The sequence below is a fragment of the Enterobacter cloacae complex sp. 397G4 genome, from assembly GCF_050031515.1.
In the GTDB taxonomy this organism is placed as follows: domain Bacteria; phylum Pseudomonadota; class Gammaproteobacteria; order Enterobacterales; family Enterobacteriaceae; genus Enterobacter; species Enterobacter hormaechei_C.
In genome coordinates, this window is record NZ_JBLGWE010000002.1 from 225,051 (window position 1) to 307,280 (window position 82,230).

General features: G+C 48.5%; 87 protein-coding genes and 5 pseudogenes. 25 read left to right on the forward strand and 67 right to left on the reverse strand.

Annotated elements, in window-relative coordinates; genetic code table 11:
* The first annotated feature begins 93 nt into the window (after positions 1-93).
* The gene (gene ppl / locus ACQG1Y_RS24805) at positions 94-2,781 is read left to right on the forward strand and encodes an anti-phage protein Ppl (protein WP_000215804.1); all 2,688 of its coding nucleotides are present in this window, start codon (positions 94-96) and stop codon (positions 2,779-2,781) included.
* Positions 2,782-2,950: 169 nt separating this feature from the next.
* Here the strand turns inward: ppl and ACQG1Y_RS24810 are convergent, their stop codons facing one another.
* The 4 genes from ACQG1Y_RS24810 to ACQG1Y_RS24825 form a co-directional block, all read right to left on the reverse strand.
* A complete protein-coding gene (locus ACQG1Y_RS24810; RefSeq protein ID WP_001217270.1) occupies positions 2,951-4,780 on the reverse strand; it encodes a hypothetical protein in 1,830 nt (609 codons plus the stop codon).
* Between the two features lie 206 nt (positions 4,781-4,986).
* Complete coding sequence (locus tag ACQG1Y_RS24815; RefSeq protein WP_007372357.1) at positions 4,987-5,124, reverse strand: hypothetical protein; 138 nt, start codon at positions 5,122-5,124, stop codon at positions 4,987-4,989.
* Between the two features lie 177 nt (positions 5,125-5,301).
* Positions 5,302-5,631, reverse strand: a complete 330-nt coding sequence (locus ACQG1Y_RS24820) for a hypothetical protein (protein ID WP_022646501.1) — start codon at positions 5,629-5,631, stop codon at positions 5,302-5,304.
* Between the two features lie 894 nt (positions 5,632-6,525).
* Positions 6,526-7,461: a hypothetical protein gene (locus ACQG1Y_RS24825; RefSeq protein ID WP_000151478.1), complete on the reverse strand. Its 936-nt coding sequence runs from the start codon at positions 7,459-7,461 to the stop codon at positions 6,526-6,528.
* Between the two features lie 178 nt (positions 7,462-7,639).
* Between ACQG1Y_RS24825 and ACQG1Y_RS24830 the strand changes: the two genes are divergently transcribed.
* Both ACQG1Y_RS24830 and ACQG1Y_RS24835 read left to right on the forward strand, forming a co-directional pair.
* The gene (locus tag ACQG1Y_RS24830) at positions 7,640-8,467 is read left to right on the forward strand and encodes a ParA family protein (protein ID WP_000981293.1); all 828 of its coding nucleotides are present in this window, start codon (positions 7,640-7,642) and stop codon (positions 8,465-8,467) included.
* Complete coding sequence (locus ACQG1Y_RS24835; RefSeq protein WP_000032260.1) at positions 8,467-8,751, forward strand: hypothetical protein; 285 nt, start codon at positions 8,467-8,469, stop codon at positions 8,749-8,751. Before ACQG1Y_RS24830 ends, ACQG1Y_RS24835 begins: the two co-directional genes overlap by 1 nt.
* A gap of 175 nt (positions 8,752-8,926) precedes the next feature.
* Here ACQG1Y_RS24835 and ACQG1Y_RS24840 read toward each other — a convergent pair whose 3' ends face one another.
* Positions 8,927-9,622, reverse strand: coding sequence for a hypothetical protein (locus ACQG1Y_RS24840; RefSeq protein WP_122146074.1), 696 nt, complete (start codon positions 9,620-9,622; stop codon positions 8,927-8,929).
* A gap of 530 nt (positions 9,623-10,152) precedes the next feature.
* Here ACQG1Y_RS24840 and ACQG1Y_RS24845 point away from each other — a divergent pair.
* Entirely contained in the window at positions 10,153-10,776 is a 624-nt protein-coding gene (locus ACQG1Y_RS24845; RefSeq protein WP_001071437.1) for an RES family NAD+ phosphorylase, read from the forward strand.
* Positions 10,777-10,806: 30 nt separating this feature from the next.
* Here ACQG1Y_RS24845 and ACQG1Y_RS24850 read toward each other — a convergent pair whose 3' ends face one another.
* Positions 10,807-11,484: a hypothetical protein gene (locus tag ACQG1Y_RS24850; RefSeq protein WP_000182008.1), complete on the reverse strand. Its 678-nt coding sequence runs from the start codon at positions 11,482-11,484 to the stop codon at positions 10,807-10,809.
* Positions 11,485-11,948: 464 nt separating this feature from the next.
* On the opposite strand from ACQG1Y_RS24850, the gene ACQG1Y_RS24855 reads away from it, so the two are divergent.
* From ACQG1Y_RS24855 to ACQG1Y_RS24865, 3 genes and pseudogenes are all read left to right on the forward strand, one after another.
* Positions 11,949-12,713: a tyrosine-type recombinase/integrase gene (locus ACQG1Y_RS24855; RefSeq protein WP_000174662.1), complete on the forward strand. Its 765-nt coding sequence runs from the start codon at positions 11,949-11,951 to the stop codon at positions 12,711-12,713.
* Positions 12,714-12,732: 19 nt separating this feature from the next.
* Positions 12,733-13,119: pseudogene (locus ACQG1Y_RS24860) on the forward strand (hsdR); the annotation flags it as partial.
* Between the two features lie 70 nt (positions 13,120-13,189).
* Entirely contained in the window at positions 13,190-13,894 is a 705-nt protein-coding gene (locus ACQG1Y_RS24865; protein ID WP_001067855.1) for an IS6-like element IS26 family transposase, read from the forward strand.
* Between the two features lie 175 nt (positions 13,895-14,069).
* On the opposite strand, the gene ACQG1Y_RS24870 is transcribed toward ACQG1Y_RS24865, so the two are convergent.
* The 3 genes from ACQG1Y_RS24870 to ACQG1Y_RS24880 all read right to left on the reverse strand — a co-directional run bounded on the left by ACQG1Y_RS24870 (position 14,070) and on the right by ACQG1Y_RS24880 (position 15,866).
* The gene (locus ACQG1Y_RS24870; RefSeq protein WP_000376623.1) at positions 14,070-14,570 is read right to left on the reverse strand and encodes a GNAT family N-acetyltransferase; all 501 of its coding nucleotides are present in this window, start codon (positions 14,568-14,570) and stop codon (positions 14,070-14,072) included.
* A 127-nt stretch (positions 14,571-14,697) separates the two neighbouring features.
* A complete protein-coding gene (sul1, locus tag ACQG1Y_RS24875) occupies positions 14,698-15,537 on the reverse strand; it encodes a sulfonamide-resistant dihydropteroate synthase Sul1 (RefSeq protein WP_000259031.1) in 840 nt (279 codons plus the stop codon).
* Positions 15,531-15,866: a DMT family transporter gene (locus tag ACQG1Y_RS24880; protein ID WP_052238321.1), complete on the reverse strand. Its 336-nt coding sequence runs from the start codon at positions 15,864-15,866 to the stop codon at positions 15,531-15,533. The genes sul1 (ACQG1Y_RS24875) and ACQG1Y_RS24880 overlap by 7 nt, the downstream gene beginning before the upstream one ends.
* On the opposite strand from ACQG1Y_RS24880, the gene hypA reads away from it, so the two are divergent.
* Positions 15,759-16,124, forward strand: a complete 366-nt coding sequence (gene hypA / locus ACQG1Y_RS24885) for a hydrogenase maturation nickel metallochaperone HypA (RefSeq protein ID WP_025999322.1) — start codon at positions 15,759-15,761, stop codon at positions 16,122-16,124. The two genes, ACQG1Y_RS24880 and hypA, sit on opposite strands and share 108 nt — an antisense overlap.
* 3 nt (positions 16,125-16,127) lie before the next feature.
* On the opposite strand, the gene ampR is transcribed toward hypA, so the two are convergent.
* On the reverse strand, positions 16,128-17,003 hold the full coding sequence (ampR, locus tag ACQG1Y_RS24890; RefSeq protein WP_004193231.1) for a LysR family transcriptional regulator AmpR: 876 nt from the start codon (positions 17,001-17,003) through the stop codon (positions 16,128-16,130).
* 110 nt (positions 17,004-17,113) lie between these two features.
* Between ampR and ACQG1Y_RS24895 the strand changes: the two genes are divergently transcribed.
* The 3 genes and pseudogenes from ACQG1Y_RS24895 to ACQG1Y_RS24905 all read left to right on the forward strand — a co-directional run.
* Positions 17,114-18,253 carry an extended-spectrum class C beta-lactamase DHA-1 gene (locus tag ACQG1Y_RS24895; protein ID WP_004236386.1) on the forward strand — a complete coding sequence of 380 codons (1,140 nt, stop codon included), beginning with the start codon at positions 17,114-17,116 and terminating at the stop codon, positions 18,251-18,253.
* 194 nt (positions 18,254-18,447) lie between these two features.
* A complete protein-coding gene (locus ACQG1Y_RS24900; protein WP_013214003.1) occupies positions 18,448-19,269 on the forward strand; it encodes a hypothetical protein in 822 nt (273 codons plus the stop codon).
* Positions 19,227-19,415, forward strand: a pseudogene (locus ACQG1Y_RS24905) (LacI family DNA-binding transcriptional regulator); the annotation flags it as partial. The gene ACQG1Y_RS24900 and the pseudogene ACQG1Y_RS24905, both read left to right, overlap by 43 nt.
* Positions 19,416-19,603: 188 nt before the next feature.
* On the opposite strand, the gene pspD reads toward ACQG1Y_RS24905, so the two are convergent.
* From pspD to pspA, 4 genes are read right to left on the reverse strand one after another with little or no spacing between them, the layout of a single operon-like run.
* Positions 19,604-19,834 (reverse strand): phage shock protein PspD, encoded by a 231-nt coding sequence (gene pspD / locus ACQG1Y_RS24910; protein WP_004193241.1) that lies wholly within the window; start codon positions 19,832-19,834, stop codon positions 19,604-19,606.
* 8 nt (positions 19,835-19,842) lie between these two features.
* Positions 19,843-20,202, reverse strand: coding sequence for an envelope stress response membrane protein PspC (gene pspC / locus ACQG1Y_RS24915; protein ID WP_004193243.1), 360 nt, complete (start codon positions 20,200-20,202; stop codon positions 19,843-19,845).
* Positions 20,202-20,426, reverse strand: a complete 225-nt coding sequence (gene pspB / locus ACQG1Y_RS24920) for an envelope stress response membrane protein PspB (RefSeq protein WP_004193245.1) — start codon at positions 20,424-20,426, stop codon at positions 20,202-20,204. The genes pspC and pspB overlap by 1 nt, the downstream gene beginning before the upstream one ends.
* Before the next feature lie 54 nt (positions 20,427-20,480).
* On the reverse strand, positions 20,481-21,149 hold the full coding sequence (pspA, locus tag ACQG1Y_RS24925; RefSeq protein ID WP_003020532.1) for a phage shock protein PspA: 669 nt from the start codon (positions 21,147-21,149) through the stop codon (positions 20,481-20,483).
* Positions 21,150-21,304: 155 nt separating this feature from the next.
* Here pspA and pspF point away from each other — a divergent pair, with 155 nt between their 5' ends.
* Together pspF and ACQG1Y_RS24935 are read left to right on the forward strand one after the other, a co-directional pair.
* A complete protein-coding gene (gene pspF, locus ACQG1Y_RS24930; protein ID WP_017900991.1) occupies positions 21,305-22,294 on the forward strand; it encodes a phage shock protein operon transcriptional activator in 990 nt (329 codons plus the stop codon).
* A gap of 82 nt (positions 22,295-22,376) precedes the next feature.
* Positions 22,377-23,021 (forward strand): quinolone resistance pentapeptide repeat protein QnrB4, encoded by a 645-nt coding sequence (locus ACQG1Y_RS24935; protein WP_017900990.1) that lies wholly within the window; start codon positions 22,377-22,379, stop codon positions 23,019-23,021.
* Positions 23,022-23,116: 95 nt separating this feature from the next.
* On the opposite strand, the gene ACQG1Y_RS24940 is transcribed toward ACQG1Y_RS24935, so the two are convergent.
* From ACQG1Y_RS24940 to ACQG1Y_RS24955, 4 genes are all read right to left on the reverse strand, one after another.
* Complete coding sequence (locus ACQG1Y_RS24940) at positions 23,117-24,025, reverse strand: SDR family oxidoreductase (protein ID WP_004193260.1); 909 nt, start codon at positions 24,023-24,025, stop codon at positions 23,117-23,119.
* A gap of 176 nt (positions 24,026-24,201) precedes the next feature.
* Positions 24,202-24,717, reverse strand: coding sequence for a 2-oxo-tetronate isomerase (locus ACQG1Y_RS24945; protein WP_017900989.1), 516 nt, complete (start codon positions 24,715-24,717; stop codon positions 24,202-24,204).
* Between the two features lie 10 nt (positions 24,718-24,727).
* The gene (locus ACQG1Y_RS24950) at positions 24,728-25,174 is read right to left on the reverse strand and encodes a DUF421 domain-containing protein (protein ID WP_004193264.1); all 447 of its coding nucleotides are present in this window, start codon (positions 25,172-25,174) and stop codon (positions 24,728-24,730) included.
* Positions 25,175-25,183: 9 nt separating this feature from the next.
* Positions 25,184-25,687, reverse strand: a complete 504-nt coding sequence (locus tag ACQG1Y_RS24955; protein WP_004193267.1) for a hypothetical protein — start codon at positions 25,685-25,687, stop codon at positions 25,184-25,186.
* Positions 25,688-25,818: 131 nt separating this feature from the next.
* On the opposite strand from ACQG1Y_RS24955, the gene ACQG1Y_RS24960 reads away from it, so the two are divergent.
* The 4 genes and pseudogenes from ACQG1Y_RS24960 to ACQG1Y_RS24975 all read left to right on the forward strand — a co-directional run.
* Positions 25,819-26,211 (forward strand): YdeI family stress tolerance OB fold protein, encoded by a 393-nt coding sequence (locus ACQG1Y_RS24960; RefSeq protein ID WP_004193269.1) that lies wholly within the window; start codon positions 25,819-25,821, stop codon positions 26,209-26,211.
* Between the two features lie 300 nt (positions 26,212-26,511).
* Entirely contained in the window at positions 26,512-28,155 is a 1,644-nt protein-coding gene (gene sapA / locus ACQG1Y_RS24965; protein WP_004193272.1) for an ABC transporter substrate-binding protein SapA, read from the forward strand.
* On the forward strand, positions 28,152-29,117 hold the full coding sequence (gene sapB, locus ACQG1Y_RS24970) for a peptide ABC transporter permease SapB (protein WP_004193276.1): 966 nt from the start codon (positions 28,152-28,154) through the stop codon (positions 29,115-29,117). Before sapA ends, sapB begins: the two co-directional genes overlap by 4 nt.
* Positions 29,104-29,562 (forward strand): annotated as a pseudogene (locus ACQG1Y_RS24975) (peptide ABC transporter permease); the annotation flags it as partial. The gene sapB and the pseudogene ACQG1Y_RS24975, both read left to right, overlap by 14 nt.
* Before the next feature lie 230 nt (positions 29,563-29,792).
* On the opposite strand, the gene ACQG1Y_RS24980 reads toward ACQG1Y_RS24975, so the two are convergent.
* The 11 genes and pseudogenes from ACQG1Y_RS24980 to aac(6')-IIc form a co-directional block, all read right to left on the reverse strand.
* Complete coding sequence (locus ACQG1Y_RS24980; RefSeq protein ID WP_000050481.1) at positions 29,793-31,334, reverse strand: IS91-like element ISCR1 family transposase; 1,542 nt, start codon at positions 31,332-31,334, stop codon at positions 29,793-29,795.
* Between the two features lie 404 nt (positions 31,335-31,738).
* Complete coding sequence (gene sul1 / locus ACQG1Y_RS24985; RefSeq protein ID WP_000259031.1) at positions 31,739-32,578, reverse strand: sulfonamide-resistant dihydropteroate synthase Sul1; 840 nt, start codon at positions 32,576-32,578, stop codon at positions 31,739-31,741.
* Positions 32,572-32,919, reverse strand: a complete 348-nt coding sequence (locus ACQG1Y_RS24990) for a quaternary ammonium compound efflux SMR transporter QacE delta 1 (RefSeq protein WP_000679427.1) — start codon at positions 32,917-32,919, stop codon at positions 32,572-32,574. The genes sul1 (ACQG1Y_RS24985) and ACQG1Y_RS24990 overlap by 7 nt, the downstream gene beginning before the upstream one ends.
* A gap of 182 nt (positions 32,920-33,101) precedes the next feature.
* Positions 33,102-34,142 (reverse strand): annotated as a pseudogene (ere(A), locus tag ACQG1Y_RS24995) (EreA family erythromycin esterase); the annotation flags it as partial.
* Between the two features lie 86 nt (positions 34,143-34,228).
* On the reverse strand, positions 34,229-34,636 hold the full coding sequence (locus tag ACQG1Y_RS25000) for a YybH family protein (RefSeq protein ID WP_063613390.1): 408 nt from the start codon (positions 34,634-34,636) through the stop codon (positions 34,229-34,231).
* 386 nt (positions 34,637-35,022) lie between these two features.
* Complete coding sequence (gene arr / locus ACQG1Y_RS25005) at positions 35,023-35,436, reverse strand: NAD(+)--rifampin ADP-ribosyltransferase (protein WP_012695486.1); 414 nt, start codon at positions 35,434-35,436, stop codon at positions 35,023-35,025.
* A 127-nt stretch (positions 35,437-35,563) separates the two neighbouring features.
* Complete coding sequence (gene aac(3)-IIg / locus ACQG1Y_RS25010) at positions 35,564-36,373, reverse strand: aminoglycoside N-acetyltransferase AAC(3)-IIg (RefSeq protein WP_012695485.1); 810 nt, start codon at positions 36,371-36,373, stop codon at positions 35,564-35,566.
* Between the two features lie 241 nt (positions 36,374-36,614).
* Positions 36,615-37,970, reverse strand: coding sequence for an IS1380-like element IS1247 family transposase (locus ACQG1Y_RS25015; RefSeq protein WP_006473457.1), 1,356 nt, complete (start codon positions 37,968-37,970; stop codon positions 36,615-36,617).
* Positions 37,971-38,063: 93 nt separating this feature from the next.
* A pseudogene (locus ACQG1Y_RS25020) lies at positions 38,064-38,252 on the reverse strand (EreA family erythromycin esterase); the annotation flags it as partial.
* Positions 38,253-38,335: 83 nt separating this feature from the next.
* Positions 38,336-38,461, reverse strand: coding sequence for a hypothetical protein (locus tag ACQG1Y_RS25025; protein ID WP_022646489.1), 126 nt, complete (start codon positions 38,459-38,461; stop codon positions 38,336-38,338).
* On the reverse strand, positions 38,458-39,039 hold the full coding sequence (aac(6')-IIc, locus tag ACQG1Y_RS25030) for an aminoglycoside N-acetyltransferase AAC(6')-IIc (RefSeq protein ID WP_012695484.1): 582 nt from the start codon (positions 39,037-39,039) through the stop codon (positions 38,458-38,460). The genes ACQG1Y_RS25025 and aac(6')-IIc overlap by 4 nt, the downstream gene beginning before the upstream one ends.
* 162 nt (positions 39,040-39,201) lie before the next feature.
* On the opposite strand from aac(6')-IIc, the gene intI1 reads away from it, so the two are divergent.
* Positions 39,202-40,215 (forward strand): class 1 integron integrase IntI1, encoded by a 1,014-nt coding sequence (gene intI1, locus ACQG1Y_RS25035; protein WP_000845048.1) that lies wholly within the window; start codon positions 39,202-39,204, stop codon positions 40,213-40,215.
* Positions 40,216-40,861: 646 nt separating this feature from the next.
* On the opposite strand, the gene ACQG1Y_RS25040 is transcribed toward intI1, so the two are convergent.
* The 27 genes from ACQG1Y_RS25040 to ACQG1Y_RS25170 form a co-directional block, all read right to left on the reverse strand.
* Positions 40,862-41,002, reverse strand: coding sequence for a hypothetical protein (locus ACQG1Y_RS25040; RefSeq protein WP_001044210.1), 141 nt, complete (start codon positions 41,000-41,002; stop codon positions 40,862-40,864).
* A 5-nt stretch (positions 41,003-41,007) separates the two neighbouring features.
* Positions 41,008-41,712, reverse strand: a complete 705-nt coding sequence (locus ACQG1Y_RS25045) for an IS6-like element IS26 family transposase (RefSeq protein WP_001067855.1) — start codon at positions 41,710-41,712, stop codon at positions 41,008-41,010.
* Between the two features lie 11 nt (positions 41,713-41,723).
* A complete protein-coding gene (locus tag ACQG1Y_RS25050; protein WP_000241453.1) occupies positions 41,724-42,173 on the reverse strand; it encodes an HNH endonuclease in 450 nt (149 codons plus the stop codon).
* Between the two features lie 54 nt (positions 42,174-42,227).
* Positions 42,228-42,422, reverse strand: a complete 195-nt coding sequence (locus ACQG1Y_RS25055) for a hypothetical protein (protein WP_000159617.1) — start codon at positions 42,420-42,422, stop codon at positions 42,228-42,230.
* Entirely contained in the window at positions 42,419-42,730 is a 312-nt protein-coding gene (locus tag ACQG1Y_RS25060) for a hypothetical protein (protein ID WP_000172888.1), read from the reverse strand. Before ACQG1Y_RS25060 ends, ACQG1Y_RS25055 begins: the two co-directional genes overlap by 4 nt.
* A gap of 62 nt (positions 42,731-42,792) precedes the next feature.
* Positions 42,793-43,032 carry a hypothetical protein gene (locus ACQG1Y_RS25065; RefSeq protein ID WP_001180999.1) on the reverse strand — a complete coding sequence of 80 codons (240 nt, stop codon included), beginning with the start codon at positions 43,030-43,032 and terminating at the stop codon, positions 42,793-42,795.
* 249 nt (positions 43,033-43,281) lie between these two features.
* Positions 43,282-44,694: a hypothetical protein gene (locus tag ACQG1Y_RS25070; RefSeq protein WP_022646499.1), complete on the reverse strand. Its 1,413-nt coding sequence runs from the start codon at positions 44,692-44,694 to the stop codon at positions 43,282-43,284.
* 153 nt (positions 44,695-44,847) lie between these two features.
* Complete coding sequence (locus tag ACQG1Y_RS25075; RefSeq protein WP_000140246.1) at positions 44,848-45,177, reverse strand: hypothetical protein; 330 nt, start codon at positions 45,175-45,177, stop codon at positions 44,848-44,850.
* A 116-nt stretch (positions 45,178-45,293) separates the two neighbouring features.
* Entirely contained in the window at positions 45,294-46,262 is a 969-nt protein-coding gene (locus tag ACQG1Y_RS25080; RefSeq protein ID WP_072223036.1) for an IS5-like element IS903B family transposase, read from the reverse strand.
* A gap of 1 nt (position 46,263) precedes the next feature.
* Positions 46,264-46,464 carry a hypothetical protein gene (locus tag ACQG1Y_RS25085; protein ID WP_022646497.1) on the reverse strand — a complete coding sequence of 67 codons (201 nt, stop codon included), beginning with the start codon at positions 46,462-46,464 and terminating at the stop codon, positions 46,264-46,266.
* Between the two features lie 50 nt (positions 46,465-46,514).
* Complete coding sequence (locus tag ACQG1Y_RS25090; RefSeq protein WP_000774871.1) at positions 46,515-47,306, reverse strand: hypothetical protein; 792 nt, start codon at positions 47,304-47,306, stop codon at positions 46,515-46,517.
* A 229-nt stretch (positions 47,307-47,535) separates the two neighbouring features.
* The gene (locus ACQG1Y_RS25095) at positions 47,536-47,793 is read right to left on the reverse strand and encodes a hypothetical protein (protein WP_001052325.1); all 258 of its coding nucleotides are present in this window, start codon (positions 47,791-47,793) and stop codon (positions 47,536-47,538) included.
* A gap of 65 nt (positions 47,794-47,858) precedes the next feature.
* Positions 47,859-48,185 carry a hypothetical protein gene (locus ACQG1Y_RS25100; protein ID WP_000556022.1) on the reverse strand — a complete coding sequence of 109 codons (327 nt, stop codon included), beginning with the start codon at positions 48,183-48,185 and terminating at the stop codon, positions 47,859-47,861.
* 242 nt (positions 48,186-48,427) lie between these two features.
* The gene (locus tag ACQG1Y_RS25105; RefSeq protein ID WP_000834113.1) at positions 48,428-48,748 is read right to left on the reverse strand and encodes a hypothetical protein; all 321 of its coding nucleotides are present in this window, start codon (positions 48,746-48,748) and stop codon (positions 48,428-48,430) included.
* Between the two features lie 294 nt (positions 48,749-49,042).
* Complete coding sequence (locus ACQG1Y_RS25110) at positions 49,043-50,293, reverse strand: site-specific DNA-methyltransferase (RefSeq protein ID WP_000104393.1); 1,251 nt, start codon at positions 50,291-50,293, stop codon at positions 49,043-49,045.
* Between the two features lie 170 nt (positions 50,294-50,463).
* On the reverse strand, positions 50,464-51,072 hold the full coding sequence (locus tag ACQG1Y_RS25115) for a hypothetical protein (RefSeq protein ID WP_000833775.1): 609 nt from the start codon (positions 51,070-51,072) through the stop codon (positions 50,464-50,466).
* A 155-nt stretch (positions 51,073-51,227) separates the two neighbouring features.
* Positions 51,228-51,485, reverse strand: coding sequence for a hypothetical protein (locus ACQG1Y_RS25120; RefSeq protein WP_001290639.1), 258 nt, complete (start codon positions 51,483-51,485; stop codon positions 51,228-51,230).
* 64 nt (positions 51,486-51,549) lie between these two features.
* Positions 51,550-51,978 carry a hypothetical protein gene (locus tag ACQG1Y_RS25125; RefSeq protein ID WP_000069824.1) on the reverse strand — a complete coding sequence of 143 codons (429 nt, stop codon included), beginning with the start codon at positions 51,976-51,978 and terminating at the stop codon, positions 51,550-51,552.
* A 91-nt stretch (positions 51,979-52,069) separates the two neighbouring features.
* Positions 52,070-52,447, reverse strand: coding sequence for a hypothetical protein (locus ACQG1Y_RS25130; protein ID WP_000645320.1), 378 nt, complete (start codon positions 52,445-52,447; stop codon positions 52,070-52,072).
* A gap of 405 nt (positions 52,448-52,852) precedes the next feature.
* The gene (locus ACQG1Y_RS25135; protein ID WP_000339750.1) at positions 52,853-53,998 is read right to left on the reverse strand and encodes a hypothetical protein; all 1,146 of its coding nucleotides are present in this window, start codon (positions 53,996-53,998) and stop codon (positions 52,853-52,855) included.
* A gap of 44 nt (positions 53,999-54,042) precedes the next feature.
* Positions 54,043-54,339 (reverse strand): type II toxin-antitoxin system RelE/ParE family toxin, encoded by a 297-nt coding sequence (locus ACQG1Y_RS25140; RefSeq protein WP_000581857.1) that lies wholly within the window; start codon positions 54,337-54,339, stop codon positions 54,043-54,045.
* A gap of 49 nt (positions 54,340-54,388) precedes the next feature.
* The gene (locus ACQG1Y_RS25145; protein ID WP_000170639.1) at positions 54,389-54,859 is read right to left on the reverse strand and encodes a hypothetical protein; all 471 of its coding nucleotides are present in this window, start codon (positions 54,857-54,859) and stop codon (positions 54,389-54,391) included.
* A 433-nt stretch (positions 54,860-55,292) separates the two neighbouring features.
* A complete protein-coding gene (locus ACQG1Y_RS25150; protein ID WP_000694552.1) occupies positions 55,293-57,683 on the reverse strand; it encodes an Ig-like domain-containing protein in 2,391 nt (796 codons plus the stop codon).
* A 401-nt stretch (positions 57,684-58,084) separates the two neighbouring features.
* Positions 58,085-58,336, reverse strand: a complete 252-nt coding sequence (locus tag ACQG1Y_RS25155) for a hypothetical protein (RefSeq protein WP_000115760.1) — start codon at positions 58,334-58,336, stop codon at positions 58,085-58,087.
* A 32-nt stretch (positions 58,337-58,368) separates the two neighbouring features.
* Entirely contained in the window at positions 58,369-58,557 is a 189-nt protein-coding gene (locus ACQG1Y_RS25160) for a hypothetical protein (RefSeq protein WP_001107529.1), read from the reverse strand.
* Between the two features lie 236 nt (positions 58,558-58,793).
* Complete coding sequence (locus ACQG1Y_RS25165) at positions 58,794-59,225, reverse strand: hypothetical protein (RefSeq protein WP_001251242.1); 432 nt, start codon at positions 59,223-59,225, stop codon at positions 58,794-58,796.
* 103 nt (positions 59,226-59,328) lie between these two features.
* Positions 59,329-59,844 (reverse strand): hypothetical protein, encoded by a 516-nt coding sequence (locus ACQG1Y_RS25170; RefSeq protein WP_012695482.1) that lies wholly within the window; start codon positions 59,842-59,844, stop codon positions 59,329-59,331.
* A gap of 331 nt (positions 59,845-60,175) precedes the next feature.
* On the opposite strand from ACQG1Y_RS25170, the gene ACQG1Y_RS25175 reads away from it, so the two are divergent.
* The 5 genes from ACQG1Y_RS25175 (at position 60,176) to ACQG1Y_RS25195 (ending at position 65,655) form a co-directional block, all read left to right on the forward strand.
* Complete coding sequence (locus ACQG1Y_RS25175; protein ID WP_000277498.1) at positions 60,176-60,940, forward strand: hypothetical protein; 765 nt, start codon at positions 60,176-60,178, stop codon at positions 60,938-60,940.
* 80 nt (positions 60,941-61,020) lie between these two features.
* The gene (locus ACQG1Y_RS25180; RefSeq protein ID WP_001447802.1) at positions 61,021-61,782 is read left to right on the forward strand and encodes a methyltransferase; all 762 of its coding nucleotides are present in this window, start codon (positions 61,021-61,023) and stop codon (positions 61,780-61,782) included.
* 93 nt (positions 61,783-61,875) lie between these two features.
* On the forward strand, positions 61,876-62,139 hold the full coding sequence (locus ACQG1Y_RS25185) for a hypothetical protein (RefSeq protein ID WP_000149862.1): 264 nt from the start codon (positions 61,876-61,878) through the stop codon (positions 62,137-62,139).
* 43 nt (positions 62,140-62,182) lie between these two features.
* The gene (locus tag ACQG1Y_RS25190; protein WP_000491820.1) at positions 62,183-62,770 is read left to right on the forward strand and encodes a hypothetical protein; all 588 of its coding nucleotides are present in this window, start codon (positions 62,183-62,185) and stop codon (positions 62,768-62,770) included.
* Positions 62,771-63,234: 464 nt separating this feature from the next.
* The gene (locus tag ACQG1Y_RS25195; RefSeq protein WP_000681217.1) at positions 63,235-65,655 is read left to right on the forward strand and encodes an Ig-like domain-containing protein; all 2,421 of its coding nucleotides are present in this window, start codon (positions 63,235-63,237) and stop codon (positions 65,653-65,655) included.
* Positions 65,656-67,732: 2,077 nt separating this feature from the next.
* On the opposite strand, the gene repHI2 is transcribed toward ACQG1Y_RS25195, so the two are convergent.
* Positions 67,733-68,821: an IncHI-type plasmid replication initiator protein RepHI2 gene (gene repHI2 / locus ACQG1Y_RS25200; protein ID WP_000159528.1), complete on the reverse strand. Its 1,089-nt coding sequence runs from the start codon at positions 68,819-68,821 to the stop codon at positions 67,733-67,735.
* A 1,107-nt stretch (positions 68,822-69,928) separates the two neighbouring features.
* Positions 69,929-72,385, reverse strand: coding sequence for an Ig-like domain-containing protein (locus ACQG1Y_RS25205; protein ID WP_001232713.1), 2,457 nt, complete (start codon positions 72,383-72,385; stop codon positions 69,929-69,931).
* Positions 72,386-72,757: 372 nt separating this feature from the next.
* On the opposite strand from ACQG1Y_RS25205, the gene ACQG1Y_RS25210 reads away from it, so the two are divergent.
* Positions 72,758-73,384 carry a hypothetical protein gene (locus ACQG1Y_RS25210; protein WP_000966518.1) on the forward strand — a complete coding sequence of 209 codons (627 nt, stop codon included), beginning with the start codon at positions 72,758-72,760 and terminating at the stop codon, positions 73,382-73,384.
* A gap of 57 nt (positions 73,385-73,441) precedes the next feature.
* Here the strand turns inward: ACQG1Y_RS25210 and ACQG1Y_RS25215 are convergent, their stop codons facing one another.
* From ACQG1Y_RS25215 to ACQG1Y_RS25235, 5 genes are all read right to left on the reverse strand, one after another.
* A complete protein-coding gene (locus tag ACQG1Y_RS25215) occupies positions 73,442-73,723 on the reverse strand; it encodes a hypothetical protein (RefSeq protein WP_000535423.1) in 282 nt (93 codons plus the stop codon).
* Positions 73,710-74,153, reverse strand: a complete 444-nt coding sequence (locus ACQG1Y_RS25220; protein ID WP_001805248.1) for a hypothetical protein — start codon at positions 74,151-74,153, stop codon at positions 73,710-73,712. Before ACQG1Y_RS25220 ends, ACQG1Y_RS25215 begins: the two co-directional genes overlap by 14 nt.
* A 60-nt stretch (positions 74,154-74,213) precedes the next feature.
* Positions 74,214-74,390, reverse strand: coding sequence for a hypothetical protein (locus tag ACQG1Y_RS25225; protein ID WP_000070862.1), 177 nt, complete (start codon positions 74,388-74,390; stop codon positions 74,214-74,216).
* Positions 74,387-76,078 carry a DUF4942 domain-containing protein gene (locus tag ACQG1Y_RS25230; RefSeq protein WP_000096325.1) on the reverse strand — a complete coding sequence of 564 codons (1,692 nt, stop codon included), beginning with the start codon at positions 76,076-76,078 and terminating at the stop codon, positions 74,387-74,389. Before ACQG1Y_RS25230 ends, ACQG1Y_RS25225 begins: the two co-directional genes overlap by 4 nt.
* Before the next feature lie 247 nt (positions 76,079-76,325).
* On the reverse strand, positions 76,326-77,489 hold the full coding sequence (locus ACQG1Y_RS25235) for a hypothetical protein (protein ID WP_000114860.1): 1,164 nt from the start codon (positions 77,487-77,489) through the stop codon (positions 76,326-76,328).
* Positions 77,490-77,858: 369 nt separating this feature from the next.
* On the opposite strand from ACQG1Y_RS25235, the gene ACQG1Y_RS25240 reads away from it, so the two are divergent.
* Entirely contained in the window at positions 77,859-78,671 is an 813-nt protein-coding gene (locus ACQG1Y_RS25240; protein ID WP_001121574.1) for a DNA adenine methylase, read from the forward strand.
* Positions 78,672-78,679: 8 nt separating this feature from the next.
* On the opposite strand, the gene ACQG1Y_RS25245 is transcribed toward ACQG1Y_RS25240, so the two are convergent.
* From ACQG1Y_RS25245 to ACQG1Y_RS25260, 4 genes are all read right to left on the reverse strand, one after another.
* Positions 78,680-79,534, reverse strand: a complete 855-nt coding sequence (locus ACQG1Y_RS25245) for a hypothetical protein (protein WP_000970401.1) — start codon at positions 79,532-79,534, stop codon at positions 78,680-78,682.
* Between the two features lie 234 nt (positions 79,535-79,768).
* On the reverse strand, positions 79,769-80,485 hold the full coding sequence (locus ACQG1Y_RS25250) for a zinc finger-like domain-containing protein (RefSeq protein WP_000838219.1): 717 nt from the start codon (positions 80,483-80,485) through the stop codon (positions 79,769-79,771).
* Positions 80,482-80,682 (reverse strand): hypothetical protein, encoded by a 201-nt coding sequence (locus ACQG1Y_RS25255; protein WP_000594930.1) that lies wholly within the window; start codon positions 80,680-80,682, stop codon positions 80,482-80,484. The genes ACQG1Y_RS25250 and ACQG1Y_RS25255 overlap by 4 nt, the downstream gene beginning before the upstream one ends.
* Before the next feature lie 19 nt (positions 80,683-80,701).
* Complete coding sequence (locus ACQG1Y_RS25260; RefSeq protein WP_001065778.1) at positions 80,702-81,754, reverse strand: hypothetical protein; 1,053 nt, start codon at positions 81,752-81,754, stop codon at positions 80,702-80,704.
* Between the last annotated feature and the right edge of the window lie 476 nt (positions 81,755-82,230).

An 82,230-nucleotide genomic window follows, 5' to 3' on the forward strand; every position in this document is an offset into this window, starting at 1 on the left:
AGTTCATGCCAACAGCAATCATAACGGTTACTGAATTACCAGGTGAATGCTTCTATAGTGGGATTACCTTAGGCACCACATGGAAAAGAAACAATGACGGTAGGATCACGCTGGTTTAAATTTGATTTTCATAACCATACCCCGGCCTCAGATGACTACAAAGTCCCAGATCTCCAGCCCCGGGAATGGCTGCTGGCTTACATGCGGCAACAGGTCGACTGTGTTGTCATCAGTGACCATAACAGTGGGGCATGGATTGACGTGTTGAAAGCGGAACTGGCGAACATGTCCCGGGACGCCAGTTCCGGTGAACTGGCAGACTTCCGGCCGCTGACTTTGTTTCCCGGTGTGGAGCTCACGGCCACCGGCAACGTTCATATCCTCGCCGTGTTGCACACCCAGAGCACCAGTGCCGAGGTGGAACGGCTACTGGCACAGTGCAACAACAACTGTCCTATTTCGCGTGAAACCCCCAACCATCATCTTGTGCTTCAGCTGGGACCCGCGGGCATTATCAGTAATATCCGTCGTAACCCGGAAGCTATTTGTATCCTCGCACACATTGATGCGGCGAAAGGCGTTCTGACAAGCCTTACTAATCAGGGGGAACTGACGGCCGCTTTTCAGTCAAATCCTCATGCAGTGGAGATCAGACACCGGGAGGAGGAGATTACGAACGGGACTCACCGGCGTTTAATTGCGGATTTGCCATGGCTTCGGGGATCAGATGCGCACCACCCTGAACAAGCGGGAGTGCGCACCTGCTGGCTGAAGATGTCCGAGCCTGATTTTGACGGTCTCAGGCACGCATTACTCGATCCGGAAAACTGCGTGCTGTTTGATGATAATCCACCGGAGGCACCAGCTTCACATTTGCGCAGCCTGACATTCAGGACCCGTCTTTGCCAGCCGGCAGATCAGTATGGAGCCTCCGTTGAGTTTAGCCCGTTTTACAATGCGGTGATTGGCTCCCGGGGCAGTGGTAAATCCACGCTTATCGAAAGTATTCGTCTGGCCATGCGAAAAACCGAAGGGCTGACTGTGTCTCAACGCAACAAGTTGAACCAGTTTAGTCAGATGGGGATGGGCATGGATGCGGATTCTTTCATCGAATGTGTGTTCCGCAAAGAAGGCACAGATTTTAGGCTCAGCTGGCGACCCGATGGTCGTAATGAATTGCATATTTTCAGCGAAGGTCAGTGGGTGCAGGACAATCACTGGTCACCAGATCGTTTTCCCCTCTCAATATACAGCCAGAAAATGCTCTACGAACTGGCGTCAGACACAGGGGCATTCCTGCGCGTCTGTGACGAGAGTCAGGTAGTCAACAAACGCGCCTGGAAAGAGCGCTGGGATCAACTGGAAAGGGAATACCTGAATGAGCAAATAACGCTGCGTGGTCACCTGGCCAGCCAGACGATCGCAGATAAACTGCAGGGGGAGTTGTCTGATGCTGAACGGGCCGTCAGTCAGTTGCGGTCGAGCGCTTACTATCCGGTTTGCACCCGCCTGGCCACGGCTCGGGCTGAACTGTCTGCAGCAACGCTTCCTCTGGAGCATCATGAACAGCATGTCGCTGGTCTGAGGGCGCAGGAGAAAGAGCCAGTACAAGTCCCGGAGCTCCAGGTGGAGCCGTCTGCGACACTGACAGCATTTATGACGCGTCTTTCTGACGTACAGCAAAAGTATGACCAGCGTCTTGACACACTGTTGTCGGACTATGCCGCGGAACTCAGTACCATTAGGCAGGACCCCCCTCTTCTCGCACTGGAAGAGGCGGTGCGTAACCAGGAGGAAACTGTACAACGTGAGGCCATGGTGCTACGAGAACAGGGACTCAATCCGAATGTCCTCGATGAGCTGATGACGCGCTGTGAGTCGCTGAAGTCGGAACTGAGAAATTACGCCGATCTTGACGGGACGATCGCGGCCTCAGCAGCGAGATCCACAGGATTACTGGCTGAAATGCGTAACCACCGGATGGTATTGACGGAAAAGCGGAAGGCGTTTCTGTCCTCTCTGTCTCTCAGCGCGCTGGATATTAAAATTCTGCCGCTCTGTGCCCCACACGAAGACACCGTATCTGGTTATCAGGCGGTAACCGGGATCGGCAACTTTGCCGATCGTATCTATGATGATGGTGACGGGAGCGGGCTGCTTCATAGCTTCATCAGCTTGCGCCCGTACAGTCCGCTACCGTCGGCAACGGAAAACAAATATCTTGCGCTGGATACGCTTAAAGCTCTGCATCTTGCCATCCATCGCGAGGAGCCGGGAGCAGGGTCAGAGCTCCACGGAGCTTTCAGAAATCGCCTTAAAGGTCTGAATGATGCGCAACTGGATGCCCTGCAATGCTGGTATCCGGATGATGGGATCCACATTCGGTACCAGACGCCCGGAGGAGGGATGGAAGATATTTCCTCTGCCTCACCGGGACAAAAAGGGGCGAGCATGTTGCAGTTCCTGCTGTCATATGGCACCGATCCCCTCCTGCTGGATCAACCAGAAGACGACCTGGACTGCCTGATGCTGAGCATGAGCGTGATCCCTGCCATCATGGCAAACAAGAAACGCCGACAGCTGATTATCGTGTCGCATTCTGCCCCAATAGTGGTCAATGGTGATGCGGAATACGTTATCAGTATGCAACACGACCGCTCTGGCCTGCACCCGGGGCTTTGTGGAGCGCTTCAGGAGACGCCGGTGAAGGAACTGATTTGCCGACAAATGGAGGGAGGGGAAAAAGCATTTCGTTCCCGCTATGAGCGGATACTCAGCTGATAAACGGCACCATCCCTGGGACAGAGAGACATGTCAGAAGAGTGGCACCTGCGTGCCGCTGAGTATCTGAAAACCCGAACATAGACCCCGATCAGGCTGCCCCAAGAGTTTGATCGGGGCCTATGAGGCCGATGAGTTACCCTTTCTTCTGACAGTCTTCTCCTGAGTGTCAGTGGTGGGCATTGAGCCATGCTATCAAACGAGCATCGCTACGGGAAAGCGTCCCGTTTTTCAACTGATTATCAATGGCTGTGTATACTTTCTTTTCCGTGATCCCGTGAAGGGGGTTCAGTTCCCTGAAAACTGACTCACTGGTAAACTGGCACCGGGTAAATGCCTCCTCAGCGGTGCTGACGGTTGGGTGGATCACCACAATATTAAACAACGCGCTGATTGTTGCCCGCAGATAGTGTTCAAGGTTCACCGTCAGCAGGTCAATGTGCGGGCTGGTACCTGCATTGTGCACGATGGTATTTCTCAGCAGATACAGGCGGTGAAGATGTCGGGTGACTTTCTCGGCATGTTGCCCCAGTTTATCCGCCATTTTCTCGGGTGACGCACAGATCCCGGCAAGCTTACGCACCCGATACATGACATAGGGAAAGTGCTGTAAATCTGTCTGAAGTTCACGGACCCGGTCCGCATCTTTAAGAAGGGCATAGAGTTGCCCCAGCGGAAGTGAAGCGATCTCCGGTGTGCGCAAGGGGTGCCCTGGCTCTCGCAGAATGAAGCGCAGAACTTTTCTTAGAGAAAACAGTTGCTTAACAACATAGTCCAGCACCATACAGGGAGCCACAACACCGATGACATGCTGTTCATGTGATGGTGTGCCAGGGGCAACTCCTAGCGTTAATGATTCAAGCGCCGACCAGTAAGCGGTGAAACGACTCTCCTGAACTTGGCTTTCAATGCCGTTACGGAAAAACCGAAATGCGGAGCTGATTTTTTTACGGGACACATCCGGTGTATCCGTGAACAGTCGGTTCATCGCCACCATAAAGCGCGCAAACTCCTCGTCCGTTAACCGGTCCGCGTTTGCCTCGATTTCATTATCGAAGCGCGGCACTTCTGTTTCGTCTTCATCCCTGATTATCATGAACTGTTTCTGGACGGTGATATCTCCCTTACCTACCATGTAGGCAATGACATCCAGGGATTCACGAAGCATCTGACCGGCCATGTTACGGGCAGATGTGTCAGACATTGAGCAAACCGGTATATCGACTGAGAGGGAGAAGCGTTGTCGGGCTTCATCAAGTGGCATGAACACACATCCGTTGAACTGCAGTGTGGGTCCTTGCGTGTTAAGTAGGGTGTGCAGTTTCTCACTGGTAATAAACATCCGAACAGTCACGTCCCGAGTAGGCGTTACCAGTTTCTGCCGGAACGAGTGAAAGGCGGCCCGGAAAGCGTTCGGTTCAGTACTCACATTCCTGAAAATATTGATGTACAGCAGGTAACATTCCGTCAGTGTCATACCCCGGGTGAGGAGTACACTCATCACTCCGTTTGTCAGTGAGTAAATATCCCGTGCATGGTGTTCATCCAGAGGGGGCCATGCAAACAGTTCCTGTTCAAGCATCTCAAGAGCCTCAGTGATATAACTGGCCTCGGTGATATCCGCCAGTTGTACACATAGGCTACAGATAAGACGAGGACGCTTTTCCACCGGGCTGCGAGTGGGGTCAACCAGCAAATCTCTGTCCAGAAGAGTCACCAGTTGAGCGGGGATGTCCTCAAATGCTTCTCTCCTGAGAACTTGATCGGTCTCGAGTAACTCGAGCAGTTCAGTGGCCACCCGGAGTCTTTTTTTATCGGCACTGAAACGATCTTCCATTTCGTAAAGAAATAGCAGTTCGCGGATGGTGCTGAGTGGATTGCTGTATCCGACCCGGTCAGTATCCGGGCTGTTTTTATGGCAGAAGTTGGACCAGCATTCAATAAAATAAAGCTGACGCTCGGTGAGTACATCCCTGCTCAGACGTCGGTCGATACGCATAGGTCTGGAAATCTCTTGTACAGTGAGTTATTATTTATTCATACCATATTTAAACCATCTGCCGCCATGCGGGGGATGTCACCGAAAAAAACGGCTCTCCCTTCCGTCAGTGGCTCAGTCCCGGGAAGGCTCAGGGCCTCATATCCAGAAAGCCACCCTTGCGGGTGGCTTTTTTTTCAGAAGTCCGGATGGTCCAGTGCAGGCAACTACCTGGCGACCCGGATGATGTCCGCCTCCCGCCAGAACAGTGCTTCATTCATGTACCAGAACAGGTGGCGACGGAAGACATTTTGCTGAGGACGTTCCCGACCAGCCTGCTGCACACGCAGTGAAAGCCAGGGCACACCCATCCATCATGATGGGTTGGAGATTGAACATTCAGTCATCTCAGGCAGAGTAAACCCGGTCTCTGACAGAACGCCTGTGGGACGTTTATTGATGAAATTCATTCTCTTCCCCATTTATATTCCCTGCTGACCCTACAGAAAACTGAAAGGAAGTCATGAGACAATCATGAAGGTTTAAGGCTGGCTGTCCGTCAGCATGACTGAATAGTGAATACCTTGTGGCAGATTGATTGAGAATGGTTTATTCAGTGTAAGCGGGATGGTCTTTGGTGCAATCGGTATTGTCCTGATACTGTCTCCTACCAGGCGAGCATTCACGTATCGCTCGTGATCATAGTAATTTATCTCACCACTGATCTCGGCCGTTCTGCTTTTTTCACCCGGAGACAAATCAATATACATCGTCGCTGCGGCAAATTTTCTGTCCAGCTCAGAGGTGAATGCTTTTCCAGGCATCGGTCGAAGTGCATACAGTATAGCGTTATGTGTATTGTCTTGTTTCATAAGGCTGTCCGCAGTTACGGTAATTATGGTTGCCCCTGATACTGGCGACTGCATTTCCGTTCTGAGGTACTGCGCACTGTTTTCTGATGGCACGGCACTGCATCCCATCAGCGAGAGGCATAAAACAGCGAGTCCTGTCATTCTGTTCAATTTAAATGTCCTTTATCCATTATCAATAATTGGTGGTCGCTCTGTCAGTATCGGCATGATTCATAAAATGTTGATACTGTTATGCCTGGACCCGAAAGATACGAAAGGCGAAAACTATCTTGCTCATAAGATAAATAGTGCTAGTTACCACTGCTTTGGCTGGAATGACCCCACGACAGAAGACAATTTATGTCCTCACGAAGAGGCCTGTTCGAAGATCTTCGAACTGAGGGCGCGGAGAAGGCTGCGACGATTCAACATTATCTGTAGCAATTCAGTTTCAGAGCAGATGTGCAAAACATTTTTCAATAGACAGCAAAACCGGAAATGTAACTTTCCATAAAATCAGAACACTGATTAACCCAATCTCCGGAGATTCACATGCCTTTCTCTGATTTTCTGAAAATCATTCAGAAGTTTCAGTGTGCAACTGTGCTGGAAAAAGTACTGATGCTGCTGTTTGTAATTCTGATCATTGTGCAACAGGTGATCGATACGTTCTGCAGTCGATAAGACCCGGCCGGTAAGAAAGCGGGGTTGGATTAGACGGGTTTCTTACACGCCGGTCACAGCCAAGTGTCCTGCCGGAACGACAGGACACAGCCTGAACACAACGGGATTTCTGGCAGAATAACCGTAACACCCACCTCTTTCTGCGGAGCGCCATCTATAGACATTCTTACGGAAAAAAACGACACCTGATGGACAGGTACCGAAGGGTTAAACCAGCCAGGCTGATTAGAGTTATGGGAGTATTAGCTTCGTTTCGTTTGTTTCAAGCAGCTGTACTTGTTCGTCAATCCACTGCCCTGCAACAGCAGCTTCACTGAAATCTACTACCGGGTTATCTATCAGTTTCTGAAGGAGCTGTTCAATACGATCTATCCGGTAATGGAGATCACGCATTTCGGCTAAAAAATCAAATTGCTCCTGGTGAAAGTGAGTGTACTCGAATTTCAACCGGTACCGGCCGTTATGATAATTAACCTGTTCCTCTGTGTGTTGCCTTGCCTTACGAACTTCGTCAGCCAGGAATGTGTCAACATCACGTGTTTCTAACTCTCCGCTAAGGCGCTGCAGGGCAGGAAAGTGGTCAGGATAACAAAGGGCGAAAGTAATCATCATTCCCTCTAAAAAATGATCCCCTAACGTTTTATTAATCCAGTCCTTCAGCCACTTGCAATGCCTTTGCAGCGTAGGATCTGCACCTACAGAGACTGGCTCATAGGCCGCTCGAGCGATAATATGGAACAGAAGCGCTACGCAGTACATTTTGCCTTTCGTGCTAACCTGAACGCGATCATCGTATTTGAGATTATATGGGTTGATGTTGGGCATAACATCATGACTGTAAACCAAAAACTCAAGCGACTCATCCATGACCTTCTCAAAACGCTGGCTGCGATTGTTTCTGTCACTGATAGAGCCGGCCTGATACCACCGGTCCGAAAGCTGTCGGTATCGACGGTAATAGTCATCCTCTTTTTGCTGAATAAACTGATTCCGGATCTGGGCGTCAATCCGACGTGCCAGACCGGAGAAATCGGGTAGGACAAATTTCTCTGGTTCATTTTTCGGAGATATAAGTGCTATGAATTCAGAAACCTGCATGTCTTTACTCTGAGGTCCATAACGTTTTCCTGACATGCGAGTGCCGATGAAAAAGCTTTCAATCGTCATAACTTACCTTTCAGTGTCTATTCAGAAATTTTAAGTGTGCACTAACTATTCCATAAAACTGCATATCAAGACAAAATATCAATCAGTATAAAAATACTTTTGTATTACATTTGTATTGCCAATGTGTGCGTAATGGATTACAACTACTCCTGACTGATAAACATAATCTGGAGCCGTTATGATGAACAAGCTACAGGAACGATATGCTCGCATAATTGCGATAATGAACAATAAAGGTGGTCCTGGTAAGACCAGTTCGGCTACCAATCTGGCTGTTCACTATGCCAGATCAGGGAAGCGGACGCTGTTGATTGACTCGGACCAGCAGGCCAATACGACAGAAGTCACCGCAAATGGTAAAAAGTACTATTCCATGTATGGTCCAACTATTTGCGATCTCTACAGCAATTCTCGATTTGATATCCGCGATGTCATCATCCCCGCGATGGCCGGTGATGCTCCTATCCCTAACCTGGATCTGATTCCGTCTGACCCGACGTTCGAAAAAATTATTGAACAGACCCTTACCCGCAGTCACCGCGAAAAAATCCTGGGCCGTCATCTCGAGAAAGTTCGCACTGAATATGATTACATCATTATTGACTGTGCACCTGGGCTCAATATCGCAACCGGCAATGCAATTTTTATCGCCGATCATGTTCTGGTACCTGTCGATGGCGGGAGTTTTTCTCTGAGTGGTCTTGAAATCATGCTGGACTATATGGATGAGATCTCTGAGGAAGATTATGCACGCTTCAGTGTATTCCGGAACAATTACAATGGTGCAAATAAGAAAATAAACACTTATATCGAAACCGCCCTGGGCTCGCACGAGAGAATTTCTCCGAGACTATTGAAAAGCCGGATTCGTACTGATCAGGCCATAGTACAGTCTCAGGTGGCTTGTCTTCCTCTGTACTACTACCAGAAAAGTGCAATGGCTTTAGTGGATTACGGCAAACTTGCCCGTGAGCTAGAAGAAATTATCAGCAGTGAGGCAGCATAATGTCTAAAGAACTTGTTCGACCTATAATGGAAAAACCTGAACGGGCCAGAAAAGAAAGTAGCCTGACTAACATTGCGGCTAAAAAGAAAAATACGACAGGCGAAACACCAAAAACTATACGCATGACACCTGCGGAAAAGATGCTGGCGCAGGAACTGGTTGAGCAGATCCAGGCACTTACGCACAAGAACATTACGGTTTCCACATTACTTCGTGCAGGGCTGTACCTTGCTCAGTCAGCAGGACCAGAAAAAGTTCTGAAGGCGATTAAAGAGAACATTTAGCAATACAAATGAAATACATTTGTATTTCATCTTCAGACATCTTTCCTGCTCAGTCTGGCCTGCGGGATCAGCAGGCCATCTTGTCCAGTTGCTTAATTATCTCAAGTTCTTCTTTAAGCAAAACAGGGTACTGATGGGTACAGGATTTTAACATTAAGAACTGGCGATTCTGTCTTCATTTTTCGTGTATTTTTGAAGGGAGCCCTTTAAAAGCGTCTTCCCAGTAGAGTTCCCTTTCCTCATCATTAACAACTTTACTCATCCATGATTCCGAACGGTTCCAGCGAGCAGCAACTTCCTTCATGGTCCAGTTTTTTTCTTTTAATAATTTTTTAATCGTCTGAGTTGATAATCGGGCATTACTCCAGTATTCAAGAGACTTTCTGGAAACATGAAAATCAAATTCAGGATATGTCTCTTCAAGTTTTTCTTTAGAAATAAAAGACCAGTTAGGTTCCTGGTACTGGTTGAAGTGAACCAGACTATATCGGTCATCCTGGGTTATGCTGATTTGAGATTCGTAATGTTCTACCCATACAGAATTCTCACGAACATACTCAAACAGAATTGATATCACTTCTTTACTTTTACGTTCCTGTGATTTAAATAAATCAAAAATCCCTTGCTGATTCTGTATTTTAATTGCACCGTCATTAATGAGTGCATTCACAGCTGATGCCCGTACACTCTCAACAGCATTGGTAATTGAAGTGTTATAATAATTTAACAACTGAGCACAGAAAAAAATTATCTTCCCGTTAACGATCTGAACTTTTAAATAGCAAAATCCCTCATCATCCCAGAAGGCTCTGAACTGCAGAGGAAGATATGTTTTTTTAAACCCTTCAATCAATCTGACACTGAGCTTCATCTTAGACTCCAACTGATTTTATAATGATAAATTGAACTATAGTTCAATATTTGTCAAATCAACGTGCAAACTGATGTCGAAAGAAGGCTGATACCTGTGGGAGATATTTTGATGCGGTAACAACCAGGACGGTCAGGATTTCTCACTCAATAGAATGAGTAACAACGCCAGCCAGAACCGGTAAAGACTGTAAGTGCATATCATCGGCACCGAATACAAATGAATTACAAAAGTAGTTCATTTGTATTCGGCGTAATTTCACTTAAAAGCTAATTAAATGTTCAATTCTTCAGCCGGTATTACACGGAAACCTACCAAAATTAGTTGGTTATATCATTTAGTTCATCCTTTACCGATCGTTCTAATACATCCAGCGCCAGGTGATGTATTATCAACTCAGTTGTCAGCTTAACGGGCAACTACCTCACGTTACGTCTGGATAACAGGCGCAACACACACGTAAATCTGAGAGGAATTCCACATGGAAACTCAAAGAATTCGATATATAAACTTTACAGAAGGAATCATCCATGAACCAATTTACAGAGGACCTACATAATGTAGTAGCTCAAATCTTAGCCGGCGCAGAAATCTCTGATAGTGAAATTTTCAAAGAATTAACTATTGAACCTGATTTTTACAAGGTGCAGGACCAGTATTACGGTGGAAATGGTATCTATTTCAACTCTGAATCAGAAACCCGCTTTTCACTGCGTAGCAAATCCAAAGGTGTATTGTATCTGGCCACCACGGCATTTACAGGGCTGAAAGAGTTTTATCAGGATGCTCCGCTTGTTGAAACTGAGGATCTTGAGAAAAACTGTATGGCGGTAATTCAGGCAGCACGCACAATCAAGATTATTGATTTAGCTGCCCTGGCGCCCCATCTGAAAACTCCGTTAGGTTATTTGATGGGCTCTAAAGCTGTCTATGAGGATACTCAGTGGCTGGCAGAAGTGCTTTCTCATTATGCTGATGGTATTGAATATTTGTCTCAACACACCGGCAAAACCTGTATCGCGTTGTGGTCTGACACCGTTGATGGAAACGGAATGCTGAAGAACATCTCAGTCACTCCGTTAATCCAGTTCAGTCTCAACGGACAAAGTACGCAGGCGATCTTAAAATCAAAGCTGGGTATTCTTACTCTCTGAGATTAAAAATGGGCCAAAAGGCCCATTTTTTTACATGGTATGGTTGGTACCAAAGTTTTCTGCCAGGATTCTGAAGTGGGTCATCTCTTCAGGCGTAGCGCCACGGCGCAGCGCGTCAACAATAGAGACATGTGTTTCAGTTCCCGGAATATCAACTTTACGGGTAAAGAAGTGACATTTCCGCACAGCACTGACCTTGTGTTTAATCAGGGATAATAATTCCGGGATGCCGGCCAGCATACCGCCTTCTGAATTATTCTCACGTGTGCAAAACTGAAATACCGGGTAAAGGTTTTCAGAACCCCATTTAATCTGAATAACTTCACCACGGTTTCCTCTTTTATGCAGGGTTGGCGGCGTGGTTGCCAGTATTTTTATAACGGCCGTTGATTTATGCACTCCGCCTGAATTCTCCAGCGACTTAAGAAATACTTCTCTCGCTTCAGCAAGATCTTCCTGGGCCTGTTTTTCAGGTGTCATGGTATTAATTAATGTCTGCAGCTGAGCCTGATTCTTTAATTCAGCCCAGAATGTTTCATCCTGCAGCGTGAGCAGTTCCAGTAACTTCTCGTGGGGCAGTTCATGCAGTGCTTCAACGAACTTGCTTCCCACATTCTGAATGCGGGTCTGCAGCAGCTGGATTTCAGTTTGCTCACGGTTTTTGAGGTGAGCACGGGCTTTATTAGGTGCATAACTGATGTTTGTCATAGTCGCCTCGTCTCGGGTGTTTAAGATTTCCATGACTTAAGAATACACAAAATCTTAAAGAAGTGCAATTTTTGTACTTCCTGCATTCCCTGCAAAATCTGCATTCCGATTTCCGCTATTTGAGGAAAGGTCGCCCAACTGAGGGCAGTTTGTCACAGAACACAACATACAGCCCTTCCCTCCCCTTCAGACCCCATCATCCAGGCAAAAAGGATCCTTTTTCGATCCTTTTGCGATCCCATACTCTCCTCACGCTAAAATATTTGTTTCTGATTTATGGTATATATCCAGAAAGCGGAAATTCAGTGCACACCGCTCTGCGGGTTTTTTCCGTGGCAGTCGCGGTCGCGAGCAACGAAAATGACAGCAGAATTTCATCAGATTGCGCTACGTGAAAAATGGCAGGGTTGCAGGGGTGTAACCCGACAGAATTTACGTAGCGTGAGCGGACCAACGGGGACACCATGACTCTGCCCTCTTTTATTAACGCCTCCCCTGCCCTGCCGGCGACAGGCCAGTCGGCTGGCCTGGACTACGGCCGCGCGCTTTCGCTACGCGAAATGGCCCGGCACTACACCGAGCTGCCAAAATATCTGCTGGCTCCGGAAGTGGCCGGACTGCTGCACTTTGTTCAGGACTGGGGTCAGCACGCTTTTTTTAATACGTTATGGAATACCGGGGCACGCCTGAACGAAGGCCTTGCCCTGAGACGGCGTGACTTTCACCTTAACGAGAGCATTCCGCATGTCGTTCTTCGCACCGCCAAACAGCGGCGTGCCGGCGGCGGCCGTCCGCGTAAGGGAAAAAGTGCCAACCGGGTGGTGCCGTTATCGGACCCGGCCTATGTCGATGAGATGCGCCGGCTGTTCGCCAGCACGAAGGAGCAGTTTGAAGATGATCCGATTACAGGCGAACGTCGCGCGCAACCGGTGTGGAATGTTTCCGACCGGACGGTGCGTAACTGGCTGGTCCGGGCTACTGATGCCGCGGATCGTGACGGCGTCAGACTGAGCATCGACGTCAGCCCCCATACCTTCCGGCACAGTTTTGCAATGCACCTTTTATATGGCCACGTTCACCCTAAGGTACTCCAGGGTCTGCTGGGGCATGAGAAGTTTGAGAGTACTGAGGTCTATACGAAAATATTTGCGCTCGACGTGGCTGCCAGTCAGCAGCTGCGCTTCACCCTCGATACACAGGATGCGCTGCAGCTACTGCGTATAAAATAGATAACCAAGTTGAGTTCCCATGAAAAAAACCAAATACAGATTTGAGAGTGATGACGATCCCTTTGTATCTAAAGATGTTTTGACTCTGATCGACAACGGACTTGTGTTTCTGGATAAGGCGCGTGAAGAATTGCAGGACTCCATGCCCAAATTTTCGATTGTCAGTTTCTGGACAGCGGTCGAGATCCTGCTGAAGGTACCTTTGTTACATGAGCACTGGAGTCTGGTGTGCTCCGGCAGGAAAATAGAGCGAGCAAGGTACCTTGCAGGTGATTTCCAGTCGGTGACATACGATGAAACATGTCAGCGATTAGCTGATGTTCTGGAACACCCTCTTCCTAAAGAAACCATCGACGTATTCAAAAAAGTCAAAGACCATCGCAACCGGGTGGTTCATTTTTATCATTCCGATTGGCACTGTTGCAAATAGTCGGTGGTGATAAACTTATCATCCCCTTTTGCTGATGGAGCTGCACATGAACCCATTCAAAGGCCGGCATTTTCAGCGTGACATCATTCTGTGGGCCGTACGCTGGTACTGCAAATACGGCATCAGTTACCGTGAGCTGCAGGAGATGCTGGCTGAACGCGGAGTGAATGTCGATCACTCCACGATTTACCGCTGGGTTCAGCGTTATGCGCCTGAAATGGAAAAACGGCTGCGCTGGTACTGGCGTAACCCTTCCGATCTTTGCCCGTGGCACATGGATGAAACCTACGTGAAGGTCAATGGCCGCTGGGCGTATCTGTACCGGGCCGTCGACAGCCGGGGCCGCACTGTCGATTTTTATCTCTCCTCCCGTCGTAACAGCAAAGCTGCATACCGGTTTCTGGGTAAAATCCTCAACAACGTGAAGAAGTGGCAGATCCCGCGATTCATCAACACGGATAAAGCGCCCGCCTATGGTCGCGCGCTTGCTCTGCTCAAACGCGAAGGCCGGTGCCCGTCTGACGTTGAACACCGACAGATTAAGTACCGGAACAACGTGATTGAATGCGATCATGGCAAACTGAAACGGATAATCGGCGCCACGCTGGGATTTAAATCCATGAAGACGGCTTACGCCACCATCAAAGGTATTGAGGTGATGCGTGCACTACGCAAAGGCCAGGCCTCAGCATTTTATTATGGTGATCCCCTGGGCGAAATGCGCCTGGTAAGCAGAGTTTTTGAAATGTAAGGCCTTTGAATAAGACAAAAGGCTGCCTCATCGCTAACTTTGCAACAGTGCCATGATGGAAGTGGAGGATATCGACAACCTCTCGCGCAACCAAGACATCGCGGTCGGACTGCAAGTGATCTTGAAGCCACGGGCCCGTCCCACCCCGACATGGACCTCGATGCCCGAACGGACGTTAGATTTCGAGTTCTAGGCGTTCTGCGATGAAGGTTGGATCCCAGCCGGGATTGAAAGTGTCGACGTGGGTGAATCCGAGCCGCTCGTATAGGCCACGCAGGTTCGGGTGGCAGTCGAGCCGCAGCTTGGCGCACCCCTGCGTTCGCGCGGCATGGCGGCAAGCCTCGATCAGCGCGGAGCTGACACCCCGGCCCGCATGTGTCCGTCGCACCGCGAGCTTGTGCAGATATGCGGCCTCCCCCTTGAGGGCGTCGGGCCAGAACTCGGGATCCTCGGCCGACAAGGTGCAACAGCCGACGATGCCGTCGCTGCAACTCGCGACTAGGAGCTCGGATCTCAGGACGAAGGTCTCCGCGAATGTCCGGTCGATCCGCGCGACGTCCCAGGCGGGCGTTCCCTTGGCGGACATCCACGCCGCAGCGTCGTGCATCAGCCGCACAACCTCGTCGATATCACCCGAGCAGGCGACCCGAACGTTCGGAGGCTCCTCGCTGTCCATTCGCTCCCCTGGCGCGGTATGAACCGCCGCCTCATAGTGCAGTTTGATCCTGACGAGCCCAGCATGTCTGCGCCCACCTTCGCGGAACCTGACCAGGGTCCGCTAGCGGGCGGCCGGAAGGTGAATGCTAGGCATGATCTAACCCTCGGTCTCTGGCGTCGCGACTGCGAAATTTCGCGAGGGTTTCCGAGAAGGTGATTGCGCTTCGCAGATCTCCAGGCGCGTGGGTGCGGACGTAGTCAGCGCCATTGCCGATCGCGTGAAGTTCCGCCGCAAGGCTCGCTGGACCCAGATCCTTTACAGGAAGGCCAACGGTGGCGCCCAAGAAGGATTTCCGCGACACCGAGACCAATAGCGGAAGCCCCAACGCCGACTTCAGCTTTTGAAGGTTCGACAGCACGTGCAGCGATGTTTCCGGTGCGGGGCTCAAGAAAAATCCCATCCCCGGATCGAGGATGAGCCGGTCGGCAGCGACCCCGCTCCGTCGCAAGGCGGAAACCCGCGCCTCGAAGAACCGCACAATCTCGTCGAGCGCGTCTTCGGGTCGAAGGTGACCGGTGCGGGTGGCGATGCCATCCCGCTGCGCTGAGTGCATAACCACCAGCCTGCAGTCCGCCTCAGCAATATCGGGATAGAGCGCAGGGTCAGGAAATCCTTGGATATCGTTCAGGTAGCCCACGCCGCGCTTGAGCGCATAGCGCTGGGTTTCCGGTTGGAAGCTGTCGATTGAAACACGGTGCATCTGATCGGACAGGGCGTCTAAGAGCGGCGCAATACGTCTGATCTCATCGGCCGGCGATACAGGCCTCGCGTCCGGATGGCTGGCGGCCGGTCCGACATCCACGACGTCTGATCCGACTCGCAGCATTTCGATCGCCGCGGTGACAGCGCCGGCGGGGTCTAGCCGCCGGCTCTCATCGAAGAAGGAGTCCTCGGTGAGATTCAGAATGCCGAACACCGTCACCATGGCGTCGGCCTCCGCAGCGACTTCCACGATGGGGATCGGGCGAGCAAAAAGGCAGCAATTATGAGCCCCATACCTACAAAGCCCCACGCATCAAGCTTTTGCCCATGAAGCAACCAGGCAATGGCTGTAATTATGACGACGCCGAGTCCCGACCAGACTGCATAAGCAACACCGACAGGGATGGATTTCAGAACCAGAGAAAGAAAATAAAATGCGATGCCATAACCGATTATGACAACGGCGGAAGGGGCAAGCTTAGTAAAGCCCTCGGTGCGGCGGACATTATCCGCGAACAGGCTGAACAGCACGGCATTGCGCGGGTAACGGATGTCTGGCTGGAAGTCGGCGCACTGGCGGATGTTGAGGAGAGTGCACTGCATTTCTGTTTTGATATCGCCTGCCGTGATACCGTGGCGCAGGGCTGCACACTGCATATTGATGTTATCCCGGCACAGGCATGGTGCTGGGATTGCAGCCGTGAGGCCGAAATCATGCAGCACGCCGGATGCTGTCCGCACTGCGGCAGTGAACGGCTGCGCATCAGTGAAGGTGATGATTTGCGGGTAAAAAGCCTGGAAGGTGAGTGAGTTTTACGCCGCCGCCGTATTCAGCAGCCAGCGGGCGAATTGCTGCATGGCCGGGGTTTCCGTACGGGACTGTAACCGCGTCAGCCAGTAGCCGCCGAGGGTGATTTCTGCGGCAAACGGCTGTACCAGTGCGCCTGACTGTAACAGGCGGCTGAACATACATACCGGTGCGATCGCTACCCCGGCACCCAGTTGTGCCGCCTCGGCCATGGCCAGTGAGGTATCGAACACCATTACCGGCTGTGACGGGGAAGGCGGTGTGCCGCCCGCACAATCCAGCCAGCGGCTCCATTCATCCCGGCGGAATGAGCGCAGCAGGGTAAAGCGGTGAACATCATCCGGCTGCTGTAACTGTTCTGCAATGGCCGGTGAGCACAGCGGAGCGTGTGGTGCACTGAAAATCAGTTCCGCATCTGACTCATGCCACGCGCCGTTACCGAAACGGATCGTATAATCATGCCCTTCCGCCGCCGGGTCCACATGATTGTTATGGGTGGAGATATGCAGATCAATATGCGGATGGCTGTCATAGAATCCGGCCAGACGCGGCAGCAGCCAGCCTGCGGCAAATGTTCCCACCGCACCGACTTTCACCCGCTCACGGAACTGCCCGTGAGAAAAACACTCCAGAGTATCCGCAATCCGGTCAAACGCCTCATTGAGCACCGGCAGTAATCCCTCACCTTCATGGGTCAGCACCAGCCCGCGCGAGACGCGGGTAAACAGCACACAGCCGAGTTGTTCTTCCAGCGCCCTGACCTGCTGGCTGACGGCGGCATGGGTGACATTCAGCTCAATCGCCGCGCGGGTAAAACTGAGATGACGGGCGGCGGCCTCAAAGGCGCGCAGCGGGTTAAGGGGGAGATAACGTCTGACCATAATCCACCTGTAAGTTTTTCTTTAGGCTCTTGTTATAAATAACCGTTTGTTCTGTCCGGTGAATCTGACGATACTTGCCGCCGTTACTCACACACGGAAGGTTAATTCTGATGAAAAAATCGTTATCTGCAACACTGATTTCCGCTCTGCTGGCGTTTTCCGCCCCGGGGTTTTCTGCCGCTGATAATGTCGCGGCGGTGGTGGACAGCACCATTAAACCGCTGATGGCACAGCAGGATATTCCCGGGATGGCGGTTGCCGTCTCCGTAAAGGGTAAGCCCTATTATTTCAATTATGGTTTTGCCGATATTCAGGCAAAACAGCCGGTCACTGAAAATACACTATTTGAGCTCGGATCTGTAAGTAAAACTTTCACAGGTGTGCTGGGTGCGGTTTCTGTGGCGAAAAAAGAGATGGCGCTGAATGATCCGGCGGCAAAATACCAGCCGGAGCTGGCTCTGCCGCAGTGGAAGGGGATCACATTGCTGGATCTGGCTACCTATACCGCAGGCGGACTGCCGTTACAGGTGCCGGATGCGGTAAAAAGCCGTGCGGATCTGCTGAATTTCTATCAGCAGTGGCAGCCGTCCCGGAAACCGGGCGATATGCGTCTGTATGCAAACAGCAGTATCGGCCTGTTTGGTGCTCTGACCGCAAACGCGGCGGGGATGCCGTATGAGCAGTTGCTGACTGCACGGATCCTGGCACCGCTGGGGTTATCTCACACCTTTATTACTGTGCCGGAAAGTGCGCAAAGCCAGTATGCGTACGGTTATAAAAACAAAAAACCGGTCCGCGTGTCGCCGGGACAGCTTGATGCGGAATCTTACGGCGTGAAATCCGCCTCAAAAGATATGCTGCGCTGGGCGGAAATGAATATGGAGCCGTCACGGGCCGGTAATGCGGATCTGGAAATGGCAATGTATCTCGCCCAGACCCGCTACTATAAAACCGCCGCGATTAACCAGGGGCTGGGCTGGGAAATGTATGACTGGCCGCAGCAGAAAGATATGATCATTAACGGTGTGACCAACGAGGTCGCATTGCAGCCGCATCCGGTAACAGACAACCAGGTTCAGCCGTATAACCGTGCTTCCTGGGTGCATAAAACGGGCGCAACAACTGGTTTCGGCGCCTATGTCGCCTTTATTCCGGAAAAACAGGTGGCGATTGTGATTCTGGCGAATAAAAACTACCCGAATACCGAAAGAGTCAAAGCTGCACAGGCTATTTTGAGTGCACTGGAATAATTTTTTTCCTGAACAGGCCCCTGCGGATACGCCGGGGCCGTAATTTAAGATTATTCCTTATGCAATAATTTGCTTTATGGGCTGTTTTATGGAGGATGAGAGTATCGGGCACTGACAGCTTCCGGCTGAACCGGATTTCACTGTGTGCTGCGGCAAACTGATGTCAGTCTCAACACACAGAGGAAAATGTTGTCATGGACGTTCTGCGTTTTATCCTCCGCTTACCTTTTATTTTGCTGCGTCTGGCGGCTCGCAGTCTTGTTTATCTCTTTACTCTGCTGGGTTTTCTGCTGCGCCCGTTCACCGGACGGATCCGCTGGGCGGTGCCGGGCTGGGTGACCTTTGCCGGTAATCAGCTTGCCCGGCTGGAGCGGGGGGGCAACCGCTATCCGAAAACCATATCTGCCTTATTATTACTGACTGCTGCGGTGGCAGCGGGCAGTTATTACACCTGGCACTGGTATCAGAACAAACCGAAGCCGGTGGATGTTGCGCCGCTGGTGGTGCAGGATATTTCCGCGTCTGTGCAGCGCCCTTCGGCGGTTAATTATAACCGTGATGATAATTCAGCGCAGATTGTGGTGGTGACATTCTCCCGCTCTGCCGCACCGGTAACGCTGATCGGTAAACCGGTCACCGCCGGTATTACCCTGACCCCCGCAATGGAAGGTGAGTGGCAGTGGCGTAATGACCGTAAGCTGGTATTCACGGCGAAAAAAACCTTCCCGATGGGGAAAACCTACACCGTCGATATGGATGCCAAAACACTGCTGGCTCCGCAGGTGGCGTTAACAGAGAAACAAAAAACCTTTACCACCCCTGAGTTTTATTATCGCGGCGGCCGGGCGGAGTTCTATCAGGATCCGCAAGATCCGATGAAAAAACACGCCATTATCGGCCTGACCTTCAATGCCCCCGCTGATGTCAAAAATCTGGAATCGCGTCTGTCTATGACCCGTGACGGCAAGCCGGTGCCGTATACCGTCACTGTAATGAACTGTTGTCATTTATGCTGACGCCCGTGCCGGGAGGCATTGATGTCCCAACCCAGCAGCTCGGCGAACAAAGCTGTAATTTATTATTTAGCCTGATTGCCGGTGAGAAAGGTTTACAAAATATCACCGTGGGTACACAAATATCGTTAGCCGACTCACTGGTATAAAAACTGGGGCATAACAATGCCCCAGTGCATTTTAGAATGCGTAATTCACACCGATACCTGCATAATGGAGTCTGTCGCTTTCACCTTCATTTCTATTGGTAGCGATCCCATGACACAAGAGACTACTCTGCCGCAAATTAACTGGGGGAATGTTGACTAAATGTTGCTTGCTTTTGTTGTTTCGGATATCAGGGTTGATTACCTGAATAGCGTTTCGACAATTTTGTCGCTGCCCGGCTCAACAAAGGTTCCAATACTAACGCCAGCAACATTTTTAGCGGACGTCGGGCCACGGACTTCACCGCCCACCCTGCTACCCCAGCCGGGCCATAGCGCAGCGCAGTCAGTAGCACCAGCTTACCTGCTATTTTAATGCCCGGCTTAACCCTTTGCCCGGCACGTTGCCAGCGATTATTCATTTCTAACCTCACAATTGGCGGAAGCGGCTGCGTAATGTAAAAGTATCAGACGTTACATAACGCTCCATCTCACGCAAACGCTTTTCACTTGCAGCCAGTTCACGATCGACAGCATCCAATAGCTCACCGCTTGATGGCTGCTGTTCTCCGGAAACCACGTTGTCTGGCATCGGATCCAACACAAACGTCAGTACGATGTAGGCGACAAAGGTGAAAAAGGCCAGACCAAAAAAGATGGACAGCACCACCAGGATCCGCACCAGTTTCACAGGAACATCGAGATAATGCGCAATACCCGCGCAAACCCCTTTCACCATGCCCTGCTGCGGTATACGCCACAGTTTTTTATTCAGATTAACGCCCCCCATTAGCGGTCCCTCCAGTTTGGATGTTCAGCATCAAGGATGTCTTCCAGCGCTTGAATGCGCTCACGCATCCGCTGTGCGTCCTGGTTAAGTTCTACCAGACGCTGTTGTTCACTTTGCGCCAGCTCGCCGCGACTGGAACGATTGCTGTAATGCAGCCAGAGCCAAATCGGTAAGACGAACAGCACAAAGATGGTTAACGGGATGGCCAGAAATAGCGCGCTCATGAGTACTCCTTACAGGTGATGAGCGGCGGCGCGTTCGGGCACCGCCAGATATTATTATTGCTTGTCTTGCTGCATTTTGGCTTTCAATTGCGCCAACTGCTCGCTGATTTCATCATCTGCTTTCAGGTCAGCAAATTGCTGATCCAAAGACTTCTGCTTACCGAAGTTATGGCTTTCAGCTTCAGCTTCCATTTGATCGATACGACGCTCAAAAGATTCAAAGCGAGCCATCGCTTCATCCAGTTTGCCGCTGTCCAGTTGACGACGAACATCACGGGAAGAACTCGCCGCCTGATGGCGCAACATCAATGCCTGCTGACGAGCACGGGTTTCACTGAGTTTGTTTTCCAGTTCACCGATCTCTTTTTTCATACGCGCCAGCGTATCGTCAACCAGCGTCACCTCATGCTCCAGGGAGGCAATCAGGTCAGTCAGTTTCTGCTTTTCGATTAACGCAGAACGCGCCAAATCTTCTTTTTCTTTACGCAGCGCCAGCTCTGCTTTTTCCTGCCACTCTGCCTGTTGGGCGCTGGCCTGTTCAATACGACGCGATAACTGTTTCTTTTCTGCCAGCGCGCGTGCGGAGTTGGAGCGCACCTCAACCAGCGTGTCTTCCATTTCCTGGATCATCAACCGCACCAGCTTCTGCGGATCTTCAGCCTTTTCCAGCAACGCATTAATGTTGGCGTTCACGATGTCGGCAAAACGAGAAAAAATACCCATAATGTAATCCTCACTTACTGTTCTGATATCGGGCAATGCCCTGCTGCTGTTCTAATGCACTTCGCATGCCAACTTTTTAATTCATTGAAATATTTGAAAATAACTAATTTTACCTGTCGGGATAAATAGGGTAAATTGGTGAATAACACTAACAAATGGTGAATTTCATCATGGCAGGATACAAAGATAATCTGCTGGGCGAAGCGAACAGCTTTATTGAAGTGCTGGAGCAGGTTTCTCGTCTCGCGCCGCTGGATAAACCTGTGCTGGTCATTGGGGAACGAGGAACAGGGAAAGAGCTTATCGCCAACCGCCTGCACTACCTCTCAACCCGTTGGCAAGGCCCGTTTATTTCACTTAACTGCGCCGCGCTCAACGAAAATTTACTTGATTCCGAACTCTTTGGGCACGAAGCGGGCGCCTTTACCGGCGCGCAGAAACGTCACCCAGGTCGGTTCGAGCGCGCCGATGGCGGCACACTGTTTCTTGATGAACTGGCAACCGCCCCGATGCTGGTACAGGAAAAACTGCTGCGCGTTATTGAGTACGGAGAGCTGGAACGCGTAGGCGGTAGCCAACCTCTGCAGGTCAATGTAAGACTGGTTTGCGCAACCAACGCCGACCTGCCACGCATGGTGAGTGAAGGCACGTTCCGCGCCGACCTGCTGGATCGTCTGGCCTTTGACGTGGTGCAACTTCCCCCGTTACGCGAACGTCAAAGCGATATCATGTTAATGGCTGAACATTTTGCCATTCAGATGTGCCGTGAGATCGGGTTACCGTTGTTTCCTGGGTTCACCGATGAGGCCAAAGAAACGCTCCTCCACTACCGTTGGCCGGGCAATATTCGTGAACTGAAAAACGTCGTGGAGCGTTCGGTATACCGACACGGGACCAGCGATTACCCACTGAATGAGATTGTGATTGACCCGTTCAGGCGTCACGCCGCACCGCCGCTGGCGCAAGAAACCAGACATACATCAGTAACCCTACCGCTGGATCTGCGTGAATTCCAACAGCAGCAGGAGAAGGAATTTTTGCAAACCAGCTTACAGCAGGCGAAATTTAATCAGAAAAAAGCCGCTGAATTATTAGGTCTGACCTACCATCAACTCCGCGCATTACTGAAGAAACACCAAATTTAGCGTGCAGGGGCAGACGTTGGACGCGAGAGTTAAAACAGTTTACCATGTTGCAATCACTGTATAAAAAAACAGGTTAATCATGATGACTCTGGCGTTAGTTGGCGAAAAAATTGACAGAAACAGGTTCACCGGTGAAAAAGTTGAAAATAGCACATTTTTCAACTGTGATTTTTCGGGTGCCGACCTTAGCGGCACTGAATTTATTGGCTGCCAGTTTTATGATCGAGAAAGTCAGAAAGGATGTAATTTTAGTCGCGCTAACCTGAAAGATGCCATTTTCAAAAGTTGTGATCTCTCCATGGCTGATTTCAGGAATATCAATGCGCTGGGAATCGAAATTCGCCACTGCCGGGCACAAGGGTCAGATTTTCGCGGCGCAAGTTTTATGAATATGATCACCACCCGCACCTGGTTTTGTAGCGCCTATATCACCAATACCAACTTAAGCTACGCCAACTTTTCAAAAGTCGTACTGGAAAAGTGCGAGCTGTGGGAAAACCGCTGGATGGGTACTCAGGTGCTGGGCGCAACGTTCAGTGGATCAGACCTCTCTGGCGGCGAGTTTTCATCCTTCGACTGGCGAGCAGCAAACGTTACGCACTGTGATTTGACCAATTCGGAACTGGGCGATTTAGATATCCGCGGGGTTGATTTGCAAGGCGTCAAACTGGACAGCTACCAGGCATCGTTGCTCCTGGAACGTCTTGGTATCGCTGTCATGGGTTAATGTTCAGGGAGCGGTATATGCCGCCCCCTGCCCTTATACAATATTGTCCGGGCTGGCTTTCCCCCTCAGACGTTTCGACTTCGGGGGCATAAACGTCAGAGGGTTCCGGTCCCCCCGTCAGAACACCATACCTGACCGGATGTATAGCTGTTCTCTTCAGCCGCTAAAGTGACATACAGCGGAGCAATTTCTACCGGTTGGCCAGGGCGACCAAGCGGCGCATTTGCACCAAATTTCTCAATTTTTTCCTGTGGTTGGCCGCCGCAGCACTGCAATACCGTCCAGTACGGCCCAGGCGCGACAGCATTTACACGGATCCCTTTAGGGGCCAGTTGCTTCGCCAGCGATTTAGTAAATGCCACTATCGCCGCCTTGGTCTGAGCATAATCAAGCAGGATCTCACTCGGCTCATAAGCCTGTACCGATGAGGTGTTAATAATCACGCTGTCTCGGGAGAAATGGGGAATAGCCGCCTTGGTGATCCAAAACATGGCGTAGACATTGGTCTTGAATGTCGCATCAAATTCTTCTGTGGTGAGGTCTTCGATCGATTCACAAAATTGCTGACGGCCTGCGTTATTCACCAGGATATCCAACCCTCCCAGCGCGTCTACCGCCTGTTTTACCAGATGGTTACAAAAAGTTTCGTCACGAATATCGCCGGGAATCGCCGCAACTTTTCTCCCAGCTTTTTTTATCAACTCAACAACCTCACGAGCATCGTCCTCTTCTTCAGGTAAATAATTAATCGCGACATCGGCGCCTTCGCGGGCATAGGCAATGGCAACAGCACGCCCAATACCTGAATCACCACCGGTAATTAATACCTTGCGACCATTTAACCTGCCGCTTCCCTGATAGCTTTGTTCGCCATGATCGGGGCGCGGTTGCATTTTTCCGGCGAGCCCCGGAAAAGGTTGTTTTTGATGTGGAAAAGGCGGCTGCGGAAAACGCTCTGAATTAGTTTTATTGGTGGTCTGTTTTCCTTTATTTAGGTCAGTCATTCAATCACCTCTCGTGAGTCATCATTCATCGCAAAGACTAATAAGCGTAGAACAAAATGAATGACATGGTCTTTATAATTTACCTACCACTTAATTTTCTCCTAATATTAACCTGGCTCTCACGACGATAACTTCACATAGCATTGAAATATTTCCTAGGATAAGTCCTGGTTTATTTATTTGTTCTTCCAGGCTGACACTTCTTCAATCAATACCGCCAGGCTAAAACGTACCGCCTTTTCAATGACGTCCTGGCAATCCCCGGAAAAACACTCACGTTTTGTTATTATCTGTCCGCGGAAATTCCACGCAAACCACACGGTTCCTGCGGGAGTACCATCCTCCCCACCCTCCGGCCCTGCATATCCGCTGATGGCTATACTGATATCGGTTTCGGCTTGCTGACGTATTCCTACAGACATCTCACTGACCGTTTGCTCACTAACGGCGCTATATTTCTTCAGCGTACTGGCCCGCACGTCGAGCATTTTCTGCTTGGCGCGATCGCTAAAGGTTATAACGCCGATATCATAAAATTCTGCGGTATCCGCCTGTGCGCAAAGCGCCGCGGCCAGCTTTCCTCCTGTACAGGATTCTGCGGTGGTCAACGTTAAATCGCTATCAATGAGCGTGTTTGCAAGCCGTTTTGTCAGTTCATTGACTGTTTTTGCGTCATTGTACTCCGTATTCATTACCGCCTCGCTAATTCTCTTCAGGAATGACAGAAATATGTCCGTTGCGTTCCAGAATGGCATACTTGATTTTACTTGATTCGGTAATCCCCTGATTTTGTCGCGCAGCGACTAATATATCTTCAAGAGAGACATCCACTTTCTTCATTTTATCTAATAAAGGGATCCCGTGATCAAGCAGGATAACCGGGGAACCATCCAGCACGGATTCGGCCCCACCCACCTTTTTTTTAATGAAACCGAACAGAATATCAATAGTAACCAGAGTGACAATCGTGATCATGGCGCCGGTTATCGAAAAATCATTACCCAACAAGGCTTGTTGAGTTGCTTCACTGATAATCAGTAATAAAATCAGATCGAAGCTGGTCATTTGTAATAATGCCCGGCGACCTGCTATTTTGAAAACCACCAGCAAAATAAGGTAAATGGCGGATGCCCGGAAGACCATCTCCATACTCACCTCCTAGGGATAAATAAATTGTCTGAAGCGGATTTCAGGTTCGCCATTTAGCTGGAGAAAACTCTTTACGCTTCCTGGCTTCACGGGCGTAACCCGCAGCCAGATAGTAAAGTTCTGCATTGCTTCAGAATCATTGTAGACGAGGTAAAGATCGTTCCCCTTGCTGTACATGCTGTCTGGCTGCGGCCAAATATTTTCCATTTCATAAAATTTGTTGAAATCGCCGCCAATGCGCAACGTCTTGTTCACAGAATCATACTTTTGTGCAGAGATTTTAAATTTAAATTCCGTTTGCAAGCGCCCAAACCTTTCGTACTGTAACCCTGTTGTCTTTAAGGTGTTTTTTCTCGTCACCTCACTTAAATATCCGCCGGAAAACGCTCCCACCGAAGCAAGAAAAACAATGCAGAGCAAACAGATAAAACCAATCTTGTGAAAGCCAGATTCAAAATTCAGAAAACGCAGGCTCTCTTTTACTCCTTGAAAATGGGTTTTCTCTCTGTTCATCTCCCCGCCTCGCTTATATAACACCAAGCCGTTGTTTTATTGAAAAATTACAATTTGAGACTTATCCCACTCGCCAGATTAATAAATAGCTACCAAACTTAATAAGTCAAATCAATTTCAATGGAGGCTCTATGAAAATATCGTTCGCCCCCTTACTGTTCTGTTTTTTATTGCCATCAGCGTTTGCCGATGATAATGGCGGATTGAAAAAAGATACCGCCCCGCCACCTGCCCATGCACTGGATGAAGGCTATCGCGGCACTGAAAATGCAAGAATCATGACCGTCGAACAAGCTAAAACCATGCATGACGGTGCGACCATCTCTTTACGAGGTAATCTCATTGAGGATCAGGGAGGAGATAAGTTTATCTTCCGTGACAAAACCGGCAGTATCAATACGCTAATCCCGCTTGCGGTCTTTGATGGCCGAACGATAAAACCCGATCAAATGATCAGCATTAACGGTAGCCTTGACGCTAAAATGCAACCGCCGGTGGTGCGCGTTAATAAAATCCAGAAGTAATACCTCAGCCGGGAAGAAATTCACTCTTCCCGCCTCCCACACAACAGATTCATTTTCCCCGTCAGACACCTCACATAATCTCTCTGGCAGCAAATCCAGCGTTTAAGCGAGTCAGAGGGGCCATGAAAATGCTAAGATAGCTACAAGAGTATATGCAAAGTGGATAGCGGGTATGAATTTTGACCAGTACGCGATGTCGAATTCGCGGTTATCAACCCCACTGCCCCAAAAACAAACGGTAATGGCAAATGTCATTAAGTATTAGTAAGATAGCTTCTTTATATATAACCCTTTAAAATTATGCGCCTGGTTTTATCATCTCTGATCGTGATGGCTGGATTTCTGAGTGGTCAGGCTGCAGCTGCGCCTGAGCAGGCCTCGTACGCTGATATTCGTGACAGTGGCTTTGTCTATTGCGTTAGCGGGCAGGTCAATACGTTCAATCCACAAAAAGCAAGCAGCGGTCTCATCGTAGACACATTAGCGGCCCAATTGTATGACCGACTGCTTGATGTCGATCCCTACACCTATCGCCTGGTGCCAGAACTGGCTGAAAGCTGGGAAGTATTAGATAACGGCGCAACCTACCGCTTCCATTTACGACGCGATGTTCCGTTTCAAAAGACTGCCTGGTTCACGCCCACCCGCAAACTAAATGCGGACGATGTGGTATTTACCTTCGAGCGCATCTTTGATCGCCAGCATCCGTGGCATAATGTCAATGGTAGCAGTTTTCCTTATTTTGATAGCCTGCAGTTCGCCGATAACGTCCAAAGCGTGCGTAAACTGGACAACAACACCGTTGAATTTCGCTTAAATCAACCCGACGCCTCCTTCTTGTGGCACCTTGCCACACATTATGCCTCTGTGATGTCGGCCGAATATGCCGCCAAATTAGCAAAACAGGATCGCCAGGAATTACTCGACAGACAACCCGTCGGCACAGGCCCGTACCAACTTTCAGAAAATCGTGCAGGCCAATATATTCGCCTACAACGGCATGAAAAATTCTGGCGTGGTACCCCCTTGATGCCGCAGGTCGTGGTGGATCTCGGCTCTGGCGGGACCGGACGCTTATCGAAATTACTGACCGGCGAGTGCGACGTCCTGGCATGGCCTGCCGCCAGCCAGCTCAGCATACTGCGTGATGACCCGCGGCTGCGCCTGACGCTGCGTCCGGGGATGAATATCGCCTATCTGGCGTTCAACACGGATAAACCGCCGTTGAACAACCCTGCCGTACGACATGCGCTAGCGCTGGCCATTAACAACCAACGGTTAATGCAATCTATTTACTACGGTACGGCGGAAACCGCGGCATCTATTTTGCCTCGCGCCTCGTGGGCTTATGACAACGAAGCTAAAATTACCGAGTACAACCCGGCAAAATCGCGCGAGCAGTTAAAAGCGCTGGGGCTGGAAAACCTGACGTTACAACTCTGGGTACCTACCAGCTCTCAGGCCTGGAACCCCAGTCCGCTGAAAACCGCAGAGCTGATTCAGGCTGATATGGCTCAGGTGGGTGTGAAAGTGAAGATCATCCCGGTAGAGGGCCGTTTTCAGGAGGCGCGATTAATGGATATGAACCATGATCTGACGTTGTCCGGTTGGGCAACTGACAGTAACGATCCTGACAGCTTTTTCCGACCGATGCTTAGCTGTGCCGCCATTAACTCGCAGACCAATTTTGCCCACTGGTGCAATCCCGAGTTTGACAGCATTTTGCGCAAAGCCCTCTCTTCGCAACAACTCTCCTCGCGAATTGATGCCTACGACGAAGCGCAAAATATTCTTGCGCGCGAGTTGCCGATCCTGCCTCTGGCCTCTTCGCTCCGTTTGCAGGCTTACCGCTATGACATCAAAGGGCTGGTGCTCAGTCCGTTCGGCAACGCTTCTTTTGCCGGGGTTTCCAGGGAAAAGGCTGACGAGGTGAAAAAACCATGATTATCTTCACCCTACGCCGATTTTTATTATTGCTGGTCACTTTGTTCTTCCTGACCTTTATTGGCTTCAGTCTGAGTTATTTCACCCCCCATGCGCCGTTACAGGGCGCATCGCTGTGGAACGCTTGGGTATTCTGGTTCAATGGCCTGATTCACTGGGATTTTGGTGTGTCCAGTATTAACGGCCAGTTGATCTCAGAACAACTGAAAGAGGTGTTCCCGGCAACAATGGAACTGTGCATTCTGGCATTTGGTTTTGCACTAATGGTCGGGATCCCCATCGGCATGTTGGCGGGCATAACGCGTAATAAATGGCAGGATCGTTGCATCAGCGCATTGGCTCTGATGGGCTTCTCTATTCCGGTTTTTTGGCTGGCGCTGCTGCTGACGTTGCTATTCTCACTAACCCTCGGCTGGTTACCCGTATCAGGGCGTTTTGATCTGCTTTATGAAGTAAAACCCGTAACCGGGTTTGCCATTATTGACGCCTGGATCTCCGACTCGCCCTGGCGCGATGAAATGCTGGTCAGTGCCATCCGCCATATGGTGCTTCCGGTGTTAACGCTCTCCGTGGCACCGACGACGGAAGTTATTCGTCTGATGCGTATCAGCACTATTGAGGTCTTTGATCAAAACTATGTCAAAGCGGCGGCGACTCGTGGTCTGTCACGGTTAACGATTTTACGCCGTCACGTACTGCACAACGCTCTCCCACCGGTTATCCCGCGCCTGGGGTTACAGTTTTCCACCATGCTGACGCTGGCGATGATCACCGAGATGGTCTTTAGCTGGCCAGGTCTTGGCCGTTGGCTGATTAACGCGATTCGCCAGCAGGATTACGCGGCGATTTCGGCGGGTGTGATGGTGATTGGCTCACTGGTTATCATTGTTAACGTGATCTCTGATATTTTGGGTGCTATGGCTAACCCTCTGAAACATAAGGAATGGTATGCCTTACGATAGCGTCTACAGCGAAAAGCGCCCGCCTGGTACGCTGCGCACCGCATGGCGCAATTTTTACGGCGATGCAACCGCAATGATCGGCCTGTATGGCTGTGCTGGACTGGCAATTCTGTGTATTTTTGGTGGTTGGTTCGCGCCTTATGGCATCGACCAGCAGTTTCTTGGCTACCAGCTTTTGCCGCCGTCATGGTCACGCTATGGCGAAGTCTCTTTCTTCCTCGGGACTGATGACCTGGGGCGTGATGTTTTAAGCCGCCTGCTTAGCGGTGCGGCCCCGACCGTGGGCGGTGCGTTTGTCGTCACCCTTGCCGCCACGTTGTGTGGCTTATTGCTTGGCGTGGTTGCCGGGGCAACACACGGTTTGCGCTCCGCGGTGCTGAATCACATTCTGGACACCCTGCTGTCGATCCCTTCACTGTTGCTGGCGATTATTGTGGTGGCTTGGGTATAGGAAGTATAAACCACCTTTTTGCTCCTCATCCGAAGTATCTTACCTGAAATTCCCTCACTCGTTTACCGCTCAAGCCCCAATTTTAACTGCCGGTCCAGCCTAAACCGCTCTAATAAGGTTCGATTTGGCGGTAAAATCTCTAGCCTGATAGCTCGAGAGATACAAACTGCCCCACCGCCCCGTTTAAAAGTTGGCAGTGTTGAGCAGTGTTGGATTTGGGGTCGTCAGTCAAAGAGACGACTCTGTGATGGATCGAACAGGCTGGGAGTCAGTGGCGGCGCTCGTTCTGGTGGCAGCTCACGCTGCTTGGCGGCATTCGCCTTGGCTGTTTTCTGTTTCAGATGCTTGAGAATCTGCTCAATGACCTTCGGATCTTCGATGCTGGCAATCACTTTGACGTGACCGCCGCAGTGTTCGCAGACTTCAATATCAATATTGAAGACTCGCTTGAGGCGTTGCATCCAGGTCATGGCGCGGTGGCGCTCTGCAGGACTCTTGTCACGCCAGTTAGTATCGAGACCTTCCGATTTGTCGGGCTTCTTGCCCCGCTTGGCGGGTGTTACTTGAACTCGGTGTTTGCTGTTCGGTGCAAAGACGCCGTGGAAGCGTGTGAGGTTGACTCGCGGCTTAGGTACCAACGCAGCGAGTTTGGCGATGAAGTCCAGCGGCTCGAAGATCACATGGGTGGTGCCATTGCGGTACGGAGTTTTGAGCTCGTAACGCACCTGCCCATTGGCGGTTAATGCCAGACGTTTTTCTGAAACCGCTGGCCGACTAATGTAGCGACACAAGCGCTCAAGCTTATCCCGCTGATGCGCTTCGGCCATCACACCGGCGTGTAGCGAGAAACCAGCATGGTTGGCTACTCGACTGCTTGAGTCGGCTTTATCCTCACGCCCTGGCAAGGTTTGCAGGGTGAAGACTTTGCGCCCTTGCTGGGGGCCGACGGCAATGCGATACGTAACCGAAGCACCATGTAATTGAGTCAGCGTATCGTCTTCGCCCTCTTCCAGTGTCAACCACGTATTCTCGGCATCACGCTCCAAAATCCCACGCTTTTCCATGCAGCGAGCGATGCGATGGCTGAGGGTGTGAGCGAGCGTATTCAGCTCATCGTAAGTGGGTGCCTTGACACGATGGAAGCGTTGCTTGCCATAGTCATCTTCGGCATAGACACCATCGAGAAACAGCATGTGGTAGTGGACATTGAGATTTAGCGCGGAGCCAAAGCGTTGGATAAGAGTCACTGAGCCAGTTTGTGCAGAGGCTTTGGTGTAACCGGCTTTTTTGATCAGATGAGTTGAGAGTGTACGATAGACGATACTCAAGACCTGGCCCATCAGCTGGGGATGGCGAGCCAGCAAAAAGCGTAGCTGGAAAGGAAAGCTGAGCACCCACTGGCGAATGGGCTCCTTGGGGAAGACTTCGTCTATCAGCAGCGCCGCACTCTCGGCCATCCGGCGGGCACCGCAGCTAGGGCAAAAGCCGCGTCGTTTACAGCTGAAGGCGACCAGACGCTCGTGATGACAATCCTCGCAGCGAACCCGCATGAAACCATACTCCAGACGGCCACATTGGAGGAGGTCGTTGAATTCTTGTTGGATGTAGCGAGGCAGGTGTTGACCTTGGGCTTCGAGTGAGGCTTTGAAGGCTGGGTAGTGCTGCTCAACCAGCTGGTAGAGCAGCGTCTGGTCGGGTTGGTGGCGTTCGTAACCGTTTGTTTGAGTGGGCGATTGACTCGCCGTGGCGTTCCTTGCCAGCGACATGGGTATCCTCCGCTGATACTGTGGTTATGTACAGTATCAGCGGCTTGCGTTCAGACGTCCAGTCTGGCCCTAGACATCGCTAAATGCTTAACCCGCAATAGCCCTCACGAGTTGTTATCAGCCACTACCGGTTGAGCGAGAAGGTTTTGGGTTCAGGGTGCTATTGCTCCACCAATCACAATACTGAAGCCCCAACTGTTATCAGTTGGGGCTTTTTCTTGTCTGTTTGCGGCGGTTGCGTTTTATCGGTAGTCGTCGAGCTCTGCACCATCCCACATAAGAGCTTAACGGTGCGATCTTCAACGCCATCACACAAAACTTTCTTTTTCACGCACAGTCAACTTATTGGATGTTTTATTAACAACCCAAAAGGAGATATTTAGCGGGCGGCCGGAAGGTGAATGCTAGGCATGATCTAACCCTCGGTCTCTGGCGTCGCGACTGCGAAATTTCGCGAGGGTTTCCGAGAAGGTGATTGCGCTTCGCAGATCTCCAGGCGCGTGGGTGCGGACGTAGTCAGCGCCATTGCCGATCGCGTGAAGTTCCGCCGCAAGGCTCGCTGGACCCAGATCCTTTACAGGAAGGCCAACGGTGGCGCCCAAGAAGGATTTCCGCGACACCGAGACCAATAGCGGAAGCCCCAACGCCGACTTCAGCTTTTGAAGGTTCGACAGCACGTGCAGCGATGTTTCCGGTGCGGGGCTCAAGAAAAATCCCATCCCCGGATCGAGGATGAGCCGGTCGGCAGCGACCCCGCTCCGTCGCAAGGCGGAAACCCGCGCCTCGAAGAACCGCACAATCTCGTCGAGCGCGTCTTCGGGTCGAAGGTGACCGGTGCGGGTGGCGATGCCATCCCGCTGCGCTGAGTGCATAACCACCAGCCTGCAGTCCGCCTCAGCAATATCGGGATAGAGCGCAGGGTCAGGAAATCCTTGGATATCGTTCAGGTAGCCCACGCCGCGCTTGAGCGCATAGCGCTGGGTTTCCGGTTGGAAGCTGTCGATTGAAACACGGTGCATCTGATCGGACAGGGCGTCTAAGAGCGGCGCAATACGTCTGATCTCATCGGCCGGCGATACAGGCCTCGCGTCCGGATGGCTGGCGGCCGGTCCGACATCCACGACGTCTGATCCGACTCGCAGCATTTCGATCGCCGCGGTGACAGCGCCGGCGGGGTCTAGCCGCCGGCTCTCATCGAAGAAGGAGTCCTCGGTGAGATTCAGAATGCCGAACACCGTCACCATGGCGTCGGCCTCCGCAGCGACTTCCACGATGGGGATCGGGCGAGCAAAAAGGCAGCAATTATGAGCCCCATACCTACAAAGCCCCACGCATCAAGCTTTTGCCCATGAAGCAACCAGGCAATGGCTGTAATTATGACGACGCCGAGTCCCGACCAGACTGCATAAGCAACACCGACAGGGATGGATTTCAGAACCAGAGAAAGAAAATAAAATGCGATGCCATAACCGATTATGACAACGGCGGAAGGGGCAAGCTTAGTAAAGCCCTCGCTAGATTTTAATGCGGATGTTGCGATTACTTCGCCAACTATTGCGATAACAAGAAAAAGCCAGCCTTTCATGATATATCTCCCAATTTGTGTAGGGCTTATTATGCACGCTTAAAAATAATAAAAGCAGACTTGACCTGATAGTTTGGCTGTGAGCAATTATGTGCTTAGTGCATCTAACGCGCTGATCACCGGCGGTTGAAAACCGTCCGGTGGATTGGCAGGTTATGCTCCTTCATTTCATTTCTGGTTTCCTATAGGGCAACCAGGCTGTCCTTGCCGGCGCTGGGAACGCAGACGATGGCATCAAATGCCTCGCTCAAATTCGTTTCTACAGAGGCGCTTTGGGACCGCATTCGCTTTGCTTCCATGGGGTCATCTGTCAATGTCAGGCATGAATCCTCCTTACCACAGGCATCGATGACATACTGTTCCACACTATCCTCACGGATTGCATCGGCAGGCGTGGTCACAACAGAGAATCCAAGAGGACTGTCGGGCGATGGGAAATGCATTTCCGGCACGGTGAGTCCAAGATGGGTGAATGCAATCGCACGGTAATCCCCCTCCTCCCTCTCTGCGAGATGCTGTCCCATGGGAACAGCCGTAAGCTCGCCTGAAAAGGAAACTGGAGTTTTTTGTAAATGATTGTTGTGCGCCAGCAGAATTATCCTTACATCCGGATTCGCTCGAACCATTCCATCCACCACGCCCGCCATATACGAGTCACGTACGGAAGTATCTCCCTCAAGAGAGGTACCATCGAAGAAAGCTTTCATTACACGCAAGGTTTCCAACGTATACTCTATCGACTCTATTCGATCAGAGGCTTTTCGGAAAAAATCGCTGTTGACGTGATTTTTCAGGACAGGGGCAAGCGACGCCAAACGGAGCTTCAATCTGGTTACCCCTGAGATAGCTTTCTCCTGCTGAGCCGTTTCCAACTCCCCCCATTTTGCCGATGAAATAACCGCCGACTGGCCATCAATGGACGTCAACAACTGAGTCAGCGCATCAACGTGGGGTTTCATGAGGTGGTCGATGACCTGGATAATTTCGGCCAATTGCGCTAGGTCGTCCCTTGGATTCAAGGTGTTGGGTAAATCGATTCCGACTAACTGCAGTTTTCTTCCTGATTCGCGTAGATATGATTTAACCCAAATCAGCACTGAGCCATACAAAGAAAAGGTCAGGGTATCCGAAAATCGCTCAAGTTCATGAGCACCGGCTGTTGAGTTGAGCCATTCAGATAGCCGGGATGCCTGAATCGCCCCACATTCCAAACCAATCGCATTAAGCATGCTTCCTCCACAATGGAGAGGCCCAGTTACAGGACGTTGCATAACTGCCAGCCGCGACCATTGAGGTCGCGGCATTTCTCTCATGACCGCTTTTGGCGCAATCCGAGCGATCTACTCGGCAGCTGTCGGCCCTTGGGGTCTTGTTTAGGGAACTGGCTCAGATGTTCGTGAGTGATCTTCCAGACATTCGCTTCTCTACGAAGGATAGTTGTTCCTCGCCCACCGCCTTCCAGAGCGCTACCATTTAAAATTGCCCTCCACCGGAAGTGATAGGTGCATCCGGCACAATCTTTCGACTGGGCAACCCACTCCAGGTTTTCTAACCAATAATTTTCAAGAGGAAATTTTTTCCAGGTTTCCTCAAAGGCTTGCCGTATCTGCTTCAGTCCACAAAATGATCCGTCATTGAACCAGAATATCGCATTTGGTGAAATTAACGGCACCAACTGATCGAAGTCGTGCATATTAATCAGTTTGCTCGACTTCACGCGGGATCCAGAACCAGGCGACATAGAGGGCCCGTAGGAAGAGAATCGTCAGCGCCGTTCCCACGACGATGCCGCCCATCATTGCGTAGGCACGATTGCCAGCATGAACTGGCAAAGCGCCGAAGTGCTTGCCAGCCTGGACACGTTTAACCTGACCGAGAGGTACGGTTGCGATGCGGAGATCATATTTGTTAATTAACGCGCTTGCTTAATTAACAATGGCCACGGGATTCTACTCGGAATCCCTTCAAGGCGAGGGGCGAAAATCGGCCCCAGGCGGCGAGTGGGCTAAGCAATTTGTGGCATCCGCGACGCGAATAAAGAGCAGTGCGGTCATCGGCTACAGTCGGTTCCATGCGCCATGATGGCACTGCCGGCAGGCGACGTTAATCGATGATCTCGGCACCTTCTGCGTTCAGACGCGCCAGGCCCTCCTTCATTTCCCGCAGCCGCTGGGCCGTGTGTGCTTGCCACTTCGTCACTTCAGCAATTACGCGCAATGGATCGCGGGAGCGATAAGACAGGGTCGGGTTACCCGGGAACTTCTTATCCGTCAGGTTCGGATCCTCCTCGATGGCGCCGGTCGGTTCGACGACATAAATTCGTTCCGTTCCGCTGCCACCCGCCAATTCGGCGCCCCAGATCGCCGCATCGAGCGTGCCTGTAAAATACACCCACGACAGGGATTTCGCGTCTGTGAAATTCGATCGATAACCGACGGCGATCAGATCACCGGGTGCAAGAGCGGCTTTGGTTCCATGGAAGAACGACTGGGCAAACATGGTTGCGGTAGCAGACATAGAGTCCCCCTTGATGTTAAGCGCTTCTGTTCACAGTGTCGCGGGGCCCGTATTTTCGGCGGGGCGCACCCTGGATACATAGTCGTTGATAGGGTGCGGGCGAGCATCCCGCATGCCATGCGTCGGATCAGGGCGAGCCAAAGTGCCGTTGAAGATAGTCGACACCGAACGAAACGATATCCCGCGCTTCGAACAAGTAGCAGTGCGCCTGACCGACCAAGCCCTCCCGATGGCGTCGCAGCTCCACATAGGCATTGGTAATTGTCTCGACGGCGTCCGGCTCTCCTTCGATAGCGAAACAATCGAGAATGCCGTTGGAGTCGAAATCCTCGGCGCGTTTCCATCTCACTCCGCCGTCCTCGCTGCGGATCGGCATTTCGTAGCTCACGCGTCGCTTGTTCGGGATGCGGGCAATGGCCTCGGCGTAGTGCAGGACGGTAACGGAATCGAGCGGGGCTCCGAGCAACAGAACCTTTCCGGCACGCTCGACGAAACGCTCCAGCGGCGATCCAGGTCCGAAAGCCTGCCCAAGTTCGTGAGGCCGCGTCAGAGTGCCGGCCAGAGGCCCTACCGCGACCATCGAGGCATCCGGGTGCGCGCTGCGCCGGGCGCCGGGTGTCTGGAGGAGGAACCGGTTGAGCAGGCCGAAGCCGCGATACGTGCCTGATATGGCTGGATCGAACGGCGGCCATCGGTGGCGCAGTTCCGCATCCATCCGTGCGCCATTGAGCGTTTCTTCGTAAGGCGACCGGTCCCACGAGGCGTATCCCATCAAGCTTCCAGTGGGGCCGACGGCATCGAGCAGGGCAGACACTATCGATGCTGCGCCTCCATCGACGGGGCCGATCGCCTTCAGCGATGCGTGAACCATGACGAGAGCGCCGGATTGGACACCCAGCCGTGAAAGGTCCGCCGCAATTGTTTCCCTTGTGTTCATTCCGCTGCCATCCTCTATATCCTGCATTCCCCAAGTGGCGTGTCGTTTGAGGTGAAGATAGCCTGTATCCGAGCGCTAGACAAGGATTTTCTGCCGCAAGCGGCACCTGCGGTCGCGCAGACTGCTGGATCTGGACGGATCAGACCGCGAAGCCGCTGTTTCCTTGCCCAGGGGCGGCGTTTTTCAGCGCAGCGGACAGATCTGTCCAGCCGCTTTCGTTCAGTTTGAGCGTGGATCGCGATCATGCGCATAGCGGTGGCGCTCGCAATCGGCGGATAGCGGCGAGGATGGCGCGTACCATCGTGCCGGTGACAGCGACCTCGGCCAGCTGGAAGGTGATGGTGCGGGCGTGACGGACCACACGTGCCCCGATCTTGATCAGCTTCAGTTGCAGGCTGGTCAACGACCAGTCGGCCATGGCCTCGGGCAGCTCGATGCAGCGCAAGAAGGTGGCCAGGTTGTACGCCAGGGCGTGCAGTTGCAGCCGCACCTCATTGTCGCGGAACTTCCGGCACGACAGCCGCGTCCAGCGAAAGGCGTATTTGCCCTCTTTGATGTGCTGCTCGGCGGTGCCGCGCTGGTTGTAGAACCGCACCACCCAGTCCGGCTCCATCGGCAGGTTGGTGACGATGAAGCCGACACGCGGGAACAGTTCGCCCGGATGCCATTCGATCTTGGCGATCACCCGGCGTTCCTTGTCCCAGGACGCCGCCTGATACTCGAATTCCTCGAAGAACCGCTTGACCTTGGTCAGTGACGGCCGCCCGACAGGGCGCGTTAGCCGATGCGCGATCTTGTCCTTGAGGACCGCGTTTGCGGGCAGCCGGATGGCGTAGAAGAACCGCGCTTCTTCCAATCGCTCATAGATCGCCGGGATCGCGTAGGCAGCATCGGCCCGGAAGAACCTGCCACCAAGGTCGCGCTCCGCGTAGCGCGCAATTACGGGGTCGAGAACATCACGCCAGCCATCGGCGCTGTGGACGTTGCCATGGCGCAGGGCGCAGCGTTCCAGCATCCCGAACTGGTTGAACAGAAAGTTGGGGTGATAGCAGCTACAGTCGAAATGGCCATTCCAGGCGGACCCTTCCTGGTCGCCATGGGTCGGGCTGACCGAGCTGTCCATGTCCAGAACGATGTACTTCAGCCCGTTACGGTCATGGAACCGGTCGATCCATTGCCCGTTCAGGTCGGCCAGCGCGGCACGGTTCCCGGCCAGAGCCAGCGTCTCGGTCTCGAACCGTCCCATCTGCGATGCCGAGGCCGCTTGTGCATCGACCGCTCTGCCGCCGACAACTTGGCGCATGACCGGATCGCAGGCGAGACGGTTGGCGTCGTTGACATCCTCGTATCCGGCCAGCCGCCCAAAGACTGATTGCCGGAACAGGCCGTCGAGCCGATGGACCGTGTTCTTGCCAGAGCGAGTATCGCGCAGCGCCGCTGACGCCAAATCGGACAACCCGAGCGCGTCATCAAGCTCGCGCATCACCAGAAGGCCGCCGTCGGAACTGAGCTGCGTGCCGCGAAATTCCAGCCGCACGCGAGGGTCGAAATCCACCCGATCTGCCCGTTGCAAGCCCGCACCCTCTGGGTGATCCATGAAACGCGCCCCTCGCAGCCTTCAACACCATGTTTTATATAGGAAATATAATGGTCAGGACAGCGAAATCAGCGCCTTACTTGGGAAATGTGGGTTAAAATCATGCCTCTCGACAAAATAGCGAATAAGACTAGCTCTAGCCAGTGAGAACTCCGCGACAAAGTGAGCACCCTCGCCAATGCCGACAATTCGGGCGCCCTCAACTACGGGATTAAGAATCTCAAACTCATTGAACTCCAGCTTTTGAGGCTGTAAAAGTGTTCTGGTCGTTCTCCATGTCATTTTTTTATCCTTTTGCGTTTATTGCTGAAATCGTCATACTTTCGCTTCGCCAATAACCAGGCTCACAGAGCATAACGCCCCAGTTAACCGACATCAACGTGCGCAGCACGTTGATGTCCGGTTGAACGCCCGGTTAGGCTGACGACAGATGCGAAGGCAGATGAGAACACGCCGAGATACCAGTTGGTAGAGATGGTGCAGCCATTCATGACCACTTCCCCTTGATTTTGAAGCTTTGAACAGTGCGCAGGCTTTCGAACGCCTGGCGTGTTTGGACCATGTACACCGCAGGGCCGTCAGGTGTGAGGATGTTTTTTTCTTGAACGAACCCGGCCTTCTCGTAGCAGCGAATGGCGCGATGGTTGCTAGGAGATGGATCGGTTTGGATTTTCGTTACGGCCGGGTCGCTAAACAGGAGTTCAACGAGCGAGCGTACGAGCTTTGTACCCAACCCCTTGTTTAACTGTGATGGATTAGCCAAAGACTGGTCAATCCCGCGGACCCCTGGATCAGTTTCGTCTTCCCACCATCCATCGCCACTTCCAAGTGCGATGTAGGATTGGGCGTAGCCGATGGGTTCGTCATCTAGCATTGCGATGTAAGGCACTACAGCTTGCTTTGCCAGAACTTCGGGCGAATAGTGTTCTAAGACTTCGTCAAGAGTTGGGCGTTCATCCTCGCCGCCCCACCACTCGACTATGTGGGGGCGGTTCAGCCAAGCATGGAGCATTGGCAGATCGTTCTCGGCCATGACTCGTAGAACTATTGCGGCATTGTTGGCGGACATGAGATGTTGATTCCGTGCGGGCCTAACTTTGTTTTAGGGCGACTGCCCTGCTGCGTAACATCGTTGCTGCTCCATAACATCAAACATCGACCCACGGCGTAACGCGCTTGCTGCTTGGATGCCCGAGGCATAGACTGTACAAAAAAACAGTCATAACAAGCCATGAAAACCGCCACTGCGCCGTTACCACCGCTGCGTTCGGTCAAGGTTCTGGACCAGTTGCGTGAGCGCATACGCTACTTGCATTACAGCTTACGAACCGAACAGGCTTATGTCCACTGGGTTCGTGCCTTCATCCGTTTCCACGGTGTGCGTCACCCGGCAACCTTGGGCAGCAGCGAAGTCGAGGCATTTCTGTCCTGGCTGGCGAACGAGCGCAAGGTTTCGGTCTCCACGCATCGTCAGGCATTGGCGGCCTTGCTGTTCTTCTACGGCAAGGTGCTGTGCACGGATCTGCCCTGGCTTCAGGAGATCGGAAGACCTCGGCCGTCGCGGCGCTTGCCGGTGGTGCTGACCCCGGATGAAGTGGTTCGCATCCTCGGTTTTCTGGAAGGCGAGCATCGTTTGTTCGCCCAGCTTCTGTATGGAACGGGCATGCGGATCAGTGAGGGTTTGCAACTGCGGGTCAAGGATCTGGATTTCGATCACGGCACGATCATCGTGCGGGAGGGCAAGGGCTCCAAGGATCGGGCCTTGATGTTACCCGAGAGCTTGGCACCCAGCCTGCGCGAGCAGCTGTCGCGTGCACGGGCATGGTGGCTGAAGGACCAGGCCGAGGGCCGCAGCGGCGTTGCGCTTCCCGACGCCCTTGAGCGGAAGTATCCGCGCGCCGGGCATTCCTGGCCGTGGTTCTGGGTTTTTGCGCAGCACACGCATTCGACCGATCCACGGAGCGGTGTCGTGCGTCGCCATCACATGTATGACCAGACCTTTCAGCGCGCCTTCAAACGTGCCGTAGAACAAGCAGGCATCACGAAGCCCGCCACACCGCACACCCTCCGCCACTCGTTCGCGACGGCCTTGCTCCGCAGCGGTTACGACATTCGAACCGTGCAGGATCTGCTCGGCCATTCCGACGTCTCTACGACGATGATTTACACGCATGTGCTGAAAGTTGGCGGTGCCGGAGTGCGCTCACCGCTTGATGCGCTGCCGCCCCTCACTAGTGAGAGGTAGGGCAGCGCAAGTCAATCCTGGCGGATTCACTACCCCTGCGCGAAGGCCATCGGTGCCGCATCGAACGGCCGGTTGCGGAAAGTCCTCCCTGCGTCCGCTGATGGCCGGCAGCAGCCCGTCGTTGCCTGATGGATCCAACCCCTCCGCTGCTATAGTGCAGTCGGCTTCTGACGTTCAGTGCAGCCGTCTTCTGAAAACGACAGCTACCCCCGGCCAAAAAGGCCGTCATGCGATTTATCTTGGCCGGGTCGTTATTGGCGGGTCTAAATGGCCGCTCCGTGGATCTCATCGCCAGAAATGGCGATGCGAGATCCAGGGCAGGGCGGCCGCCATCGTCAGACCTGGCGATGGTCGACGCCGGCGCGCATCGTCGGATGTGGCGATGCGAGCTCGAGGTCGGTGGCCACCGCCGGCGACCTGGTGCCATCGTCGGCAATGGCGATGCTGCAGCTCGACGTGCGCGGCCTGGTCGTCTCGGCATCGTCGGATGCGGCGATGCTCGAGCGAGGCGAAAAAAAACCGCCTCGGGGTGTCCGAGGCGGCAAGTCTGCATGCGGTTCAGGGAGGAAGAAACCGCGCCGGCGATCAGGGAGGAAAACCGCGCGGCCTGATGTGCAGCTCGGCCACTTTAGCCGGATTTTTCGACTTATCCGATGCGAGCGGCCCGCCGTGGGCGCTGCTCGATCTGCTGTTGCTTTTTCTCGACGTGCTTCTGCTCCTGGTGCTGCTGCTCGTCGCGCGGCACTGTTGCAAAGTTAGCGATGAGGCAGCCTTTTGTCTTATTCAAAGGCCTTACATTTCAAAAACTCTGCTTACCAGGCGCATTTCGCCCAGGGGATCACCATAATAAAATGCTGAGGCCTGGCCTTTGCGTAGTGCACGCATCACCTCAATACCTTTGATGGTGGCGTAAGCCGTCTTCATGGATTTAAATCCCAGCGTGGCGCCGATTATCCGTTTCAGTTTGCCATGATCGCATTCAATCACGTTGTTCCGGTACTTAATCTGTCGGTGTTCAACGTCAGACGGGCACCGGCCTTCGCGTTTGAGCAGAGCAAGCGCGCGACCATAGGCGGGCGCTTTATCCGTGTTGATGAATCGCGGGATCTGCCACTTCTTCACGTTGTTGAGGATTTTACCCAGAAACCGGTATGCAGCTTTGCTGTTACGACGGGAGGAGAGATAAAAATCGACAGTGCGGCCCCGGCTGTCGACGGCCCGGTACAGATACGCCCAGCGGCCATTGACCTTCACGTAGGTTTCATCCATGTGCCACGGGCAAAGATCGGAAGGGTTACGCCAGTACCAGCGCAGCCGTTTTTCCATTTCAGGCGCATAACGCTGAACCCAGCGGTAAATCGTGGAGTGATCGACATTCACTCCGCGTTCAGCCAGCATCTCCTGCAGCTCACGGTAACTGATGCCGTATTTGCAGTACCAGCGTACGGCCCACAGAATGATGTCACGCTGAAAATGCCGGCCTTTGAATGGGTTCATGTGCAGCTCCATCAGCAAAAGGGGATGATAAGTTTATCACCACCGACTATTTGCAACAGTGCCATTTCTTTTCTCATTCCTTCAACACTAAAAGCTCCTTTAAAAAGGTTGCAGGGGGCGCATGATGGAAATAAGTTTTCTATAGCATGCAGTTCAGGGTGCATAACCTTACCCGTACTTCGGGCAACATGAGTTACGCCGCTGCCGACAGGGGCTCTCACCAGTTCAAAGTCGCGTCGAACAGGCTCAACATGATCGGCATGCCACCCTTTTTCAGGAAGCTTGCAACCACAATAGGCACAACGCCCCCCAAATTTCATTCGCAGCTCAGCTCGCTGTATTTTAGAGATCTTATTTTTAGGTTTTGAGAACCTACCATCAGGTGATTCAGCTTTGGATAACTTTGCTGAGGGCTCAGGTAATTCAACTAAATTCCCGTTGATATTTATCACCTTGACCATATCATTTTCCGCCTTTACTAAGCTCACGGGCACAGGAACTGGCTTAAGTAACCGCTAAAGATAACAGCCACTGACTGCATCTACCCAGACCTTCTGTTTATACTCAATAGGCCACCCCTCTTTATCTGCCCGGATGACGCAATCATTTACCGTGGTGCGTGACCGGATACGAACATCAAGCGGAAGCGAATCGTTATCCACACGAGCCTGTGCCTCATTTAAAATGCGTAAAAACATCTCTTTGGTCATTCAGATACCCCCTCAACTTTGCGAATTTTGATCAGATGAGGGCGACTCAGTTTACAAAGTTGTTCTGTCGCTTCATCAATCGAATTGAACCGATGAGCCTCTTCGATATTTAAAGTCCAGTATTTCGCTTTCCCTTCTCCCAGATCGGACTCAAAATAATTTCGCTTTACATCCATTTTTTTAGGCCTGCCATTTATCTTGACGACATTATGTCTGTCATCAAAAAGAAATTCGTCCCCCTCAAAAGTGATTAATACAAATGGCCCCTCAGGCTTGGAAGTCCGGGAACTTTCCATTTTCAAAGTCATACTTCAGCCTCTCGATAGAACTCATGAAACGTCAAATTAAAATGGACTCACACCACACTGATTCAGTATTCCTCCTGAACCCCATTAGGCTCTGTTGTGATTTCATATTTAATTCCGCCAGGTGCTCCCACAGCGTCCGCGACCGACTCACACAGCAGCGAGAGATCGTTGAGGGTCATTGGGTGTTCAATGTCCAGCGTGAAGAGTTTCCCGGCTTGCTTGGCGGCTGTCTTGTCAGCATGTTCGGCATTAAAAAGGTATACGGTGTGTTTTTCCTGAGCGGGTGTATTTTGATTTTGCATTGATGATCCTTTTGTTTAGTTCCCCGATTCCGGGGGTGAGTGAATTAATTTAAATTTATATTCGTCTGGTTTAATTAGAACGTTTCCACGCTATGCGTAAACAGGTAATGCAAGGGCTGTATCAACAGGATTAAAGTTACTTTTCTGGATGCAGCAACGCTTGGACATGATGTCCACATTACATCACGATCAAAGCTAAGTTTTTTTTGTATAACCCCTCCATTTTCGTGTGTTTCGCGTTTCAGACGCTTATACGACCTGCTTGACCATCCTCATCAGAAGGCGGTTTAACAGTCCTTTCGCTGTCGGGCGATTGCTATCGACATAGTAAAAACCTGTTTTGGTCGTACCGTGAGCACTGCTCAGCACCCTCAGTTCCCAGATAACGTCACGGATAACGCCGCCATTTTCTGGCTTAAGGCATTCAGATAAATGGCGCATGAAACGAGCTCTTACGGCACGGTAATAGCGGAACTCCTCTGGCTGGTTAGTATTTTCTTTCACCCGGAGTCGCTGGTTACACAGAGTTAGAACTGCATCCATCATTCCCGCCTTCAGCTTCGCCTGGATCGCACCTTGTTGCTGTTCCCTCTCACCTTCGAGTAACGTTAAAATTCTTTCTCCGAGTGCCGTCTTGTTGTGTACGTGCAACTGAACACAGGCAGCTACGCATGCCCAGAATCTGAACTTTTTTATCTGTCCACGCAATTTCCGGGCTACAACCTGACGGTATGCAGAATCACTGAGTATTTTAAAACGCCGACTGGCAACCAGCTCTGGAAGCGACACTCTGTCGCCTATCCCCAGGCGGGAAAAGGTTTGTCCCCGCTGTGCGAGACGATGATAGACAGCGCCCTTGCCTTTTGAAATTCGGACCGCGCCATAACGAAGAAGATACTGAGCAGCAGTCGTTGGAGTAAACTCACCGTCAGCGATGCGCTGGCGTAACCCGTCGTATTCATGCCAGATAATCCAGGACGCCGTATCTTCTTCAACAGTCAGCTCATCCTCTTCCTCGAATGCCACGACGACAGAACTGCTCTCTCCGGTCTTTAGGCTACGTGAAGCCCTGGGGTCAGCCTGCCCGTCAAAATAGGTCATCAGCGGCAACGTATCAGTCAGTCCATCATAAGCTGTACCGAACCGGCCTCCGGGCAGTTTCATCCAGAGTGGAGCTGGCATTGGTGTACGGGGCACAGGCTGCATGTCAGGCTCATCCTCAAGAAGGTCCAGATCGGCCTCTTCCCAGACCCTGCGATAGATCTCAATTGCCCGAAACGGGCGAGGGTTGAAACAGTGCAACGACCAGAGGAAATCAACGTGGATCACGTTTGCTTCCTGTACAAGCCGAAATTGTGGCTCAGCCATACGACGGTTATAAGCCGTATCGTCAACCTCGCCGGAAAGTAGCTTTCTGCGATGCTCTGCCGCACGTCTTGCTTCAACATAATCAAGGCTGCAACAGGCATGAAAAAGACGTTCAGTCAGGGACGAAGAAAAGATATTGGGTTGAAGACGCACATATCCGCCTTCGAACACTTTACGACCGATATAATCCCGCAGGCTCCAGTCGTACTGGATCTTAGAAAGAAATCGCTGAAGACGACTCAGGCCAGCCTGATAACCGTATTTCTCCGGGTCAGTTCGAAGGAGCGTTTCCATTGAATGGTCAACCCCTACTGCTGTGCAAAATGAGCACCCTATAATTCTGATCATTTAGAAATTTTTTTGCGTTTAAAATCAATGAATTGAAAGATTTCATTTTTCTAAGTCTGATAAAACAGATGAAAACCCAACTGACTATACTCATAAAACTCAATCTTTGCGCTGCTGTACGATACCAGTAATTACAGGTGCCGAGTTTAACATCATGAAAAGTAGCCCAATAATGAATGACGCAACGCCAGCTGCGGTGCCTAACTTCTGACTGAACACCATTGAAACAAAGTACATATTTGGGATAAAAACGGACATAGCAATCACGAAAAGTAACTTATTCAGATAATTATTTATTCGGGTCTTAACCTCAACTCTATCATAAAAAGCCATCGAAACGTAAGCAGTTATCAGTGAATAAAAAGACCATGTCATATAGTTAACCGATTCATTAAATGCCTCTCGCAAAAGCAAAGCACTTTCTGTCATTCCCTACCTCATTAAATCAATAGAAAATAAATCTGAATAATTTATTTTTAAAAGAAAAGAGGCTTTGTTGAATAAATCAGATTTCGGGTAAGTCTCCCCCGTAGCGGGTTGTGTTTTCAGGCAATACGCACGCTTTCAGGCATACCTGCTTTCGTCATTTTGTTCAGCGCTCGTACCAGGGCCATAGCCTCCGCAACCTGACCATCGTAGTCACGCAGCGTCAGTGAACCCCCGAACAGCTGTTTTACCCGGTACATCGCCGTTTCCGCTATCGAGCGACGATTGTAATCTGTTGTCCATTTCCACCGCGCATTACTCCCGGTCAGCCGCTGATTCGCAACAGCACGGTTACGGTCTGCATATTCACCGGGCCAGTAACCCGCACCTTTTCGGGGCGGGATAAGCGCGCTGATTTTCTTACGCCGCAGTTCATCGTGACATAGCCGGGTATCGTAAGCGCCATCGGCGGCGGCTGACCTGATTTTCCGGTGGGTTTGCCGGATTAACCCGGGGAAGGCCTCTGAGTCCGTAACGTTGTTCAGCGACAGGTCAGCGCAGATGATTTCATGTGTTTTACTGTCAACGGCGAGATGCAGCTTACGCCAGATACGGCGGCGTTCCTGGCCATGCTTTTTGACTTTCCACTCGCCTTCACCGAAGACCTTCAGCCCGGTGGAATCAATTACCAGGTGTGCGATTTCACCCCGGGTGGGCGTTTTGAAACTGACATTAACCGACTTTGCCCGCCTGCTGACACAGCTGTAATCCGGGCAGCGTAGCGGAACGTTCATCAGAGAAAAAATGGAATCAATAAAGCCCTGCGCAGCGCGCAGGGTCAGCCTGAATACGCGTTTAATGACCAGCACAGTCGTGATGGCAAGGTCAGAATAGCGCTGAGGTCTTCCCCGTGATGAAGGCGTTGCCGACTCATACCAGGCCTGAATAGCTTCATCATCCAGCCAGAAAGTTATGGAGCCACGGTTGATGAGGGCTTTATTGTAGGTGGGCCAGTTGGTGATTTTGAACTTTTGCTTTGCCACGGAACGGTCTGCGTTGTCGGGAAGATGCGTGATCTGATCCTTCAACTCAGCAAAAGTTCGATTTATTCAACAAAGCCTCATAGAAGTAAAACTCAGTTAAATGAAGATCGTTTTCTTTCACGTATGCCGCCAATTTGCGGATACGCTGTTCAAGCATTGTATCTATCCGTAAGGAAACACTCTGCGGAACGTCACTTGCAAATTCATTGATACAATCAACGGTAGAAACTATGAATTTATTGGTCATGGCAGGCTCCAGGCCACCGGGGAAACCGGTGGCTACGGTAATTGGCAGGCTTAAGCGCCGCAAAGGGTGTCAAGGGAAGGGAGAAGCTTGCTCAGCTTGTCGTAATCGAGCGGAGACAGTTCTGTAACGAGTTCGACCGAAAGACTAGTGTTGTCTTCTTCACACAGAATATAGATTCCGTCTTCTGGCTCTTTTCCGGCACATGCCTTCAGTCGTTTGTTAACGACCTCCTGGGCTGAATCCGCTACGTCGCAGCTCAGGACATAGCTTGCCACATAGCTGCTCTCACCGTGGTAATGCGTCACTTTACACAGAGCATACTGGATACCGGCTTTGTGAGCCTCATTCATGAGACGAGAAAACTGACAGCCATCCTGGTAATAGTGGGTATCCTTTGTGACCAGAATAGTCATACCCCCAAATTCATCTGTCCGGCTTTTACTGCATGTAAATGCAGCAGTAATTGTTACCATTTCCGAGAGGTCGAATACCGACAGCACGGCAGTTGTGAGGCAAATTGCATGGTCAAGATCAATGGTCTCTCCATGAAAAACTGCCAGCCCACTGCTGGTAACTTCTGTTGCGAACAACAGTTCATAATTGCAGTCTGGGCAGGATGGTTGCCCAAAGCTCGGCTCAGAAGGGTCATACTCAGGGTGGTTCTCGATAATACTGAGGATCAGCTTCTCAGTCAGAGAACAATCTGTCAGTGGCTTATCAAGCAAACGCTCACCTTCTGCAATTTCTGCTTCGGTAACGAATGTGATTGCTTCTTGTGCCATTTTTGCCTGCTCCTGAGTGCAGGGAATAATAAACGACGCCTGAGTATAATTATCTGCCACAGTTGACTCCTTGATTATTTAATTAATGTATTTGATGAGAAGATCATAACAAATACACTAATACCAACTAATAACCTGAAGGCGTTTTTTTAGAAAAAATATTAAGAAGAAGAATATGAACACTACCTCATCTTAAATTAATATCATTCAGGATTAATATTCATTTTTGCAAATAAAAACCGCCAGACGGCGGCTTTTATAAAGAGGGAAATATCATTGGAAGTTGAAATTACTTCACGGCAGGCCGACAAATTACGCGACTGCTGTGAGCTGAAGCGAAACTTGTAGAGGAAACTATAATCACCTTTTCTAAGTCGTCGGCACTGTCAGCAATATGATGCCGGAAAGCCTCCTCTGCATCACCAGGGGAGTCGGCTTCGACCAGGTAGGCCTGATCATCATCATCAAACATAATGCGCCCGGAAATGAGATAAAGTCGGCTCAAATCTGGCGTTGCTGCGCTCGTGCTTCGTTCGTTCAGATTCATTTTTTCTCCGTCTGTTGCTCGTAAAAAGAATGACGCCGGTTTAAAAGGCGTCGCCAGGGTTCGGGCTAAAACGCAGGGTTGCCATCGAGGAAGCTCATTGGCTGGCCAATAGCGGATGCCACCCTGAGAATTTCACCTGGTGTGGCATAACGCAGCATTTCAGAGCGTCCAAATTTCTGATACTCATCTACTGACATCTTTCTCCACTCTGGGTGAGGATCTTTTCCGCACAGTGACCAGTTGCTTTCAGAGGAATCACGACGGAGAACGTACACATCAAGCGAGGCTGTAAGCCCACTTCCATATCCCCGCTGCGCTACAATACGAACCTGAGAACCATCGTCGCGTTGCAACGTCTGGGTTAATTTCGTGATAGGATCCTGAGAATGCATGCCATTTACCTCGTTTTCAAAAGATTTACCGTAAGTAAATGATACCGAATCGAGAATTCTGGCTAATAGGTCAGAAGAAAAAATAATGAATATTTTTGAAGTGTAGGATAATGATTAGAATAAAATGGCCTGAATAAATCGCTAGCGGTTAAATCCGCTTATTTCAGAGAAGCTCTGATTTAGTAGTTAGGGAAAACGATGCGGTGAAAAGTAACTTTTACACCGCAATTCAGAAAAAAGTTTCAATTAGTCACATTACGAATAACCCGGCTTACTTTCGCATGTGCGTTCCCCTGGATGTTAAAGTAAAGCCCCTCAGGCAGACTCGTCGCCCACTTAACTCCTCGCTCAGCCATACGCTTCGGTGTTTCCAGCCAACCACGAGGAATATTGCCCGTAACGTCACCGATAACCCGTGAAATGCATGCTGCTACCCGGATGCCGCCGGGAATATCGCATTCGGATTCAACAATATGCATAACCTCAAATAAAGCACCATGCCGCTGGACATGATCGCCAATGTGCAACTCGATAGGAGAAACCATTTCTGTATCTGACTTCATATCTGTCCACCTTTAATTTAGAAACCGTCTAAATTACCAATATAGTTAATGTACCGGATGTTAATTCAACAAGTTCTGTATCACAACCATCAGTTTTTTTTGTTGGGTCTATATCGGAGAAACAAGTGAATATTGAATACACTCGTTAATACAGACAACCGGAAATGAATGGCACCCTAATTATCTCTGCGGCGTATGCTAAGCCGTTAATATTGTCATTTTATGGTAGAAACAATGCAAAATGAATAAACCGCTTGTCGCTTCAAACCACTTTATCAAAACCGTTAACTTGCATTAAGCCCGATACAGTTCGGCGAGCTCGTCCAGCATGGGGTTACTCTTATATCCCGGTGCGGCCGTAAAAAGGTTTCGGGAAATCGCCAGCCATTCCATGATTTTGTCCGTCGCCAGCCAACGTCTGCCAAGTCGCTCGGCTGCGATGGGAACTTTATGCAGGCCAGCGAAGGGATCTACAACAAGATCTCCCGGCTCTGTCAAAAACTCAATCAGAAACGCTGCAAGCCTGGTAGGAGACGTTGCACCATGCAGCGGAAAACCTAGCTCGCGGGCAATGGAATGGCAAAATCTCGTATCAGCGCAGCTATTGCCGTAAAACAAAGTATTTTTGGGGATCGTTCCTTCTGTTTTATTTCCAAAGGATCCGCTTTTAAGCTGGTACGCCCCATCACCATAAAAGGTCGTGCGATTTTCACCGCCTGCTGCCTGCAATTTAAGATGCTGCTCTGAATGCGGTTGCAGTACACGTAAGTTGTTTGAACGAACCTTACTCGCATCATTGGTAAACCACAGCACAGGCTCATACGATGAGCAGAGCTGCACTCGTTGCTTACATGCCCAGTGCGTTGGCGATGGGGGCTTACTGCGATTCACCCACTGAAGCCTGTCCATGAGCTCAAGCCCCAGCTTGTCACATAATGCCAGTGTCAGACGCTCCAGATACAGAGAACGTGAAGGCCTGCCCCTATTAAAGCTATCTTGAGTGATATTCAATGCCACACTTGCGCCGGGTACAAGCTGTTTCACGATCGGTTCGAGGATACGCAGAAGCCAGTCAATATAAACCTGCTCGCCACGCCCCCCGCCATGCCCGTAGTCTCTTGAATTTCGAAGGAGGTAAGGCGGCGAGGTCAGGCAAAGATGAATTTGCTCTGTGATATTGCTGAAGAAGGCATAGGCGTTTCCAAAAACCGATGCCCCAAGAGAAGTTGAGAAACCGACAACACAGAGCTTTTCCCATGACTCGTGTAGGTTTGTTTTCGTCTTAGAGGAGTATCTCCAGACGCCCCGTTTTTCTGGAACGCGTTCGATGACTCCGGCCTGCCGAAGAGTCTGCTGAAACCAGCGTACTTTGTGTTTGACGCCGCTGGTTCTGGTTTTATCTGACCCAAATTCTTTCAGTTCGTGCAATTCGGCATCCGACATGCCAGTTTCACGCTGCACTTCGCGATAAAGCTCGTCGTTGCTCAACGGCAATTCGGAGGCTGCGTAGATCCGTGCAATTAAATCCGTAGAAATCGTGCTCATCAGCCATCCTTAATGGAGATGCAGTTTAAATATCGGCCTGATGGTTGGAAGGGGGATTACTAAATCAAACCGATCTGTTTATTTATAGGCTTTGTCAGGTCATGCAGCACAGCTGGGCATGCGCAAAGAGACCCAGTCTTCTTTAGCGGAGACACCTTCAAAAGTTGTACTCAATCAGCCCCAAGATTTTGAAACTCAATGTGCTTTTGCTCACACTCCTCCCTGCCCCACGAGCCCTGCCATTCACAGATGTCCCGGTACTTAATTTCCAGCTTATCCATCTGTGAGAGGTTAGCTGTTGCGAAGTCTGGCCATATGTCGTGCCAGCATGCGTTGTACGTGACGCCTGCTGGTGGGCAATACATCATTGCATCAGCATGGATAATTTCAACGCGAGGATCGTTTGCAAACGAGGCCGCAACGAGGTTAATAACGTCCTGTTCTTTTTCAATTACTGTTACATGGGTTACATCTTCTTTTTGAAGAATGGCGTGAAGCACCATCCCCAGACCAAGACCATTAATGAGCACGCGCCCGGTGGCTCGCTCTAAAAAATCCTGGCAGGTTCTGATCTCCATCGGGGTATTGGACATCACCACATCCCAGCCGTTGGACAAACGCCGATATCTACCGGGCGGGATAAACTCGTCTGTATTACCTGTATACTCGGCACGAAGGGCGAGGCTCATCGCCTTATCTGCGGTAATTTCGAATGTGTCCAGTTTCCAGGTTCCGGACGTGCCGTCTTTAACGGGTAAATCAGAAAAGCAGCTCTTCATCAAGGCAACCAAAATTCCAGTAATGTTGTTACGCTGAACCTATCACAAACCTGCTCTTAATACAGTTATCAGGAGTGACAGCGATCTTTGAGGAATCGTTTAAATCACGGGCATCCTGTAGCGGACGCCCGATATTTAATCAAATGTCGCAGGTGTTAAAGGAAGCGTTGCAAAGTTGCAACGTCTTCTGGAGCAACCTCCACGCAGCTCCTGACACTGTAGTGATTTTCGCCGTTGTAGTCGTAAACCCCACCGTCTTCAAAACTCAGCTGTTCAAGCTCGCCATGGCACTCTGAAATGAGTGCCGTCTGGCAAGCATTTTTCTCACAATCGCTGACGAGTAACCGAACATAGCTATTCTCATGGTCGCCGTTTCGGTTCTGGATTTTAACGATAAAGTGTTTTTCAGACATTTGTGCCTCCAGCACAGTTTGAGGTTAATTTAGCGTTGCCCCGGCTCACCGGGGCAAGAATAAATCAACCCTTAATGAAACTGTGCCCCCAGGTGTTAGGCTTAAATGCCTGCTCTTTGATATATGTTTTCATTACCTTGCAGGTTTTTTTCAGGGCTTTGGTATTGGCATCGGTTACTGAGATAAAATGGCGAGAATAACGGTTTTCCCGGTATTGCTTATCAGCGTTTGGGTCAATTGCTTCGCTTTGCAGGAGTCCTTCGTGCCTGCCAATTACTATTACGTAGTTCATTTCACCTGAAACACGATCCGTGAGTAATTGAATGGAAATATCAGTCGCTCGCGTGGCCTGGCTAGCAGAAATTTTTGCATGTAAGAAAGCTCCCTTTCGAAAGTTGGCCGGAGTCAAACCTGTAATATCCTCGGTGCTAAAATTAAGTGAAGATAGAGTTGAAAATAAATCACAGCTAATGACTTCAGTATTATTAGACATAACCCGGCTCCGCTCATATTCATGTTAAGGTAATTATATCAGGTTGATAGCATTACCTAATAACTTGGTGGCAAAAAGTTGTGGTTTTTGATTAACTAAAATTGATGTTCTCAATACTGCTCAAGAATTCTTTCTTTACACCCGGAGTAAAAGGTATACGTTCAATGTATTTATAAAGCGTCGCAAAGGTTTTGGTTTCAATGTTTCGTGAAATAACATCATCAATCGGGTCTTCGAACATATTAATAAAAACATCAATATGCTGCTCTCCGCTTTCTGAAGCTAAAGAGAGAATACAGACCACTTCAATGTAGCGGTTATCCTGCTCTGCAATGAACAACCAGTGCCCTTCGTTAAAGGCTGGTGCAGCACTGAAGCGTTTTACAACAATTTCTGAAAGAGCATATCCTGCCTGATCCAACAGATTAATAAAGTTGAGTTGAGTTGAAACCACGTCTAACGCTTTCATAAAACCTCCTTTTCATCTGTACTTATTATACTGTTACCCATCCCCCCAGCTAATAACCTCCCAGCAAACTTTCAAAAAAAATACCACCTTTAATTAGAATTGAACACATCCTTTTTAAATAACAAAAAGGATTATGAAACCCACAATGTTTGTGATGTGCCACCAAGGAAAAGTAACTTTTATGTGCTCATAAATCTTATTTCGTATTCACTTTCCTTTGTCTTTCGGTCGTAGATTATCAGGGGAAGCATAAGAAGAATATGTGAGGTTTAAGCAAATGCGGTGATCGGGCATTATAATTTGGTGAGGCTATTATAAGTGGATAAAGATAGTCGTAGGTATAGGATCAGGTTAAATTGCATTTTCCCGGTTGCCTTCCCTGGCCTACCGGTTTCAGCTCAGATACTAAGACCAGCGGTAATACTTAAAATATTCCTCATTTGCAGCTATAAACTCCCTCAAACCGTTCATTAATCCCTTCTCAAACGCTGTCACGATAAACCGGTAACCGTCCAGTGTTTCAATGTAGTAAATACCGCCTGGTGTAATTCCAACATGCAACACCTCGGCTGTCATCATAAACTGGCCTTCCGGAAAATCATGCGAAAGGTAAATGAAACCAGTAGTGGCCGATGCGGGTGTGGCATTCACTAAGACCCCGTTAAACTGCTGCCCGTGCCTCGCCGGTACAAGCTCACTTCCCCTGGTTGACTTATCAAGCAGCCTCTTAACATCTTTTTCTTCTTTTAACGAGGTATAGACCCGCACATCACTGTCATCACCTGGGCGAGAGCCGGTGCCAACATGAGCAAGACGACGGTAAGCACTGCGCATATTAACGTGGCAGGATGCCCCTGCTCTACCCTGAAGCCTTACGCCAAAGTCTTCGCAAAGTAACAAAATCTGACGTAGCTGGTTTTCATGCACGGACGCTGAGAGTGAAAGATTGAAACAGGAAAAGGTCAGTTCTAAAACCTTTTCGCGTTTGTCATTGAAATGAGCTTCCAGCCTGATGACTGGCTTTTCCGACATTGCAAAAGCTTTGTCCGTTACTCTGTACCGGCATTCATCTCCGAAACATTCTTTAACAACGCTGGCTATGACCGTGTCGTGTTCTCCATCTTCCGGAGCTGGCACAAAGATTTCAAATTGTGCCGGTGTATCCGGCTCAAGCAGAACGGGATAGAGACGCGGAGAATTAAGCAAAGCGCATTCAGAATTAATGAGCTTAACCCAGGCGCTTTTGTCGTCCGGATCCTTAAGCTGCTGTCCAAGGTTATCGCAAAAGTCAACTATCTGACGGGTATGCTCATCCGTGACTGCACAGATCAGGTTAAGACCATGCGTGGCCATACGCAGTTCCCGGGTTCGGGACTGGGAATTGATCGACCAGGGGTTAAGTGAAAGCGAAATAGGGCTTATGGAAGGGACGACCGTCTCATTCTGCAAATCTGTAAGCTGGCAGTTCGCAGTAGGCTTCGGGGAAAGGGTACTAAATATGTAACTTGCCTGTTGTTTAGTACTGGCCTGGATATAAAACATCGCGTCCATGCTTGTATCCCGGGATGAAATTGAAAATAGCTTCATTTTTAACCTTAATGGATGAGCGATTTATAGTCATGTGCAGACAAATGAACATTATGTGCGCCATCATTCCATTCAAAGAATAATCGATACTTAGAGTTTACTCGAATGGAGGAATAACGGTTTGACGTCATTCTTAAGCGTTCATAACGCAAGCTGTTGGATAATAACTCCCGCTCACTCTGGACATTATCCAGCGTTTCAAGTCGACACAGAATCGCGTTAATAATTTCAGAAGGAATACCTGCCGTTGTTTTTCCATTACGGAAGAACTTTTCAAGCCGTCTGTCTTTAAATGAATGGATCATAGTTCCTCCGTAATAATTGACCTTAAAATTAAATTAAAAGGGCTTTGAATTAATGAATACCTAAAATGCGGGCGGCAACTGCCAGCTGCTTATCACTTAACTGACGCTGGTGGGTTAAAGAAGACTTAAGGCTTTCCAGAAAATTATTACTACTGGATTGTTGGGTGATTGCATCAACCATTTTTTGATGAGACCTGCACCATGCTGTGAACGCAGAACTGTGGGCGCTTTCAGTCCTTAAACGCTCGTCTTGCAGGGATGCTGACACTTTGCGGGCAGCTTGCGCATTAATGCGGTACAGCGCATTCAGCGTGTAAGCAGTACGGGTCGTTTCGAGGCTGTAACCCGTGGCTTTACAAGCCATACAGCGACTTCTATAAAAATGCTTACGCTCTCCCCGCCCATTGCATTTATCGCAAACAATACGAAAAGTATATTCCGCAGTACCTTTTACAGAATCAACACAGCGGATTTTTGCGCTGGAGATTTCAATTCCACTGCGATCATAATATTTGGTCATAATGTGATTCCTCCGGTTAGTTCTGGAGTAATCATGACAGAATGAATCTACTGGCTAATAACCTGAGAGTAAATATTTTAAAAAAACATTGAGAGAGGGGCTGCAAATTTATACACGAAGGATTCAAATATAATTTGTTTAAAAAATTAAGAGCATTCTGAAGTAAAATTGCATCAAAAAGCATTCATGGATAAATCATGTACTGGTGCCAGCGATTTAAACGAGGACATTGTTCCGGTGTAATTACACAGTTTAGCATCATAGATTATAACCAAAAGGAAGGAGTCCTTCCCGTCTCGGGAATATTACTTTCCCGTTTGCAGTTTAAGAGACACTTAATGAGAAAGTAATAATTAAGTCATGCTCAACTCTACATTTTACATTGAGGATGGCGTAACAGGGTACGGCATACTACCGTACCCTTGTGTAGGGTTTATGTTTGAGGGAATTCTATAGTAAATGTGGCCGTGCCAGATTGACCACTTACAGCGGGAGTAACGGGATATGTGCGCTCTTCACCATTACCAAGATCCAGTGACAGCGATTTAGTTTCACCAGGCTGGACCGTAACTCCGGCAACCGTAACGCCGAACTGGGCGTTTTTCTGAACAGTCAGGGTTCCGTTTAACTGTCCGGTAATGATAGAACCGTCCTGACGACGCAACACACTGGTTCGGATGATGGCCAGCGGCGTGTTGTCCGTTGCTTTCAGTGCTACGGCTGTGGCCAGCGTCTTGAGATTATCCAGCATAATCAGGTTAGCTGGCTGGTAGGTAAAATTAAGCGTTTTAGTGGTCCGGTTACCTGATTCGTCAATAGCCAGAGCCTCCAGATGATACATCTGTCCCGATTCGTCAGTATTGGGGAAGATTCTGGGGTATTCAGGAATAAAGACATCCTTGGATAGCGGCGTGAATGCAAGGGTGACCTTTTCAGAGTTAGGTCCACCAGCGAGCTGAAGCGATATCAGGGAAGCATCCCCAGAGGCATCAGTAACGCTTATGCGTAGGTTCTCAAGCCCTTTAACCAGTTTTCCTTCTGCGTCTGCGCCATTAAAGCTGAACGCAATAACCGGAAGCGTTGAGTCAATTTTCAGCGGTGCATTAAGCGTTTTGGTTCCTGTGTTTCCAACAAGATCCGTGGCAGACACGCTAACAACCGTATAATCCCCGTCCGGTAGACCAGCGTATGAGAAAGTGGCGTTTTTGGTTTTATAATCGCTTTCACTGACAGTCACAGGCTTCAGGGTGAAAGTTTCCCCCCGGGCATTTTTAAGGGTGGCTTCGAAAACTTTGGTATCCCAGTAGCTGATGTTCCAGGCGTTGACGCGATCATTATCGGTGGCCGTCATAGTGATTGTCTTGGAGGCCTTGTTTACCTGAGCGACATTAACCACCGGTGGGTTGTTATCCCAGATAACCGTAAAATTACCAGCAAGCGCATCGAATATGCTGTCACCATCTTTTCCCGAGTAAAGATGCAGATACTCAAATCCTTTGTCACTGGTGTAGTTGAAGTTAACCGTCATCTCGCATGAACTTTGTCCGACAGGAATAGTGCAGAACCAGGCTGCATTTTTTACCGTTCTGAACTTTTGCACGTATGGTCGGGGTTCTGCGGTTACCTTTATGCGGCTAATGGTGGCGGTTTTAACGCTGATTGAGGCCTGAGTTAACCACTCACTGGTATCACTCCGGTACATCTCTTTAGCCACTATCTTCGGGGCTATTTCCATCGCCGGGGCTGGAGTGAAGTTGAGGGAGTTATGATGAATTCGTCTTACTCCTCCCGCCAGAGTCTGAAATTCATGATAAGTATCCCCCACATTTGGATATATGTATTTGAAAGTATAGATATTATAAGTGCTATCGGACGTCTGGAAATTCGAGTCCGCCCAGCCATATTTGGAACCGTTAACAGCAGTAAAGTCACTTTTCTTCCTTAATACCCGTACGGAAATAGGGTTCTGGAAGACGGTCATGCCAGACTGATAGGAGACCCATGATCCGGTAGTGGCGTCCTGCACCTGGATGATATCGTCAGGCTTAACCCGATCAATTACGCTTCGGCGGCTTAGTTCGCTCCTGTTTCCCGCTTTGTCATAAAGGTAGATCCCCACTTTATATTCAGAGCGGTTTTCCGGTGCCAGGGCATTGCTGCTTGCGTCGGCGACTTGAACGGTTACGCTACCTTCCACTGTATTAATTTCCGCTGGCTTTTTACGCTCCACTCCAGCGGCATCGGTTATGAAATATTCAGCATTAGCAAGCCCGGAACCTTTATCACTCAGTCCATTAAAGACCAGTGCCTGGACGCTGGCGTACTGCATACCGGCTGGTACTGAAGTGAAGATCGCTTCGCTGCCAAAGTTCCACCCATTTCTCGTATAACTTATGGTACCCGTTGCCGGAGGCGTTCGGTCAATTGCAAGCGGGTAATCCTGCCGGGAGACCTCCTTCCCTTGCAAGTCGGTAATCACCTCTCTGAGGGTGAAGCTATCTTCTCCCATCGCTGGTACGGTCAGAGTCTTGCCGTAATAATCAAAGCCTGTCGAAGATGTGGTACGGTCATCAACGGTAACCAGGCTGCTTTTCGTGCTCCAGATGAGGCTCCCGTCACTTTTCAGCAGACTGAGCGTAATATAACGGTCCAGACCGGAAATAACGGCAACGTCAAAGCTCGTTACCGGATTAATCCATACGGATGCAGGCGATACGGTCTTTTTAACGTTCAGGGTATCTTTAAAGCTGAATTCTGCGATTTCAGCGGAAGCTCCTGCGCTGAAACCTGCAAATGCAATAAGCAGGGCTAGTTTGATTTTCATGGGTTGTCTCCTGATCAGGTTCCCCATGATACTTTTTCAGTGTTCGTGATCTTTTCGGGAAAATAGCTATTTTTGATGTTTTTCTTTTCTGCCCGGCGGGACTTTTTTGTTTACGTGAATGCAACAAAACCAGAAAAGTTACTTTTTGATAGGGTAAAATTAGGTTTCCCTAATTTCCAGAAGCAAGCGAAAGCAGAACTAGCTTAATAGCCATTAAGAACGCCATACCTATTGATAAATAACGCTCCTTACATTTAATGATTTGAGCATTTAAAAATGAATTAGCGAAAGAATTTTGGTTTGCTTTTTATTGCATGAGTAAAACAGTATTAATAATCCGGAGCCATTAGAACGTACTCTAAAGACTCCGGTATACAGATATCTTGCCAGTAAAAATGGCCTTACTCCTCATCATCCCCCAGCGCTTTTTTGATGGCGCGGCGGCGGGCTGCATCACCTACACGATATCCGACTGAATATACGTCATTCAACCGGCGCAGAATAAGATTTATTTCCTCATCCTGAATGTAGGCAGGTAAACACAGAACCACGTCGCCATCTTCATCATAGACTCGAACAACTTCCTTCTGCCCATCTCGCTCGCGAATAATCTGGACATGCTGAACCCTGGTGTATTCTGGGTTTACGCTCATTTTAAGTATCTCTCTGTAATTGTTGTTACCAGTTAGCTATAAGCCGGATAATTCTGGTATTCAGTGTTCTGCACAGCAATCGCCTGCTCGTGGATCATTGACACTGCCAGGCGGGCTTTAACTCGCTTGCTGGTGAGAAAACGCTTCACTTCTTTAAGTTCGCTGCCAGCCGACAGCATATTGAAGACATGCTGTTTGAGACTGTTGTTATTTTTGGCCACTTGTTTCTCCATCATCTTTGTACATGGTTATTTCAGGCTGGCCTGCCAGATCACACACGTTATCCATATGCTTTTGGACCCAGTCTGTTAGACCCAGACCTTCGGCCTTTGCCTGATTGACGTAACGCAGTTTACGTTCAGGGGTAACCCGCATCTGTAGTTGTGCCGTCGCTGGAACCGCCTCTTTCAGGGCGTTAAGGCCCCTCTGATCACGGGCCTGAATTGATGGTTTACCGCTAGGCATCTGATGTATCGCTCTCCCGGCGAGCGGTGGACAGCTCTATTTCTTTTGCGATAGCTTTATCTATGGCATCCAGCTGCATGGCAAACTTGATTTCAAGCGAACAGCGTAATGCCTTCAGGGCGCGTTCTTTGGTGCTGTATTGTGGTATGCCGTTCTGGCTACCATTCATGCCTCGCATGCGGCGGGAGGTTGCATCGACAACCTCTCCCTCTTCCCGTGTGCCGTGAACCGTAGTTCCGCTCCATGTCGGATAAACAGTGCCAGTGGCGGTGTTGAAGCTCCAGCCGTTTTGGTATTCCCCCGAGACCTCTGGTACGGGCATATCGCGTTCAACGCCATAGTCAGACCAGCGTAAAGCGCGGTTTATTCTGGCCTGTGCCACCAGCTCATCATACGCGGCTTGTTCTTTTTTATTCATCGCCATTTAGGGCAATCTCCTTAGAGGGGAATTAGGTGTTATATCGGTACGTAAGTGCTTTTCAGGCCTAATCTCTGACAAGGCCTGATGTGCCAGACTGCCGTTGCATTCACCGTTTTATGGCGGTTGACAGAGCCTCATTAAGAGCCGCAATTAGCTCAGGCGAAGTCGGCTCCAGATTTTTGGAAGCGTTCAGCAGCTCCTGAAGTGAAGAGATTTCCTTTGGCTCCACCTGGTTTGTTTCAGGTGCCGTTTTTTGCACTTCATCCAGTGTACGCTGTGCACCGTTATCCAGCACCAGCACCCCCCCGGCACGAATTTCTGAAATGGTGCGCAACGTATACATCAATTTATCCCAGACACGGCTACCAACCTCGAACCCGGAATCAGCTACTTTTTCTTCATTATGCTTTTGAAAAATTTCTTCTAACCAAGTGGTGAAGCGCTTTCCAAAAGTATTGGCGGCTAAAGAAGTGCAGGAATAAACCTGTTCAACCTGTTTTGTTCCATTTTTATCAGTGAATGTAATGAGACCGATTCGGCCACTGTTAACAGTGTAAAAGCGAGGTTGAAAGCCAGCTTTGAGAAGGTTTTCAATAGCTGAAAAAAAATCTTTTTTGAGCATCGGTTTCAAAATGGTTTTCCTTTTATGCCCGGTGCCGCCGGGGCGGTGGCGTTAAATATACGCCATGTAAGTAAATTAATTTATACCCATTTGATTGTCAATACAAACAAAAAAACAAACCATGTTTATTATTTTATCAACGATGCTATTTTAAAGTCCGTCTAAAATAAAAAACCAAAAAGTTAAATTTGAAGCCGTCCTTCCTAAATTCATTTCTTGCGCATATTAGCACCCTGCTTTAAGTAAATAATTTTTGAAAAAGTTGTCTGGAGGTTATTAGCTCGTGCATCTGGATTGGTAATATAAAGCCAACACAGAAAAGGAAAACAAAATGTATAAATTAGTATCTCCTCGTGAACTGACTGAGATTATTACCGGTTTACTGCTTAAACCTGAACTCCTTGGTGAGCTGGACTCACCAGAAAAGCATCGGATGTTTATGGCAGATTTAGGCCGCGTGGTGGCCGAACATTGTGGAGGTCTGGTAAACAGCGTCGTCTTGCCAGGAACAGAAGTTACAGTGTCGGATGGGTTACCGCTTAATGGCCAGCCGGTACGTTATCTCGGAATCAAAGAGAACATCCCTCACCTCCTTGTAGAGCCTGATGCTTCCTTACCTTCGCTCGCTAAAAACGTCTGGATGTATGCAGATCCTGAAGGCTGGAAAGAACATTTTGGAGCTGAGGAAGACTGCCTTACTCCTGAAATGATGCAGCTGTTCCGTAAAGGTATCCAGGCTCTTCAGAAAGAGCATGACACCCCTGAAATTAGCCTCACACTTCAGGACTGGCGCCTGGAGGAGGAAACACTGCCAGAAGAGGACAGTCAGGCCTATCAGGTCAGCGTTACCGGCCAACATAACATCCACTGTGAAGTTGTTAACAAGGAAGGTAACCCCTGTTTTGGTGTCATGTTCGAAATCGATCAGGGTGTGCCTGCCTTACACATCAACACCGGCGGGGATATGTTGCTCCACATTCATTGCGCCCATAACGGACTCGTTCTGACCCCTGATGCAAGCGGTCAGCGATTTGATAAGGCTCCCGTTGACCGCTTCTCTTATAACAGCCCATCCCTGCTGTTGTCTGCCGACTAACCAAGGCCAAATCTGAATTGTCCCGTTTAAGTAACCAACCCGCTGCCGCCAGGCGGGTAAATCCTCTTAATGGAGTTTTAATGCAAATCTCAACTGAAGTTCTGAACGTCTTATCTCGCTGCCGTGCTGAAGGGAACTTTCTTTTCCTGGCCGACCAGCTCGACCGCAGCATTTATGTTAAGACAAACAAAGTGCTCGAAGCCGCCGGTGGCAAATGGAACCGAAAAGAGCAGGCACATATTTTTACGGCGGATGCAGCTGAGCGTATCGAGCAAATCATTCTGACAGGTTCGGTTGACATCCCACGAGATCTGTTCAATTTCTTCCCTACACCTGAGAATTTAGTCACAGATATGGTTCTACGCGCTGAACCAGCTGCCGGGGAGCGTGTACTGGAGCCAGAGTTTGGTGATGGCCGCATTCTGAAAGCCTTAAAACTGGCGGCTCCGGATGCATTGATTACCGGGATCGAATTGAACGATGAGCGATTCCTTGCAGTGAAGAACGATAGTGTCCTTAGCACAGGAGTCGAGCTGGTGCATACCGACTTTCTTGGGTACCAGCCCGATGAAACTTTTGATGTTATCGTTATGAATCCACCATTCCTTAAACGCTCTGACGTTAAACATGTCATGCATGCCATCGCAATGCTCGCTAAGCGAGGTCGCTTACAGGCCATTCTGTCAGCTGGGGTATTGTTCCGGGAAGACACACTGACAAAAGCGCTCAGGGAGCGAGTCAAACAACTTGGCGGACAAATTTCGCCTCTTCCGGATGATACATTTAGGGAGTCCGGAACAAAGGTCAAAACAGCCCGCCTTGAAATTGATCTTCGCCGCTAACTGACAAGCAACCGGAAAGAAATCTTAATACGAGTAGCCGGTTAAAGTTACCTGACCGGCTTAACTGACTAAATCAATAAAGAGTGAACAGAAATGACGCATACTGCCGTTTCTCAGGCTAATAGTGCTTTGCAGCTACCCACGGTGGAGCATGTCTACGCTCTTCTGAAAGCAAATTGTAAACCTGACCGCTTTGACGGGCGTGACGGACCCGTGTGGGGCCAGGAATACTCGTGGAATCTGGCAAAAGATCGCTTACAGGATCTGGAGAAATACGGTAAGGCATATGTCTCCCGTCATGAAGACCGTATGGGGGAAGGATTTAGTTTTGGTCCTGACCTGTTAATTATTCGCTAACGCTCCTAATGCCTGATGATATGGTAAGCACAACTGGAAAAATATGTTTTCAAAGCCTATGACCACTTTCACACCAGAACGTATTGAACAAATTTTGGAATTTGCCGAGGGTAGTAACCCAAGCGAAGCAATGAGTCTCAGAGCTGACGAAGTTGCTGTACTGGCACGTATTGGAAAGGCAGTTATGTCGATTGCGCCTGTTTATCAGTGCGAGTTTTGCCACCATGACGCAACCGGGCAACTTCAGTGGCACTGGGAAGATGTGAACAAAGCTTTTTATGATAAATACGATCCAGACAGACGCGGAAGACGTCGAATCCTCTATACCGCCCCGCCGATGCCTTTAGTTTCGGCTGACCTGCTTAACATGGCTTCATCTGCTATTGAAGACTTGCTCACTAACAAAGACAGAAGTGGTGCGGGAATGTGGAATGACATTCCAGAACAGCTACGACGCGCAGCAGAACTGGTAATGGATAATAGCCGGGCCGCTGAAACAGAAGCGATGCTGATGCGTCTTTATGTAGAATGTGACACAGGTGAGCGCAGGGGCAACGGCACTCAATCTGGCGTAGCAATGCCTTCTTGGCAAACCGTTGAAGAGGCACGTGTGTTGCTAGGGGTGAAATGATGCAGTTCTCGCCAGGGCAGTTTGTAATTCACAACAAGAAGCGCCTTGCGGAACGAAGGTAGACGTACTGACTGAGGTTCACTCCCCTCTCGACTGGTGGCGTAATGCCGCCAGGTTTTGATTCATATATGCCGTCCGTTAACGCATTTATATCTGACATACCTAATTTATCCTGATTCTTTTTTACATAAAGTAAAAGCATCACTTAATGCGATATGTGGATGCCGATAGTTTCAGGCTAATGTTATAAGTTTTGCAATCGTTGCCAGTTTGGACACCACAGAAATGTCAGATGTAATTCCAAAAAGAAAGATTTCCGTCCTGAACGCACAATAAGGTTTGTCGAAAGGCAAATTATAGATTTGTAATTTCGAGCACCATATGGAGAAGTTTTTTATACTTTTACGAACATAGTGACCTTTAGGAAAAGCTTAAAATAACACCAAACCTAAAGGGGAATAAGAATGAAACATCTCGCTTTTATTACTGCTGTAGCCGGACTCGGTATGTCTGTTCAGGCCCCAGCTCAGATATATGAATCGGCCTTTAAAGACACGAACGGTATTGAGATCCACGCCCCGTCTTCTCGTCTTATGCTTAATCCGGCATCACCGGTAACTTTGACACTTATTTCAGGTCTTGATCGTTTCGTTAATGTCAAAGTCACGAAAGACACTGGAACTGTCATTCTTAATACTACGACTACACGGACGGGTGTATCAGACCGACTAACAGCTGCTGACGGTAGTGAGTTCTACGGCAAAAAAGTAACTTTGCCTGCTTTGGGTGAAGGCAAATTTGTCGTTCAGATAAACGTGTTAGATCTCAATCAGAAGCCTGTAGCGACCTATAACTATAACTGGCTAATTGATGTCACCCCTCCAGCGGCAAATGCTCTTACCGCTAATACTGGTTCTGGCTCTACCGCTGGTGACGTGTGGAAGCTTGGATTAGAGGCAACGGGGCAGTATGACTTCACCTCTTCGGGCGTAAGTGATGCAAATGGTATTGATAAGGGCCTAATATATATTTACAGGCAGGACGGTAGCCTCTACAGCACTACACAGATGCAGTATGACGTATCCGGCCAAAAGATGTACCACACTTACTCTAAGAATTCAGTTAAGGGAACCGGAATACCAGACAGCAACCTGGATGAAGACTTTACTGCAAAAGTTGTTATCTTCGATAACGCAGGTAATAGCCGAACGCTGCCAACTCAAAAATTTCGCTACGACAACACGCTGGGTGAGATGACACTGTGGGCCGTTCATGATCCAAATACGTCTTCCAGCGTCGTACCCGGGGTTTCTAATTATCCGGCTTACAAAGCCGGTATGGTCGTTAACGAAAACCCTATTCGATTAGTCTACCGGATCCCAAAATCTAACTACCGTGCTTATTCAGAAGGTGGGCTTCAGTTCATCAATCAATATTCCGCCCCCAAAGAGATAGCTGTAGACAGCACTTATGCTTATGTTGAAATGACTCTTCCCTATGGCTCAATTAATGGGGATATGGCTCGTATGGCGAACTTTGGCCAGTGGGGAGGGTATTATCCGTCATACAGCCTCGTTCTAAACCCATCTGCAAACCAAACGCCTGCATTTGCGGGTACCTGGGTAGATTTCCTCGATGACAAGGGGAACTGGGTTAAGTGGAAGGATTTTGAGAGTGTGGCTTCATCACGACTGCCAATTAAAATTTCCCGACTTCGTTTTAACGTTGAAGCCCGGCCCTTTGCACAAGAGATCGGCGGTAAGGCGACCTGCACCATTCCGGCAGGAAAAACCTCGTGTGAAGCGCCTGAGACGTTTGATATGGCCTTGGGTACCCAGGGCTACAATAGGATCCTTTACTTCGTTCGCAGCATCAGCAATCCCATTTTGCGGTCTGAGCAATGGATTATGACACGCTGGAACAATAAACAACTGCCGGTAATAAACTCGATATCATATGACGAGACTAACAAGCAGCTGGATGTACTGGCGTCACTTGAAGGCGATGGTAACTGGTTCGACTCGGTCTCATTGAGGGAATTTTATCTTTCCGATAAGAACACCGGTACCCGGATGTCACCCACAGGCGTAATCAAATCTCGTATCTCAGGTAACTACACGATTGCTTATGATTTATCCCGTCAGTCTGAAGGAAAATACAACGTTGAGGTCAACATCAGGGACTTCTTCCAGAACCAGACCAATAAAACTTTCGGAGAAATTGCTCTGGATAACACTCCTCCGACAGTGGCCATAACATTCGACGGAAAGCCGGTAAAAGACGATACGGTAGTGTACGGCCTGGAGAACCTCAGGATCGCTCTGGCAGATAATCTGACAACCCCGAGGATAACCCGTCTTCAGCTCGTAGGTGGCCCCACAGCTGATAACGTTGAGCTTACGTGGTCACCGGCAGGCAAAGATACATACATGCCTGAGTATCCGAGGCTGTTCCCAAATTTCGAACCATCTGAAAATTATTCAATTAGCGTAACAGTTGCCGATAGTCAGTCGAATACCAAAACCTATACTCAGAAGTTCAGTTATCTACCGAATAACCTTGTGCAGTTACATAATCTACGCACATTATCGGTCAGTTCGCCTCTCAAAACGACAGATGGCGTACCCCTTGCGTACCTGTCCACTAACGTTCTGCGTAAGACAAATGGAGAAATTGCTAAAGGGGTCCAGAACGCAACGCTGACTGTGCGGAAGGATGCAGCCTTCGGTATTAAATTTAACGGGGCACAGGCGGCTCCAGGTGAGTCAGTTGAGGTGCAAATAGATATGGGCCAGGGGGATAATCTTCTGTTACCCGTTTATCCTTCCGAAAATGGGAAAGTTGGCACCTCAGAATTCATGATTCAGATCGACGAGTTGAAGTAACTACCCGGAGCCGACAGTAAAACTGACGGCTTCAATTTTACTGCCCTCCTTGACTCCGATCAGCCAGTACGTCTTCAGAGATTCGCAAGGAAGAACCGAAAGAAAAGTTACTTTAATCGTACGTTTCCAGCGATGCTTTTAAAAGACAATGCACACTCGTTGATTACGACAATGGGAGTGAGTGTCGAAACCCTTGAGTAAGGATACCCGGTAAATATACAGCCCCGGGGATCCTCTTCCTTCAACCGGGGATGACAACGGTAGTGAGTCCGGCAACTCACTCCCGTTGTCACTTCTCTGACATATCGTCATACGAGCTTACTCAAGTGCATCCACAAAGATGGGATCGTTTTGAATCTAAACTGGTACTGGTTAGCCAGTCACTTGCATCTATTCCCCCGTCGATACTTAAGTGACAATTGTAGTGATCTGCAATACTGGTGTCTCAGAAACACTGACGACGGTAGAGACTCAATACCCTAACCCCTGACAACAGGAGTGAGCTTAGAGGTGTTACGCTGCTGTCACTTAATGCTTGGGAATTGCCTGACTCACAACCATTGTCATCCGGAGCTACTGATTAACGTTGAACCGCTGGACTTTAATGACAGTGGTAGTGATGGATAGGCTCATTTCCATTGTCGTCATTTTATCGGACAAGCCTCTTCGTCCTACAGGTTTAAGCTGACAATGGTAGTGATTGGATGATCTCACTACTGTTGTCACTCAGTTCTTTGAGCGGACCCTTCCCTCGGTTGGTCGGCATTAACAACGGTAGTGACTCGATTGGCTCACTGCCATTGTCATCGTGTAAATGACGTACCTTATCAGCTCAGCTGAAAGCAATGACAACGGAAGTGACTCTAATTGCTCACTGCCATTGTCGTCGTGTCTATTGAGAGCCTTATCAGTGCACCTGAAAAGCAATGACAACGGTAGTGATTCTAATGGCTCACTACCGTTGTCACCGTGTGTATTGAGAGGATGGTCCACTTAACTGGACGTCTATGACAATGGTAGTGACTTTAATAGCTCACTACCATTGTCGGCGTGTGAATTGAGAGGATGATCAGCTCAGCTGTACGGCCATGACAATAGTAATGACTTAATGAGCTCACTACCGTTGTCACCCTGTTAATTAAGAGGCTCATCTGCTCTTCTGGAAGGCTATGACAACGGAAGTGACTTGCTGGGCTCAGTGCCATTGTCGCCGTATGAATTGAGAGGATCATCCGCTCTTCTGGATGGCAATGACAACGGTAATGACTTAATAGGCTCACTACCGTTGTCATCCTGTAAGTTAAGAGGTTGATCTGCTCAACGGGACGACTATGACAACGGTAGTGACTTGCTGGGCTCACTACCATTGTCACCCTGTGAATTGAGAGGTAGATCCGCTTAACCAGACGTCCATGACAACGGTAGTGACTTTCTGGGCTCAATACCGTTGTCACCCTGTGATTTAAGAGGTTGACCCGCTCTACTGGACGGCCATGACAACGGTAGTCACTTTCTGGGCTCACTACCGTTGTCGCCACATAGAATGAGAGGAGCATCAGCTCAGCTGAACGGCAATGACTACAGTAATGAGCTGGATGAAGCATAACCATTGACATCTGGCCCAACCGGAAGCCGTATTCGCCAATCCAATCGAGATTCACAATGGCCGTGACTCGCCGCATTAAGTTCCGGTGTCCTCCCAAAGCTGAACGCACACTCGGAGGACAATGACAATGCCAGTAAGGTACACATCATTACCATTGTCACTATAGCTACCAGAGAAGCCGGGATTTGAATGTCGATGGTAGTGAGTGGGTCAACTCACTGCCATTGTCACCCCGTTACGATATTTTCCGTTGGATGTACTGGCCAATGAAGTAAAGCGTAGAAACCGGGTGTTAACAGGTGACTCAGGAGAAAGCGTTGAATTCGCAATCTCGATCTACATAGGGTGGTAGAGAACAATGACAACGGTAATGACTTTTGACTCATTACCGTTGACGTGAAAGAGCGGGCTGGGACTAACGAAAATCGAAGAAGTAATTTAGCACCCGGAGCCTGAACCGCCGGGTTAACTTTAGCTGGCGTTGCTGTTCTTTTTCTGGCTTCGAAGACTACGAATATAGCGCAGTTCTTCAGCGGTTAAATCATGGACGGTAAGAACATCATCGCCGTCTATCGGGTCAGCTGGTGGGCATAACTCACCTTCTAAAACAGAAGACCCTGAGTTCTCTTCTTCATCTTCAACCACTTCTAAAGGAGGCTGAGTATTGTTCAAATTCAGATCGGGATCCCGCTTATGAATCTGGAAGTATACTTTTCCGTCTTTCTTAATTTCGGTGTACTGGAGGTATCCTATCGATGCCAACTCTTCAAGAGCCTTTCTCACGGTAGCATTCTGACTATTTGCTCGTGTTTTGAGGTTCAGACGATTTTTCAGCCGAGTAAGGGATATCGGTATAGGATTTGGCGGTAATGACTCTATGAACGTATAGAGAGCCTGGGCGCTTTCCTTCTTGGCCAACTCCTTAATTGCCTTCAGCTGCATCAAAACCTTATGATCGTATTGATAGAGCTCGAAAATCTTAGGATCAACCTGAAGGACAACCTGATCTGATTCCGGGTCTAACAGGGCAGACTGTACCAGATGCGTTGTATAGACTTTGGACGAGTTATTACTGGTGAACGACAAGGTAACGGATGCTAACCTGCGTAAGGAGGCGTCTATACGTTTTCTGGACGCTGTAGATGAGCGATAATTTTCAGGCGTACATAGCTTGAGGAATTCAGTGAATTTTAAGCTTATCGTGTCATTGTTAATCGGATGATTGGCATAGGTTCGAATGATGCCCATCCACGTCTTAAAATCTACTGACATATCAAGACGCTCACCGACAATTGAAATATTGGTGAACCCCTCGCTCTCCATTAAAGAGAGCGTCTGTAACTCTTTCGTTGCGTCAAAGCCAACCGTTTTATATTCCCGATTTTGACGCCCCACACTCTTTGGTGATGGGACGAACAGCCCGAGCCGCATCAAAGCAATAGACTGCACCGTACGGTTGCTGTTAGGACGCAAAATGATGTCTTTACCTGATTCTTTCTCTCTAACAGAGAAAGCCCTGGTGACCAGGTCCTGCTGCTCAGTATCTTTCTCTTTAGTCATAATAAGTTATCACTGAATGTGTAAACAGATTGGTGAATAGTAAGCCCCAGCGAACTCTATGTCACTGGATGGATCATTGTGATGATCCATATCTGTGCATAAGTTCTACCTAAAAAAACGACTCCACTCATTAAAACTTGGCAAAAACTCTTTGCATACAATGACCTGCAACTCTTATCAACAACGGATCAGATCAAGTTAAAAAGATCTAATGAAAAGTCACTACTATTGTCGCTCTGATCACTACTGATGTCAAAAAACTCATTACCAACGTTATAATAATCACTACCAATGTCAAAATAATCACTACTGTTGTCACTGATCACGTCTCAGGCCTTGTGCCGTCTGGCCTGGAGGCAGCGGGGATCTCTTTTGATCTATCAGGAACACTAAGGTACTAATTATTGGAACTACCTTGTGGAAAATGGGGATAAATAAATGCTTAGTTCTTATACAGGTCTCAACTTGCCTCCCTGATAAAAACTGTCGTCAAAGCTAAATCACAGCCACAGGCATTTTCGGTGGATAAATTTTTGAGAAATAGAAGCATACATGCAGACTCGTGTCGCAAGTAATTGAAAGTAATAATTTATTTAAATAATGCGAGTCACCTTACCTTACAGTGGAAGTTTAAGTCTAACCTCACTACCATTGTCACTTAAAATCATTACCAACGTCGAAATAGTCTCTACCATTGTCTTTTAAGTCACTCCCGTTGTCACTTATGTCGCTACTGTTGTCAGTGACAATGCTCCAGCCCAGTAACCATGCGGCCTACAGCGTACCGGGATCTTCTTTGTACTCTCTGGCACCTTTGGGATCATTTATTGGATCTACATGAGGGATAAAATCTTTTGACGATTTCGTAGTGCAGTTATACCAGCGACTTAGCAAGACAAAAGCTGCAATTTAGTGACGAGTTACTAGTCTGCCCAACAAGAGCAATGCAGAGAAGATATGTGGTGAAATGACCATGGTAGTGAGTCTAATCACTACCATGGTCCGCAGTAAGCGTTACTTACGCAATGAACGTCGGACTGATTTGCAACAACATGGGCTACGGCGCATCAGAAGACGGCCGTTGTGCTTCAGCAAAACAGCCCTGCTTTATTTTAATTCTTCAATGTTAATCATGAACTCAGATCTGCCTGTAAGGCCGGATACAGCAGGGAAAATAGGAAAGCTACGGCTGTCCCCGAGCCCCAAATCCAGTTGAAGCTCTTTGCTTTCACCTGGCATCGCAGAAACACCATTTACAGTCACGCCGAATGCAGCGTCCTTACGGACAGTAAGCACTGCGTCCTGAAGCCCTGTAGCGATTGAACCATCCTTTTTACGCAGCTGGCTGGCATACAGAACAGCCAGAGGAGTATTGTCAGATGTTTTGAGAGAAGCATTGACAGCTAAGGTTTTCAGATTCTCTAGCCTGACGAGATTGTTTGGAAGGTAGTTAAATTCGACTGAGCTTTCTTTAACGTTGTTCATCTCATCTTTGGCCTGAACTGTGAGAGTGTATGTTTCGCCTTCATTAAGAGACGGAAAGATCTTGGGATAATTAGGTGCATACAGGTTGTTTCCCAGATTCACCCAAGACAATTCCACCGCATCAGAAACAGGGCCACCGCGAAGAGTCATACGGCTTAAGGATGGTTTAGTTAGAGCATCGGTGAGCTGTATACGGACGTTCTCCAGCCCATATACTGTTACGTTTTTGCTGATCGGTTTTCCTTCGTAGCTAATACTTACAGATGGTGCTGTATTATCAACGACAACAGTTTGATAAGGGAGGTTACCGGTATTGTTGAATGTATCTTGGGCATTAATTACCACGTTATAACTGCCTTCTGGTACCTCTTTCATGTTGAACTCATACGTGTAGTTCCCAGACGCCATATTTCTACCTGTTTGTTTGCCGGTTACGCTTATTTCTGCGTTGTTACGGTTTTTATCTGACAACCAAACTCGATTTACATAAACATGGTCGAAATATGAACCATCTCCAGGTTGATTCACGTAAACCTGGAGAATGTTGGTGGTTTCAATGTAATCAAATCCAGTGACGGAGGGACCCAGTGTATGCCAGGCTATATTCTCCCATATAGGGGCAAAGAAGGTTGCTTCGGTGGTTGACCTTACTTCATAGCCACTATGAAGATAGCCGGTAGTGCCATTTATAATATCCTGGGGCAAAGAGACGGTACAGGTTGTTGAGCCAGCTGGAATACTGCATGTTGCTCCGCCAGTGATTTTTTGATCATATGGCCTAGCCTGTACATTGAACCGGATATTAGTAAGTTTTATAGGCATATCAGATGCCTTGAACAGGTTCCAGTTTACGCTGTTGAACCATGTTCCATCAGCCTTTTGTCGTTCTATGGGTGAACTTCCCCAAGCCGGACTCTTTACAGAGGCAGGATCCCAGTTGAGCCAGCTGGCATACTGACCAAGATCTCCTCCAGACCATTGATATGTATTCACAGGTCTATAGTAGTTTCCATCTAAGGCACCCTGTGGCAGCTTAACTTCCACGTAGACATAGGTGGCATCTTCGGAAAGGACCTGTACTCCGCCATAGTTATTGGTAATGCTCATGCCACCATTTCGATATGGCTTCCAGTTAGTTCTTGGGATACGTATAACCAACTTGTAGGGGTTTTCCAGCACTGTAAGGCCTCGTTTAAACGGGACGTATCCCGAAGAAATGCCGGGTACAACACTGGTGCTTACACGTGAGTCATGAACTGCAAATGGCGTAAATTCTCCCATTTGATCGTCATATAAAAACCGCTGGGGAGGAATGTTAAGCGTATTTCCTGCCAGGTCCGTAACGATGAAATTGAAGGTGAATTCTTCATCAAGATCACTTGAGGGCATGCCAGCCTGGGTGTTCATATCTTTAATCCACGGATAGAACGCACGTTTATTGGCTGTGTCATAACTCAGGTTATTGTCGGAGACCACAGAACCATTACTTCGTTTAATGACAAGACGGATCTTGGCAATTCCACTAGCATCCTCAATACCGTCTGCAAATATAGAAAACTGGCCACTACCGCCTCGGCCCAACTCCCAAAGTGGCCCAGAAAGTACCATGTCGTAACCTGCGTTTTGACTCGGATAAATACTCTTATAGCGTGGAGGAGTTGTATCAACGATGAAATGATAAGTAGATGTGCTCACTACAGTCTGGCGAATATCCAGAGTTTCATTGACTACAGTAAAGGTCCCTTCTCCGAGCGCCGGTAGAACCATATCCTTTCCATAGTATTCTGTTCCATCGGCAGCAACGATACGATCTGCAACGCTCGTTTTGGTCGAGACGGAGGAATACATAACCTTTTTATCGCTGTCTCGTGTGACCGTCACTCGCTCGTACCGATCAAGACCCGATATCAAGTTCAGAGTCAAAACACCAGCGGGATTAAGATATGTTTGTGTTGCAGGCTTAATATTCCGAACAGCCTTATTGGTATCTGTAAATGAGTAGCTAAATACCTGAGCATGTGCCGAAGATACAGTAGCAAGGGCAGTTGCAACCATGCAGCCAATTAGAGTTTTACGCATATGATGCTCCGGGAATAGGTTATAGCCTTATTCTACGGATTCAGCCTACAAGGTCCGGTCGGATAAAGTGATAATTTGCCTGTTAAAAGAGACATCAAGTGAGAAAGCAACCAACGTACAGAATGCAAAATGGCGGCAGTGCATCTGGATGACGCAAAAGTAACTTTTTGTACCCACTTTTTTGGATTTTAGCCTTCAAAATGAGTATTCAACCAATCATAAAAGTAACTTTTGATAGACGCTGCTCCTTTATGTTTGCCAATTGTGCTGATATGTTTTTAAATTCAAGGAAGCGAGATTTTAAAAGCATCTGTTGAGTCAAATTTATGTAAAATAACAGGGTAACCATCACTTCTAGGTTGAGGAAACCCAATGTTATACATGCTCTTATGCTGTTTTCTGATGCTCAACAGTACATTCGTTATGTTCAGAGCAATGTCTGCAATAAGTAAAGGATCCGCTAAAGAAAACCGGTCTGAAATATCGCTGATAGTCCTAGCAACACTTGGAATTGCATCACCATTCATTGTCGCAATGATTACTATTAATGAAAGTATGACATCTAAAACAGTAACAGATTTTTCTTTGGGTGCTCAGTGGTCCGGAATGGTTTCAGCGGTAGCGCTAATGGGGTTATATGCTCGACGCGTTTGGAAAGAGAAGAAGTCCTTATTTACTGGCGCTTTCCTGGCCTCTTCCTTAATGGCCTTTATTTTTACTGACAGCCTTGTTTTCGTATCCCAGAAGGACACCGGCGTTCTGGCTACTTTCGTACTCGATAAAAACGCTGGAGATATTGATTGTAGTCGCCCGGCTATGATTGTCCATTACAGTAAAGGTGTTCCAACGGACTGGCGTTGCCCAACCAGTATCATGTTGATGGCGTATTCTTCATATCCTTTTTTACCTTGGCCTGAGTATAGCCATGGTACCAGCCAGTCTCTTACGGTTGTTATTGATACATTTATGGAAAACGCTGTTAATCTCAGTCAAAAATAATAAATAAACCTCTCTAGTGAGAGGTTTTATAAACCTGAGCCACCAATCTAATTAACTCTATATTTTTGTTTTAGCTTTTTTAAAGGTAGACTTACCGAATAAAACAGCAATTATAGAGCAAAGGCCTGGCGTTAGGACAAAAGCTAATAATGCACTGCCAAAACTTGTCATTTCAGGCACCACGAACCAGCTGATAGGCCACGTCAGGGCAGGTAAATTTAGCGGATCATAAAGCGCATGTAGAGCGCTTAACACACAGTAAAGTGCTAAAAAGCAAACTAGATAAACAACGATCCACATTTTAATTTGCTCAGCAATTTCAAATTTAGGACTGCCCATGCTTTACCTCAGTGGCTGAATATTGATGGTTAATATCTTTAATCACCCGTAAGCACTTAGTGCATACCTTAGTTCGATTTGTCTGCTTGTCCAGAGTGTATTTAACTTCAAGTTGACCTCCAGCATTAAGCAAAGTGAGCATCTCATCTTCTAACACGCTTCGGTAAATGGTCTTGTCCGAGAGTGTGCCCGGTAACGAGTACTCAACATAATTGTTTGAAACTCTTACCGATTTAGGGATTTTACCACTGAGCTGGATTTCATTCGTTGAAGGCATTACAGTTACTTTAATCACAGTTGCCGGTGACCAGAAATCCTGATAACGCACTTTATGAATTTTATCAGCTCTAAGGCCTAACCACACATTTCCGGCGATAAGAACAATAAGCAATCCATAAACTGATCGTCGAATGTTACGCCTTTTAATCACAATGTCCCCCATCCCTCAAATATCATTCTAAATAACTGCACCAGGATATCATGAGCGTAATTAAAAGAATTCTTCATAACCGGGGTTTTCAGTTGAGTTTGCGGACTCTTTACTTTGCGGTTTCTCGCCCTCTATTTGAGTATCCCTGACAGGTTTGGATTTACCCATGCTCCTCTGAAAGGTATCCATAACAAACTCAATATCTTCTTCTGGCAGGCTGGTGGGTTGGTTGCTCATAGGACTTCCTCTTGTTGAATACGTTCGGCGTACAGGATGCGAACCGAAACGGTCGTGTTTTCAAACTCGTTCTCAAAAACGTCCATCCATTCCGTCCGGAATTCTTCCCCCAGAAGGTTATCGAGCCCCTGAAGAGATAATGGAAGAACGGCTGCTAGAGATCCCCCGGCTGCGAGATGAGATGCAGCTGCCTGGAGATGCAGCCTGGCCCGGTTATCGGCAAAAGGTGGGTTCATCACGACATAATCAAACTTCTTCTGTTGATTAGACTTAGACCATGTGAGGAAGTCAGCTTCTGTCGTATCGTATCCCTTAGCCCGGGAGATAAGGCAATTCAAAGTATCAAGCTCGATGCCAGTAACGATCACACCGGCAGGGAATGATTTAAGCAAATCCGCATGGCCAATATTAGGCTCCAGGAGGGTATCCCCTTCCCCTGCACCGAGCAGGGAATATACATATTCGCTGATTCGGCAAGATGAAGGGTAAAACTGATGCGATACAATATCAGGCATCTCCCCTATCTGGCCGATGTAACGAATAACCTCACACGGATCATAGGAAAATGTCACATCGTATTTTGTTACTGTTGCCCCTAAGAACCGAAGGGTGTCAGCGGCAACACTCGAAGATTTGCGTTCGGCGAGAGACCCTAAAGATGTCCAGCAACTCCATTTATTGTCCCCGTCATTTTTAAACATTAGTTCAGAAAGCTGCATCCGGGTATCAAAGTCGATGCACTGCTTAAGTACAGGGAATGCCTCCAAAGATTTCTTGCTATGAGCCATGCGGTCGGCAGGTAATGCCAGCGGTACGATAGCTGATAAAATATTGTTAAGCCGCTCGGCGATATCAGGGTGGACGTCAATATGCATTGATCCATTTTTGTAAACCCTGAAACGAATACTGTTGCCATCGATGCAGATCCATTTTCTGAACCCCTCATGTTCGACCAACGCCTCAACCAATGATTTGGTGTTATGGATCGCCTTCACCTGTTCGCCACGGAAGAATGCGCATATAACGCGGAGCTCGCTCAGTGGTGAAATGCCAGACTCTTTAAAATCCACCCTTAATTTCTGCCAGGGGTATTTAGACGGCTCGCAAACTCCGGTAGTGATCATGCGGGTGGAGAACCCAAAAGCTTTGTTTGTCTTATGACTGCGGCTCAGAGACTGGAAGACGTCGTAAACCCTTTCTTTAATAAATTGATTGCGGTCATTAAGCAAAGCAACGACTGTGCCTACTACAGCGTCAGCTGTGAAATCAGGGATCACCTGAGGCGGCATAATATAGCGGTCGGCCGTAAACTGCTTATCCCATTCGTTACGTTTGGCATCCGACATGATAGGCAAAACATCAGTGAGTGCCATAACGCGTTTCCAGTATTCAGATCTCAGAGCGTTTTCCGCGAACAAGGCATCCGCTTCAGAGATACTGTGGTTGTAGCCTGAGAGATAAGAATAAAGTTTCTGGTGATTGTGGGTTTTGAACTGGACAGCCATGTGTTTCAACAAGCAGAGTTCATCATTATAGGACTCAACAAGATCCGCGATAATGCCGAGCTCTTTGCGCATATCTGGAAGAAATGTTTCAGAAGAGCTAACCACCAGGCTATGAGAGGTTGTTAAAGCCAGTACGCTGTGACCTGCATTATCGGGTTTAGCTTCAGAATCAAGAGATGACATTTTACCGGTCCTTTAGAAAAAACTTTTACCAGGATAGCAACGTCGCTCTGTAACCTAATAGGTTCAGTGACACGAAAAAGTTTTTTATGTCTCTGAATAAAACTTAAAGATGTCAACTCATAGAAAGAAGCAAAAAAAAAGCCCCGCATAAACGGGGCAAGAACGATACATGGAGGTTTAAAAAAGGCGGGCAAAAAGCCTGAATCCTTAATGACTCTGACAAAACCAACACTTTGCCAAAAGTAAATTATTCTGCGTCCGGCTGTGGGTCAGTATCCTGATCGGTCTCTTCCCCTGCCTTCTTAGCATTTTTTTTACGTGGGTATTTTGGCTTCTCACCATTAAGTTTTGCCTGACGATTCTCCGCACGGCGAAGCTGCTTGTTCTCTGATTCTGTGATCTCTTTTGAAAGATTTCTCAGCATCTCCAGAGTACTGCGGTTCAACGTAATGTTGATTTCTTCGTCAGCACTTGAATCTGTCATCTCCGGCAATTCAATATCCCCCAGTTTCTGTAATAAGCTGGTGGTGATGAGTTTGACGCCTTCTACGGCTTTTGTGGCAATAACCGGCGGAATCCGTGCTGGCTTGAAGTCTGAAGGTCTGACTCGTACCTGACCATGTTGGGTTTTTTTCACCGTGATGCCATTCGCATCGGCCTGCTCAAGTTCCGCGATCATCTTCTTGATACGTGAAATTGCTTCTGTTTCACCGAGCTCATCGATCAGTGAAAGCACGTTAACATACGAAATAGCGTCAGCATGAATCCATTTCTTGATAACAACAGAACAGGTTGTCAGGCGGATAAGAGAACTGATGGTCGTCGGGCTTTTATTTTCACGTTGAGCAATTCGTTCGAGTGACCAGCCAGCAAGAGAATGTAGGCGACGATAGGACTCGCCAAGCGCAACAGGAGAAAGCGCAAGACCACGGTTACCATCAATGGTCGCGAGCTCACAGCCAATTTCATCTTCTTTAATCTCAACGCAAAGGATTGTGATGTCATGATCTTCATCACATGCCATCATTGCGGCTTTTAAACGGCAGTGCCCCTGGCGAACAAAAGGTACCCCATCAATGACACGTACTCGGATAGGGTCTACATAGTCACCTCGAATGTAGGCATTCTTGATGTTGTAGATGTGTTCTTCAACCTCAGGGAGCTTATAGTAATCGTCACCCATTCCCATTTCGCGGGAGTTGAAGCCTGGCGTGACCTGAATTACTGAAGGGTGGATAGCCCATGCTTTCTGGTCACTTACTTCAGTACAAAGTTCAGGGTTTGCATCACGGAACTGTTTAAGCCCAGTGACGTAACGACCTGTGCCAGTAACTACTGAAAAGGCAACATGGGCCGTTTTAAAGACCTTGTCATTAGCTTGCTGTGTAGGTTCTGTCAGTAAAACACTCATAGGGGCTCCGTTACATTTTTCTGCTTACTTTCTGCGTAGCGGGGATACTACCGAAAAAAAAATCCATAATTTTTCGCAAAAAAGGTACTTTTTGAGCCTATTCTGATTTTTCACAAAAAAAGAGGGCTCCCCATTTCTTGTGATGGCATCAAAATCGCTTCATAAACAAAGACATAAATCCAAAACATAAAGTTCAGGTATCAGTGAGGAAAAATCTTATAAATCCGCAATGCTGAAAGTCAAAACTGTGCGTCTTAAACAACTTTTTTTTGCTCCCTAAGTTATTAGTTAAAGCCCGTGGTTAGGTACGATACCAGCACCTAAATTTCTCTCTCAGGTATAGACACTTTGACTCGACATCTCAGACACATGCCGATAATCAAATGGGCTGGTGGAAAAACGAAACTGATGCCTTTCATCAGCCATCACTACCCACACGATCATAGTTGCCGGTGGGTAGAACCCTTTATAGGCGGTGGTGCCGTTTTTCTGAACATGTTTGCACAAAATGCATTGCTTGCAGATAGCAATCCAGACTTGATCAACCTATACAGGACTATTCAAAGACAGAAAACTAACTTTATAAATCAGGTCCAAAACCTAGCGGATAAAACCTTTGTCGAAAAGGACTACTATGAGATGAGGGACCGTTTCAACAAAACCTGTATTTCTGGTCAACCGCTTCAAAGAGCGGCTTTGTTTTACTCCCTGAATCGCCTGGGCTATAACGGTATGTGCCGCTATAACTCAGAAAGAATCTATTCAGTGCCCTGGGGGAAACATACAGAACTGAAGCTTGACTTCAATAAAATAGACTACCTTTCATTTCGTCTTTCAGGTATTGAACTGATCACCGCTGGTTTTGAGGAGACTCTGGCCGCAACCGGCGAAGGAGATCAGATTTATTGTGATCCGCCATATGACAAAACAAGCAAAACTAGTTTTGTCAGTTACGATGGTAAACCGTTCAGCCAAAGCGACCACGTGCTGTTAGCAAATATGCTCGTTGACGCTCACAGAAAAGGCGCTGCTGTTGCGATATCAAATAGCCTGACACCATTCACTTTGGGCCTCTATGAAGAGCGTGGATTCGTCATACACAGACTCAGCGCTTACCGATCCGTAGGAAGTAAGCCAAATACACGGAAAACGGAAACAGAAATACTGGCCGTGCTGAAATAGAGTTAATTCTAATCAACGGGGCTAATCCATTCCTGAAAAGTTAATACCTCAGGGTGAGTTCGTTGAACATAAGGTATAAACTGAAGCTCTTCTATTCTCCGGTCGCCCCTCTTTCCTTCGCAAATAAATGAAATGAGTCCTTGCTGAGAAAGCCCAGTAAGGACGCTCATAAGTCTTATATTTAGAGTTTTAAGCTGTAAGTCGTTATTAATGTCCTCCACTTTATGAGAGCTCTGGCCTGAACGTTTAAGATACTCGTAAACCATGAAATTCGAATTTCGTCGTTTTAACAATTTTTCGGTTATGCATTCCTGAATGAAACCGCCAAGAGCATCTAAAAGCGGACTGAGAACTACCGGGAAAGTTAATGTGTAACTTTGAGAAGTTTTAGACAAAGTAAATGAATTTAGAAAGCTAAAGTTAAGTCTCTTTTTTGAATATGGAGCGTAAGCGACAAGAGTAGTTGACATAACAGTAAGTAAAGCTTCAAGATGTTCCACTGTTATTAATGTGGTTTTATCTGTATTTCTTAGATTATGGAAATCAATAAACGCTACTCTTGAACGGCTAAGCCAATCTTGTACTTTAATGTCGATAGAAAATTGCGATATATGATTTGAACATTCATTTTGGTTGATAGGGCATGCAGACGAAAGATGGTTATGGATTATCATGCATAGCACAAAAAAAGGAAATCGGCAGGCTGTGGGGCATTGAAAACCGGTTAAAGAAAGCTTAGACGTTTCATATGCGCTTACCGGAAAAGTAACTTTTCTTAACGTTGGCTTTGACGATGTTCTTGCATTTTTACAAATGAAACCGAGACCCAGATCATTGTGCATTTTAAAGTCCATCTCCATCATCACCTTTTAGCCTTAACTGTATGGTATTGGTATACAAAAAATTAAAAATTATAATTAATAAGATTATCATTTTTTTACTATTGAAAAGGTTGTGATAGAGGGGAATTTAAATGTAAAAGATTTATACTCGCAGATCTTTATGAGGGATAAAACCCATTGCGTAAGCAACAATATTACGTGAGTGAGTCCTAACGACAGTTTAAGTCTTGGCTCTATATTTAAGCAGTAAAACATTTAACTGTCTTGGAGTTTACTTAACTTAAAAACTGTTATTGCAGCATAATTTTTCGAATCAAAATCATAGAATTTTCTGACTTTTCCAGTCAAATGATAACGTTCACCCAATAAAATGTGATCCTGTTTATCGGCCGTTAAAGCGATCCCGTCATTTCTAACTTTACCAGTAAATGTAAAAAAATAACTCCCTTTACTTTTTGCGTACGCGGCCCTGACTTCAGTAAATGTTAGTTCAATGCTTATGACCTGGCCGATATTGTAGCTATGTTTTAAAATTTCTTGTTCATTTTCCGGAGTTTCAGACAACATCACATCAAAGGTTGTAAAGAAACAATCCAGCTGGCGTTCTGTCAAAAAACGGTTATTGTCTAGTTGCGCCAATATACTATTAGAAAACTTAGTGTTAGCCTTTTTTGCTTTCTCAATAAGTACGTGGTTTCTGGATTTCCATGCTTCGAGTGTTGGGTTAACACGCAGTTCCGGAATGTTATCGAGAAAGGTAATTGGCTCTAGTACCACTAATTTTTCAATAATGGGTCCAACTGTTTGCACCCCATGACACTTTTCACATACATCAGCCCCTTTGTGGCCTGTGCCCGCACATTCGTTACATTCTCTTTCGATAGGTGCATAATAATTTCCATCTCCGTTAAGGGATACATTCACTGAGGCTGGTACCATATGACCATCAAGAGTAAAGAAAAGAGATTTCATTTTCGAAACACCTCCAAACGTGCCTCTACGATTGCTACAGCTTCTTTCACAGTTTTTTCATAGTGGTCATGCCCTTCAGGAAATTGGTCAAAACGTTTACCGTGTTCTAACTCTTCCATGTTGCGTTTAAGGACTTCATGAGTTAGAAGCAAATCATTATAATTATCGATAAGAGTCAGCTTTATAGGTTTAATCACTCAACTAATCCTCGGTTTTTTATTCCTTAAGGAGATCTCGAATTTCCAGAAGCTCTTCTAATTTTGGTTTAGAAAGAATGATTGCTGTATTTTCGTCGTTAAGTAAAGACAATAAAATATTTAGCTTTTCATCATTCAAGATTATTTGAACACCATCATCAGAAAATATTACATTTTTACTATCAACATTTTTGAACAAGTGTGCACTATCTCTACCAAATTTTAGTTCTGTTTGAGTATTCGTTATAGATTCCGTATGTGTACTTTCCACAAGCTCAAGAAATTCAGATTTTAGCCGTTCTGTTTTCTTATGCGAGAGGCGCTTAATACCCAAAGTCTTACGTGTGACTGCCGAATTTTTCTTTTCTGGTCCGCCTTTATTTAAGGTGTCTGGTCCTGCTCCAGCTGCATTGTGTTCAGGTATGCCTACAATTTTGCTCGTTGTAGTCTCAATATTCTTAACGCCAGGTAAGAAACCTTCTATATGTTTTAAAACCATTTTGTGATCGTTGGAATATTTTAACATTATTTCAATGGCGAGCGTTTTTTTGATTAGATTTAGGCTAATCAAACGTTGAAGCTCTAATGGCATATCAAGGATTTTTAGCATATTACGAATTGCGGTAGTTGATCGTTGATATCGCATTGCTAGTTCTTCAACCGAATACCCGAGACTAACAGCATGAGCTAATGCATGAGCTTGCCCAACCGGATTTAGCCCATTGCTTCTGTTACCATCGAGGTTCTCAAGGTATTCTTCAATTTCGTTTTTATAATCGATTAAGATAACAGATAATTTTGGAATATTAGCACCTTCAGAAATTGCTAATTTTAAGCCATGAAAACGAGTATGACCTTGACGAACTAAATATTTACCTTTTCTTTTTACGACCTTGATCATATCAACCTGCCTTCCTTCCTTAAAGGCTTGTTTGATTGACACAATCATCGATTTGACAGGTTCTTGTTCGTAACACAAATCTCCGATTACCGCCTCTCGGGGATTAAATCCCTTTTCAATTTCAACTAGATTAGTATCCACTTCAATGACTGTATGTTTGCTGTTGTTCATATCTTCCTCCTGTTTACTACATGATACATGAACCTCAAATTTGCCAAATAGGGCTGATACATCTAAAAGGTAAACTCAAAAAATTTGCTTAATAAAATTAAAATAAAAACTGTCTTGAATAAAACAATGATAGTAAACCCACTTTCATTTCCGTTTGCGATCTGTAGATATTGATAAAGGAGCGCTATTCCTTGTTTTATATGGACTTATCATTGTTTTCAACAGGTTAGATCAATTCTTTAGATCACTAAAGATCAATAGAGTTCAAGTAAAGATCACGGCATCTTTAACTCATTGATTATAGTAACTTTATGAAAGGATCCGGCATTCGGATGCATGCGAAAAGCATTTGAATGAATAAGGAAGGCATTTACTGGAATGCTTATGGCATTTAGGTAAATGCGTAAAAAGCATTTGCAAGAATATGTTATAAACAGTTTGCCAAATGAAAATCTTATCACCGACGAGTTAAGTTA

Excerpts from the sequence above, each read along its gene's own strand:
- ampR (WP_004193231.1), bottom strand. The coding sequence starts at position 17,003 with ATGGTCAGACGTTATCTCCCCCTTAACCCGCTGCGCGCCTTTGAGGCC.
- ACQG1Y_RS25185 (WP_000149862.1), top strand. The coding sequence starts at position 61,876 with ATGACGCATACTGCCGTTTCTCAGGCTAATAGTGCTTTGCAGCTACCC.
- arr (WP_012695486.1), bottom strand. The coding sequence starts at position 35,436 with ATGTCTGCTACCGCAACCATGTTTGCCCAGTCGTTCTTCCATGGAACC.
- ACQG1Y_RS25230 (WP_000096325.1), bottom strand. The coding sequence starts at position 76,078 with ATGTCATCTCTTGATTCTGAAGCTAAACCCGATAATGCAGGTCACAGC.
- ACQG1Y_RS25110 (WP_000104393.1), bottom strand. The coding sequence starts at position 50,293 with ATGAGCACGATTTCTACGGATTTAATTGCACGGATCTACGCAGCCTCC.
- ACQG1Y_RS25165 (WP_001251242.1), bottom strand. The coding sequence starts at position 59,225 with ATGGCGATGAATAAAAAAGAACAAGCCGCGTATGATGAGCTGGTGGCA.
- sul1 (WP_000259031.1), bottom strand. The coding sequence starts at position 32,578 with ATGGTGACGGTGTTCGGCATTCTGAATCTCACCGAGGACTCCTTCTTC.
- ACQG1Y_RS24990 (WP_000679427.1), bottom strand. The coding sequence starts at position 32,919 with ATGAAAGGCTGGCTTTTTCTTGTTATCGCAATAGTTGGCGAAGTAATC.
- ACQG1Y_RS25250 (WP_000838219.1), bottom strand. The coding sequence starts at position 80,485 with ATGAAATCTCTTTTCTTTACTCTTGATGGTCATATGGTACCAGCCTCA.
- ACQG1Y_RS24870 (WP_000376623.1), bottom strand. The coding sequence starts at position 14,570 with ATGGACAGCGAGGAGCCTCCGAACGTTCGGGTCGCCTGCTCGGGTGAT.
- ACQG1Y_RS25145 (WP_000170639.1), bottom strand. The coding sequence starts at position 54,859 with ATGACCAAATATTATGATCGCAGTGGAATTGAAATCTCCAGCGCAAAA.
- ACQG1Y_RS24835 (WP_000032260.1), top strand. The coding sequence starts at position 8,467 with ATGTCTAAAGAACTTGTTCGACCTATAATGGAAAAACCTGAACGGGCC.
- ACQG1Y_RS24945 (WP_017900989.1), bottom strand. The coding sequence starts at position 24,717 with ATGAATACGGAGTACAATGACGCAAAAACAGTCAATGAACTGACAAAA.
- ACQG1Y_RS25015 (WP_006473457.1), bottom strand. The coding sequence starts at position 37,970 with ATGGATCACCCAGAGGGTGCGGGCTTGCAACGGGCAGATCGGGTGGAT.
- ACQG1Y_RS25130 (WP_000645320.1), bottom strand. The coding sequence starts at position 52,447 with ATGAAAGCGTTAGACGTGGTTTCAACTCAACTCAACTTTATTAATCTG.
- ACQG1Y_RS25120 (WP_001290639.1), bottom strand. The coding sequence starts at position 51,485 with ATGTCTGAAAAACACTTTATCGTTAAAATCCAGAACCGAAACGGCGAC.
- repHI2 (WP_000159528.1), bottom strand. The coding sequence starts at position 68,821 with ATGACTAAAGAGAAAGATACTGAGCAGCAGGACCTGGTCACCAGGGCT.
- pspD (WP_004193241.1), bottom strand. The coding sequence starts at position 19,834 with ATGAATAATCGCTGGCAACGTGCCGGGCAAAGGGTTAAGCCGGGCATT.
- ACQG1Y_RS25075 (WP_000140246.1), bottom strand. The coding sequence starts at position 45,177 with ATGACAGAAAGTGCTTTGCTTTTGCGAGAGGCATTTAATGAATCGGTT.
- ACQG1Y_RS24840 (WP_122146074.1), bottom strand. The coding sequence starts at position 9,622 with ATGAAGCTCAGTGTCAGATTGATTGAAGGGTTTAAAAAAACATATCTT.
- ACQG1Y_RS25095 (WP_001052325.1), bottom strand. The coding sequence starts at position 47,793 with ATGAATCTGAACGAACGAAGCACGAGCGCAGCAACGCCAGATTTGAGC.
- sapA (WP_004193272.1), top strand. The coding sequence starts at position 26,512 with ATGCGCCTGGTTTTATCATCTCTGATCGTGATGGCTGGATTTCTGAGT.
- ACQG1Y_RS25195 (WP_000681217.1), top strand. The coding sequence starts at position 63,235 with ATGAAACATCTCGCTTTTATTACTGCTGTAGCCGGACTCGGTATGTCT.
- ACQG1Y_RS24820 (WP_022646501.1), bottom strand. The coding sequence starts at position 5,631 with ATGAAACAAGACAATACACATAACGCTATACTGTATGCACTTCGACCG.
- ACQG1Y_RS25135 (WP_000339750.1), bottom strand. The coding sequence starts at position 53,998 with ATGGACGCGATGTTTTATATCCAGGCCAGTACTAAACAACAGGCAAGT.
- ACQG1Y_RS25070 (WP_022646499.1), bottom strand. The coding sequence starts at position 44,694 with ATGGAAACGCTCCTTCGAACTGACCCGGAGAAATACGGTTATCAGGCT.
- ACQG1Y_RS25180 (WP_001447802.1), top strand. The coding sequence starts at position 61,021 with ATGCAAATCTCAACTGAAGTTCTGAACGTCTTATCTCGCTGCCGTGCT.
- intI1 (WP_000845048.1), top strand. The coding sequence starts at position 39,202 with ATGAAAACCGCCACTGCGCCGTTACCACCGCTGCGTTCGGTCAAGGTT.
- sul1 (WP_000259031.1), bottom strand. The coding sequence starts at position 15,537 with ATGGTGACGGTGTTCGGCATTCTGAATCTCACCGAGGACTCCTTCTTC.
- ACQG1Y_RS25115 (WP_000833775.1), bottom strand. The coding sequence starts at position 51,072 with ATGAAGAGCTGCTTTTCTGATTTACCCGTTAAAGACGGCACGTCCGGA.
- sapB (WP_004193276.1), top strand. The coding sequence starts at position 28,152 with ATGATTATCTTCACCCTACGCCGATTTTTATTATTGCTGGTCACTTTG.
- ACQG1Y_RS24950 (WP_004193264.1), bottom strand. The coding sequence starts at position 25,174 with ATGGAGATGGTCTTCCGGGCATCCGCCATTTACCTTATTTTGCTGGTG.
- ACQG1Y_RS24955 (WP_004193267.1), bottom strand. The coding sequence starts at position 25,687 with ATGAACAGAGAGAAAACCCATTTTCAAGGAGTAAAAGAGAGCCTGCGT.
- ACQG1Y_RS24895 (WP_004236386.1), top strand. The coding sequence starts at position 17,114 with ATGAAAAAATCGTTATCTGCAACACTGATTTCCGCTCTGCTGGCGTTT.
- ACQG1Y_RS25105 (WP_000834113.1), bottom strand. The coding sequence starts at position 48,748 with ATGAAGTCAGATACAGAAATGGTTTCTCCTATCGAGTTGCACATTGGC.
- ACQG1Y_RS25245 (WP_000970401.1), bottom strand. The coding sequence starts at position 79,534 with ATGATGGAGATGGACTTTAAAATGCACAATGATCTGGGTCTCGGTTTC.
- ACQG1Y_RS25140 (WP_000581857.1), bottom strand. The coding sequence starts at position 54,339 with ATGATCCATTCATTTAAAGACAGACGGCTTGAAAAGTTCTTCCGTAAT.
- ACQG1Y_RS24850 (WP_000182008.1), bottom strand. The coding sequence starts at position 11,484 with ATGACAAACATCAGTTATGCACCTAATAAAGCCCGTGCTCACCTCAAA.
- ACQG1Y_RS25235 (WP_000114860.1), bottom strand. The coding sequence starts at position 77,489 with ATGAGTGTTTTACTGACAGAACCTACACAGCAAGCTAATGACAAGGTC.
- ACQG1Y_RS25215 (WP_000535423.1), bottom strand. The coding sequence starts at position 73,723 with ATGGGCAGTCCTAAATTTGAAATTGCTGAGCAAATTAAAATGTGGATC.
- pspB (WP_004193245.1), bottom strand. The coding sequence starts at position 20,426 with ATGAGCGCGCTATTTCTGGCCATCCCGTTAACCATCTTTGTGCTGTTC.
- ACQG1Y_RS25155 (WP_000115760.1), bottom strand. The coding sequence starts at position 58,336 with ATGAGCGTAAACCCAGAATACACCAGGGTTCAGCATGTCCAGATTATT.
- pspA (WP_003020532.1), bottom strand. The coding sequence starts at position 21,149 with ATGGGTATTTTTTCTCGTTTTGCCGACATCGTGAACGCCAACATTAAT.
- ACQG1Y_RS24900 (WP_013214003.1), top strand. The coding sequence starts at position 18,448 with ATGGACGTTCTGCGTTTTATCCTCCGCTTACCTTTTATTTTGCTGCGT.
- ACQG1Y_RS24845 (WP_001071437.1), top strand. The coding sequence starts at position 10,153 with ATGAACCAATTTACAGAGGACCTACATAATGTAGTAGCTCAAATCTTA.
- ACQG1Y_RS25240 (WP_001121574.1), top strand. The coding sequence starts at position 77,859 with ATGCCGATAATCAAATGGGCTGGTGGAAAAACGAAACTGATGCCTTTC.
- ACQG1Y_RS24830 (WP_000981293.1), top strand. The coding sequence starts at position 7,640 with ATGATGAACAAGCTACAGGAACGATATGCTCGCATAATTGCGATAATG.
- ACQG1Y_RS24825 (WP_000151478.1), bottom strand. The coding sequence starts at position 7,461 with ATGACGATTGAAAGCTTTTTCATCGGCACTCGCATGTCAGGAAAACGT.
- ACQG1Y_RS25170 (WP_012695482.1), bottom strand. The coding sequence starts at position 59,844 with ATGCTCAAAAAAGATTTTTTTTCAGCTATTGAAAACCTTCTCAAAGCT.
- ACQG1Y_RS25125 (WP_000069824.1), bottom strand. The coding sequence starts at position 51,978 with ATGTCTAATAATACTGAAGTCATTAGCTGTGATTTATTTTCAACTCTA.
- ppl (WP_000215804.1), top strand. The coding sequence starts at position 94 with ATGACGGTAGGATCACGCTGGTTTAAATTTGATTTTCATAACCATACC.
- ACQG1Y_RS25260 (WP_001065778.1), bottom strand. The coding sequence starts at position 81,754 with ATGAACAACAGCAAACATACAGTCATTGAAGTGGATACTAATCTAGTT.
- ACQG1Y_RS25025 (WP_022646489.1), bottom strand. The coding sequence starts at position 38,461 with ATGAATGGCTGCACCATCTCTACCAACTGGTATCTCGGCGTGTTCTCA.
- ACQG1Y_RS25055 (WP_000159617.1), bottom strand. The coding sequence starts at position 42,422 with ATGACCAAAGAGATGTTTTTACGCATTTTAAATGAGGCACAGGCTCGT.
- pspF (WP_017900991.1), top strand. The coding sequence starts at position 21,305 with ATGGTGAATTTCATCATGGCAGGATACAAAGATAATCTGCTGGGCGAA.
- ACQG1Y_RS25060 (WP_000172888.1), bottom strand. The coding sequence starts at position 42,730 with ATGACTTTGAAAATGGAAAGTTCCCGGACTTCCAAGCCTGAGGGGCCA.
- ACQG1Y_RS24855 (WP_000174662.1), top strand. The coding sequence starts at position 11,949 with ATGACTCTGCCCTCTTTTATTAACGCCTCCCCTGCCCTGCCGGCGACA.
- ACQG1Y_RS25150 (WP_000694552.1), bottom strand. The coding sequence starts at position 57,683 with ATGAAAATCAAACTAGCCCTGCTTATTGCATTTGCAGGTTTCAGCGCA.
- ACQG1Y_RS25100 (WP_000556022.1), bottom strand. The coding sequence starts at position 48,185 with ATGCATTCTCAGGATCCTATCACGAAATTAACCCAGACGTTGCAACGC.
- ACQG1Y_RS24935 (WP_017900990.1), top strand. The coding sequence starts at position 22,377 with ATGACTCTGGCGTTAGTTGGCGAAAAAATTGACAGAAACAGGTTCACC.
- pspC (WP_004193243.1), bottom strand. The coding sequence starts at position 20,202 with ATGGGGGGCGTTAATCTGAATAAAAAACTGTGGCGTATACCGCAGCAG.
- ACQG1Y_RS25085 (WP_022646497.1), bottom strand. The coding sequence starts at position 46,464 with ATGACCAATAAATTCATAGTTTCTACCGTTGATTGTATCAATGAATTT.
- ACQG1Y_RS25225 (WP_000070862.1), bottom strand. The coding sequence starts at position 74,390 with ATGAGCAACCAACCCACCAGCCTGCCAGAAGAAGATATTGAGTTTGTT.
- ACQG1Y_RS24865 (WP_001067855.1), top strand. The coding sequence starts at position 13,190 with ATGAACCCATTCAAAGGCCGGCATTTTCAGCGTGACATCATTCTGTGG.
- ACQG1Y_RS25190 (WP_000491820.1), top strand. The coding sequence starts at position 62,183 with ATGTTTTCAAAGCCTATGACCACTTTCACACCAGAACGTATTGAACAA.
- ACQG1Y_RS24810 (WP_001217270.1), bottom strand. The coding sequence starts at position 4,780 with ATGCGTATCGACCGACGTCTGAGCAGGGATGTACTCACCGAGCGTCAG.
- ACQG1Y_RS24960 (WP_004193269.1), top strand. The coding sequence starts at position 25,819 with ATGAAAATATCGTTCGCCCCCTTACTGTTCTGTTTTTTATTGCCATCA.
- ACQG1Y_RS25045 (WP_001067855.1), bottom strand. The coding sequence starts at position 41,712 with ATGAACCCATTCAAAGGCCGGCATTTTCAGCGTGACATCATTCTGTGG.
- ACQG1Y_RS24940 (WP_004193260.1), bottom strand. The coding sequence starts at position 24,025 with ATGACTGACCTAAATAAAGGAAAACAGACCACCAATAAAACTAATTCA.
- ACQG1Y_RS25210 (WP_000966518.1), top strand. The coding sequence starts at position 72,758 with ATGTTATACATGCTCTTATGCTGTTTTCTGATGCTCAACAGTACATTC.
- ACQG1Y_RS24980 (WP_000050481.1), bottom strand. The coding sequence starts at position 31,334 with ATGTCGCTGGCAAGGAACGCCACGGCGAGTCAATCGCCCACTCAAACA.
- ACQG1Y_RS25065 (WP_001180999.1), bottom strand. The coding sequence starts at position 43,032 with ATGCAAAATCAAAATACACCCGCTCAGGAAAAACACACCGTATACCTT.
- ACQG1Y_RS25205 (WP_001232713.1), bottom strand. The coding sequence starts at position 72,385 with ATGCGTAAAACTCTAATTGGCTGCATGGTTGCAACTGCCCTTGCTACT.
- ACQG1Y_RS25175 (WP_000277498.1), top strand. The coding sequence starts at position 60,176 with ATGTATAAATTAGTATCTCCTCGTGAACTGACTGAGATTATTACCGGT.
- ACQG1Y_RS25050 (WP_000241453.1), bottom strand. The coding sequence starts at position 42,173 with ATGGTCAAGGTGATAAATATCAACGGGAATTTAGTTGAATTACCTGAG.